Raw genomic sequence first — 111,856 nt, 5'->3', positions numbered from 1 at the left:
CGGGCTCGATAAAGATCGCCTCGTCCGGCAGACCCTGCACTTCGACATCAGCCACGCCGCTGACCGTCAGCAATTCGCGGCGCAGGAAGGTGGCCAGTTCGTGCTTTTCGGCGTCCGAGAACCCATCTGCCGTCACCGCATAGAACAGGCCAAACACATCCCCGAACCCGTCATTCACATAGGGCACACCGACGCCCGAGGGCAGTCCGCGTGCCGCATCGCGCACCTTGGCGCGCAGGCGGGTCCAGATGTCGGGCAATTCGCTGCCGTCATAGGTTGACTTGATCTCGACCTCGATCAGCGATTGGCCGGGCCGATTGACCGAAGTGATGACATCCACCTCGCCCATCTGCTGAATGGCGGATTCCAGCGGTTCCGAGACTTCAAGCGCCACTTGTTCAGCAGTCGCACCGGGATATTGCGTGGCGATCACCGCCTGTTTGATTGTGAAAGCCGGGTCTTCAAGGCGGCCCAGCGACGTGAAGCCCCAGATGCCGCCGAACAAGGCAATCAGGATGAACAGCCACGTATAAAGCGGCCGGTCGATCGAAGCGCGTGCGATGCTCATGAAACCGCCCTCAGTTCGAGAAGCCGACAAAGCGGCGGACGGTTTGTCCGTCGGATAGCGCACCACCACCGGCGACGACGATTTCTTCGCCATCGGTCAAGCCGGTGAGTACGCGGACATCGCCGCTCTGGGTGGGTTCAATCGTCACGGGAACCCGGCGTACGGTGCCTTCATCGGCACCAACCGGCGAGAAGACCATCGCGCCCAGTGCTCCACTGGCATCAGCTACTATAGCCGTGGGCGGGATGATGATCCCGGTACGCTTGTCCTGCACCTGCACCGTAACCGTCACGGAGGAGCCGGGTAGAATTTGCAACCCCTCTGGCGGGGTCAAACCAAACTGGATGCGGAACGTCTGGCCCACGCTTGAGGATTCTGCGTCGAATTCGCGTATTTCCAGCGGAAAAATCTCATCGCTAACCGGGAACTTAGCAGTAATGGTAATATCATCCTGCTGTCCGGAACGCTGGAACAGGATTTCGGGCACGTCGACCTCAATCCGCAGTTCGGACATATCATGGAGTCGCACGATGGGCGTGCCCGCTGAAACAGTTGTAAAAGCTTCAACCGCGCGGCTTGAGACCAGCGCGTCAAAGGGAGCCGTCAGAGTTGCGTGCTCCAACGCATATTCGGCGTCCCGTACCGCAATCGCAGCCAATTGCGCCGCTGTTTCAGCATCGTCGACGGCCACTTGGCTGGCTGCCGTTCCACGCAGTCGAGACAGACGAGCAAGGGTGCGGTCCGCCTGATCTTTCTGCAGGCGAGTGCGGTCAAACTGCAGCTCAAACGGTTCCTGATCGAGACGGGCAATCAGTTCACCTTTGGGGATCACAAAACCTTCGGTCACAGGCATCTCGACGATCTGCCCCGCGACCTGAAACGCCAGATCAACGGTTTGTCGCGCAGCGATCCGGCCGAAGAACTGACGCGAAAAGCCGGGTGAAGTTTCGCTGACCTGCATCAGTTTCACAGGCTTTGCAGGCTCTTGCGCCATGGCGGGGGCAGTCAACAAGGACAGTGCGAGGCAAACAGAGGTCAGGAGTTTCATTTCGTCAATCCCTCGGGAATTCCGGTTTTCAGAATGTTGTCACGGATTTTGTGAGCCAGCCGTGCAAACTCGGCGGTTTCTTCGGTGTTCAGACCGGATGCGCTGTGAAACAGCTCACCAGCCACGGCCACCAGCATGTTGCGGGCCTCTTCGCCCTGTTCGGTCAGCACCAATAGCCAGGCGCGCCGGTCTTCGGGATCGCGCTGCCGGGTCAGATGCCCCGCCTGTTCCAGTGCATCGGCGGTCGCGGTGATCGTGGATGGCACGGTCAGCATATCTGCCGCCAACACCCCCATACGTTTGGGCGCATCCAGCTTGATCAGCATATGGCATTCCTGATGGCTCAGGTCCGTTTCGATGCAATCAAAGCTCTCTTCCAGTTTCCAGTAAAGCGCATAGACCCCCATCATCGCCTGAATCTCAGGGCTGAGGCGGCCTAGTCGGGTGCTGATTTCGTCAGACATGGGTCTCTTCCATCCGAATCGCGGCGAAATATACTTCGAATAATGAACTATTCAAGTTCTGAAGCGGCCGCGCGTGCATTCCCTTGGGTCAACACATCTTGATCAAAACCAGTGGGGACTGCATTTTGTGCAGATCATGAACTCAGGATCAGCCATGTACACTCCTGCCATCACCGGTACCGGCGTCTATACGCCCGAGAACATCATCACCAACGCCGAACTGGTGAAAGCATTCAATGCCTATGCTGACCGAATGAACGCCGAACACGCGGATGCGATTGCAGTGGGAGAGATGGAACCGATGCAGCATTCCTCGGAAGAATTCATCGTCAAAGCATCGGGGATTAAAAACCGGTATGTGATGGATAAGACCGGCGTTCTGAACCCCGAGATCATGCATCCCGCGCTGCGCCAGCGCAGCGACGACGAACCGGGGATCATGACCGAGATGGCCGTGGATGCGTGCCGCAAAGCCCTGGCTCAGGCTGGACGCGATGCCGAGCATGTCGATCTGGTGATCTGCGCCGCCTCGAACCACGAACGCGCCTACCCGGCGATTGCCATCGAGATTCAACAGGCACTTGGGATCGAAGGGTTCGGGTTTGACATGAACGTGGCCTGTTCCTCGGCCACCTTCGGCATTCAGGCGGCGGCTGATATGGTGCGCTCTGGAACGGTACGTGCGGCGCTGGTGGTGAACCCCGAGATTTGTTCGGGCCATCTGGAGTGGCGCGACCGGGATTGCCACTTCATCTTTGGTGATGTGGCCACAGCAACACTGGTCGAACGCCGTGACAATGCAAATGGCCCGCATTTCGAGATCATCTCGACCCGCTGCGCTACATCATTTTCCAACAATATCCGGAACAATAACGGCTTCCTTCGCCGCTCTCGTCCAGATGGGGTTAAGGATCGCCGCGACATGCAGTTTATGCAGAACGGGCGTAAAGTGTTCAAGGAAGTGCTGCCCATGGTCAGCAAACATATAAGCGACCATATGGAGGCCGAGGGTATCAGCAGCGATAACCTCAAGCGCCTGTGGCTGCATCAGGCCAACAAGACTATGAATGATTTCATCGGCAAAAAGGTTCTGGGCCGTGAACCTGAGGCGGAAGAGCAACCTAATATTCTACAAGACTATGCCAACACATCCTCGGCAGGATCGATCATTGCTTTTTCGAAACACTCAGATGATCTGATTGATGGCGATGTGGGGCTAATCTGCTCATTTGGCGCCGGGTATTCCGTAGGATCGGTGATTGTGAAGCGGCACCAATAAACGGCATATATTCATTTCTTTGCCTACCCGTTCCTCTCGGCCTGCACCGTTTCAGCCTGAAATTGTTGCTTGAAAATTTCTTCAGATAAGCCCCACCGATCCTTCATCTTCGATCAACACCTCATACACGGGTGCCCCGGGCATCCGAGTGGAGTATTGATGGGAGCCCTAAGGTATGGGAAAATCGACGAAAACTGGGATGACCGCGCTGGTTGCTGCGCCATTCATCGGAGTCATGTCCAGCAGCGCGGCTGTTGCCGAGGCTCAGGTCTGTACAGTCAACACAGCGCGCAGCGCCGCGAATAGCGGTGACTATGGAACGCTTTGCGACTGCTCACATGTCACGCCCGGTTTTGTCAAACATCTGCAAAAACGCTCGGACCTGCCGGATATCTTGCAGAACACGTCAGCGCTATGCCCAGGGCTAACCAATTTGCTTGTCGATCTTCCAACTGCGTCTGTCACTGGCGCATCGACGGGGGAGGATCGCAGCAGTGATCCGAATTTAAGGTCTGCCGTAGCTGAAAAAGATGAAGACGCAGGACCAAATACAGGCGAAGGCCCTGGTTCTGGCGAAGGAGATACGCCTGGAAACGGCGGGGGCGAACCCGGAGATGGAGGAGACAACCCTGGCGATGGAGGCACCAATCCCGGTGATGACGGTGACAAGCCCGGAAAAGGTGGCGACAAACCCGGCAAGGGTGACGGCAAACCCGGCAATGGTGGCGACAAGCCCGGTAAGGGCGGTGGCAAAGGTGGCCATGGCGGTGATAAGCCCGGAAAGGGCGGGGCCAAAGGCAACAATGGTAGTGGGAATGGCTCAGAAGGGGCCAGCCCCGGGCGTGGAAAGAATGCCAACAACGACGAAGGCTGAATGAAGGGGCTCAATACGAAAAAAGGCGGCCTGCGTGCCGCCTTCTTCAACAAGAAATCATTGCAAATCCACGCAGAGACTAAGCACCAACAAGTGCGGATGCGTCAGCTGACGCTTTCTTCTTCAAGGTGAAGCTTCATCTCGATCAGCACCTGCTGCAGCATGCTGGTCTCTTTCAGCAAGCGCTTTGCCTCGTTGACGGTGATGATGCCATCTTCGATTGCGGTCTGATATTCGGACATCAGCATCGCAAAGCGTTGGCTTAATGCAATGACGTCAGAATTCACGCCACCGGTACGAGGGCCTTCTGAATTCCGACCGTTATAAGACAGGGTGATACCCTGCAAATCGGCCAGTGCCGAGGTGACATGCGGGTAAGCTGCGGCGTTTTCCAGTTGCGCAACAGCATCCACAGGCATGAAGCGGTCAACGTGTTCGGCATTATCAGAATAATATCTTCCCAGGGTGGCTTTGGATTTACCAGTGATTTCGCACGCGGCTTCGATCCCGACATCCTTTACCAATGCCTCGGTGTGCTTTTTCAGATAGGCCCCGATATCTGCCATGTTGCTACCCTTGTTACCTGCGCTCCTGTCCCCCGCCTGTCCGTGCCGGGGGAAAGGGTAGGGAAATTTCCCATATTCGAGTCATAATTGAAATGCCATAAATTGACTATCCCTCAGATATGCAGGGATTTTGTGAGTGAGTGGCGGCCGTTCGTGCCGGTAAAGAGTGATTGCAGGGCAATATTACCGCCTTGCAAAGTAAATAGGCCAACTATAGGCCGAAGACGCCGCTGTTGCGGACGCGAGGTTATCCATCCCCAAGAGCATCTGCTCGACCTCTGCTGCTGTAGCGGCGGCGTCGCTTTCCCCGTACATGAGACCGCTTGCCCAGACCGATCAGGCGAATTAGACCCACGGCATGGCAAAGCTCTATTTCAACTATTCGACCATGAACGCGGGCAAATCGACCGTGTTACTGCAGGCCTCGCACAACTACCGTGAACGCGGTATGGATACCTATCTTATGACCGCTGCCATCGATGGGCGCGCGGGTGAGGGGCAGATCGCCTCGCGAATCGGAATTTCCGAACAGGCGGATAAATTTGACCCCGCCGACGATGTGTTTGCCATGATCGAAAACCGTCTGAAACAGGGGCAGATTGCCTGCGTGTTCATTGATGAGGCCCAGTTTCTGTCGGAAGAACAGGTCTGGCAGCTTGCGCGTGCTGTAGACGACCTGAAAGTTCCCGTGCTGACATACGGATTGCGGGTGGATTTTCAGGGCAAGCTCTTCCCGGGATCTGCCACACTTTTGGCATTAGCTGACGAGATGCGCGAAGTGCGAACCATCTGCGAATGCGGCCGCAAGGCGACCATGGTGATTCGTCAGGACGAGAACGGGAACGCCATCACCGAAGGGGCCCAGGTCCAGATCGGCGGGAACGAGACCTATGTTTCGCTCTGCCGCAAACACTGGCGCGAGGTTGTCGGCGACTAGACCGGGTTGGGCAAGGCTCGCCCCGCAACAAATGCCGCCACATTGTCCAGCGCCATATGGCCCATATCGGTGCGCACCTCTTCCGTTGCCGTACCCAGATGCGGCAACAGCGTCACATTCTGCATCTCGCGCAAAGTAAGTGGAACTTCGGGTTCGAATTCGTAAACGTCTAATCCGGCGCCAGCAATCTGCCCTTCTTGCAAAGCAGCAATCAACGCTGTCTCATCTATGACTTCACCGCGTGCGATGTTGACCAGAATTCCATCGGGTTTCATCGCCTCCAGCACTTCGGCGTTAACCAGATGGCGCGTTTCAGTCCCGCCGGGAACGGCTAATACAAGAAAATCTACAGACGCCGCCAATGCGTCTAGATTGGGGAAGTACTCAGTTGGAAAATTCACCTGTTTTGGGCAGCGCGATTGATACGCGACGCTCATGCCAAAGCCAAAATGACAGCGTTGAGCAATCGCCTGCCCAATCCGCCCCATACCCACGATACCCACCTTCTTACCGCTTACATGATGGCCCAGCATTTGCGTCGGGTGCCATCCTTCCCAGCCGCCTGATCTAACCAGACGCTCCCCCTCGCCCGCACGGCGCGCGGTAGCCAGCAGCAAGGTCATGGCAATGTCTGCCGTGGCTTCTGTAACAGCGCCGGGCGTGTTGGTTACCGAAAGGCCTGCTGTCCGCGCAGCGTCCACATCAATATGATTGTAGCCAACGCCGAAATTTGCCAGCAGTTTACAGCGTGGCTCAGACGTTTGGGCAAACACCTGTGCCGAAAACTGATCTCCGAGCGTGGGGATAACGACATCAAATTCGGTCAGCGCGCGCACCATCTCGTCTTGTGTCAGAGGCGAGGTCGCCTCACGAATTTCGACGTCGAACTCTGCTCGGGCACGGGCTTCGACAGCCTCAGTCATTGGGCGGGCAATCAGCAATTTCATTAGTGCATCCGCCCCCCGGTAGGAACTTCTCCGTCCGGCCCGATCAGGACGATCTCTCCGTTTTCGTCCGGAAGACCCAGCACCAGAACCTCGGACATGAACTTGCCGATCTGACGCGGTGGGAAGTTCACAACAGCCATCACTTGCTTGCCCACCAGAGTCATCGGGTCGTAATGGGCGGTGATCTGGGCAGACGTCTTGCGCTCACCTATCTCATCACCAAAGTCGATCCACATCTTGATCGCGGGCTTGCGAGCCTCTGGATATGGTTCAGCACGGACGACCTCGCCAACACGAATGTCGACTTTGAGAAATTCGTCGAATGTGATCTCACTCACGAGAAAGCTCCTTGGATCGGTTGGTTGCGGCTTTGACGGCACGATGCAGCAGGTCTGGGAACCCTTCCTCTTCGTGCATAAGCACCTCAAGCGCTGCCTGCGTGGTGCCATTGGGCGAGGTCACATTGACCCGTAGTTGCGAGGGATGCTCATCTGCGGCCATTGCCAACGCCCCTGCCCCGGCGACAGTTGATTTGGCCAACTTCATCGCCAGCTCAGGCGGCAAGCCATGTGCTTCACCTGCTTGTGCCAGCGTTTCAATTAAGTGGAAAACATAGGCCGGACCTGAGCCACTAACGCCAGTGACGGCATCCATCTGCGTCTCATCATCAAGGCGCACCGTTTCGCCAATCGCCGAAAGCAATCCCTCGGCCAATACAATATCGGCATCCGAGGCTTCCGAATTACCAATCAGCGCCGTAATCCCCTGCCGAACCGCTGCAGGTGTGTTTGGCATTGCTCGGATGATGGGTGTGTCCGCACCCAGAACGTTTTCGAAAGTGGCCAAAGATGTGCCGGCAGCGACCGAAATGAACAGACTATCGCCACCGCCCAGCGCCTGAATGGCAGGCAAAGCCTCACCCATCATTTGCGGCTTAACGGCCACCAAAACCACTGCCGGGGATTCGGGAAGGGGCGTGTTTATGTTGACGCCCTGCGCCTTCAGCCAGTCAGAGGGATAAGGATCGATCACCCAAACCGATGCTGCGGGCAGGCCATGTTCCAACCAACCCGCAAGCATCGCTGAACCCATCTTGCCGCATCCCAGAAGCACCAACCCCTGTTCGGCAACGCGCGAGATATCCATGATTGCCCCTCCCCTATGGTTCGGGGCAAAGCTTTACGCGCGGCCGTAAGCCTCTGCAATGGCGACTTGCATTGCCTCTTCCGGATCACGGTTGCCCCAGGTCAACAGTTGGATTGCAGGATAGTAGCGCTCGGCGCTCAGTACCGCTGCGGTGATCATGGTATCGATTTGTTCCGGGCTGGCGGTCTGACCACCGGCCAGTACCAAGCCATAGCGATAGACCATCAATTTTTGATTGGCCCAGTAGGTAAACGCCCCGGCCCAACACTGATCATTCATCTTGTTCAGCAATTCATAAAGCTCGGTTTCGCGCTCAGCTGGAGGCTCCATTTCGAACGAACACACCATACGCAGCGTTTCGTCGTAATTCGACCAGGCCAGTGTGATCGAGTATGTGCGCCACTGTCCTTCAACGGCCATGGCAATCTGATCATCCCCGATCCGGTCAAAATCCCAGTCGTGATGTTCTGCAAGATGTTCAACAATGTCGATCGGATGAAGGTCTTCTTCGAGATACTGCTCGGAAAGGGCCATAATGCCACCTCACTAATCTCTAGCAATTTGGGGCTGGCAGCGCCCCAGCGCTAGTTGCCTGCTCTACAAGCCGGGCTTCCCCAGTCTGTCTGTACTAAATATGGTGCGACGCACGCCGGGTTCTGGCAACCCTAATTATTGGGGATAACAGCAATAAGTTGTGGACAGTTGGCAACGCCGATCAAAATATTGGCGCCTCACGCAGCTTTGTCTTGATTATTTTCTGCAAGGCGGCATCATACACGTCACCGCTCAATCCAAGTCTGGATTGCGCGGCTGATTGTCTTTGCCTGAAATTTGCAATTCAGTCGGACTTATTTGTCCAGCTTCGCTTCAAGTGCGGCAATACGCTGTTCAAGCGCGGCATTTTCTTCGCGCGCTTTCTGCGCCATGGCCCGCACAGCATCAAACTCTTCCCGGGTGACAAAGTCGCGATCAGCCAGCCAGCGATCCATCATCGACTTCATCGCATTTTCAGCTTCTTCCCGCGCCCCTTGCGCCACGCCCATGGCGTTGGTCATGAGTTGAGACATATCGTCCAGAATCTTGTTACGGGTTTGCATGGGCTTTCTCCGATTTCACGATTGCTCTCTATATGGGTAAAGAATGGCCCGGGCTCAAGGTTGACTTGCCCCGCAAACCCCGGGCAATGAGACGCACATGCAGGCTGTACTGAATTTTCCCGATCTGTCACCCGACGTTTTCTCGATCTCTTTGTTCGGGATGGAGTTTGCGCTGCGCTGGTATGCGCTGGCCTATATCGCTGGCATTTTGATCGCTTGGCGCCTGGCGTTGATGGCGCTGCGACGGCCCGCGCTTTGGCTGGACGAGACACCCCCCATGCGCCCCGACCAGCTTGAAGATCTGGTCACCTGGATAATTCTTGGCGTCATATTGGGTGGTCGACTGGGATTCGTCCTGTTCTACCAACCCGCCTACTACCTAACCCATCCGCTTGAGATCCTGATGGTCTGGCAAGGCGGCATGGCGTTTCATGGTGGTTTACTAGGCGTGATTATTGCCACCTATCTCTATGGCAGACGTAACAATATCGAGATTCTCTCGCTGGCTGATCTAGTTGCCCACACAGTGCCACCCGGGTTGCTATTGGGACGTTTAGCAAACTTCACCAATGCCGAGCTGTGGGGGCGGCCCAGCGAACTGCCGTGGGCCGTGATTTTTCCCGGCGCGGCTGCACAGGATTGCCCCGACGTTGTGGCCGGGATGTGTGCCCGCCACCCGTCGCAATTGTATGAAGCAGCGCTTGAGGGGCTGGTTCTTGGTGCGCTACTGATCTGGCTGGTTTACCGGCGCGGTGCGTTTCAGAAACCCGGTCTGATAATGGGTGTCTTCCTTGCAGGCTATGGCGCCTCGCGTTTCTTGGTCGAGTTCTTCCGGCAACCTGATGCACAGTTTGTGTCACCCGGGAATCCGCTTGGGTTGGCGTGGCATATCGGAGGATATGGGCTGACGATGGGGCAACTCTTGTCGCTGCCAATGATTGCGCTCGGCCTATGGTTTGCGTTGCGGGCGCTTCGCAGAACATGACGCTGAAGGATCATCTGCTCCGACGTATTCATCACGATGGCCCTATGACTGTCGCCGACTATATGTCCGAGTGTCTGATGCATCCGGAGCACGGATACTACACGACGCGCGATCCGCTGGGAGCAGAAGGCGATTTCATCACTGCCCCCGAGATCAGCCAGATGTTCGGAGAGCTTGTCGGGCTATGTTTGGCCCAATGCTGGCTTGATCAGTGTCAGCCTGATCGGATCGTTCTGGCCGAACTTGGTCCGGGCCGGGGTACCCTGATGGCGGATATCTTGCGCGCGACAAAAACTGTCCCCGGATTTCACGACGCCGCCCGGATTGCGCTGCTCGAAGCCTCTCCGGTTCTGCGCAGAATGCAATCTGACACCCTGCGGGGCCATGAACCTCAGTGGATCGACTCGATCACTGACCTTGCTGACCTGCCTCTGTTTCTCGTCGCAAATGAGTTCTTTGACGCCCTACCCATCCGTCAGTTCCTGCGTGATGGTGAAGGTTGGCGCGAGCGATTGATCGGAGTCGATGGCACAAGCCTTGCTTTCGGTCTTGGAGCACAAGTCCCTCAGGCAGCATTGGACGACAGATTGCAGGATACGCAAGATGACGATCTGGTTGAACAGTGTGCAGCTGCGGCCCCTATTCTCAGCAACATCGCTGGGCAAATATCTCGCAATGGCGGCGCTGCACTGATCATCGACTACGGAGATTGGCGATCATTAGGCGATACGCTGCAAGCCCTGCAAGCGCATGAATCCGTTGACCCGCTGGCTCAGCCCGGCCAAGCAGACTTGACCGCCCATGTGGACTTTGAGGCACTCGCAAATGCGGCCAAGGTATCCGGCTGTGCTCATACCCGATTGACGCCACAAGGTGTGTTTCTCGAGCGGCTCGGCATTACTGCGCGTGCACAGTCGCTGGCCACTACGCTCAGCGGGACACAGCTTGAGACATTGGTCGCCGCACATCGACGGTTGACGCATCCCGATGAAATGGGAAACCTATTCAAAGTACTGGGCCTATATCCGCAACACGCTGCACCGCCACCGGGACTGGAACCATGACATTGGAAATCCTCACATCTGATATTTTGTCCCCAGTGCGACACGGGTTCTTCAGTCGTCGCGGCGGCGCTTCGTCAGGCATTTATGCGGGTCTCAATTGCGGAACCGGTTCAACTGATCTGGCCGAGGCCGTAGCCTTGAATCGTAGGCGCGTCGCCCAGGCCATGGAAGTCACCCCAGAGGGTTTGATCGGCGTGCATCAGGTGCATTCTCCAACCGTAATCACCGTGGACGGACCAATTAATGGCGAGAAGCCCAAAGCGGACGCGGTTGTTACGGCGACGCCAGGCCTCGCCCTGACGATATTGACGGCGGATTGCCAGCCAGTTCTATTGGCTGATTCTGACGCAAAAGTGATCGGTGCGGCGCACGCGGGTTGGCGCGGAGCGTTAGACGGCGTTCTAGAGGCAACTCTTGATGCGATGGAGGGATTGGGAGCCACACGGGCAAACACTGCAGCGGTCATTGGTCCAACCATTTCGCAACGTGCATACGAAGTTGGCCCGGAATTTCTGGACAGCTTTATCGCTGACTCGTCGGAAAACACGCGATTCTTCGCAAATGGCGAAGGCGACCGCCTGCACTTTGACTTACCCGCGTTTGGCCTGCACCGTTTGCGTCAGGCCGGTGTTGGACAAGCCGAATGGATTAAGCACTGCACGTATTCCGACCCTGATAGGTTCTATTCCTATCGGCGTTCAACCCACGCCAATGAGGTCGATTACGGCAGGTTGATTTCAGCGATCAGGCTGTAGATCTAGCCCGAATTAAGGCAACTTCGCCCAGATTCTGCCACATTTATTGTGTTTATCTGTCACAGAATCGTCTCAAATTTTCACCAATGCTCAGACGGTTACCCGAAATTGGGGCAACTGAGCGTTGGCGTACGTAGCCAAGAGGTAACTAAAACCTTCTTATTGTCCTGAATTCATCCCGGATCAGCCTTATCGGTGCCGCAAAGCCGCATCACATTTGGTCGACATACAGGAACCGGGCGTTTCGCCCCAACGAAGCAGGATGATGAATATGAGAATGAAATCGCGCTTTCTGAATGCCGTGCTTACGGCCCTTAAGGATCAGGAACCAGAAATGCCCTGGAAGCGGGTTTCTAGTCACTCTGTCAGAGTCGCGCGCCGCCTGGCGGCGAGACGCTGACAAGCAACCCCATGGGACCAGCTGCCGGTCTCAACGGGCAAGACACATACCGGGTAATGCTCTGGTTCGGTATGTGGGGTCGCGATCGAGATTGCGACCATGTTTCGGAGCGTGTGCGTGCGGGCAATTGAAGCCTGCAGTTTACGAGTTTGTCTGGGGGGTCACGAAATTGACCATGAACATTGGTGTTTAATTTTCGCGGCGCTGCGCACTTGCAGCATCGGCCGGTGTTTATCCCTTTGATTAAAGACAAAGAACATAGCCGTTTGGCGCAGTTGCACGGGGGTTCAAAATGCCCGGACGGTATTTAGAGGAGACGGAATATATGGCTATTCCAAATTCTCTGGCACAAGCTGCCAGAAACGCGGTCGAGACATCAGCGCTGTTGCGCGATGTGCCTGGACCGTCAACAAAACCTAAGGCCCAGCTTCGAAGGTACGAAGTTTCTTGCCTGCTGGAAAATGGGGATGTTTCACAGACAAGGCATATCGCACCAGCCTTACCGATGTTCGAAGATGCGTTCTGCGCCTTTACACGTGGCTCGTTGGTGGAGACAACGCATGGTCCGATGGCCATTGAAGACCTGATGCCTGGTGATGATGTTCTTACTCAGAACGGATCATCCGAAACGGTGCTTTGGAAGGGGTCTGTAACACTAATCCCGGGGCGCGAAGATTCGCGTGGACGGACCCGTCCGCTGACCCGAATTATGGCCGATACCTTTGGGATGCAGAAACCAATGTCGGGCGTTATCGCAGGTCCCGCAGCACGTCTGCTCGCGACACCAGCGCATATGCGCCATTTGCATGCCGGCCAACCTATGCTGACACCCGTGAATGAGTTCCAAGACGGTACGAGCGTAATTGAAACGCTACCGCCGACTCCGGTTGAGTTGTTCCATATCTGCGTCGCGCGACATTCGGTCATCAGGATTGATGGTCTGCAATTCGAAACCTACCATCCTGGCGTCAATGCTGTACGTATGATCAGCCACTCTTTGCGATCGATCTATCTGAATCTATTCTCACATATCGAATCACTGAACGATTTTGGCCCATTACTCTTGCCAAGGGCCGGAGATGGTGAAATTGACGCTCTAACAGCGTGAAATGGTTAACGATTACTGCAAGTGTAGAGGCATCATGCAGATATTAGTAATTTGGGCACTATCCCTGGCTGTGGCAGCGGTGCTGTCACCATGCGCGGTGGATCAATCTGGCATCAGGGTCAGGCCGTCTGGTTCATCCGGTCTTCCAGTACGTCAAATGGTACGCCTGGCTCGTCTTTTGCGCCTCGGATAACAAGCGAGGTTTTCACGCTGGCCACGTTTGGCGTAGTCAGCAGCTCTCCCGTAAGAAATTGCTGAAAACTGCTGAGATCTGGTGCAACGCATTTCAGGATGAAATCCACCTCGCCGTTCAGCATATGGCATTCACGGACTAAAGGCCATTCGCGGCAACGGTCTTCAAAGGCACTGAGTTCGGATTCAGCCTGGCTTTCCAACCCGACCATCGCAAAAACCTGCACCTCGAATCCAAGTTCGCGGGCGTTCACATCCGCATGGTAACCATGGATATAGCCCGAATCCTCCAATGTCCGCACCCGTCGCAGACAGGGTGGAGCCGATATTCCAACGCGTTTGGCAAGTTCAACATTGGTCATTCGGCCGTCGGCCTGCAGCTCCGCAAGAATCTTGCGGTCGATTTCATCCAATCGGGTCGCGACCATCGAATGCTCCTAAATTTTTCCGGTTGTTATATCAGCAGCCCCGGTGGGCGCAATAATATTTCACGACTGAGCAATTTTCGTTATCTCAAATGCATGTTCGCCCGATTAACCTGTCATCAGTCGCATCACGAGCTTGCAATATGAAAGGGCTTTAAGCTCTGCGTTGTGGTCGCTATATCGATCCGGATTGGAAAATTGCCCTAAAAGGCAGATCGAGTGGGGATACCATGGCTGAAACACGACACACAAAGGTTTTGATCATCGGATCGGGACCGGCCGGATACACTGCTGGCGTCTATGCAAGCCGCGCCATGCTGGAACCGATTCTGGTGCAGGGGATCGAGCCTGGAGGGCAACTGACCACTACTACCGAAGTCGAGAACTGGCCCGGTGACACCGAGGTGCAAGGGCCGGATCTGATGATGCGTATGCAGGATCACGCCAAGGCCATGGGATGCGAGGTCATCGGTGACATCATCAACGATCTGGATCTCAGCCAGCGCCCCTTCACGGCCAAGGGTGACAGCGGCACAGTTTATACTGCCGATGCAGTAATTCTGGCCACAGGCGCGCGGGCCAAATGGCTCGGCCTGCCATCCGAGGAAAAATTCAAAGGCTTTGGCGTCTCGGCCTGTGCCACCTGTGACGGTTTCTTCTATCGTGGGCAGGAAATTGTGGTAATCGGTGGTGGGAACACCGCAGTGGAAGAGGCGCTGTTCCTGACCAATTTTGCTAGCAAAGTCACGCTGATCCACCGCCGCGATGAGCTGCGCGCTGAGAAGATTCTGCAGGACCGGCTGCACAAGAACGAAAAGATCGAGCCGCTGTGGTTCCATGAATTGGAAGAGGTCGTTGGCACTGATGCTCCGCTGGGTGTCGAAGGCGTCAAGGTCAAGAACGTCAAAACCGGAGAGATCACCGAAATCCCGTGCAAAGGCGTGTTTGTCGCTATCGGTCACGCCCCGGCGAATGAACTGGTCAAGGACACCTTGGAAACCCACATGGGTGGCTACGTCATTACCAAACCGGGCACGACCGAGACCTCGGTTCCGGGCGTCTTTGCAGCCGGGGACTTGACCGATCATGTGTATCGTCAGGCTGTAACCAGCGCTGGTATGGGTTGCATGGCTGCGCTGGATGCCGAGCGGTTCTTGGCGGAGAACGACTAGAATGATCACAGAGTTCTCCGGCCCGGTCTGGAGAATTCTGTTCCGCAGCCAATTGGGCATCCCATTGGCACCTGCCCGCGCACCCGAAGGCCGGTTTCATCATTCCGGCCAATTCGCCCTGTATGCTTCACTAAGCGCAGAAGGAGCTGGGATCGCCATACGGCGCTATGTCTCGCCATGCGATCCGCCGCGTGTAATTCAACAGTTTCAGATTTCCGCAGCGCATTTGATGGACTTGCGGGGGCGCGCCGATGTCTCGATTGTCTGGCAAGACCTGCGGGACAACGGCACCCCTTCCCCAACTTGGCGATTTTCGGATGAAGCACGCGCAGTTGGCGCGGACGGGCTGTTGTACAGTTCGCGTTCGCGACCCGAACTTAGCCATCTCGTGTTGTTCAGTTCTGGGGTCAATTTGATACAGCCAGCTAGCACGCCTAACGATTGGCGTCCCGAAAGGTAACCTTGACCGGCGCACACCGCCGTATCAGGATCGATTCAAGCAACGCGACGAACAGGTAAGCTTTTGGATAACGCACTTTGGCGCGGCGGATGGATGAGCCGGCTCAGAATCGCAAGCGGCCTCGTGCTGTTTGTCTTTGCGTTCTTTCACTTCATCAATATCGGCCTTGGTCTGTTTCACACCGACCTGCTGCACGGGATGCAGGGCGGGCGCAAAGCTGTCAACCGCCATGAGATCGGCAGCATCGTGATATATGGCGCATTGCTGATGCACATGGGTCTCGCGCTGGTCTCGCTTGCGCAGCGCCGTACGCTCAGGATGCCTTTCAGCGTCGCGCTTCAGGTTATTCTTGGCCTGTTGATCCCGCTGCAGCTAGTCTCTCATCTGGTCCAGACCCGCTATGCGCATGAGATTTTCGGGGTGAATGATGAAATGGGGTACATCATCATACTGATGTGGCCCAGCACCGCGATCTGGTTCCAAAGCCTATTGCTGCTGCTGGTGTGGATTCACGGGTGTATCGGGCTGCATATGTGGCTGCGGCTGACCACATGGTGGCGCGCGCTGGTTCCATATCTGATCGGCATCGCCGTCTTTGTACCGGGCTTTGCCTTCGCCGGTCTTCTTACCGAGGGGCGGCGTATCTGGGCCGATTTTGCCGACCCCGATCTGCGAGAACAGTATATCGAACACTATAACTGGCCCTCGCAAGACGAGTTTCAGGCCCTGTTTGCAGTCAAAGATTATGCGCAGTGGGTATTCTGGGCCGCGCTGGCGCTGACCGGAATGGTCTATCTCGGGCGCAAGCTTTGGCGACGGCGGCATTCGGTGAGGGTACGCTATGTCAACGGTCCCGAAGTCGTGTCAGAAAAAGGCATGACCCTTTTGGAGATGTCGCGCGCAAACGGCATTCCCCATACTGCGCTATGCGGTGGCAAGGGGCGCTGCACGACCTGTCGTGTTGTGGTTGAAGAAGGCGCCGATCAGCTGCACCCGCCTACCGAAGTCGAAGCCCGCAGTCTGAAAGCCGTCAGCGCGCCCAAAGGTACCCGCCTTGCCTGTCAGATGCGGCCGACCGACCCGCTCACCGTGTTTCGCGTTTTCCGCCCGGACGGTGCGCGCGATCGTGCGCATGCCAGTCAGGGGCAAGAGCGGCAACTGGCAGTTTTGTTTCTGGACATGCGCGGATTCACCGCCCGCACGACCGGGCAATTGCCGTATGACATCGTGTTTCTGTTGAATCGTTTCTTCGACGCAATCGTTCCCGCGATCACCGCGCAGGGCGGAGTGGTTGATAAATATATGGGCGACGGTCTGTTGGCGATGTTCGAAACAGCCAATGCCGCAAGTTCAGCAAGTGCCGGTCTAAGGGCGGCGGCTGGGATCGGGCGGGCATTGGAGCGTTTCAATCAACAGCTTGAAGCAGAAGGCAGCCAGCCCGTACGTATTGGCATGGGCCTGCATCTTGGTGACCTTGTATTGGGCGAAATTGGTGCCGCGAAACACGCGCCGCGCACCATCATAGGAGACGCGGTAAATGTTGCCAGCCGACTAGAGGCCGAAACAAAAGCGCTGGGGGTCGAACTTCTTGTATCGGACAAGGTTCTGGACGCGGCGGGGTTGCAATGTGATCCGCGCGATCTGCGGGAATTCAGCCTGCGGGGTGTCTCTGGACCTGTCCCCGCCCTTCCCGTCAGACACGCAGCCGACCTTGAATCGCAAACCACGCCCCTGGAACAGATTGCCTGAGAATGCGCCTAATGTCGTTGAGCAACGGGATTTTTTCAGTAACCTAAAACAAAAAACAGAAAAACGTTCCATTTCGGGAAAAAACCGCGCATATCCTCCTTTGTTTCAACCGGTCTATGGACATCGCACCGAGGTCGGGGCAAATGCCTCACTAACACCTCTGAAACAACAGAAAACGACACTGCGATAAGAGATTTCCTATGACGATGCTAAGCAATCTGGCCCCGATCCCTGAATTATACGTTTCTTACGAATCCGCACAAAAACTGAAGGTCGAAGCAGCCGACCTAACCAGTTGGGACCTAACTCCCCGACAGATCTGCGACTTGGAACTGCTTATGAATGGCGGGTTCAACCCGCTCAAAGGTTTCCTGAGCGAAGCCGATTACGACAACGTGGTCGAAAACATGCGCCTGGCCAATGGAGCGCTGTGGCCGATGCCGATCACGCTGGACGTTGATGAGGAATTTGCGGCAACCATCGAACTGGGTCAGGACATTGCCCTGCGTGATCAGGAAGGCGTCATTCTGGGCACCATGACCGTGACCGACCGCTGGACACCGGACAAGGTGCGTGAGGCGGAAAAGGTCTTTGGTGCCGATGACGATGCGCATCCGGCTGTGAATTACCTGCATAATGTAGCGGGCAAAGTTTATCTGGGCGGCCCGGTCACTGGCATTCAGCAGCCCGTGCATTATGATTTCAAAGCCCGCCGCGACACGCCAAACGAATTGCGCGCGTATTTCCGCAAAGTTGGCTGGCGTCGGATCGTCGCGTTCCAAACACGCAACCCTTTGCACCGTGCGCATCAGGAATTGACCTTCCGCGCGGCCAAAGAGGCGCAGGCCAACCTGCTAATCCACCCTGTAGTCGGAATGACCAAGCCCGGCGATGTAGATCATTTCACGCGTGTACGCTGCTATGAGGCGGTGCTGGACAAATACCCGGCCTCAACCACCTCGATGTCGCTACTGAACCTTGCGATGCGCATGGCTGGCCCGCGCGAGGCGGTCTGGCACGGGTTGATCCGCGCAAACCACGGTTGCACCCATTTCATCGTTGGTCGTGACCACGCCGGTCCGGGCAAAAACTCGGCTGGTGAAGATTTCTATGGCCCCTACGACGCGCAGGACCTGTTCCGAAAATATCAGGACGAGATCGGCGTCGAGATGGTCGACTTCAAACACATGGTTTACGTGCAGGAACGCGCCCAATACGAGCCGAATGACGAGATTCTGGACAAGAACAACGTCACGATCCTGAACATCTCGGGCACGGAACTGCGCCGCCGTTTACGCGAAGGGCTTGAGATTCCGGAATGGTTTTCGTTCCCCGAGGTTGTACAAGAATTGCGCAATCGTTTCCCGCCGCGATCTCAACAGGGTTTCACAGTGTTCTTCACGGGCTTCTCGGGCTCAGGCAAATCCACAATTGCCAACGCTTTGATGGTCAAACTGATGGAGACCGGGGACCGTCCTGTCACCCTGCTTGACGGGGATATCGTGCGAAAGAACCTGTCCTCTGAGCTGGGCTTCTCAAAAGAGCACCGCGACCTGAACATCCGCCGCATCGGCTATGTGGCCAGTGAGATCACCAAAAACGGCGGTATCGCGATCTGTGCGCCGATTGCACCCTATGCCACCACCCGGCGCGCCGTGCGCGAAGAGATCGAACAATTCGGTGCGTTCTGCGAAGTGCATGTGGCCACCAGTATTGAGGAATGCGAGCGCCGCGATCGTAAAGGCCTTTATAAGCTCGCGCGTGAGGGTAAAATCAAGGAATTCACAGGAATTTCTGATCCTTACGATGTGCCCGAAAATCCCGAGCTAAGCGTCGAAACCGAGAATGTCGAAGTCGACAACTGCGCCCATCAGGTTCTGCTGAAACTGGAAAGCATGGGATTGATCGCTGCCGGTTGAGCACCTCGTAAAAGTAACGGCAGCCTCCGTCATTCGGAGGCTGCCACCTTCGTCTGAAACACCCCACGTTGCCGGATCTGGTGAAAACCGAATATAGATTGAGCAATCGAATGATTGGGTATGGTCACTGAATGGCGCAGGCTCTGCCAACTATCGCCGGCTTCTGGTACGGTTCGAATTTATCCTGGATCGAGGCGCTTTGCATCCAATCTTATCTCGATAACGGTCACGAGTTCGTTCTATACACCGCCGAACAGATCGATGGTGTACCAGACGGTGCCGTAATTCGCCCTGCATCCGAGATACTCTGGCCTGCTCCGTTCGATCTTGAGAATAACGACCGACATCGGATCGCAGTTTTCTCAGACATCTTTCGGCTGCATCTGATGCGGAAAACCAGTTCTATCTGGGTCGATCTGGACGCGTACTGCGTCAGGCCATTTGAGTTCGAAGGCCCTTATGTCTTTGGCTCCACATCATCTGGATCACTACCGAACGGTGTTCTTAGGCTGCCGAGTGAGTCACAGGCACTGACGCAGATGTTGGAATTTGTGGCGGCCGAAAACCCAACCCAACCATGGCGTGGACCACGCTTGCACCGAAAGAACCGCGATCGTTCCATGCGTGGAGAAACATGGGGGATCGAGACGCTGCCCTGGGGGTGTTCCGGCCCCAAGGCGCTGACTCATTTCATGAACAAGACGGGTGAGGATCGCCAAGCAAAACCGCCAGATGCGTTTTATCCACTTGAACGGCAAGAGCTTTGGAAACTGCACGCCCCGAACATCGCGCTGAAAGAGTTCGAGGGTGAGCGGACCTATTCAGTTCATATCTACGGCCATCAAAAGAAATGGCTCGCAAGTCAAAATGCAGGCCTGCCGCAGAGACGGTCATATCTGGAAAGGATCTGCGAAAGGCATTCGATTGATCCGGCTTCGCGACCAATCATTCAGGCAGATTGGATGAAGCAGTAAGCTGCGACAGACCCAATGCGCTATGACACCCCGTCAGGCAGGTCCACCTGCCCACGCATCAGCACATGGCCGCGCCCGGCAACTTTGATTCCAGTCATGGCTTGGGAGGGACCAACTTTCGTAACGCGCGCCTGGCCGGGCCGCCCCATATCGTGCCCCTGCTCAGCGATAAAACAGTCCTTCTTCATCAATTCATATTTCCACAGATAGGCCGCCATCGCGCCAGTCGCCGAACCCGTAAACGGGTCTTCGGGAGGGCTTGGCGGCGCCATCAAAAGGCGCGAAAATGTATCGCCTTCCGCCGTTGCGCCATCGAGTGTGACCAGAAACGGCTCGGCCATGTCGGACCCCGAGAATCCAGCCCTTTCAGCAATTCTTCCAAGCGAATCCACGTCAAGCTTAGCCGCACGCAACGCTGCGTGATCGCGCAAAACCGTGATGCAGAACGGCAGTCCGGTCGAAACGAATTGAGGTGGAGAGACAATTGCAGCCTCAGGCAACCCGATAGCAGCAGCAACCAACTTGGCTGGCACCTGATCACCAAATTTCGGAGCGACCTGCGTCATCTCAATCTCATCGCCATTAAGTTCGATCGATACGATCCCTGCCCCGGTTTCCAGCGTCAGCGCATCGCCTTCGAACAGGTCACGCGAACGCATTGCTGCAACGGTTGCGATTGTCGGATGTCCAGCAAACGGGATTTCCCGGCTGGCAAGAAAATATCGGACTCGGATGTCGGCTACATCCGATGGTCCTGTGAAGGTGCATTCAACCAATGAGGTTTCGCGCACGTAAGACATACAAACCTCATCCGTCAGGCTGGCCCCGCCATGCACGACTGCGCAGCCGTTACCGCCAAAGGCCCGATCACTGAATGCGTCCACCCAGTCAAAATCATACCAGCTCATGATGCACACTCCTGCTTTGCCGACTGCGGCAAGATCACCGCAGTCGAGGCAAATGTCACGTCATTTCAGCAGAGTGCGGAGCCGGTTCAGTGAACGGCCACGGGCGAAAGATCATGCTCCCGTGCAAGCACAAAGGCCAGTTTGCGGTCGGCCACCAAAGCCAGTTGCTGGCCATCGGAATCGTGAACCGCATAAAGCTGATCCAAATCGCCTGCCTGCTCGCGCAGATCCTGCGGCAGGTCGGCCACATCAACGGCCTTTACATAGACAATCCGGTTGCCTTCAGTGTTGATCTCAATCGGCGTATTCATTGCTCTTACCCCTTCTTGATGTTGATTGTCTGAACCACGGTTTCTGGCACGGCGCGGGTCAGATCCACATGCAGCAGACCGTTCTCCATGATCGCCTCGCCCACCTCGACGCCATCTGCCAGCACAAACATTCGCTGGAATTGACGGGCCGCGATGCCGCGATGCAGGAAAATGCGCCCTTCACTGTCGTCGCGTTGACGGCCCCGGATCACCAGTTGGCGGTCCTCGATGGTAATCGACAGGTCCTCTTCCGCGAACCCGGCCACTGCCAGGGTGATGCGATAGGAAAAATCCGAGGTCTGTTCGATATTATAGGGCGGGTATCCTTCATTTCCGGCCTTTGCAGACCGTTCCAGAAGGCGTTCCAACTGCTCGAACCCCAAAAGATGCGGGTATGAGCCTAAGGTAAGTTTCGACACGTATTTTCGTCCTTCATTGTCAAAGCGACGTATTGTGCGGTCCCGCTGTCGGCAACCGCGTGTTATAGAATATGGGAAGATACAGGGATGTCCACAAGGTCTGGCCGGATAAACCCTGACACACTATCTTGTGTCGAAAGCACCACTTGAAACACTGAGTCGTCCATGAACGCACCCACCGATCTTTCGATGAAAACCGATGAAGTCCTGCGGGTGGAGTTGGAGGTCTTTCGACGCCAGCACCGCGATTTGGACGAAGCCATCGAGGCCTTGCAGGCCAAGGGGACCTCGGATCAGCTGACGATCAAACGACTGAAAAAGCAGAAACTGCGCCTGAAAGACATTATTCGTCTGATCGAAGACCGTTTGACCCCAGATATCATCGCCTGAAGCGCGCGTACAGCATTGCCACATAAGTGGATTTGGCTATAGTGCGCGCTCTTTCCGAAGGCAGGGGCACAGTAGCTATGAGCGATGTGAAAGTAGGGATCATCATGGGCAGTCAGTCGGACTGGCCCACGATGAAAGAGGCCGCCGATATTCTGGATGAATTGGGCATCACATATGAGGCGCGCATCGTCTCGGCTCATCGCACGCCAGACCGTCTTTGGGACTATGGCAAATCCGCTGTTTCGCGCGGCTTACACGTGATCATCGCTGGTGCAGGCGGCGCAGCGCATTTGCCCGGAATGATGGCGTCAAAAACCCGCGTGCCGGTGATCGGTGTGCCTGTGCAGACACGCGCACTGTCGGGCGTGGATTCGCTCTATTCGATCGTGCAGATGCCCAAAGGCTTTCCGGTGGCAACCATGGCGATCGGCTCGGCCGGTGGGGCCAATGCGGGTCTGATGGCTGCGGGAATACTAGCGCTACAGGATGCGGCACTGGCGGATCGGTTGGAGGCTTGGCGCGAGGCGCTCTCGGCCTCGATTCCCGAGGAACCGCAGGGATGAGCCGCATCGGCATCATCGGCACCGGCCACATCGCGGCGCCGATTGCACGATTAATGGCTTCAAAAGGTCATGAAATTTGTGTCACCGAGCGCAACGCGCAGGTTTCCGAGGCCTTGAAGGCAGAGCTTGGAGTCGGCGTCGGCACTCCGCAGGAGGTACTTGATGGCTCAGACATCGTGTTCCTCTGCCTTCGCCCACATATTGCAGAAGACGTTCTAAGCCCGCTGACCTTTCGCTCTGATCAGCAGATCGTATCTGTGATGGCTGCGGTGCCTCAGACCCAGCTTGCAACACTATGCGCTCCAGCATCAAATTTCGTGCAGACCATCCCGTTGGGATTTTTGCAGACCGGAGGATGCCCACTCGCCGCCTACGGCAATGATCGCTTGCTGGCCGAGTTGTTTGAGCCAGAGAACCCCGTGGTAAAAGTCGCTGACGAGACGGCATTGAACGCCCATTTCGCAATATGCGCCATGGTGCCAGGCCTACTGGATCTGATGGCAACCGGTGCAGGATGGCTGGCCGAGCAAACCGGCGACGAACACGGTGCCGAGTTCTACACCACTCAACTGATGTCAGGTTTCCTTGAAGCCACGCAGAAAGGGCAAGCGGGTCAATTGGCTACAGAGCGCGACGCACTTGCGACCGAAGGCACGCTAAGCCTTCAGATGACAGATACCTTGCAGTCCGAGGGCGCGCATGATGCTTTGCGCAGCGCTCTTACAGCGATTGGCAAACGATTGGAGACGTAACGATGGCAGATATGCTTCCGACCGGTGCAACGATCGGAATACTGGGCGGTGGCCAGCTGGGCCGTATGCTGTCGGTCGCCGCAGCACGACTGGGGTTCAAGGCTCATATCTTTGAACCAGGTACGAACCCGCCCGCCGGACAGGTGGCGGATCGTGTCACAACCGCTGCGTATGATGATGAGAACGCTCTCAAGGTCTTTGCGGAATCGGTAGACGTCATCACCTATGAATTCGAAAACATCCCCACTCAGGCGCTGGATCTGCTTGAAGCACATCGCCCAATCCGCCCCGGCCGTGAGGCGTTACGGGTCAGTCAGGACCGGCTGACCGAGAAGACCTTTCTGCAAGGTCTGGGCCTTAAAACTGCGCCCTTTGCAGACATCACCGATCTGAACAGTCTGCAGGCTGCAATTGATGAAATCGGCACCCCTGCGATCCTGAAAACCCGCCGCTTTGGATATGACGGCAAAGGGCAAGCCCGCCTGCGTGCGCCCAACGACGCCGAGGCAGCTTTGGGTGATATGGCAGATGCGCCGTCCATTCTGGAAGGGTTCGTGGAATTCAGCCATGAAGTGTCGGTTATCGCAGCGCGTGGCCTGGACGGTCAGGTCGCCTGTTTCGATCCCGGCGAGAACGTGCATCGTGACGGTATCCTACATACGACCACAATCCCAGCACGCCTGTCTCAGGCGCAACGAACAGACGCTGTTTTACTCGCGGCCAATATCCTGAACGCGCTGGATTATGTTGGCGTGATGGGAGTTGAACTGTTTGTGACGCCTGAAGGCTTAATCGTGAACGAAATCGCACCTCGGGTTCACAACTCGGGTCACTGGACACAGAATGGTTGTGCCGTAGATCAGTTCGAGCAGCATATTCGAGCAGTGGCAGGTTGGCCATTGGGTGATGGGCAAAGGCACTCGGACGTTGTGATGGAGAACTTAATAGGTCACGACATGGACCGCGTGCCCGAGCTTGCGCGTGAGCGGGATATCGCGCTGCATCTCTACGGCAAAACCGAGGTCAAGGTGGGCCGCAAGATGGGGCATTTCAATCGTATCGTGCGTTAGAAGTAATCGCGCTGACGCGCGATGCCTCTGGCGGGGATATTTTTGGCCAGATGAAGCTGGGATCAGCTTAGAAACCGCCTAGCGATATCACCGGACATGTAGCTGACGCGCCCACCTGACAAAGTGGCCGCAACACGTTGGGTTGTTGCGTCCAATATTACAAGATCAGCGCGTTTTCCGGGTTGCAGTGCTCCACGATCCTTGAGGCCCAGAACTTCTGCGGGACCCGAAGAAACCAAAGCCCAAGCATTTGTGAGATCCAGCAAACCGGATTTAACCAGCATCAACGCGGCACGACGTGGGCTGGGGTAGTGGTAATCCGATGCCAGCGCATCACACAGACCCATTGCGATCAGGTCCAAAGCACTGGCATTTCCCTTATGCGAACCGCCACGAACGACGTTTGGCGAACCGAGGATGATGTGATCACCACCCGCTCTGGCGGCTTCGGCGGCTTCAAGCGTTTCGGGGAATTCCGAGATCATGACACCGCGATCGCGCCAGACCGTACGATCCTGAGAAGTGGAGTCATCATGGCTGCCGAGTCGTATGCCTCGTTCTGTGAGTTTAGCGCAAAGCCCATCCAATGCAGCTGGCACCTCGGTACTGCGTGCGTGCATTGATAGCAGCATGTCAAAATGGGTTTCCGGATTACGCCCCGCCTTCAACGCCTGCCCCGTCAGACGCGGTGGTTTGCGCCCTTCCGCCAACCGATCATGAGGCAGATGATCGTTTAGGACCACGTAGGGGACCTGCCAGCTTTCAATGCGCTCTGGCAGCACCTCATAGTCGTCCAGCATATGGGTTTCAAAGCGTAGCTGTGGGATCAGATCTGTCGCCACATCATTACGGACCGCCGATATGGCCTCGAAGACTTGCCCGGCAAATTCGGGTCCGCGCACGCCACCTTCCCAGCTGTGAAACTGCGCCAGAACAGCGGTCGTAATTCCGTTTGCCGCCAATTCCGCCTCAACCGATAAAATGCCCTCTGCCATCTGCTTCATCGCGCCACGACGCGGAGCGATATGGCGTTCGAACCCGTCGCCATGCAGATCTATGATCCCGGGCAGAACAAAATAGCCCGACAAATCAATCTGCCGCCCTGCCCTGCCCGACTGTACAAGACCGTCTGCGATGGATAATTCACCGCTCGTAAGCCCATCCTCCAGCAGCAGAACATCTGCGCCGGTCAATGTCAGTTCCAATGAGCTCATTGAGTGCGCTCCGATTCGGGTTCCGAGCAGTCTTCGCCCAGACAGATCTGATCGATGATATCCATCACCCCATCAAGCCAAGTGATCTGGGGATCAAACTGTCCGAATTCGATGAAATGCAGTGTCTGCGCCATGACGCGTGGGTTATTCATCATGAACGTATGGGTAACCGGCAGGACAATATGATCTGACATACCCTCAACTTTTGTTGTCTCAATTGAGACCTTGCCGTCATCGGGCCCGTCAATAAGGGACGAAAAAAGCGGATTTAAAGAATTCTCTCCCGCAATCACCCCCAGATCGAAGTCGACAGGCGGCAAGCGGCGCGGAATGCCCTCGGGGCCTGTTCCCAATGCCAGACCGGCGGGTCCATTCAGAAAACCGAACACCTCCCAAGCGCCAAGCTCATCTACCAGTTGGCTGCCTTGGTTCGGGGGGCCAAGCATAACGACGCGCCCAAGTTTCTCGGGTTCATTATCCTGCAACCAATACCGTAACAGAATGCCTCCCATCGAATGGGCCACGACGTTCACCGTGTCGCCACCACAGGCCTCGAAAGCATCGGGAAATGTCTGGTTGGCGAGCTCGGGTATCGGCAAATCTGTCGATGGGTAACCCGGCCTGATTACCGTATAGTCATGGGCATGGAAAAGCTGCTCCATGACGGTAAACGAAGCCTCGGTGCGCGCAAGCCCGTGGAGCAGCACGACGCATTTCGCCTGTACCGCCACGGGAGCAATAGTAAGAAAGATCGCTGCTACAAACTTCATACCCGCCAAATAAGACTTAACCAAAGTTGAGAAAACCCCTAGTCGCCGCGCCGCCGCGTCACTGCCAGCGCAATTCCGCCCAGCACAAAACTTGCTCCTAGCAACAGCCGTAGGTTCGCAACCTCTGATAGGAGAATGATACCGGCGGCAATGGCGATGACCGGAACGCTGAGTTGTACGATCGCGGCGACAGCAGGCGAAAGCTGCGGCACAACGCGATACCACAGTGCATAGCCCAGACCGGACGTGACGCCTCCGGATAACGCCGCCAATACATAGCCTAGCGTCGTCATATGCCAGTCACTGCCCATTAGGAACAAGGCGAGTGCCGTAAATGGCAAAGCCACAATGAAGTTTGCGGCAGTTCCCGACAACGCGTCTGGTTCTGATCGCCCAGAGATGGAATAGATAGCCCATCCAATCCCGGCAGCCGTCATCATACTCGCACCCAACGGATCGACCTGCACCGGCCCGGCAGGCCAAAGGACAAATACCAGACCGCCCAGCGCAACCCCGGCACCGAGTAGCTGCCGCATCATGGGTACCGAGCCAGTCAAAGCCCCGATGGCGAACATCGTGATCTGCACCACTCCAAATAGGATCAACGCGCCAAGCCCTGCATCGAGCGTCAGATAGGCGACGGAGAATCCGATCATGTAGATTAATAGCGACCCTGCCCCAGCTATGCGCCGGCGGCTAAACACTGGGATTGTGCCGCCTCGCATAGCCACCAGTGCAGCCAAAACCAAAGCACCAGACAATACTCGGACGACCGCAAATCCCGCCGGATCACTGGCACCGCTATCAATCGCAAGCCGATTGAGGATCGAGTTTGCCGCGAAGGCGCACATGGTCAGTGAGGTCAAAAGAAACAGGCGCATATCAACGGCATAGAGGTTTCAACGCGGTTTGCACACTCACTTTTCTGCGCGAACACAGCACGCGGCTCGCCGTGTTTACCAGCGCAAACTAAAACGGGGCCGCCCAAAGGCGACCCCGTCGATAAGCGCTATGGCTTGAGCAGCTTACATCATGCCGCCCATGCCGCCCATGTCGGGCATGCCGCCGGCAGGTGCCGCGCCTTCTTTGGCGGGCTTGTCGGCAACCATTGCTTCGGTGGTGACCAGCAGGCCAGCAACCGATGCCGCGTCTTCCAGAGCGGTACGGACAACTTTGGCCGGGTCGATGACGCCGAACGAGAACATGTCGCCATATTCTTCGGTCTGAGCGTTGAAGCCGAATGCTGCGTCGGAAGATTCACGAACCTTGCCTGCAACAACTGCACCGTCGACACCTGCGTTCTCGGCGATCTGACGCAGCGGCGATTCAATAGCCTTGCGCACGATGTTGATGCCTGCGTTCTGGTCAGCGTTTGCGCCTTCCAGAGTTTCCAGTGCTTTACCAGCCTGAACCAGAGCAACACCACCGCCGACAACGACGCCTTCCTGAACAGCAGCGCGTGTCGCGTTCAGAGCATCGTCCACACGGTCTTTACGCTCTTTCACTTCAACTTCGGTCATGCCGCCGACGCGGATAACGGCAACACCGCCTGCCAGTTTGGCAACGCGCTCTTGCAGCTTCTCACGGTCGTAATCCGACGAGGTTTCTTCGATCTGAGTACGGATCTGAGCAACACGTGCTTCGATCTCGGCTTTCTCGCCAGCACCGTCGACGATGGTGGTTTCGTCTTTGGTGATTTCGATTTTCTTGGCGGTGCCCAGCATGTCCATGGTGACGGACTCGAGCTTCATGCCCAGATCTTCGCTGATGACCTGACCGCCGGTCAGGATTGCGATGTCCTGCAGCATGGCTTTACGGCGATCGCCGAAGCCCGGTGCTTTGACCGCAGCAATTTTCAGGCCGCCGCGCAGTTTGTTGACAACCAGAGTCGCCAGCGCTTCGCCTTCAACATCCTCAGCAATGATCAGCAGCGGTTTTTGCGACTGGATCACCTGCTCGAGCAGCGGAACCATCGGCTGCAGCGAGGACAGTTTCTTTTCGTGCAGCAGGATCATGCAGTCGTCGAGTTCTGCGATCATCTTGTCTGCGTTGGTGACGAAGTAAGGCGACAGGTAGCCACGGTCGAACTGCATACCTTCGACAACATCGGTCTCGGTTTCCAGACCTTTGTTTTCTTCGACGGTGATAACGCCTTCGTTGCCAACTTTCTGCATCGCGTCTGCGATCTGCTGGCCGATTTCGGCTTCGCCGTTGGCCGAGATGGTGCCAACCTGAGCAACTTCAGCGCTGTCTTTAACTTCACGCGAAGCGTCTTTGATGCCTTCAACAACCTTGGCAGTTGCCAGGTCGATGCCGCGCTTCAGGTCCATCGGGTTCAGGCCAGCAGCAACCTGCTTCAGACCTTCGCGAACGATGGCTTGAGCCAGAACGGTTGCAGTGGTGGTGCCGTCGCCGGCTTCGTCATTGGTGCGGCTGGCGACTTCTTTCACCATCTGCGCGCCCATGTTTTCGAACTTGTCTTCCAGTTCGATTTCCTTGGCAACCGAAACACCGTCTTTGGTGATGCGCGGTGCGCCAAAGGATTTGTCCAGAACCACGTTACGGCCTTTGGGGCCCAGGGTCACTTTAACAGCATCGGCCAGAACATTTACACCGGCCAGCATGCGGTTACGGGCATCGGTGTCAAACTTGACGTCCTTTGCAGACATGTTGTCTCTCCTTGAGAAAATCTATTGAGATGAAGATCAGAGAAAGCGCTTGGGCTTACTCGATGATCCCCATGATGTCGCTTTCTTTCATCATCAGCAGCTCTTCGCCGTTGACCTGAACCTCGGTGCCCGACCATTTGCCGAACAGGATCTTGTCACCAGCTTTTACAGCCATCGCGATCAGTTCGCCGCTATCCTTGCGCGCGCCTTCGCCGGTTGCGACGACTTCGCCTTCGCTGGGCTTTTCTTTTGCGCTATCGGGAATGATCAGGCCGCCTGCGGTTTTTTCTTCGCTTTCGGTACGGCGAACCAGTACGCGGTCATGAAGCGGTTTCAATGCCATCTTTGCAGCTCCTTGGGCTCAAAGTTTGTTTATCCTCCCCTCGCCGACTGACGAGGCGTTAGCACTCGGTTCTCATGAGTGATAACGACGCATAGCTAGGGAGTAACCGAAAGTGAGTCAACAAGCTGCATGAATATTTTTTGCAGCTTAAAGAATCCAGAGTAATTGGTTTACTCAAAACCCCGGCAGACTAATCTGGTCGCACCCTTGATTGAGGCGGAAACTTTGATGCCTAGATGCCAGTTCCTTGCCGCCGCGAATCTGCTTTCAATTGCTCTGATCATCTGTTTCGCCGCTACGGCGCAGGCCCAAACCCTTATCCAAAACACCCGATTATGGGAGCACCGCTTGGACGCGCGAATTGGCGTCCTTCTGTATGAAACTGACGCTGCTTGGGAAGTCTCGCATCGGGCCGATGAGCTGTTCCCGATGTCCAGTACATTCAAGCCACTCTTGTGCGGCGCGATTTTGGCAGGTGTGGATTCTGGTGCAGTAGACCTGTCAGAAAATGTGGCAATTCAGACATCAGACCTTGTGGAATACTCACCTGTTACGAGCGAACACGTTGAGACGGGAATGACAATTGGTGCGTTATGTCAGGCAACCATGACAATCAGCGACAACGCAGCGGCCAACCTCTTGTTAAAACAACTGGGCGGGCCAGCCGGGCTGACCGAGTTCCTCCGGGCAACGGGCGACGGCACTACACGCCTGGATCGTTGGGAGACTGCCCTGAACGAAGCCACCCCTGGCGACCCGCGTGATACAACGACACCACGGGCAATACTGGAGACAATAGAACGGCTGTTATTCGACGAGGTGCTTTCACCCGCCTCAGCCGCGCAGCTTGGGCAATGGATGATTGATGATCAGGTGGCCGACGGGCTTATCCGCGCTCATTTGCCAAAAAGTTGGATAATTGGGGACAAAACCGGAGCAGGAGGTTACGGCAGCCGCGCGATCATCGCCTTTTTGCAGACACCTGAACCACGAACATATATGGCAGCCATCTATCTAACTGAAAGCGACGCTCCATTTCCTGAACGCAACGCGGTGCTCTCAGACATTGGCCAAGCGATGATCGCTGAGATTAGCGCACGGATTGACTGATCACCTTCAGCACGCGGCAAGTCGGCTATTCCGCTTCTTCCCAGCTATATGCCCAATGTTTCAATCCTTCGACCCCCGAGGCAGATAGGGCATATACGCCTTTCTCCACCTTCTCGAACCAGCCGTAGTGGTTGTCATACATCAGGCGCGTGGCTGTTTGGACCCCCGTCGCCTTTGCCACCGTTGCCCCTTTGACCGCGCCATGTTCAGCCAGATGTGCCGCGCATTTAAGCGCATCTTGCCGATAGGCCGTCACAATACCATGGCGCGTGGCACCGCCTGCATTCGGATCACCCTGTAGCCGTTCAAATTCCCGCAGCAATCGCTTGGCTTTCACCTTGTCTTTGCGTGGCGTATATGGGCCAGGGTCGCATTGAACCTCAACCGTACCATCCGGGCGCACGGTGATCAGGCCCAGGCCCAAACGGCGACACATCGCCAGATTGCCCTTCAAAGCCCGTCGCGCCATTCGCCCTTTAGGCTTACAGACCCCGATGTAGACTTGATCGGTCACTTTCAGGCGCGTGATGGCCTGATGAAACAGCGCAAGGTTAAAGCGCAGTTTGAGTTCAACGATCACCAAGTCTTCGCCATCGCGTACGGCCATGATATCGGCAGCGCCGACCTCTCCTTTCACGGTATAGCCCTGTCGTTCCAACAACGCTTTGATTGGAGGGTAGAGATCTTGCTCAAGCTTCATGAGCCCATGCTATGCGGTTTCGCGCAGATTGCCAGCCGCTGCTTGATAACAAACCACGTTGCAGGCGGTAAGAAGGCAGGGGTATGAATTGGGCATCGTCGCAAGCTGCGGAAGGATTCCCATGCGTCTGCTCAGCATTTGTCTTTGCCTATTATTTCCAATCACCGCGCAAGCAGCATGTGAGGGGCGAGATCTGAGGCTTGATCTGTCGACCGAAGCCCAGGCTGAGCTGGACGAGACGCTTCGCGCTATTCCATTTCCGGAAGGCAATCACTGGATCGCCACGAAGGACGACACTGTGCTGCATTTGATCGGCACTCTGCACACCAACGATGCGCGAATGGGGCCAGTGGTTGATAGATTAGCGCCAGTCCTGAGCCAGGTCGACGCGTTCTACTTTGAAGTTACAAAGACAGAAATGGAGGCTTTCGAGAAAGACCTGGCCGAGGACCTCAGCCCGGTATTGATCACCTCGGGGCCTACCTTGATTGATCTGATGTCAAAAGAAGATTGGGCCGCGTTGTCGGAAACGCTGGCTGATCGCGGGATACCCAGTTGGATGGCTGCGAAGATGCGCCCTTGGTTCCTAAGCATGATGCTTGGCATTCCGCCTTGCCTGATGAATACCCCCGACTTCGATCGGGGCATGGATACGCGCTTGACCGAATTGGCCGATGAACATCAAATTCCTCAGTATTCGCTCGAACGCATCGAGGACTTGATTGTCATGTTCGACAGTCATTCGTTGGAAGATCAGGTTGCCTCGCTGACCCGGATGTCAGGCGCACTGGAGGCGGGTGACGATCAAATGATCACCATGGCGAATGCGTATATCGAGGAACAGCACGCCGCAATCATGGAATTGGCCAAGATACAGGGGCTTGAAGCATCAGGACTGACACCCGAGGAGTTTGACGCCGAATGGCAGAGTTTTGAGGATCAGCTTCTGGTACAGCGCAACGCAAATTGGATGGAAAAAATTTTGAGCCTGAAGGATCAGACCGCAGTCATCGCTGTTGGGGCCGGACATCTAAGCAATGACTACGGCTTGCTAAACCAGTTGCAACAGGCGGGATACACCTTGGAGCGCGCTGAATTCTAGGAAATCAGACCAAGGGTCGCAGCACCGTTCCTTCCAGGTGACATCCGGGATTGACCACCCTATAAGGCGCGCAAATCCACATTCCTCAGGACACGCGACATGACAACGCTAGTTTTTGGCCATAAATCTCCCGACACCGATTCCACCGGCTCTCCGATCCTGTGGTCCTGGTATCTGACCGAAGTGAAGGGTGAGCAGGCCCAGCCTGCATTGCTGGGTGAACCCAACACCGAAGCGGCGTTCATGCTGGAACGCTGGGACCTGCCCAAGCCGCAGATCATCGAAGACGTGGCAGAAGATGCGCCCGTTATCATCGTCGACACCAACAATCCGGCTGAGTTGCCGGCCAGCATCAACAGCGCCGACATCCGCGCGATCATCGACCACCACAAGCTGGTTGGCGGACTTGAAACCAAAGGCCCGATCGATATCACCGTGCGCCCACTGGCCTGCACGGCAACCATCATGGTCGACCTGATGGGTGACGATGCCGCCAAGATGCCTGACGCCATCAAAGGTGCAGCGCTGACCTGCATCCTGTCGGACACGCTGGAGTTCCGCTCACCCACCACCACCGCCCATGATCGTGCCGTGGCCGAGAAATTGGCGGCTGAGCTTGGTCTGGATGTCGCGGCCTACGCCGCCGACATGTTTGCAGCGAAATCGGATGTCTCGTCTTTCTCGGACGCCGAACTGATCCGCATGGACAGCAAGGAATACGAAGTCGACGGCACCAAGTTCCGGGTTTCGGTTCTGGAAACTACAGCACCCGGCGTCGTGCTGGATCGCAAGGACAGCATCGTAAGCGCGATGACCGATGTGGCCAAAGAAGACGGCGTTGATCAGGTGTTGCTGTTCGTGGTCGACATTCTGAACGAAGAGGCGACCCTGCTGGTTCCAAACGATCTGGTCAAAGGCGTCGCCGAGAAAAGCTTTGGCGCTACCGTAGACGGCGACGCGGTTGTTCTGCCAGGCATCATGAGCCGGAAAAAGCAGATCATTCCAAACCTCAAGGTCTGAGTTTAGATCATCAAAGGCGCTCGAACCGGGCGCCTTTCTTTTTGCGAGGCTCTGCCTCGCGCTCCGGGATATTTGTGGCCAGATGAACAAGGGAATCCTATTCCCTTCAGCGCGCCCAAAGCGGGACCTCTGGCAAATCTGGCCGGGCTCTGCCATAGGCTTGGTATCTTGCATTCCCTGTTCCACGAGGCGCGCCATGACCCAAATCGTTTCTTCACTTGCGGAAATCTCTGACAGGTACAAAGCGCTGTTCGTTGATTTGTGGGGGTGCGTTCACAACGGGATCACCGCCTACCCCGAGGCCGTGGCTGCCCTGCAAGCTTATCGGCAAAAAGGCGGCACTGTGGTTCTGGTGACAAACTCTCCCAAGCCCCGAGCCGGTGTTGCATTGCAGCTAACGCAATTCAATGTACCTGCGGACGCCTATGACACCATCGCGACCAGTGGCGATTCGGCACGTTCTGCGATGTATCGCGGGACGGTTGGTCATAAAGTCTATTTCATGGGCGAATGGCAACGTGACGCGGGATTTTTTGAACCTCTGAAGCTGTTGGATCATCCTATCCATATCGAGCGCGTGGCGCTGGACGAAGCTGAAGGCATTGTGTGCTGCGGCCCGTTCGACGCGATGGCAGACCCGGATGTAAACCGGCCCGACTTTCTGTATGCCAAGCAGAAAGGATTGAAACTGCTTTGCGCCAACCCCGATATCGTCGTGGACCGAGGCGAAACACGCGAGTGGTGTGCAGGAGCTTTAGCCCGGCTTTACAGTGAGATGGGAGGTGAAAGCCTGTATTTCGGCAAACCGCACCCGCCGATCTATGATCTGGCACGACGAAGGCTACAAGCAATCGGAGTCGACGCCTCGGATTCCGAGATACTGGCGATTGGTGACGGGCCGCAGACAGACATCGCGGGGGGCATGGGTGAAGGCATTGACACCTTGTTCATCACGGGGGGACTGGCCGCTGCTGAAACCAAAACCGCACATCACCCGGATGAGGATGCATTGCGGGTACATAACGAAAAAGAACAGATTAACCCAACCTTCTCGATTGGCCGCTTGAGATAGCAAAAAAGACTTGATTTTCTGCAACTGCGAAGTAATAAAGTTGCCGATGAGCGACAAATGATGGTCTTTTGTTGCTCTTTCGATCTCGGATGAGGGCAGCATGTTGGACAACCTTCCACGCGGAACGATTTGTATCGAAGACATCGAAATGGGCATGTCACGGCATCTGCGCAAAGTGGTGACAGATGAAGACATCGAGATGTTTGCCCAGGTGTCGACAGACCGTAACCCAGTTCATCTGGATGATGATTATGCCCGAGATACGATTTTCGAAGGGCGTATAGCGCATGGCATGCTGACCGCTGGCCTGATCTCTGCCGTGATCGGGGAGCAGCTGCCCGGACATGGGACCGTATACATGGGACAGTCGCTCAAGTTCCTGGCCCCGGTGCGTCCGGGTGACATGGTTTATGCCGAGGTCAAGGTGATCGATATCGATTTCTCCAAACGTCGGGTCAAGCTGGATTGTCACTGCGCAGTCGACGGTAAGAAAGTGCTGGTGGGCGAGGCCATGGTGCTGGCACCAAGCCGCAAGTTCGACTGATCACGCAGCTTAGCCGATCTGCGGCTTGAACCTGACGGTCAGTCCCGCTAGGCAATCCTCATGCAGATCATTCGTGACTTCCAGTTTGTCGAGCCAGAAGATCGTGGTGCCAGCGTTGCCATTGGAAACTTTGACGGCGTTCATTTAGGGCATCAATCCGTCATTGCACTTGCGCGCAATGCTGAATTGAATGCACCGCTGGGAGTCATGACCTTCGAGCCGCATCCACGAGAGTATTTTGCCCCAGAGGCTCCGCCCTTTCGTCTGATGCGCGGCAATGCGCGCGCGCACCGGCTGGAAAAGCTCGGCGTGCAGAAGCTTTATGAACTTCCCTTCAATTCGGCGCTGGCGGGAATGACCCCTGAAGCTTTCGCCAGAAACGTCATATGTGATGGTCTGGGGCTGTCTCATGTTGTCGTGGGCGCTGACTTTTGTTTCGGCAAAGGACGCAGCGGCAACCCTCAGGACCTGGTTCGCTTCGGCGAAGAGATGGGGTTCGGTGTAACCATCGCACCCCTGTTGGAGCGAACCGAGAATGTGGTCTCATCCACTGCGATCCGTACGGCTCTGTCAGAGGGACGTCCGCGTGATGCGGCAACAATGCTGGGTCACTGGCATCGGATCGAGGGCGAGGTCGTTGGAGGCGAGCAACGTGGACGCGACTTGGGATACCCGACGGCCAATATGTCGATCGAAGGGCTGCACCCTCCGAGATTCGGTGTTTATGCAGTTCTGGTCGACGTCCTGGATGGCCCACATCAGGGCAGCTATCACGGGGCGGCATCGGTCGGGACCCGGCCAATGTTCCAAGGTGAGGTTCCCAACATCGAAACATTCCTGTTCGATTTCTCAGGCGATCTTTACGGCGCGACGCTGTCCGTTGGTCTGGTCGACTATCTGCGGCCCGAAATGACATTCGACGGCCTTGACGGGTTGATCTCGCAGATGGATGCCGATTGCGCGCGCGCGAGAGAGATACTGGCTAGTACATGACCACGGATCCAATCGATCGAGCTGGCCTCACGCACCGGTTCTGGGAGCGCAAGCCGCTGCGCAAGATGAACCAGCGTGAGTGGGAGGCCCTGTGCGATGGCTGCGGCAAATGCTGCCTGAACAAACTGGAAGACGAAGATACCGGCGAGGTCGCCCTGACATGTGTTGCCTGCCGTCTTTTGGATGACGAAACCTGCCGATGCACGCAATATGACATCCGGCACCAGTTCGTACCCGAATGCATCGTCATGACACCCGATAACATCGACAGTCATGCCTATTGGTTACCCCAGACCTGCGCCTACCGACTGCTGTGGGAAGGCAAACCACTTTACGACTGGCATCCTTTGGTATCAGGTACGCCAGACAGCGTTCATACCGCCGAAGTTTCCGTGCAGGGGCGAACCGTATCTGAATTCGAAACACCCATGGAAGAATGGGAAGACTACATCATCGAGGAGCCGAGCTGATGCATTTTGCCTCTGACAATTCCGGGCCTGTTCATCCCGAAGTTCTGACCGCGTTGGCCGAGGCCAATCAGGACTATCAGATGGCTTACGGCGCGGACACTCTGATGAATGAAGTGCGAGACCAAATCCGAGGTATTTTCGAAGCACCCGGCGCGGCTGTCTATCTGGTCGCTACGGGAACGGCGGCGAATTCACTGGCGTTGGCTACACTGTGCAAGCCGTGGGAAACCGTGTTCTGTTCACCCGTCGCTCATATTCATGAGGATGAGTGCAACGCGCCCGAATTCTACACCGGCGCAAAGCTAACACTGGTGCCGGGTGGCGACAAAATGACCCCCGAAGCGTTGACCAAGTCCATTGAGGGGGAAGAAACCCGCGGCGTTCATGGTCCTCAACGCGGGCCTGTCTCTATCACTCAGGTGACCGAGCGCGGCTCGGTTTACTCGCTGGCCGAACTGCAAGCCCTATGTGGTGTTGCCAAATCTTATGGTTTGCCGGTGCATTTGGATGGCGCTCGTTTCACCAACGCTCTGGTTGCCCTAAATTGCTCACCCGCTGAGATGACATGGAAAGCCGGTGTTGATGCGGTCAGTTTTGGCGGCACCAAAAACGGGCTGATGGGTGTCGAGGCCGTGATCTTCTTCGACGAAAGCAAAGCATGGGAATTCGAGCTGCGACGTAAGCGCGGTGCGCACCTGTTTTCCAAGCACCGTTACCTGTCGGCCCAAATGGCCGCCTACCTAAAGGATGACCTGTGGTTGAAATCTGCCCGCAAGGCCAATGCCAACTGCGCGCGTCTCGCGGACGGGTTGCGTGCACTCGGCGCAGAGTTCCTGCATGAACCCCAAGCCAACATGGTATTCGCCAGTTTCCCCCGCAACCAGCACAAGCGCCTGCACGAGGCAGGCGCTGTCTATCACCTGTGGGGCGATACGCTGGCGGGCGAAGACGATGACGAGATGCTGGCCTGCCGCCTGGTTTGCGACTGGTCCATCGGAACCGAACAGATCGACCAGTTTCTGAGCCTTTTTTAGTCGGACGCGTCTGCCCGGCTATTTCATCTCAGCGAGATGACGGTCCAGGTCGTCAAGACGGTCTTGGCCCCAGAACCTTTGACCGTCCGGTGTGATATAAAACGGCGCGCCGAATACACCACGATCCACGGCCTCTTCAAGATTGGCGGCATAGGTTTCCGCACCTACCAGAAGACCGCTATCGGCAAGACTTGGATTAAACCCGGCCTGTTCCAGGCAATCGCGGATAACGCCATCGTCGGCGATGTCCTTTTCTTCCGCCCAGCACGCTCGCAGGAAAGAATGGCACAGCTTTCCGACATCTCCTGATCCATCCTGAATGGCCGCTATCACGGCATATGAGGACGGAGCCATATTCGTAGGCCAGTGCGCGGGTCGCAGGTTCAGCGGCATGTCCAGATTACGCGCTTGGCGAACCAGTTCCTGCGCGCGGTATTCGATACGTGAGATATGTCGATCTTTTGGAGGCACTCCCCCGGTTCGGCCGAACAGAGCAATGATATCCAGCGGTTTATAATTGATCGTCGCACCATGCTTGGCTGCAATCTCTTCAAGTCGCATCCCCGCCAGGTAGGAATAGGGCGAGAGTGTCGCAAAAAAGTAGTCAATCTGGGCCATGTTCACTTTCTCCGCTGCGTTATCTTTGCGCGACGGTAGACCCATGCTAAGCGGTGTCAACATCACGAATCTGTCACATTGCCACTGCTGCCCGGGGAAAATCAGCCGATGCCGACACTTCACGAACCCAAGCTTATCGCTGGGAACGCCAATCTTCCGCTTGCCGAAACCATTGCCCGCCGCATGAGCCTGCATCGCGGCGTTGACCAGGGGCTGGTCGATGCGCGGGTCGAACGGTTCAACGACGGCGAGATTTTCGTCGAGGTATTCGAGAACGTGCGCGGCGAAGATATGTTCATCATCCAGCCGACCTCGAACCCGGCCAATGACAACCTGATGGAGTTGCTGATCATTGCCGATGCCCTGCGCCGTTCGTCCGCGGCCCGCATCACTGCTGTGATCCCCTATTTCGGCTATGCCCGACAGGACCGCCGCACTAAAGCGCGCACACCGATAAGTGCCAAGCTGGTGGCTAACATGCTGACTGGCGCAGGGATCGAGCGTATCCTTACGATGGATCTGCACGCCGCCCAGATTCAGGGCTTTTTCGACATGCCGGTGGACAACCTCTATGCCTCACCGATTTTTGCCCTAGATGTGAAGAAGCAATTCAAAGATCAGATGGACGATCTGATGGTGGTCTCGCCGGATGTTGGCGGTGTTGCGCGCGCGCGCGAATTGGCCAAACGTATCAACGCTCCGTTGTCGATCGTTGACAAGCGCCGCGAAAAAGCCGGTGAAATTGCTGAGATGACAGTGATCGGTGACGTCAAAGACAAGATCTGCCTGATCGTGGACGACATCTGCGATACAGCAGGTACACTATGTAAAGCTGCCCAGGTGCTGATAGATAATGGCGCCAAAGAGGTGCATTCCTATATCACGCATGGCGTCATGAGCGGACCTGCAGTTGAACGTGTAACCAATTCGGTCATGAAATCTTTGGTGCTTTCGGACACAATCCAACCAACAGCCGAGATCGAAAAGGCCGCAAATATCCGCATCGTACCTACGGCTCCGATCTTCACGCAGGCAATCCTGAATATCTGGAACGGCACCAGTGTGTCATCCCTGTTCGAGGATAAGACGCTGACTCCGATTTACGAGTCGCTCTATCACATGGACTAATCAGCAAAACTGCTGACCACAACTTCTGCCATTTGAGATCATGACGGCCTGCTACTCGGCGACCGTCATGATTTCATCCAACGGCTTTTTCATCTTTGCTACTTTCGGCACCTTCGCCTCTTCACTCGGATGACCAACCGCAACGATCATGATCGGTTTTTCCTGATCAGGGCGATCCAATAGTTTATTCAGGAATTTCATAGGGTTGGGTGTATGGGTCAGGGAGACCAACCCAGCGTGATGCAATGCCGTTAGCAGGAAGCCCGTCGCAATACCTGTACTCTCGGGCACATAGTAATTCTTGAACCGCACCCCATCATCGAAATGGCCCCATCTTTGAGCGAATATCACAATTAACCACGGCGCATCTTCAAGGTGCGGCTTCTGGTCATTTGTTCCAATCGGTTCCAGCGCTTTCAGCCATTCATCCCCGGCACCGCCATCATAGAACTTACGTTCCTCTTCTTCCGCTTCCTCGCGAATTCGGCGCTTCATCTCGGGATTTGAAATTGCGACGAAGTGCCAAGGCTGATGATTAGCCCCTGATGGAGCGGTTCCTGCGGCGCGAATACACTCTTCGATGACTGCGCGTGACACAGGGCGGTCCGAATAGTCCCGTACGGTATGGCGACGCTTCATCTTGTCATAAAATGCCAGCGCCTCACTCAACATCTCGTCATCCGGCATGTCCATACGATCAGGCAGATTCAAAGCTTTGTATTTAATGTGCTCGCGTGAAAACACCGACAAGGTCCTCCGTATCCATCGCGCGTCGCAGGCGCTTTTTCCGTTATGGTACGGCTGTCAAAAAGGTGCAATCTCCTCTTACGTGCAATACGGACTCAGGAAATATTCCAATCATCCTCGTGCGCTACCTCGCCGATCGCTGTCCAGGATACCCGAATTCTAGCAATTCGCGTATCAGACCAAGTCCTAAACACAGCATTAAATCCCTCGGGGGTAATATCTTCTGCCTGCACCTCAGCTCGCAGCGCAGATGACGTATCCACATCCCAAAGCGCCACACCGATCTGCACAAATGGCACTGATCGAAACGCCTCTTTGAACCGAATGGCGGTTCGGCGTTCGCGCGCGCCTTGCCCGGTCCACATATCTCCACCGTCGGCGAAATCGGAAAACAAAACGGATTCGCCCTGATCAATACCGATGGGATGGGTCAGAAATTTCTTCATCGTGTCGTCTTTTCTTTCAATTCCGGTACCTTACCCTGCACCTTTGACGAAATCACGACAAAAAAACGGCCCCGCAAAGCAGGGCCGTTTCGAATGGGTTGAGATGAACCTTTATAGGCTCATATGCGTTCCAAGGGCTTCCATATCAGCCAGCAACTTTGCTGCATCGTCGACAATGGATTGATCGTCACCCGCTTTCGCGGCCTCATGCGAGGCGCGGGCTTCCGCGATCAGGTCATCCATATGCGACCGGGTCACTTCTGCGACCGGAATGGCTTTTTCTGCCAGAACCGAAAGGCCATCGCCGTTGATCTGGGCAAACCCGCCGGTGACCAAGTATTCGCTGGCGCCTGCGGGTGCCTCGACCTTCAGGATGCCCGGGCGCAGCGTAGTGATTGTGGGGGCATGATCGGGCATCGCCGTCATGTCCCCGTCCGCGCCGGGGATCTGGACCGCCGTCGCCTCAAGCGAAGCGAGGCTCCGCTCGGGGCTGACGAGGTCGAATTGCATCGTGTTTGCCATCAGGGATACTCCTTAGGCGGCTTCTGCGGCCATCTTCTCCGCTTTGGCGATCACTTCTTCGATGCCGCCAACCATCAGGAAGGCCGCTTCGGGCAGGTGATCGTATTCGCCAGCGACAACCGCTTTGAACGACGCGATGGTCACATCCAGAGGAACCTGAACGCCGGGCGAACCGGTGAAGACTTCGGCCACGTCGAACGGCTGCGACAGGAAGCGCTCGATCTTACGGGCACGGGCCACGGTCAGTTTGTCCTCTTCCGACAGTTCGTCCATGCCGAGGATGGCGATGATGTCCTGCAGCGACTTGTAGCGCTGGAGGATCTGCTGAACATCGGTCGCAACTTTGTAGTGCTCTTCACCAACGATGGCCGGATCGAGCAGACGCGAGGTCGAGTCGAGCGGGTCAACCGCCGGGTAGATACCCTTTTCCGAGATCGCACGGTTAAGAACAGTGGTCGCGTCCAAGTGAGCAAATGAGGTTGCCGGCGCAGGGTCGGTAAGGTCGTCCGCAGGCACGTAGATCGCCTGAACCGATGTGATCGAGCCCGACTTGGTCGAGGTGATACGTTCCTGCAGGGCGCCCATGTCGGTAGCCAGTGTCGGCTGGTAACCCACCGCCGAAGGAATACGACCCAGCAGAGCCGACACCTCGGAACCCGCCTGTGTAAAGCGGAAGATGTTGTCGACGAAGAACAGAACGTCGGTACCGGATTGGTCGCGGAACTGCTCGGCCAGAGTCAGACCGGTCAGAGCAACACGTGCACGTGCTCCCGGAGGTTCGTTCATCTGACCGTAAACCAGGGCAACCTGCGATTCTGACAGGTTGTCCGGCTTAATAACGTTCGATTCGATCATCTCGTGATACAGGTCGTTCCCTTCACGGGTCCGTTCGCCAACACCCGCGAACACCGAGAAGCCAGAGTGCACTTTTGCGATGTTGTTGATCAGTTCCATGATCAGAACGGTTTTACCAACGCCGGCACCGCCGAACAGGCCGATCTTACCGCCTTTGGCGTAGGGGGCCAGCAGGTCAACAACCTTGATGCCGGTTACCAGAACTTCCGACTCGGTCGACTGTTCGTCGAATGTCGGCGCGGGCTGGTGGATCGCTCGAGCCTCGGTTGCTTCAACCGGGCCTTTTTCGTCGATCGGCTCACCAACCACGTTCAGGATGCGGCCCAGGGTGGCGTTACCAACCGGAACCGAGATCGGTGCGCCGGTGTCGGTGACGGCTTCGCCACGGACCAGACCTTCGGTCGCGTCCATTGCGATGGTGCGGACGGTGTTTTCACCCAGGTGCTGAGCAACTTCCAACACCAGGCGCTTGCCGTTGTTGGTGGTTTCCAGCGCGTTCAGAATTTCAGGCAGCTGATCTTCGAAGTGCACGTCGACGACGGCCCCGATGATCTGTGTGACTTTGCCTTTTGCATTCGCCATGTTTCGTCTCCGGTATGTCTCTACAGCGCTTCGGCGCCGGAAATAATTTCAATCAGCTCGTTGGTGATCACGGCCTGACGCGAGCGGTTGAACTGGATCGTCAGCTTGTCGATCATTTCACCCGCGTTGCGTGTCGCGTTGTCCATCGCGGACATCCGTGCACCCTGTTCAGACGCTCCGTTTTCGAGCAGAGCCGAGAAGATCGCGGTCGCGACCCCCTTGGGAAGCAGGTCGGCCAGGATGGCCTCTTCGCTGGGCTCGTAATCGAACACGGCACCGCTGTCGTCATCCTCGGTTTCCTCGAACGAGGCGGGGATGACCTGCTGTGCCGTCGGGATCTGGGTCACAACGTTGACGAACTTCGAGTAGAAGATCGTGGCAACGTCGAACTCACCCCCGTCGAAACGTAACAGGACGTCCTTGGCGATGTCTTGCGCGTTGTTGTAGCCAATGCGCTTGACCTCACTCAGGTCGATATGCCCAACGAACAGATCGCCAAAATCACGCTTGAGCGCATCGCGGCCTTTCTTGCCGACGGTCAAAACCTTGACCGTCTTGCCTTTGCCGCGCAGCTCGTCCGCTTTGGCGCGGGCAAGCTTGGCGATGTTTGCGTTGAAGCCGCCACACAGGCCGCGTTCAGCTGTCATCACAACCAGCAGATGGACATCATCGCTGCCCGTACCGCGGAGCAACTTGGGAGCGCTGTCGCTGCCCCCGACCGACGCCGCCAGCCCCGCCATCACGGCATTGAACCGTTCGGCATAAGGGCGCGAGGCTTCGGCAGATTCCTGGGCGCGGCGCAGTTTTGCTGCCGCGACCATCTGCATGGCCTTGGTGATCTTGCGGGTCGATTTGACCGACTCGATCCTGTTTTTAAGGTCCTTCAGACTAGGCATCGGAACCCCCTATCAAGCGAAGGTCGCGGCGTATTCGTCGATCGCTGCCTTGAGTTTGTCTGCTGCGTCACCTTTGATCTTCGGATCTTCGTCGGTGATCCACTTCAGCAGGTCAGCGTGCTTGCCGCGCAGGTGCGCCAGCAGGCCAGCCTCATAGCGGCCAACGTCAGATACGTCGATCTTGTCGAGGTAGCCGTTGGTGCCTGCGAAGATGACGCAGACGATTTCGGCGTTGGTCAGCGGCGAGTACTGCGGCTGTTTCATCAGCTCGGTCAGACGCGCACCACGGTTCAGCAGCTGCTGAGTTGCGGCGTCGAGGTCCGAACCGAACTGCGCAAACGCAGCCATTTCGCGGTACTGAGCCAGTTCCAGCTTAACAGGACCAGCAACCGATTTCATCGCATCGGTTTGAGCCGAGGAGCCCACACGCGAAACCGACAGACCGGTGTTCACAGCAGGACGGATACCTTGGTAGAACAGTTCGGTTTCCAGGAAGATCTGACCGTCGGTGATCGAGATCACGTTGGTCGGAATAAACGCCGAAACGTCACCACCCTGAGTTTCGATAACCGGCAGAGCGGTCAGCGAACCTGCACCGAAGTCTTCGTTCAGCTTCGCCGAACGCTCCAGCAGACGCGAGTGGAGGTAGAAAACGTCGCCAGGATAGGCTTCACGTCCGGGCGGACGACGCAGCAGCAGCGACATCTGACGATACGATACTGCCTGTTTCGACAGGTCATCATAGATGATCAGCGCGTGGCGACCGTTGTCACGGAAGTATTCAGCCATCGCAGTCGCGGCATAAGGCGCCAGGAACTGCATCGGTGCCGGGTCGGACGCGGTCGCGGCCACAACAATCGAGTATTCAATCGCGCCGGACTCTTCCAGTTTCTTCACCAGCTGTGCAACGGTCGAACGCTTCTGACCAACCGCAACGTAAACGCAGTACAGTTTCTTCGACTCGTCGTCGCCTGCTGCGTCGTTATAGACTTTCTGGTTCAGGATGGTGTCCAGAGCCACAGCAGTTTTGCCGGTCTGACGGTCACCAATGATCAGTTCCCGCTGGCCACGGCCGATCGGGATCATCGCGTCGACCGATTTCAGGCCGGTTGCCATCGGCTCGTGCACCGATTTACGCGGGATGATGCCAGGGGCTTTAACGTCTGCAACGCCACGCTTGGAGGCATTGATCGGGCCTTTGCCGTCCAGCGGGTTGCCCAGACCGTCCACAACGCGGCCCAGCAGTTCATCACCGATCGGAACGTCCACGATCGAGTTGGTGCGCTTAACAGTGTCACCTTCTTTGATGTCACGGTCAGAACCGAAGATAACGACACCAACGTTGTCGCTTTCCAGGTTCAGAGCCATGCCCATGATGCCACCGGGGAATTCTACCATCTCACCGGCTTGCACATTGTCCAGGCCGTATACACGGGCAATCCCGTCACCGACGCTCAGCACGCGGCCGATCTCGGCCACTTCGGCTTCCTGACCAAAATTCTTGATCTGGTCCTTCAGGATTGCAGAAATCTCTGCAGCTTGGATTCCCATTTATCCGACCTCTTTCATTGCATTCTGTAGGGAGTTGAGCTTCGAACGGATCGAGCTATCGATCATTTTCGAGCCCACTTTAACGACAAGACCGCCGATGAGGCTTTCATCCACGGTCGCATTGATTGTTACGGTCTTGCCCACACGCTCGGACAGCGTCTTGGACAGTTTATCCATTTGAGTCTTGGTCAGTGCCTTGGCCGATGCGACATCAGCAGTCACTTCGCCGCGCTCATCCGCCAGCATGTCGCGCAGAACCTGTACCAGTTGCGGTACAACAAACAGGCGGCGTTTCTGCGCCATCAGACCCAGCGTATTGCGCAGGATGGCATGCAGGCCCATCTTGTCGGCAACTGCGGTGATTGCGCTTTCCTGTTCGGCGCGCGAAACCAGAGGCGATGCAATCAGGTCGCGCAATTCGGCGCTGTCGCCCAATGCTGCTGCCAGATCGTTGATTCCGGTTTCCAGACCTGCGAGGTCATTATTCTCTTTCGCGATCTCGAAGATCGCGGTGGCATAGCGCTCGGCAATGCCTGTGGAAATCGAAGCTGGTTCGGACACGTCCACCCTTCCGATATTTGAGGCCCCGATTTAGAGTAGCGGCCGCTACCTTGGGGCGTGAGGAAACCCCGTCCATTTAGGGCGGGGATCAAAATCACCGGGGATGTAGCAGAGGTGTTCCAACCAAGCAATACGCTATAGCGGTAACAGATTTATCCACAAATCCATATTTTTCATATACTTAAGCCAAGTGCGACCCTTTGGACCGATTGCGGCAGTTGAAAAATGTTACGAATATGCAGGTTTTTGCGATTCCTGTGACCTTTTTCCCGCATTTTTTCCATTCGAAACGCGCCGGATTGTCACGCAGGCTTCAACAAACCATCCAGCGCTTTGATCGGACGTTTCGCGGCGTCTTTGGTGACGTTTCCACTGGGTGGCCGGATAAGTTTGGTCGCCTCAACCATCAGTACCCCCCCGGCCATGACGGTTGGAATCCGCTGCCCAGTTTTTTCGATCAGGCTACCTGATTTCAGCCAAAACCGACGAAACGAGGGCGGAAGATATAGCGCCGAGCAATGGCTTTCGGGTACAAAGTGATGCGCGCGCAGTTGGTTCTCAAGTTGGGTTGTTGAATAGGGTTGCCCAAAGCCGAACGGCGTCCGGTCTGAACGCGACCAAAGTCCGGCCCGGTTCGGTACGACAAATAGTGCCCGCCCACCGGGTCCCAACACGCGCCAGCATTCTTCCAGCAACTGGCTGGGCCGGTTAGAGTTTTCCAAACCATGCATCACCACCAGTTTATCAACGTGACCAGTTTCGATTGGCCACATCGTCTCTTCGGTCAGAACCGAGACATTGGGCATTCCCGCTGGCCATGGCATTACGCCCTGCGGCCCCGGCATCAAGCCGATCACACGACGTGCATCTTTGAGGTAGGGTCGCAACAAAGGTACAGCAAAACCAAAACCTACAACAGTTTGCCCTTTGGCTTCGGGCCAAAGATCCACCAGTCGCCCACGGATCGCCGCTTGGGCCGCGCGACCTAGGGTGCTGCGATAGTAAAAATTCCTCAGATCCTGCACATCAAGATGCATTGCGGACACCCGGTCAATCGGCTTAGCTGGGCGCAGTCTAGCAATGAAAGGGCAAAAGGCCATGCCTCTTGAGATCGTAACCGTCCCCTGCCTGAGCGATAATTATGCCTTTCTCACCCACGATCCCGTCAGTGGCGAGACCGCATTGGTAGACGCGCCAGAATCCGCTCCGATTCTGGCGGAACTTGAGGCGCGAGGCTGGCAATTAAGCCACGTGTTGCTGACGCACCATCATTGGGACCATGTGGATGGATTGAGTGGCATACTGGAAAAACAACCTGCGCGAGTGATCGGTGCAAAGGCGGATGAACACCGACTGCCAAAACTCGACCAGGCAGTTGTTGAAGGTGACACATTCTATATAGGCAGCGAACCGGTCGAAGTTCTGGATGTCCCGGGTCATACCGTCGGGCACATTGCATTCTACATGCCGCAATCCGGCGCCGTCTTTACGGCGGACAGCCTGATGGCTTTGGGATGCGGTCGGTTGTTCGAGGGCACGCCCGAACAAATGTGGGCCTCTCTGAGCAAGCTGGCGGCCCTGCCAGATGAAACAATCGTGTGCTCGGGCCACGAATATACGCAGTCAAACGCCAAATTCGCCCTGACAATCGATCCTGACAACCCTGCCCTGTTGGATCGCGTAGCCGATATCAACCGCGCCCGCGCTGCCGGAGAACCCACAGTGCCCTCAGTTTTGGGGCAGGAAAAGGCGACAAATCCGTTTCTGCGCGCTGCGGATCCGGTGATTCAGGCCCATCTGGGTATGAAAAATTCTGACCCAGCGTCAGTTTTTGCCGAAATACGTGCCCGAAAAGACCGCTTTTAGTGCCTTTCAAGCCCCTATCACGGCCACGGTCACAACAAATGTGACTGTCAAGTGAAAGAAAACCCTTGAAGCCGGGCCACGATCAACCAAACTCTAATAGTATGAGGACATGGTTGGGATGGGGATCCGGCCTAAGGCCCCCTTCCGGCCCAATACAGAGGAGCACCCGCGTGCCTTCATTCTCGAGCACACTTGAACAAGCCATCCACGCGGCCCTTGCGGCGGCGAATGAACGGCGACATGAATTTGCAACGCTAGAGCATTTGCTGCTGGCGCTGTTGGAAGAACCCGACGCGATACGCGTTATGAAAGCATGCAGCGTTGATCTGGATGAGTTGCGCAGCACGCTGGTTGAATTCATCGACGAGGATCTTTCGAATCTCGTCACCGACATAGATGGGTCCGAGGCCGTGCCAACGGCTGCGTTCCAACGTGTCATCCAGCGTGCAGCGATCCATGTTCAAAGCTCTGGCCGCACCGAAGTGACCGGGGCGAATGTTCTGGTCGCAATTTTCGCCGAACGCGAGAGCAACGCGGCCTATTTCCTGCAAGAACAGGACATGACCCGCTATGACGCGGTGAACTTTATCGCCCACGGTGTCGCGAAGGACCCGGCCTATGGTGAAAACCGGCCGGTGACAGGTGCGGATGAAGCCGAAGAAGAAGCGCAGACCACCTCTGGCGAGGCCGATCAAAAGGAAAGCGCGCTTGGCAAGTATTGCATCGATTTGAACGCGAAATCGCGCGCGGGAGATGTTGATCCGCTGATCGGACGCTCGGACGAGGTTGAACGCTGCATCCAGGTGCTGTGTCGCCGCCGCAAAAACAACCCCCTGTTGGTAGGGGACCCAGGTGTAGGCAAAACTGCCATCGCGGAAGGCTTGGCGCACAAGATCGTGTCTGGAGAAGCTCCCGACGTTCTGTCGGAAACCACTATCTATTCGCTCGACATGGGGGCCTTGCTCGCAGGGACCCGCTATCGTGGTGACTTCGAAGAGCGGCTAAAAGCGGTTGTGACCGAGTTGGAAGAACACCCCGATGCGGTTCTCTTCATCGACGAAATTCACACCGTAATCGGCGCTGGAGCGACTTCGGGTGGAGCCATGGATGCATCTAACCTGCTGAAGCCGGCGCTTCAGGGCGGCAAACTGCGCACAATGGGCTCAACCACTTACAAGGAGTTCCGTCAGCATTTCGAAAAAGACCGTGCGCTTAGCCGTCGGTTCCAGAAGATTGATGTGAACGAGCCTTCGGTCGAAGACAGCGTGAAGATTCTGCGTGGTCTGAAACCGTATTTTGAAGAGCATCACTCGATCAAGTACACGGCGGATGCGATCAAGACGGCTGTCGAACTGTCGGCCCGCTACATCAATGACCGCAAACTGCCTGACAAGGCCATCGACGTGATCGACGAGGCCGGAGCGGCACAGCATCTGCTGGCCGAAAGCAAACGGCGCAAGACCATCGGCGTCAAAGAGATCGAGGCGGTGGTTGCAAAGATTGCGCGTATCCCACCCAAGAACGTTACCAAGGACGACGCGGAGGTTCTGAAAGATCTCGAAACCTCGCTGAAACGCGTGGTGTTTGGTCAGGATGAGGCCATCGAAGCGCTGTCCAGCGCCATCAAACTGGCCCGTGCCGGTTTGCGGGAACCAGAGAAACCCATCGGTAACTATCTGTTTGCCGGTCCGACCGGTGTGGGTAAAACCGAGGTGGCGAAACAACTGGCGGATACGCTGGGTGTGGAACTGCTGCGCTTTGACATGTCGGAATACATGGAGAAGCACGCGGTCAGCCGCCTAATTGGTGCCCCTCCGGGTTATGTCGGGTTTGATCAGGGCGGTCTGTTGACCGATGGCGTCGACCAGCATCCGCATTGTGTGCTGTTGCTTGATGAAATCGAAAAGGCACACCCGGATGTGTTCAATATCCTGCTGCAGGTGATGGATCATGGCGAGTTGACCGATCACAACGGTCGAACGGTGAACTTCCGCAACGTCGTGCTGATCATGACCTCGAATGCAGGGGCTCAGGAACAAGCCAAGGCCGCCATCGGCTTTGCCCGCGACCGTCGCGAAGGCGAGGACACTGCAGCGATCGAACGCATGTTCACGCCGGAATTCCGCAACCGCCTAGACGCTGTGATCTCATTTGCGCCGCTGCCTAAAGAGGTCATCTTGCAAGTCGTCGAAAAGTTCGTCTTGCAGCTTGAAGCTCAATTGCTGGATCGTGGCGTGACCATCGATCTGACCCCCCGTGCTGCCGAATGGCTGGCCGACAAGGGCTATGATGACAAGATGGGCGCACGTCCGCTGGGACGTGTCATTCAGGAGCACATCAAGAAGCCTCTGGCCGAGGAGTTGCTGTTCGGTAAATTGGCCAAAGGTGGCGTGGTCCGTGTTTCGGTCAAAAAAGGCGAATTGAGCCTTGAAATCCTGGGGCCCGATCAGCCACGTATACCCGGTGACAAGCCCCCGCTGCTGACAGCAGACTGACCTTAATCTTGAAACCTGCTTGAACGCCTGCCAACTTCATTTGGCAGGCGTTTTTCATCTGCATAAGTCGGCTGAGAACAGGTGCAGAATTGCGTAGAATCGGTGCATTGATATTTCCCGGGTTTGAATTGCTGGATGTCTTTGGCCCGATGGAGATGTTCGGTCTTCTGGAGGACGATTTCCAATTGGGACTTGTCGCTGAAACCCCAGGGCCAATTCAAAGCAACCAAAAGCTGAAAGCGATCGCCGAACACTCGATCAGCGACGATACTCACTATGATATCCTCTTCGTCCCCGGTGGTGCCGGAACGCGCCGCGAGGTCGGGAATCACCGCCTGCTGGACTGGATCTCGACCAGCGCCGAGAAGGTGGAGTTCACCCTGAGTGTTTGCACCGGCAGCGCTCTTCTTGCCAAAGCTGGTGTTTTGGACAATCGGCGCGCCACCACGAATAAGGCTGCGTATTCGTGGGTCCGCACGCAGGGGCCAAATGTCAACTGGGTGCCTCAGGCGCGATGGGTCGAAGATGGCCCCTTCCTGACGTCATCCGGAGTTTCTGCCGGTATGGACATGACGCTGGGCGCTATCGCCTTGATGCACGGAGAAGACAGAGCCGAGGAAGTTGCCAAGTGGTGCGAGTATTCGTGGCACAAGGACAAGAGCCACGATCCCTTTGCCCGAATTCACGGGTTGGTCTGATACTCGTTTGCTGCTTACCGCTCAGTCAGTTTCAACTCGATCCGACGATTCTGCGCACGGGCCTCGGGGGTGTCCGCTGGGTTAACGGGCTGGAATTCCCCGAACCCATTTGCTGCAAGCCGATCCGGAGGAATACCCAGCGCATCAACCATATAGCGCACCACAGACAAAGCGCGGCCCTGGCTGAGTTCCCAATTGTCGCGATACCGTCCAGTGCTCACAAGCGGTACATTGTCGGTATGCCCATCGACCCGGATGACCCAATTCAATCCATCAGGGATTTCTGCGGCGACACTACGCAGAATATTGGCGACCTTGGCGACCTCTTGGCGGCCTTCGACGGACAACTCTGCCGAGCCTGTGGCAAAAAGAACCTCGGACGAGAATACGAATCTGTCACCCTCGATCCGAACACCTTCCTGATCGCCCAGCACATCCCGCAAACGCCCGAAGAATTCCGAGCGGTAACGTTGCAGATCCTCCGCCTGTGCTGTCAGCTCCTGGTTTTGACCGGCGAGCTCCTCGGCTTCGGCCTCAAGACGGATACGCTCGGCCTCTTCCAGCAACCTTCGGCGGCGCTCTTCCGAGGCCGCACGCGCGAGGGCTGCATTCAAATCCTGCCCCAGCGTCTGAATTTGAATTTCGGCTGCCGCATTTCGATCTTCATAATCATCCAAAAGCGCCTGCAATGATCCGAGCTGGCTGCGCAACGCCGACATCTGCTGATTCAACAGGGCGGTCTGCCGCTGCGCCTCTGCCGATATCTCTTTCTCTGACGCAAGTGTATCTTGTGCCAAAGCCAAGAGCGCGGCACGCTCGTCTGCGAGTGACTTTTGTTCGTCGACCTGCGCCTGAGCTTGCGTTTGTGCCTCTAGCGCAGCCTGAAGCTGAGCTCTTAACTCTTCGGCATTGATTTCGCCAAATTTCTGCTCCAACTCTGCCTGCGCGGCCCGCGCTGCGGCCAGCAAGGTCAGTGTTTCTTCGGCTTCCTTGCGTTGTGCTTCTAATGCGAGTGTCATCGCCGTCAGCTCGGCATCTGCATCCTGCAAACGATTGCGCAAGGTTTCCGCCGCAGCCGCCTCGGCAAGACGCGCGGCTTCTTCTTCGGTCAGTTGTTGCTCAAGCTCAGTGATTTGAAGGGCTTGAGCATCTTTGTTGGTTTCAAGGTCGGCAATCAAGGCCTCAAGCGCTTCGCGCCGTGCAGCGGCCAGACGCGCGGCTTCGGCTTGCGCGTCGATTTCCTGCCGACTTTGGGCAAGCGCCAAATTGAGGGCCTCTTGTTCGGTCAGCAGTTCATCACGCTGAGTTTCCAGCGCCGTAATATCTCCCTGTGCCCGCTCCTGATCAGCAAGCAACGCGGCGACCTGCGCCTCGAAGTCGGTGATGCGCCCTTGTGCTTGCGCCAAATCATCTTCGACCCGATTCAGGGTCGTATTCAGTGTCCCCAATCGAGCTTGAAGGCGGCTGTTTTCCCGCTCTTCCAGCCCCAGCGCCCCAGCCAGTGCTGCGATTTCGTCGGACAGCGCGGTCAGTTCATCCTCTTGGCCTGAAATGGTCTCGCGCAGCACAAACTGTACAACCATGAAGATGGTCAACACAAAGGTCAAAACCATCAGCAAGCCGGTCATTGCGTCCACGAAACCGGGCCAGACCGAGCCCGAGAACCGTTGACCTGTGCGGCGAGACAGCGCCATCCGTTACTCTCCTTCCGGAGAGCTACGCACTGCGCCGCGTGGAAGAGTGAGTGCTTTGACCAGTAGCTCGAAGTCCTTGCGTAGCTCGTTCATGCTGTCCTGACGACCGGCGGAAATCTCTTCGAGAATACGCAGTAGCTGTACATCCATCGATCGCAGGCGCATCCGGCTTTCGGCATCGATCCCCTCACCCGCGCCGTGTTCGCGCATGTGATCCAGCAGCGCATCTTGCCCCAGCGCCACACGTTCCAATGCCGCCGTAACGCCTTCGGTCTGGGCCTGCCGCTGGTTCATTTCCCCGATCACATCAACCAATTGACCCAGTTTGGTTGAGACATTGATCCGGTCAACTTCTTGCGCCGAGAACATATCCTGCAGGGCATCCATCTGCTCGGACATCGCATCAAGAACCGGTGTCAGTACGGCCAGTTCGGCGCCCCCTTCATCACCCGCCGCAAATCCGACGCGGGTAATTGATGACAGCCATTCCTCCAACTCACGGTAAAAGCGGTTCTGGCCATGACCTGCAAATAATTCCAGCAAGCCGACGATCAGTGATCCAGCCAGGCCCAGTAAAGACGAGCCAAAGGCAACACCCATTCCCTGCAGCTGTGATTCCAGTCCCGTCATCAGACGATTGAAGACGGCCAAGCCCTCCTCGCCTTCCTGAGGGTTCAGGCTGCGGATTGTGTCGACGATGGCCGGAACCGTTGTAGCCAGTCCAAAGAAGGTACCCAAAAGACCAAGGTAGATCAGCACGTTGGTGATATAACGCGTGATCTCACGCTCCTCCTCCACCCGTTCGGCGACGGAATCGAGGATTGACCGGGTTGAGCTGGAACTGATCTGAGACCGCGCACCCCGTTCACGTAGAAGCGACGCCAGTGGAGCCAATAATTGCGGCGGGCGCACATCGTCCCGCTCGACCCCGCCGATGAAAGCTTCGATCCAGCGAACCGAGCCGATCAACTGCGTAACTTGCAGAAAACAGGCGGCAACACCGATGACAAAGACGAGCAGGATGAATCCGTTAAGATACAGATTGGCTTGAACGACGGGCAACACATAGGGCAGCGCCATGAACACGCCTAGCCCCGACAGCCCGATTGCAATCAGCATCATCAAGATTTGACGGATCGGTTGTGAGAAATGCGGTCTCACGCCCTGATGTGCCTGCGCCATGCGCGTGGCTCCTGGTATTGTCTGCTCTGGGCTGAACCTAACGAAGTTCGTCCCGCGACGCCAAGAGTTTATGCACTGATTGTCCGCACCCGTTGCGACAACCACTCAAGGTCCGGGTCGTGCAGCCCTATATCGGTCAGATGCGACGCGGTATTATAGAGATACTCGGTATTCGGTCCGCGCCCGCCAACCGCATGGGCGATGATCTGGGCCTGCTCTTCCAATGGCAGGCCACCGCAATACTGAACATGATGCGCGTCGATTACGTAAGTCACTGCGTTCACGATCGTTCCGCAGTCCAGATGCACATCAAGCATTCGTTCAAGATATGCTGACGAGATCAGCTCGCGCTCGCGCAGCTCCGCCAAGGTGCGATCTTCATGTCCTGCTTCGACGGCCAGAGCCAATCCAGTGCAGAGCGCGTCGGGCTGCTCGTCTAGCGCCAGAACCAGACCGGGGTCCTCTTCGGTGCCGCGATGGTGGATCGAACGCATACAAAACGACCGCGCATATCCATGCAAAGTGGCACGTTCACTGCGGGCTACCGGGAAACCCGGATTCCACAGCAGCGATCCATATCCGAATACCCACATCGTCATTGCACTGGTCCTTGCCTGTTTGGCCCTATAAACATCAAATCCGAGGCAGGAAAAAGGGCCATTCATCATGCGTCGTCTGATACGCGTTTTTGTATTTATCGCCCTTGCGTGGAGCGCGTATTGGTTTGTGGCCGGTTACGGGCTGCGCAACGCACTGACCGGTTGGTTTGACAGGCAGCAGGAACTGGGCTGGCAGGCTGACTTCTCGGACGTGACAACAGCCGGATATCCGTTTCAACACATCACGCGCCTAGATAACCCCGCTTTGGCCGATCCAGTTAACGGAACGGCATGGAGCGCGGATTGGATCGAATTCCAAAGCCCAGCAATCTGGCCTGGCCGTCAGATGCTGCGCTTTGCCAGCACACCACAGCGCCTGTCCTATTTCGACCAGACCACAACCGTTCAGGCTGAGGAGCTACAAGCCGAACTGCACCTCCAACCTGGCGTCGCACTGGTACTCGAGAAAATGGCGCTGACTTCTGAACGCTGGTTGCTGACCACCGAAGGTGATCCGCAGGCTGGTGGTCAAACGCTGGGTCTTGTGATGGAACAATCCGGAGCACCCGAAAGCTATGGGATTACGGCAAATGTCGACGGATTTACACCTGGTGATGATCTGAGGCGTCTGATGCGTTCAGCCTCGACCCTACCGCAATCGTTCGAAACACTTGAGCTGGATATGTTTGTCACTTTCGACAAACCTTGGGATCGCTCGGCGCTTGAGCAGCGTCGCCCTCAACCCGTTGAGATCGACCTGCGTTTGGCAGAGGTGAAGTGGGGAGAGTTGCGTCTGTTCGCCACCGGAGAATTGGATGTAGACGAACAAGGCATCCCAACCGGTGAAATCGCGATGAAGGCGGAAAATTGGCGCGATATGATCGCGATGGCAAATGCTGCAGGCGCACTTCCTGATCAGGCAGTTGATCCGGTGACCCGCGCTTTAGGGTTCATGGCCGGTTTGGGCGGCAATCCGAATGCGCTGGATTTACAACTGAATTTCCGCGACGGGTTTGTCGCCTTGGGGCCGCTGCCGCTTGGCCCTGCACCCCGGCTGGTTCTCCGTTAACGGCAATAAGTACCGCTGCGATACCGCGCAGTATCAAGGTGGAAATGATCCCGATGATAGCGATCCGAGTTTGGCCCCAGAACCGTGCCAAACGGTCCACAAGCGCCGCGCCAGACTTTGGTTAGTTGTTTCTTGGACGGATTCTTGCGCCAACCATCCAGGACTGTCACCACCTCACCATCCGCCATCTTGAAACCCGATATGTCGATGGCGCGCCCCTTGCCGTGTTCGGATATTCGCGCCCCTTTGCGGTTGTTCCGCGTTCGACAAGCATAGTGCGCGGCGACCTGCAGTTCGACCACCGGACCACGCCGTTTGAACGTGGGTATAACGGCTTTGTCGACCCATTTGTTCAGTGCCTGCGCTGTGCCGCAATCCATCGTTGATGGGCGGCTTAAATTGACCCCCGAAACCGACGTGATCTGAACCGCGTCCTTGATCCCACAGGCTTTGATCTTGCCATTAACGCGCCCGACCGCCTTGCCCTGTATGTCGATGTCACCGCACACCGAGGTTTTGCGCAGCTTGCGTTTCTTGAAGAGAACTTGCTGTTCCAATTGTTCTGGTCGAACAAATGGCCGGATCGAATTCTCTGGCCCCAACAATGGGAGATCAACCGGTCGGGCCGCCGCGGCCGTTACCTGAGGTGAATCAGGCCTTAGGATGGGGCGGATGTTGGAAGTGACAACGGTTTTAACCACCTCGGAGTTCGCTGGGCGTGTCAGCGGCACAAGAGAGGCTTCAGGCGCAGCGGAATGTGAAGTCGTTGCCGTCAATACGACGAAACTTATCAATAAGCTGCTGCTCAAGCCTCTCATGTCGATGTCTTTCCCCGCCCAAAATCTGGTGCATCCGTGTCCTGCCCAGCATCGATAATGCCTCGGCGGATCGCCCGAGTGCGCGTAAAGTAGTCGAACAATTGCTCTCCGTCACCTGTGCGGATAGCCCGTTGAAGTGCAAAGAGTTCTTCGGTGAAACGCCCTAGAATCTCCAGCGTCGCGTCCTTGTTGGTCAGGAACACATCGCGCCACATGGTCGGATCTGAGGCTGCGATTCGCGTAAAGTCACGGAAACCGGCGGCCGAGTATTTGATGACTTCGGTGTCTGTAACCCGCCGAAGATCATCTGCGACACCCACCATCGTGTAGGCGATCAAGTGTGGAGCATGCGAGGTAACGGCAAGAACCAAATCATGGTGATCAGCGTCCATCTCATCGACATTCGAACCCATGCCTTCCCAGAAAGCGCGCAGTTGTGCGATTGCGCCTATATCCGAACCTTCCACTGGCACCAGCAGACACCAGCGGTTGTCAAACAGCTCGGCGAAACCAGCTTCGGGGCCGGAATGTTCGGTTCCGGCTAGAGGGTGGGCAGGAATGAAATGGACCCCATCGGGGATGTGCTGCGAGACAGCCTTGATTACATGACGCTTAACCGACCCGACATCCGAAACTGTTGCACCCGGCTTCAGAACTGGTGCGATATCTCCTGCCACGGCTCCCATCGCCCCAACAGGAACACAAAGGACCACCAGGTCAGCATCTTCGACTGCCTCTTGCGCGGTATCGCATACCCGGTCGCAAAGCCCGATACGACGCGCAGTCTCACGTGTCGCCTTAGATCGGGCATAACCGGTAACTTCGCCTGCAAGCCCGGCGCGTTTGATCGCCCAGAACATGGAGGAAGCGATTAGGCCCAGCCCAATCAGCGCCACACGGTCGTATATCTGGGTCATGCAGCGCCCCCTTTGAACGCGGTAATGGCTGCAACCACGCGGCGGCAGGCGTTTTCGTCACCTACGGTAATCCGCAGAGCGTTTGGCAGGTTGTAGCCCGCAACCCGCCGAACGATCAAACCCTGAGTTTTCAGGAAATCGTCACAAGCCTCAGCCTCGTTCCGATCAGCAAAGCGGGCGAGTACGAAATTGGTGCAGGAGGCATCTGAAGCCACTCCAACCTTGGCCAGTTCCTCGGACAACCAAATGCGAAGGCGCGCATTCTCTGACTGGCAAAACCGCAGATATTCTTCGTCGCCTACAGCGGCTTCTGCGGCTGCCAGTGCGGTCAAAGACAGATTGAAGGGCTGCCGGACGCGGTTCAGCACGTCGATTATCTCTTTCGCTGCATAGCCCCAGCCAACGCGCATGCCCCCAAGACCGTACACCTTGGAGAATGTTCGGGTCATGATGACGTTGCTAAACCGGTCAACCAACCCTGCCCCGCCATCAAAACCGTCGACAAATTCTGCATAGGCGCCATCCAGCACCATTAGGCAATCGTTGGGCAACCCCTGCGCCAACCGTACCAACTCTGCGTCAGAAACCATTGTTGAAGTCGGGTTCCCTGGATTGGTTACAAAGACAATCCGTGTCCGGCCTGTGACCGCAGCAAGGATGTTATCCACGTCCACTCGGCGATCCCGCTCGGAAACCATGACCGGGGTCGCCCCAGCCATGCGCGCGATGATTGGGTACATGGAAAACCCATGCTCGGTATAAATCACCTCATCGCCCGGCCCGGCATAGGCCTGCGCTACGAATTGCAGCACCTCGTCACTGCCGACGCCGCATAGAATACGGTCCGGGTTCAACCCATGCTTTTCAGCAATCGCGTTGCGCAGGCTGGCGTGATCGGTGCTGGGATAACGATGCAACGAAGCTGCGCTATCGCGCACGGCCTCGATTGCCTTGGGGCTTGGTCCGAAAGGGTTTTCATTGGAACTCAGCTTGATGACTTCAGCCACGCCCTCAACATGTGACTGCCCGCCCTGATACAGTGCGATGTCCATAATGCCGGGTTGTGGGGTGATCTGGTTCATGAGAGGCTCCAATAACGTGGCCCCTCTTACCCTTCTCATCGCATTGAGAAAAGCGGCAATTCCTTCAGACCGCCTCGAAGCAGGTCATCGCCGGTTCAGCAGAATGAAATGCCCGGATATCCTCGGCTCAGCCCTTGCGCTATCACAACGCTCACCGATGGGTGCCTCCTCGGATCCGCCTCTTCATCTGGCTCAAAGTATCTCGGGGGAGTCGCAAAGCGACGGGGGCAGAGCCCCCAAAATCAAAAAAGACCGCGCTTAAAGCGCGGCCCTTAAACTCAGCAGATCGGCGAAGATTAGTTCTTCGCGTAGAATTCGACGACCAGGTTCGGTTCCATCATAACCGGGTAAGGCACATCACTCAGGCCAGGTGCGCGCACAAACGTTGCAGTCATTTTCGAGTGATCCGCATCGATGTAGTCTGGGACATCACGCTCTGCCAGAGCAGCCGCTTCCAGAACAACGGCCAATTGCTTGGACTTGTCGCGCACTTCGATCACGTCACCTTCCTTAACACGGTAGCTGGGGATGTTGACCCGCTTGCCGTTCACTTTGACGTGGCCGTGGTTCACGAATTGACGCGCGGCAAACACGGTTGCAACAAACTTGGCACGGTAGACAACAGCGTCCAGACGACGTTCCAGCAGACCGATCAGGTTTTCACCGGTGTCACCGTTCACACGAACAGCTTCGGCGTAGATGCGGCGGAACTGCTTCTCGGTCAGGTCGCCATAATAGCCTTTCAGCTTCTGCTTGGCACGCAGCTGCAGACCAAAGTCCGACAGTTTGCCCTTGCGGCGCTGGCCGTGCTGGCCGGGGCCGTATTCACGACGGTTGACCGGGGATTTCGGACGACCCCAGATGTTTTCGCCCATCCGGCGGTCGATTTTGTACTTGGCAGACGTGCGTTTGGTCACGGCTGATCTCCTTCGTTTGGTCGAGGCCACATTGGCCACTATGAAGGGCGTTGTCCTCTTGAGGTTTCCCCCATGACAGGCATCCCCTTGCGGGGGCCACCAACACCAATGAAGCCGCGCTTATATCTGCAGTTTTACCAGAGTCAACATGCCGAACCGAACAGTCGGGCCGTTTTCGTTATCATTCATACAATTTTCAGCGGTGCGGCCTGCTATTCAGCGGCAATACCCACGATTTTTGGCATATCTACGGGTATTGCGATCACCCCAGCCGCAGAACCGGGGAAGGCAATCACCTTACTGTCATCGATAAATCCAATATCGGCGGGCTCCACATTCTCAGCCGCCTCACTGACCCAAAACTCTTGATCCGCTTCGGGGCATCCGTCCTTGAAAATCAACATCAGAGAAGAACCACCGACAATTTGCACAAGCTCGGCAGTGAATTTCTGCGCTCCATTTGTCAGCTCGACGAGCGAGCCCTGAGCTACAGCAAGCGGGTCAAAAGCAACATCCGCTCGTGACGCCAGCGCTGATACAACATTTGAGTATGCATCGTTCTGAACATAAACATCAGCATCTGCCGACAATTCGATCCTGCGGCCCCGCCAAGACCAAGCTGCACCGACAACCATATGGGCAAGAGGCGCCGCCTCAAGCCCGTCAATCTCTGTCTGCGACCAAGATATCGCTACCTGACCGTTAAACCCGGTTCCCATATACCCGCCCGTACATTTACTCGCCTAACTTTTTATGTTGCATGTGTATCAGTGAAAAAATGGGCGGAAAAGAGACCGAAATGCAGCATTCACAAAAATGTTGCCAAAGAACAAAGTCACTTTGAGACTTAACCCGTTTCGCCGCCAGGCTACATGAATGCAGCCCTGCAAATATCAAATAACTCGAGTGCCGCAGTCGGCCGATCTTGTGATAGAAATTCCCGATGAGTGCGATGAAGTAATTGGCAAGAGTATCCGATCTTAAGACCTCTGCGAAAGCACTATCAATGAATTGTCATTGCTGTGAAATCGCCCATAGTGCGTAGAAGTAGCGTAGACGAGATCCAATTTCGGAAAGCAAGCGCGACAGGTCTTACTGGAACATTCCTTTGACGAAAGCATGCATTTTGCCCAGCGACGACCAGCTGAGGTACATCGTTGGCTATAAGGTCAAAGGTTTTCACCGGCATACACGCACAGGTTGGTTTAAACGTTCAATTTGATACCATATTTTTCAGAAAGAACTCTTGGCTTCACGAATAATCCATCTCAAGGGAACTTCTGTTGATGATCAGTCGCATTTTAGTCGTCGGAGCACTAACCGTTGCTGCCGCAGGACGTGCCAGAAATGAAGAGGCCCTTGGGCTAACCCGGGTTCAATGGCACAATCGAACTGAATGTCAGGGATTCTGAATCCGATTGGGCTCGGGTCGCGCCAAAGGCTTCCGCGGAAGGTGCCCCGAATATCCTCTTTGTGCTATACGATGATACCGAACTGAGTGCCTGGTCCACTTATTGCCCGTCCAAAGATCTGGCTGTTCAGGCAATCCGGATGTTGCGGGATCAGAACTCAACCAACCTGTGCATGGCAGCAGCCTTGAGAATCCGATGGGCTGGCAATGAGCCCTATCCACGAAACGATCCAGTGGAGTGGGAAAGCTACCCAGAAACCCTGCAGTGGATAGTTTCACTTCCTATCAAGCGGTACTCTCAAGGCCGGACGGCAGGTACCTCACCGCGCGCGACGCCGCGCTGAAGGTCCGCGAGATCCAGATGACCCGTGCCGAGGAACGCCGCATTCTCGAACGCGGGGGTCTGAACCCTGTCGCGGGCGTCGAGATTGCCGCCCAGCCCGTCTCCTCCCTGTGGAGACGATTGTTGATGAGAAGCGCTCCGACCTGAACGGGGTACCGACTACTCCATGCCGCAGTCACAAATCTCAGCGGCATTAACCCCCTTTAACATCCGATCGGGCCGGAAACGCTTCAGTTCACCTGACGTTCCAGAACGGTGCTGTAGGTCGTTCCGTTTCGCAGGCTACGGAAATCGGCAAAGATCTTGCCGTCCTCGTACCGCGCATCGATCAACGCATTCGCGCCGATCACCAGCGGTGAGGTTTCAATGATGCCGATCGAACCCGAGCCATCGAGGCTGATGGTTCCGGTGGCCTCATATTCATTCCATTCGGTATCGCCATCCCGACGCCACTTGCTGAGCCCCCAGAAGACATTGTCTTCCTGCATCTGGACGTCGAGCATCCATTCGGCCTGATTGAAGCGGGGCTGATCACCCTTGTAATAGTGGCTGGGCTGCACGGTCGTATAACTTCCCAACCACGTGCCGCGCAGGTCCGGCGTGGTGTCGGCCAGTGCAGCGGTTCCGAGGGCGAGGCTGGTGGCCAGAGCGGCTGCTCCGGCAGTCATGTATCTGGTCATGGGGATCTCCTCCTAAAAGCGACCCTTTGGAGTTCAAATGCGAACATCCTTGCTGTGGCCTACAGATTGGGCGGAGGTGTGCCGGTTACAACTTACCTAAGGGAAACTTCATAAAGCGGTAATGTTTGCGTCAGGCCCAGGCCAGCGCGGTGCCGAGGATGACAAGGCCGATACCTGCCGCCTCGCGATACGAGAAGTTCTCGCCAAACAAAAAGAACGAGGCGATGGCGATCAGAACAACCTCGGCCCCAAGAATGCCGGTATAGATGATGCCCAGCCGTTCCTCGCGCAGCGCAGCGAGTTCCAGTGTGGCCCCGGCCAGCAGGGTCGCGACGATCAGCAGGCCAAGGCCCACGCCGGGGATTTTCCACCAGAACTTCATCGCGATCATCGCCACGGAATAGAGACCCGCCGACCCGAGGGCGATGATGGGGATCATGGATGTGGACATTTGGGCCTCCAACCGAGGGTTCTGGTGGGTCAATAGTAGCAGGTGGGGGGTGTCAGGGCTGTGAGGTGGGTCACAGTGTGGGTGATGGGTTGAAAACCCTAGCTACGATGCGTGGGATCAAACCCACCCGACAATACGCCCGGTTTGGAATCATAACTTTTCGACTGAAGTGCTCAGAAGAATCCTTAAGAAATGTTCATGCTGGCTTAATGCGAAGCATGTTAGGCGAAACTTACGTAACCCTTTGTTACTGATCAAACTTGCCGTGCACAACGCTTGTCTCTGACACAGACAGTTCTTGCAATCGGTGAACAGACGGAGGTCTCTTATGCAGTTTACGAAAGCGAGCCATTCCTATTCTGGCACACATTCAAAGCCAGTTCTAATCAGTCACATTCGCGCGACAGCAATCGCGGCATCCTGCTTTGCCGCCAGCGCATCATGGGCGCAATCCGACGGGTTGCAAGGGGCCGCTTTGGACCATCTGCAAAGAAATCTGGAAAACGTAGAAGGTCTGGTCTGGACCGGGCATATCAATCCGGACACAGACTCGGTTGGTGCCAGTTTACTTGCAGCCCATATTTATGGAGGGCAACCGGGAGTTCCCGGCCCAATTAACCCTGAATCCCAGTTCGCAATCGAACAGTGCGGTGCAATTGAACCGGTTGCTATCGATGATTTCTCGGGCATGAGCGTGGGGCTGGTGGACTTCAATCAAAGCACGCAGCTTCCGTCCAGCGTTGACCCTGAAAACATCGTCGCTCTAATCGACCACCACGCGCTTGGTGGATCGCCTGTCAACTTGTCAGAGGCCATCAGCATCGAGATACGACCTTGGGGATCAACAGCAACAATACTAGCCGATCAGGCGCAGATGCTTGGCGTTGAATTTCCCACCTCTCTATCCTGCATTGGGCTGGCCTCGATCCTTTCCGACACCGTCAACCTGACATTGCCAACCACCACGGATTATGATCGCCATTATGTGCAGGAACTGGCACGGCAGGCTGGGATTGATGATGTCGATGCCTTTGCTGAAGATATGCTGCTGGCGAAATCCGACCTGAGCGCGCTGTCGGCTAAAGATATCGTTCTGCTGGATTACAAGGATTTCGTGTATGGCGGTAAGAATGTCGGCATCGGGGTTGCTGAGACTTTAACAGCGCAGCAGTTGATCGACCGTCGGCAAGAACTGAAAACCGCAATCGAAATGCAAAAGAATGCAAGCGGTCTGGACCACCTGGTCTTTGCAATTGTCGATACACGCGACCAGAAATCCTACATGCTTTGGGGAGATGCCACCGACAAGGACCTTGTTCTTGCCGCGTTCGGCGGGGAGATCGCGAATGACATGCTAGAAGCAGAGGACGTAGTTTCCCGCAAACGCCAGATTGGGCCGGCGATACAACGCGTAGTAGAGAATTAATCAGGTCGCGAGTGACATTCGATTTCGTAGCCAACCACTTGAAGATGGACAGCCTTAGCTGTCCATCTTCAATGCTGAGATGAATGCCTCCTGCGGGATATCCACCTTCCCGAACTGGCGCATCTTCTTCTTACCCGCCTTCTGCTTGTCCAGCAGTTTGCGTTTCCGCGTGGCGTCGCCGCCATAGCATTTTGCGGTCACGTCCTTGCGCAGCGCCGAGAGGGTCTCGCGCGCGATGACCTTGCCGCCGATGGCGGCCTGGATCGGGATTTTGAACATGTGGCGCGGGATCAGGTCCTTGAGCTTTTCGCACATCGCCCGGCCCCGCATCTCGGCCCGGTCGCGGTGAACCATGGTGGAAAGCGCGTCGACGGGCTCGTCATTCACCAGCACCGACATCTTGACCAGATTATCCTCGGTATAGCCGGTCATCTGGTAGTCGAAACTGGCATAACCCTTGGTCACCGATTTCAGGCGGTCGTAGAAGTCAAAAACAACCTCGTTCAGCGGCAGGTCATAGACGACCATGGCGCGGGAACCGGCATAGGTCAGGTCCAGCTGGATGCCGCGGCGGTCCTGACAGAGTTTCAGCACGTCGCCGAGGAATTCATCAGGCACCAGGATGGTCGCCTTGATGCGCGGCTCCTCGATATGGTCGACCTTGGACGGGTCGGGCATGTCGGCGGGGTTGTGCAGCTCGATCATCTCGCCGTCTTTCATGTAGACGTGATAGATCACCGACGGGGCGGTCGTGATGAGCTCGATATCGTATTCGCGTTCGATGCGGTCGCGGATGACCTCGAGGTGCAGAAGGCCCAAAAAGCCGCAGCGGAAGCCAAAGCCCAGCGCGGCCGAGGTTTCCATTTCAAAGCTGAAGCTGGCGTCGTTCAGGGCCAGTTTGTCGATCGCGTCGCGCAGGTCTTCGAATTCCGAGCTGTCGACGGGGAAGAGGCCACAGAACACCACCGGCTGCGCGGGTTTGAAGCCGTCCAGCGCGTCTTCGGTACCGTTGCGGTCATTGGTGATGGTGTCACCGACGCGGGTGTCGCGGACCTGTTTGATGGATGCGGTGAGAAAGCCGATCTCACCGGGGCCGAGGCTGTCTACCATCTCCATCTCGGGGCGGAAGACGCCGACGCGGTCCACATGGTGCAGGGTGTTGTTTGACATGAACTTGACCCGCATGCCCTTTTTCAGCGTGCCGTCCATGATGCGGACAAGAACGATGACGCCCAGATAGGCGTCGTACCACGAATCCACCAGCATCGCCTTGAGCGGCGCATCCAGATTGCCCTGCGGGGCGGGCAGTTGGTTGACGATGGCCTCAAGCGTTTCGTGGATGCCCTGCCCTGTTTTGGCGCTGACTTGAATGGCGTCGGTCGCGTCGATGCCGATCACGTCCTCGATCTGTTCGGCCACGCGGTCACAATCGGACGCGGGCAGGTCGATCTTGTTCAGCACCGGCACGATCTCATGGTCGGCATCGATGGCCTGATAGACGTTGGCCAGCGTCTGCGCCTCGACCCCTTGGGTCGAGTCCACAACCAACAGCGACCCCTCGACCGCGCGCATGGACCGGCTGACCTCATAGGCAAAGTCCACGTGGCCGGGGGTGTCGATCAGGTTCAGCACGTATGCCTCGCCATTGTCGGCAGTATAGTCGATGCGGACCGTGTTGGCCTTGATGGTGATGCCGCGCTCGCGCTCGATATCCATGCTGTCGAGCAGCTGTTCCTTCATGTCGCGATCCTTGACCGTCCCGGTCTCTTGAATGAGCCGGTCAGCAAGGGTGGATTTGCCATGGTCGATATGCGCGACGATGGAGAAATTGCGGATATGAGCGAGGTCTGTCATGGGTTGGGGATATGCGTCGGAAATGGGCCGCGGTCAAGGTGGGACGAGAGCCCGGCGAAACCCTTTGATTGCGAGGCCTATGACCGTTCAGAGCAACCTGTTTTTAACCAACTCCGCGTTCATCCAATGCGTCTCACTTTGCACATGGCCCTCGCGCACGTATTTCGCGAGATGAGTGGGCATGTCTTCTTCGTTAAACGCAGCCGTTGTACGGACGACAAAACCCTCCTGAGTATCCAGATTCAGGTCTGCGATCACATCCGCCACAACCTTAGCAGAGAACCGTCCGCGATAAAATTCGGGAACAGCGACGATCCCAAGTTCTTCAAAGCGTGACAACGTCGTGTCCCAAGACTGAACAACGCCTGCAATTATCCAGCCAAACCCCAGAAAATAAGTTGGCAACTCTGAACATGCGATTGAATGACGCGCAAACAGATACTCGCCGACAATGCGCTCATCCTCGGCAAGTTGAGGCGCAATGCCTGCTGCGAATGCCTTCATCCAATCGCGCGACGGATGATATCTAGCGTCGATGCTACGAGGATGACAGCCTTGACTATGGATTGTTGTATTCTCACCATCCATCTTTTCGGTGAAGACCACCTCATCAGCCGAAGCCAATTCATCAATGCTGGACATTATCTTATCATCGCTGGTAGCCCCGGGGGATTCCGGCAAGTGAAACGTGCGTCCGTATTTCTTAAGCATATTGGTCTCACGAAAGAGTTCTAAACAAAGTCGGGCCAGAAAACGCGACATCCCAGCCGCGTGCAATCACTTTTTCAAACCACCCAATTGATCCCGAATCCAGTTTGATTCATACTCCGCCGCAGACCGAGAGGGGCAGAAGACCCGTCCGGGCAGGCAAAAACGAGGCTCGAGTATGAAACAGTTCCTCCTAATCGCATTTTGTGCGGCATCGGTGACGGCGGTGGCCCACACAGTGGACGCGGCGCAGATCAAGCGTGCGTGTTTGGCATCAGACCGTGAGGCGGCGACGCGGGCGCGGTGTACGTGCATCCAGCGCGTAGCAGATCAGGCGTTGACGCGTGGCGATCAGAAGACCGTGGCCAAATGGTTCGAAGACCCCCATCAGGCGCAGGAGTTGAAGATGTCGCAGACCGCGCGCGATGATGCGTTGTGGGATCGGTATCAGAACTTTGGCCAGATGGCGCAGGCGATCTGCAGCTGACCGACGGCAAATCCTTGACCTGATGCCCGCTGCGCCTCAGAAAAGGCGCAGCGAAAGGTATGTGCGATGGTGATGAAAGGGCTGACCCTGCGGGGCCTTGAGGTGTTCGAGGCACTGGCACGGACCGGATCGGTGGCGCAGGCGGCCGAGATCACCGGACTCAGCCAGCCCTCGGTTTCCCAGCAATTGCGCAATCTGGAAAAGGCTTTGGGCACTGATCTGGTGGATCACGGGCGGCGGCCGATGCGGCTGACGCAGGCCGGGCGCAGTTTTCTGGCGCGCACTCAAGCGGTGCTGGGTGAGCTGCAAGTGGCGCAGAGCGAACTGGCGGTCATGGATCTGGGGCATCTGACCACTCTGTCCATCGGATTGATCGACGATTTCGACAACGACTTGACGCCCCGGCTGGCCACCCTGCTAGCCGATAGTCTGACCCGGTCGAAATTCAAGCTGATCACGCTGTCGAGCCTCGATCTGTTCGAAGCATTGGAGGCGCAGCGGTTACACATGGCTGTCTCGGCCCATTCTGGTGAAGTATTGGAAGGTGTCATCGAATACCCTCTGGTCCAAGACCCCTTCATTTTGGTCGCGCCCAAGGGCGCAGAGCAGCCGATGCAAGATCTGCCCTTCCTGCGCTACGCCCGTGAACAGTTGATCAGCCGCCAGATCGAAGGTCATCTGGCCCGGCAGCAAATGGAGTTCGAAGAACGGTTCGAAATCGGCTCGCATCTGGCATTGATGGCGATGGTGGCGCGGGGTTTGGGCTGGGCGATCACCACGCCGCTGGGCTATATGCGCGCCGCGCGGTTTCATGACGGGCTGGAGGCGCACCCTGCCCCGTTTGGCGAGTTCGCGCGCAGAATCTCACTGATTACTCGCTCCGACTGGTCGGATCAGGTGCCGCAGGAAGTGGCGGATATGATTAAGCGACTGATGCAGAGCCAGATCGTTGACCCTGCTTTGGCGCAGTTGCCGTGGCTGGACGGGCAGCTGAAGGTGATAAGTTAGTCAAGCATGAATGGATCGCACCGCTGCCTGAACTGCATTTTTTGTCAGCTCAAGGTCCATCTCGGAGATCGTCAGTGAAGGATAGAGTTTGCCGGGCGACTTGAAGATGCCGTGGTGTCGCAGCGTCGCATTATAGGCTTCGTTACGCTTTGGGTCGTCATGCTTGGCGGTCCGATAGTCTCTGCAAGCACTGGCTGTAAAAAAGATGTCGAACAAGGTCTCATCACCACAGATTTGATGCGGAATATCAGCCTTGCTCAACTCCTCACTTTGCATGTCTTGCAGCTCTTTTCCGATGGCGCGCAGGCGGTCATAGCTGCCCTCGCGGCGTAGGATGTCCATCGTCTTAAGGCCGGCTGCGGCAGCGATCGGATTGCCTGACAGTGTGCCAAGCTGCATTAGCCATTTGTTCGCGCCGACAATAGATTTGTCGAAATGCTGCATGATCTCGGTATTGGCCCCAATGGCGGCCAGAGGAAAACCGCCGCCGATGATCTTGCCCAAGGTGCAGATGTCTGGAGTCACTCCATAGCGTTCCTGTGCGCCGCCATAGGCCAGCCGGAAGCCCGTAACGATTTCGTCAAAGATCAAGAGGACACTGTATTTGTCGCACAGGTCGCGTAGCCCTTGCAAATAGCCGGGCAAGGCGGGAATTATCCGCTGCAGTGGCTCTACGATAATCGCGGCAACGTCCTTGTTTTCGGCCAGCAGCGCCTCGACCGCGGTCAGATCGTTAAACGGGGCGATCAACATCTGATCAGCGACCCCTTGCGGGATGCCCGCGCTGTCGGGAATAGCTTGGGGGAAGTTGATGCGGACTTCGGGCGCAAGGCTCATCTGTGCTTCGGCGCTCATCCCGTGGTATCCGCCTTCGAACTTCAGGACCTTGTCGCGGCCGGTATAGGCGCGGGCAAGACGGATGGCGTACATGTCGGCCTCGCCACCTGAGGCCACAAACCGGACCTGTTCGCAGCACGGCACCGCCTCAACAATCGCCTCGGCCAGTTCGATGCCCTTGGCATTGTTAGCAAAGAAGGTCATGCCCTTGGGGAGTTGCTCAAGAACGGCATCTATGACTTCGGGATGGCCATGCCCCAGAAGCATCGGGCCGGAGCCGATCAGATAGTCGACATATTCGTTCCCATCCTCGTCCCAGACACGGCTGCCTTCACCGCGCGCGATGACTATGCCGGGATCGAAATTGCCGAAGCCTCCGGCAGGCAACACGGTGCGGGCACGGGCGATCCAATCGGCTTGAGAAGTCAGTTTCTGCATAGGTCAGTCCAGTTCAAGAATTGGGGTACCAATGATGTCCGGATTGGGCCTCACCCCAAGCCCGGGGCCTTCTGGTGGTGCAATACGCCCATCCTTGCGGGACGGACAATCCGGTGCAATGCGTGGCCCTACATAGGACGACAGATCGCAGGTGTTCAGTAGGGCATCTCGCGGTGTCGAGGCGGCGAAATGCAGCGATGCGGCGGTGACGATGTCTGATCCCCAAGTGCATTCCGCGCAGATCTCAGCCCCCAGATGCACAGTCAGATCACGGGCGCGGCGCATCGCGGAAAGCCCTCCGAATTTCGACAGTTTTAAGGCGGCTGCGTCCAGCACGCCCAGTTCATGCGCGTGCATGAGCGACGCCAGATCATAGGCATTTTCGTCGATTTTCATAGGCAGGCCAGTTGCCTGTCTTACAGCTGCACAATCTTCCAGCGTTTTGCAGGGCTGCTCCAACATAACATCCAGATGTGCCACCGCGCGTCCCGTCCGAGTGGCCTGAAGTTTTGTCGCCCCGCAGTTCCAGTCGCCATAGACCAGTGGGCCGTCGCCCACGGCTTCGCGTACCTTGGCCAACCGTTCAGCATCTGCTTGCCAGTCGGCGTCGGCCCCAAGCTTGACCTGAAACTGTCGGATACCCGTCGCATGAGCCTGACGCGCGATCCGCGCCATGTCGTCGGGTGCGATGCAGGTGATCGAGTGATAGAGCGGCATGTCAGCTTGGGTGCGGCCACCAAGCAGTGCGTAAAGGGGCTGCCCGCTCGCTCTGCCGAACAGATCCCACAACGCCATGTCGACGATAGATTTCGCATAGAAATGTCCTTGCAGGAACGCATCCAGTTTGCGCATTGGGGCATCAATGCCGAATGGTTCGACTCCAAGGATTTCGGGTGCCATTTCCTCGATCGCACCGGGGACACCATTGGCGAATGCGGGCAGGTAATGCGGGATCGGGCAGACCTCACCCCAGCCTTTCTTTCCGTTATCGGCCTCCAGACACAGGACATGGCTTTTGACCGTGTCGCAGGTCTTGCCCTCGGCCATGTAGTAAGTTTCATGGCTGGTCAGATCGACAGACCATAACGAAATGCGAGAGATTTTCATGATATGTCATTTCCATCTGTCAGTTGCGGCCCGGACTCGAACTGATTGCGCCAGAACACCAGACATAGAACCGAGTCTGCGCCCGTCGTCATCGCGTGAGGCTGGTTAGAGGCGTGGAACGCAGTGTCGCCAGAGCTCAGCCAGCGCTTAGCTTGTCCGGCGCGTAGGAACTCTGCCTGCCCGGCAAGCACTAGATAAAGCTCTTCCGCGGGGTGATGATGCCACGGATAGTGCAGATGTGGCGGCATATAGACCAGCCAGACACGCAGTTGGTCTGATGCAAAGCCGCCCTGATCGCCGACCAGACAGAAGCAGCCAAACCGATCCAAGAAATCATCGCCTATCCCGCTATCTCGATAATGCTCGAGCCAGTGCGCATCGCAGGCAAGCGCAAGCACAGCGTCACGCAAGGTCGAGACTGTCCCAGACCGCAACGCTTGGTCAGTTGCCAGCAAATCAAGCGGAGGCAAGGCCCGCGCCGTGACCTTTTGTGGCACAAGATCAGTCGGAAATGAACTGAACTCCGCAAGAGAGGGGTGGGTACGAAAGCAGCGGACAAGCTCGGCTGCTGCGTGCGTCCAGACCTGTGCTTGTGTCACGCGATCTCCCTTGCGTCGGTTCTGGGCTTTTCGGATTTGGGATCGTAGGCGGGATCGCCCAGCACACGGGCTGCGCGGCGGATGCCGTGGATCACCACTTCAAGCGCCGTGCCGGGAGTGGCGGCGTGAGGTTTGACATAGGCAAAGGCCAAAATCTTCCCGACTGTTGGGCCAAAGGCCACCGACGCTGTGGCTCCGACCACCTGCCCGTTCAAAATCACCGCCTCACCGCCGTGGCCGTCCGCTTTACCGTCGGGCTCGATTTCCAGATAGGCGCAGACCCACGGCAAGTCTGTGTTCAGCGTCTTGTCCCGGCCCAGAAATTCCTTGTCCGTCTGGGCAAAGCGCAGCACGTCGGCCTCGACCAGTGTGACCTCGTTGGTCAATTCGCCAGCGCCCTTGAAGCCCTTCTCCATACGCATCGCATTCATCGCGAAGCTGCCGTAATCGGCAATGCCGTGTATCTCACCCGCAGCCCACAGCGTAGTATAGACATCAAGGCTGGCGTCATTGGGCATGTGGAATTCCCAACCGAGCTCGCCCGCGTAAGACATACGGAATGCCCAGATATTGTGACCTGCAACCGTGATTTCCCGCGCAGACAGCCAGCGGAACCCGGCGTTGGACAAGTCGGCGTCAGTGCAGGCGGCCAATACGTCACGCGACTTGGGACCGTTCAGGGACAGGGCACTCCACTCGGACGACAGTGCCGTTATCGTCACATCTTCCTCCGCACGTTGACAGTTCAAGTGGTCCAGCAGGCGTTGTTCGAAGAAAGCGGCGCAGACCAGATAGAAGCTGTCTTCAGCCATCCGCACAATCGTCGTTTCCAGCTCGATCCGGCCAGCGCGGTTCAGCATGTGGGTCAGGGTGATCGAGCCGATCTTCTGCGGCATTCGGTTGGCGGTCAGCCGGTCCAGCAATGCGTATGCATCCGGCCCTTCGACCAGCACCTTTGCGAAGGCGGTCACATCCATGATACCAACGCCGGTGCGCACCGCTTTCACCTCGGCCGCGACCATATCGTCGACGGGGGAACGGTTGAAGGAATAGTGGTCGCACTGTTCGATCCCCTTGGCGAAAAAGCGTGGGCGTTCAAAGCCATAGACCTCTTCATGCACGGCACCTTTGCTTTTCAGCAGATCGTGCAAAGGGGACGGCTTGATCGGGCGTCCGGCCAGACGATTGAAATGTGGGAAGGGGATTTCGTGGCGCAGACAGTAATCCTCTTCGGCCTTCACTACCTGCCAGTCCTTCTTGGCATAACTGCCAAACCGGCGCGGGTCGAATTCGCGCATCGAGATGTCAGCTGCCCCATGCACCATCCAGCGCGCCAGCTCGCGGGTCAGGCCGGGCCCCCATCCAATGCCGATCTGAGTGCCGCAGCAGCACCAGTAATTGCGCACACCGGGTGCCGGGCCGATCAGCGGGTTGCCGTCTGGGGGATGGCTGATCGCGCCGTGCACCACGCGTTGAATGCCCAGATCGGCAAAGATCGGCATCCGGTTCAGGCTTTCTTCCAAATACGGCATGACACGGTCATAATCCGCGTCAAACAGCCAATTCTCGTAATGCCATGGGCATTCATCGTGCCAGACCGAGTTCGGGTTTTCTTTCTCGTAAATACCGATCAGGCCCTTCTTTTGCTCCATCCGGATATAGCCCGAAACTTTCTTGTCGTCGCGAATGACGGGCAGTTCTACGTCGAGACCCTGGAATTCGGGCACCTCGTCGGTCACGAAGTAATGGTGCGTCATCGAGGTCATGGGCAATTGCAGCCCCGACCATTCGCCCATCTGCCGCGCATAGGTGCCGCCGGCGTTGACGACATGCTCGCAGGTGATTGTGCCTTTCTCTGTCTCAACGACCCATTCGCCATTGTCAGCTTGCGTGATGTTGGTGGCGCGGCATTGACGGATGATCCGCACGCCCTTCTGACGGGCCCCAGCGGCCATCGCCATCGTGACATTCGTCGGGTCCACGTGACCGTCATCCGGCGTGTGAAGTGCGCTCAGAACACCACTGAGGTTATAGAACGGGTGTAACTCGGCCACCTTTTCCGGGCCAACCAGTTCGATGTTGAAACCCAGCGAGCGACCCACCGATAGCGTATGGCGCAACCAGTCCATTTCGTCTTCCGTATAGGCTAGGCGAAACGACCCGCAGCCGTGCCATGTCACCGGCTGGCCTGTTTCCGCTTCCAAGCCACCGGAATAGAGACCGATATTGTAGTCCACGCATTTCCCCAACCCAAAGGACGAGGTCGAATGTGTGATCTGTCCAGCGGCGTGCCATGTGCTGCCCGAGGTCAGCTCGGCCTTTTCAAGCAGCACCGTTTCCTCACCCCAGCCTTCATGCCCTAGATGATAGGCCAACCCGACGCCCATGATGCCTCCGCCGACGATGACCACGCGTGCGTGGGATGGAAACTCACTTGCCACGACAACATCCTTTTCGAGTCGTTTTCCTCTCGACAGGCTAAGCAAACAAAAATACCATCGTCAATCATGAATGGGACAAATGTATCAAATACGATTCTCGAGCGTCTGGCCGATGAGCTTTCCGAGCTGACGCCCGAGGCACGCAAGGCGGCAACCTATGTCTTGGAAAACCCCCGTGATGTGGGGGTGTCGACGGTGCGCGAAATCGCAGAGGCTGCGAATGTCAAACCCAACACCGTCGTGCGCATGGCCCGTCAGGTCGGGTTCGAAGGCTACGAAGATTTCCGCGCGCCCTTCCGCGATGCCATCCGACGCGGCGCCGCCGACTTCCCCGACCGCGCGCGCTGGCTTCAGGACATTCGCAAATCGGACGATCTGGGCGGGCTATATGCCGACATAGTGCAAGACGTGCTGCGCAACGTGGAAGAGACCTTTGCGGGTATCTTGACCGACGACCTAAAGACGGCGGCCGAGGCGATCTGGGCCTCGCGCAATGTGTTTACCCTTGGCGTGGGCGTCAACAACTCGATCGCGCGCAATTTCACCTATCTGGCCTCGACCGGTATGAAGGAGTTTCACGCCATCCCGCGTCCGGGCTCGACCCCTGTCGATGATCTGGCGTGGGCAGATGAAAGTGACGTGCTGATCGCGATCACCTGCAAACCCTACCGGTCCGAGGTGGTCAAAGCCGTCGAGATAGCGCGCGAACAGGGCATGATCATCGTCGCTCTGTCCGACAGTCCCGCCAGCCCGATCCTGCGTCTGGCCGATCATGACTTCGTGGTATCGGTCGATACACCGCAATTCTTCCCGTCCTCGGTCAGCATCATCGCGCTGCTCGAGACGCTTTTGTCATTCGTCATCGCCGTTGCCAGCGACGAGATCGTCGAACGGGTCGAGAAATTCCACAACCGTCGCCACCAGCTGGGACTGTATCACGAGGAGAAGACATGACCGAACCCATCAGGTCTTTGGCCGCGCGTTATTACACCGATCCCGATATTTATGCGCAAGAAATGTCCGGCCTGCTTGCCCGGACATGGCAATTCGCGGGCCATGTCAGCCAGCTTCCCAATGTCGGTGACTATTTCACTTTTGAAATTGCGGGCCAAAGCCTGTTCTCGATCCGTGGCCGGGACGAGGTGATCCGCACCTTCTATAACGTCTGCCAACACCGTGCCCACGAAATGGTCACCGGGACTGGTAACACTCGTGTGGTGGTCTGCCCCTATCACGCCTGGACCTACGAACTGACTGGACATTTGCGCGCGGGTCCGAACATCAAATCCGTTCCGGGCTTTGACCGCTCTGAGATCTGCCTGACCGAAGTCCGGACCGAAGATTTCCATGGCTTTCTTTTCGTCAACCTCGATGACGATGCGGCGCCGATGGACGATTGGTTCCCCGGTGTCCGTGAAGAGATCGCCGAATTCGTTCCCAATGTCGTCAGGCTTGCCCCTCTGGAATGGGTCGAGGTGCCTGAGAACTGCAACTGGAAGGTCTCGGTCGAGAATTACTCAGAGTGCTACCACTGTCCCATTAACCACGCGACTTTCGCCGAGGGTGTAATCAAGCCGGAAACCTATGACATCCAACCGGATGCGGACGGCGGATATGTTCTGCGCCATACGACCGAATGTCAGCCAATGGAAAAGATGACCTATCCCGTGGACATGTCGGTGCCCCATGCAGGGGATTATCAGAGCTGGTTCCTGTGGCCCATGTTCTCATTCCAATGCTATCCGGGCAATGTTCTAAACACCTACCACTGGCGTGCCCACGGCCATGAAAACTGCACCGTCTGGCGCGGCTGGTTTACGCCGGAAGGTGCTGAAAGTGAGGTAATCCGGGGCCTTGCAGCTCAAGATCGCGAAACAACAGTAAAAGAGGACATCCACCTCGTGGAAAGTGTGCAGCGTGGGTTGAAATCTCGTGGTTATCGCCCCGGTCCCCTTGTGCTGGACCCCAACTGCGGGGTCAGTTCAGAGCATTCCATCGCTGCATTGCAGCGCTGGATGCGTGAGGCTGTAGATGGTCAAGAACATTGACGCACAATGCACCAACATATTGATCGATCTGTAATGAAGGCCTACTGGCTAAGCTACATTGATCGCGCGTTGGTCAACGGCATAGCCAGCCGGATCGACGCGTTGAACCCTGGCACCGACAAAAAGCTGGCCGAGTGTGCGCATAAGGATGCGGGCAACGTTGTCAGCGCCGATATGGCTGCAAAACGCGCGCATCTATCAGGTGCCTTGTCCGATCTGCGCCCAATCGAACATGGTCACATGGTACAGGCCATGGGCGACTATATGCTGACCCAAATTATTGCCAATGGCACATCTTATAGTTGGTCGGCGGTGTTTTCACCTGCAACCTCGACTGCGCCACGACGCCGCCCCCGGATGCGCGAAGCCTTGTGGAACTATGTACAAACCAAAAACGTCGCCATCAAACTGAAGGACTAGACCATGAGCGTATTTGACGAAGATCTGTTTCTAAAAGGGCTCGAACAGCGCAAAACTACGCTGGGGGCTGAATATGTCGAAAAGAACTTGGCTACAGCAGATGATTTCACTCGCCCGTTTCAGGAGGCCATGACCGCGTGGTGTTGGGGCTTTGGCTGGGGGGATGACGTGATCGACGCCAAGACCCGGTCGATGATGAACCTCTCGATGATTGGCGCACTAGGCAAAATGACTGAATGGGAGACCCACTGCCGCGGGGCCATCAATAATGGCGTCACCAAAGAAGAAATCCGCGCAATTGTTCACGTGATTGGAATTTATTGCGGCGTGCCGCAGGCGTTGGAGTGCTTCCGTGTGGCCAAGAAGGTGCTGGAGGAGAGTTAGAAAGCGCGAGCGCTCAACCTTACACTGGCGGTCTCGCACCACAACGCCGCAGACTAAACCGCACAGACAGTTTCCGAAGTAGAGCCCGGATATGTTGCGCCACAAGCAAAGAAGTACACTGTTTAAGAAGCAATCCTCCTCTGGGCGTGCGAGCCGATAGAACATTGGGCTTCGTATAGTGAAAGTTTTAGAAGGCGCCGCGAAGCAGTAAATTCGCGCAAGGGATGATCAACTTCGGCCGCCTTCGATCCACACTGGGTCCGCAATAGGGATAATTGCTGCCCTCCAGCGCGACTGTTACGTTCGGCACTATGGCCTTCTCTGGCGCTTTCGCTGCCTAATGCGCCAATGCAGGAGGTTGGACGCCACTACTGTACACTTGGTCTGCATCCAATGGGGAAGACGCGGGACAAAGGGTTAATACGCTGCGGCTGATCGAGCGTCTGCTGCAAAGTACTGCTTTGGCTCTTTCCATACCACGTATCAACTGCCACTTGTGCGCGCCGATAACGGAATTGCGACATGACGCCTTACGAGTACTCCTGACCGGGCACATCCCACTCGCGCTTTAACCGGCGCTTCCCTCAGTATTGCGACTGCAACCCCAGCAGGAACGCAGAAACCATGTCGGTTATCTCGGCTTCCCGTTCCTCGTCCACTTCTTTTCCGTTCAGCCATGTGATGCTTAGAAATACTAAAATCATCGAGCGGCGCGCGATCGCAATCTGACCCAGCTTTTTTTCGCCCAAGCTTGCTCAGTCCGAGATGGCCGCCGATCAGTTCTGCTTCGATATCCAGACCGCAGACGATAATGGCTTCGTTTTCATCAAAAGCATCGCGGGTAGGATCCAAGCACTTCGTTAAAGGCGAAAGTGAAGCCGAGGTGCCGCTGCAAACGGCCGGAGACTATTGGTATCAACCAGGCGGAGAGCATCACAATGACTCGTTTCCTACCGGCGAACCAACAATTCTGTTGATTCAATGGGAAGGTCCAATGGACGTGCACTTTCACCCGAATGAATAGAACCAAGATTCAAATGGCGGGATACATGCCCCTCCATATTTGTTGCTCACCTCTGTTCGGACATTGGTACGCAGTACAGCATCGATCTAAACGAGCTCTGAGCAGGCATCGGTGCGTTCAGTGCCCTGAATGCAGGGCGTACTCCAGCTTCTATAGCTCAGCGCTCAGGTACGCCTGCAAGCCATCAACAGCAATCTCGATCAGGTCCAGCGTTCCATCGAAATCGCGGGTATAATACGGATCGGGCACGTGATCGGCGCCGGAATGTGGCGCGAAATCGGTTAGCAGGCGGACAGGAGTATCGCTGCCATCGGGGCGCAGGCCCTCGATATTGGCGATATTGTCCGCATCCATACCGATGATCAGATCGAAGCGGTGGAAATCCTCGGCCACGAACTGGCGCCCGCGCAGGTCGTTGAGGTTAATATCGCGGGCGCGGGCGGCTTTTTGCATTGGGCCATAGGGCGGATCACCAATATGCCAACCCGAGGTTCCGGCGCTGTCGGTTTGGTGATGGGGCGCCAGGGCGCGAAAAACGCCCTCGGCTGCCGGAGAGCGGCAGATATTGCCCAGGCAGACGAAAAGGATACGGTGTGTCATGGGAATGGGTGTAGCGCGTGAGGCGGCCATGGAAAAGATCGTCATTCTGACTGGAGCCGGAATTTCCGCCGAAAGCGGGCTGGGCACGTTCCGCGACAAAGGCGGTCTGTGGGCGCAGCACCGGATCGAGGATGTCGCAACGCCCGAAGGCTTCGCCCGCAATCCGGCACTGGTGCACGGGTTTTACAATGCCCGCCGGGTGCAGGCCGCCAAGGCACAGCCTAATGCCGCACATCGGGCGCTTGCCCAGCTGCAGAAGCGATGGCCCGGCGAAGTGGTCATCGTCACGCAGAATGTCGACAGCCTGCATGAGGCAGGCGGGGCTGCACGGGTGCTCCATATGCATGGCACGCTGGCCGGTGCCCTATGTGGAGTTTGCGGGCACCGCTGGACCTCGCCACCCGAGATGGAGGTACACGAGCCTTGCCCAGCCTGCTTTCAACCGACGGCCCGACCCGATGTGGTGTGGTTTGGTGAGTTGCCCTATTTTATGGATGAAATTTACGATCACCTGGCTGAAGCAGCACTGTTCGCCTCAATCGGCACTTCGGGTCAGGTTTATCCGGCGGCGGGTTTTGCACAAGAGGCACGGGCCGGAGGTGCGCGAACGATAGAATTGAACCTTGAACCTTCCGCTGGGGCGTCCGTCTTTGATGAGACACACCTCGGGCCCGCCACCGAGGTGATCCCGCGTTGGGTCAATGAAATGTTGGTACGGGGCCGCACGCGATAGGGGCAGACAGAGCAGCGCTTTCGCGTCTATGGTGCTGAAAACAATAAAGCTGAGTGAGTTCATGACAGATCTACCACCCAAAGACGGAGAAATCCTTGACGATAGCAGCATCAACGCGCGTGACACACTAAGCGAGAATCTGGCCAACCTGTGGTGGACCTTCTTGCTGCGCGGAATTCTGGCCGGTCTGATCGGGATTGCGGCGCTGTTCTGGCCCACCAGCAGTATCTCAGTATTGCTGCGGCTGGTGGGGGCGTTGCTTATTTTGGATGGTGCGCTCACTTGGCTTGGGTTTGGGCGACGTGGGCTGGTTGGAGGCTTTGGCATCGGGGCTGCTCTGATCGGATTGATACTATTGATCTGGCCGCAGGGAGTGGCGTGGCTGGCATTTACGCTGATGGGGGCGATGGCGTTATTCGTGGCCATAGGCTCCTTCATGGCCCTGCCTCAGATGCACCCACAGGATCCCGAGCGTGCAACGGTGCGAAATTCAGGTATCTTTGCCCTCATCATCGGGCTGGTGCTTATCTTCTGGCCCGGCAGCGGAATGGTGGCTTTGGGTTGGGCAATTGCTTTCTTTGCATTGACCTCGGCCATCGTGATGTTCTTTCTAGCCGCACGGTTCAAAAATGCGGGTGATCGGTTGGGAATGAAAACTGTCAACCGCTAGCAATACAGGCCGGGCATTGTCCGGCCTGATGCCTTGATGATGGCTGATGAAACGTCGGATTAGTTCGAATGCGTGTGGTCGTGTGAACCGTGCCCGCCCTGATCCTTCCGCTCCAAATCTACGGGGATTTCTACAACAACCTCTCCGGCCTGTTCAAAAATCAGCGTCACCGGCACAGAAGATCCCTGTTCAAATGGCGCATTGAGTCCCATGAACATGACATGGTCACCGCCACGTTTCAGCAGGTGGGCTTCACCTGCCGGTATGGCAAATCCTTCCTCGACATGGATCATCTGGGCAACGCCGTTTTCATCAACCTTGTGGGTGTGAAGCTCGACACGACCTGCCACATCCGATTTGACGCCGATCAAGCGGTCATCGGTATCGCTGTGGTTTTCGATTACCATGAAGGCGGCACCGGCCTTGGCCGATTTACCTGAGGACCGCGCGTAGGCATCGTCAACAACGATAGCATCGGCAGCCATGGCGCCTGAGGTGAACGAAAGCGCAGCCAAAGTTGCGAGCAAAGTGGATTTGAGGGTCATTGCGACTCTCCTTACGTAAATGTCTGATTTTGTTAGATGTCTAATTCAGACAGAGATCGGAGGAGCGCGGGCAGGATGCCGTGGCAAGGGGGCGGAAATCAAATCCGCCGAGCGTAGTGGTGGAGCGGGCAACGCCCTGGACGGAGCCAAAGGCAGGGCAGAGCGCGCGTCGTGCACAGCGCCCAGCAGGCTAAGCGCATAGTCCGGACAGTAATGCGGCGCACGTGTCGGTTGACCTTCGTCATCCATATACACAACCACAGGCCCGGTTCCGGTGCACAGAACCATCTGTCCCACCGCACGATCAATACCGCGCGATGCAGCAAGGCCCTGCCCCGTGACAATTACGAGCAGGGACAGCGCATAAGGCAGTATCTGGCGGAAAATGTCTTTCATCCTAGCCCGAGATATACGCCTGAGTTTCTATCCGCTTCAAGCGAGAAGGCAAGGCTGAGACAGAATGGCCCGGTTCAGGATTTGGGTGGTTTTGCCGGGTCGGCGTTCATACTCGTATGTAGACGATTCACCCGACGTTGCATCCGCGTGCATCGAACCACTGCTGCCGCAAGTGAAGCTGGCAAAAAAGACAATAAATTTGTTACTCGAAACTGCATGATGACCCCCCAGAATCAACAATATGCATAAACATATATTGATCTCATCAAGGCTTCTGTGAACAAAGTCACGGAAAGGCTCGCTTTGTTCGCTTTTTGAAAACAAAAGACAGGTCCACGGCAATCATCACCGACAAAAAAGCCCCGCATCCAAGGATGCGGGGCTGAATATTTGTGTGTCGGTAAGACTTACGCCGAAGCTTGCGCTTTGGCGATTTCCTTCTTCACTTTCAAGGCGTTCGCCGACAGCTCGTCATCCTTGGCTTTCGCCAGAAATGCATCCAAACCACCGCGGTGGTCTACCGAGCGCAGGGCTGCCGCCGAGATGCGCAGCTTTACGCCGCGGCCCAGGGTTTCCGACTGCAGGGTAACGTCGTTCAAGTTGGGCAGAAAACGACGACGAGTTCTGTTTTTGGCGTGGCTGACATTGTTGCCAGTCATCGGGCCTTTTCCGGTCAGTTCGCAACGGCGCGACATGGTTTCTTCCTTTGTTTCTGGAGGCCGGGTACAAGACCCTCGGCCAAATCACAAGGGGCGCAACCCGAAGTCGCGCCCGAAAACTGGTTGGATGCGTGTAGTGGGAATCGCGCGGAGGGTCAAGACGGCTGCGGCGAAATCTTTGCCCCCTTGTTGAATTCCTTGGAAGTTCAGATCGGAGGCATCCGCAACAGCGGCTTGTTGTTCTTCAAATGCCGCGTGATCAACTGCGCCTGCATCCGCCCACGCGGGATTAGGCGGGCCGGATCTGCACGGTAGTCAACGTCGGCCAGCTCGGGAAAAATCTCGAATATCTCGCGGCGGGACGCAGCGCTGAGCGCCTTCAGCGCCTCGGGGCCAGTATAGAGGCTTTCGGTCGGCGCGTTCTCGGCAAAGATCACCTGATGGCGGTCAAACAGCAGGTGAAAGTACTCAACGCTTTTTACGCTTTCATCAACGTAGATATCCGGCATCGCAGTGAGTTTGATGGCCGGAATCAAAACCTCGTTCGTGCCGAACATACGTTGGGCGATCTTTGAGTGCACCAGCATCCGGTGCTGGCGCGAGACCAGCAGATCACGATGCGGCAACCCCTCGCCCAATGCGCCTGCAAGGATGCGCACAGGCCAGAGTCTGGGATTGGCCTCAAGCTGGGGGCGGTCAAATTCGCGCCGTCCGATCCAGCGGATCGGGTGCAGGCCCTGCCCCAGCGTGGGGATCAGGTCACCGGTGCGCAGCGACTGGATCGGTGTTTGGCCGTGCTGCGTCGTGATCAATGTATCGCGCGTGAAACAGGGCATGCCTGACCCGTTCTCGAACGCCGAATAGGTGACAGTTATTCCGGATGGCAGGGTGAATGTGCCGCTTGAGATTGAGTATCCAACCCCATCTTCAACCGTAATCACCCCGAATGTATCGTCCGTGATAACAGTGCCCTCAGGCAGGTTCAGCGTGTCGGTTCCGCTGCCGCCGCGAATGTCGCCTGTCACCGTGGTGCTGATGAAATTCAGCGTGTCATTGCCGCCGCCGAGCCGGATATTGCCCACGGTTGACCCGCTGACATCAACCGTGTCCGCATCGGACCCGCTGGCGATGCGCCCGCCAACCGTGCTGTTGGTGACAGTGATCGTGTCGATACCTGCGTTGCCCAGGACATTGTTGGCAATGGCACTATCGGTGATGGTGATATCGTCATTGCCGCCACGGCCCCGGATATTATCAATCGGTGTCCCCTGCGGCGTGCCATTCAACGTACCGTTGTCATTTGTGACATCGATATCGTCATCGCCGTTGGTGCCATTGATATTGGGCATTCTGACGTGTCCCGTTCCTCGGAGCATCCGGGCACGATCCGAGCTGATCAAGCCCTTTCTCAACCCGGTTCAAACGCAGCGACTCACACTCAAACACAGAAATATATGCAACGATAATACACTATTAGCGGTCAGCGCACCAGCCGCGCGCACATCAATCCGCCAGAGTGTTACGTGTCGGACAGCCCGGCGAGGATTTGTTCGGCCGCTGCCGACGGGCTGAGACGGCCCGCACTGACCTGCGTGCCCAGATCGCTCATCCGGTCGCGCATCTGTGGCGTTTCCAGGCGCGCCAGCAAGGCGTGGCGCACCTCTTGTTTGAACCAGTATTGCGCCTGTGTAGAGCGGTTCGACGCCCAGTGCCCGGCGTCGCGCCGCCATGTGGTCAGCGCCTGCATTTCGTCCCAGGCCTGTTCCAACCCGTGCTCTTCAACCGCTGAAACGGTCATGGCCTTCGGGAACCCTTCGGGGTCTTGCGGGCGTTTGCGCAGCAGACGCAGCGCGCCCGCGTAATCAGCGCAGGTGCGGGTGGCAGTCGCTTTCAGGTCGCCATCAGCCTTGTTGATCAGAATCATGTCGGCCATTTCCATGATGCCGCGCTTGACGCCCTGCAACTCATCACCGCCCGCCGGGGCCAGCAGCAGCAGGAACAGGTCAGACATCTCGGCCACCACGGTTTCCGATTGGCCCACACCCACAGTTTCAATCAACACGACGTCAAATCCCGCCGCCTCGCAGAGCGCAATCGCTTCACGCGTGCGGCGCGCCACGCCGCCAAGGTGGCTCTGGCTGGGGGACGGGCGGATAAAGGCGTTTTTCTCGCGGCTCAGCCGCTCCATGCGGGTCTTGTCGCCCAGAATCGAGCCGCCCGAACGGGCCGAACTGGGATCAACTGCCAGAACCGCAACACGTAACCCCTGCCCCGTCAGCATCATTCCGAAGCTTTCGATAAAGGTCGATTTGCCGACACCTGGCGTGCCGGACAGGCCAATTCGCAGCGCCTGACGTCCGGCGCCGCTCAATTGATCCAGCAGTGCGGTTGCCTGCGCCCGATGATCTTCACGCCCGCTTTCGACCAGCGTGATCGCACGGGCCAGTGCCCGGCGCTCCCCGTTCAAGATCCTGTCGCCAAGCTCGGCAATGTTCATCGGTCAGTCCCCGGCTGGAATTTGCCATAGATGAGAGGGGATGACCCGATTTGTCCAGCCCCAACTCGGGCCCGGATCGGCGATGCTGGACCTTGGCCGAGGCTTTGGCGATAAGGCGATATGACCCGGTTGCCCATTGATGACGCCATCCCTGACCTTCTGAACGCCTTGCGAACGCATGGGCGCGCGGTGCTGCAGGCGCCTCCGGGCGCGGGTAAAACGACCCGCGTGCCGCTTGAGATGCTGCATGCAGGCCTTGGCAATGGTCGAATCGTGATGCTTGAGCCGCGTCGACTGGCTGCGCGGACCGCTGCAGAGCGCATGGCTGAGACTTTGGGTGAACCTGTGGGTCAGACCGTCGGCTACCGCGTACGCGGTGATACGAAGGTTTCAAATTCCACGCAGATCGAAGTGGTGACCGAGGGCATTTTGACCCGCATGCTGCAATCCGAACCGGATTTACCAGGCGTGGGGGTAGTAATTTTCGATGAATTCCACGAGCGCTCGCTGAACGCCGATCTGGGGCTGGCCTTATGCCTTGAGGTGGCAGGAGCGCTTCGGGACGATCTTATCCTGCTTGCAATGTCTGCGACACTGGATGCCGAACCGGTGGGGAGGCTGATGGATGCGCCGCTCATCACTTCCGAGGGGCGCAGCTATCCGGTTGAAACCCGTTGGCTTGACCGACCTCTGGGTGCGCAGGCTCGACGTTTGGATGCGCTTGTTGATCTGGTTGTGCAGGCCGAGCGGAAAACTACTGGTGGAATGCTGGTTTTCCTGCCCGGCGAAGGGGAAATCAGGCGCGCCGAGACTGCTTTGACACGCCGCCTGCCCAACGACTGCACGGTGCACCCTCTTTTTGGTGCCCTGCCATTTGCCGCCCAACGCGCAGCAATTGCGCCAGTGACGACAGGCCGCAAGGTCGTGCTGGCGACATCGATTGCTGAGACCTCGTTGACCATACCCGATATCCGCGTGGTGGTGGATATGGGCCAAGCGCGCCGCGCACGGTTCGATCCGGGTTCTGGCATGTCGCGGCTGGTGACCGAACGGGTTACACGGGCCGAGGCCACTCAACGTGCGGGCCGTGCAGGCCGGGTAGCCGAAGGCGTGTGCTATCGGCTGTGGTCCAAGGGCGAAGAAGGCGCGCTGCTCGCATACCCACCCGCTGAAATCGAAGCTGCCGACTTGACCGGAATGGCGCTGGAACTCGCGCTCTGGGGCGCGGAGCCGGGTGATCTTGCGTTCCTGACTTCGCCACCTGAGGGCGCATCGACCGAGGCACGATCCTTGCTAACCATGCTCGACGCCTTGGACAGCAAGGGCCGGATTACGGAACACGGGCGCGCGTTGGCTGCGTTGCCGCTGCATCCACGTCTCGCGCATATGTTGGTGCGTGCGGGCCGCGAGGCCGCGCCCTTAGCGGCGCTGATGGCAGATCGAGATCCACTGCGTGGCGCGCCGGTTGATCTGTCGTTGCGGCTCGAGGCGTTGCGGGATATCCGCAAGTTTCGGCACAATCGCGTTTGGCAAGTCAACGAGGGCGCGCTGGACCGGATCAATACCGAGGGAAAACGATTGCGTGCGCAAGCGCAGGGCTCTGGCGATCTGAGCCCTGCGGCGACGGCAGCCCTGGCCTATCCGGACCGCATCGCGCAACGGCGCAGGGGTGATACCCCCCGCTATGTCCTCTCGGGCGGTAAGGGCGTAGTGCTGGAAGCTGACGACACCTTGGCAACAGCTCCTTATCTGGTCGTCACCGACACAGACGGCAACCCGCGTGAGGCCCGCGTACGCATGGCCGCACAGATTTCCGAGGGTGAAATCCGCGATCTATTCGACGATCAGATTGAATGGGTCGATAGTTGCGAATGGTCCAAGCGCGAACGCCGTGTCGTGGCCCGACGGCAGGAACGCTTCGGGGCGATCACCCTGGATGACCGCATCTGGAAAGACGTACCCGAGGACGCTGTGGCTCAGGCAATGCTGGTCGGGGTGCGTGATCTGGGAATACGGCTTCAGGGGGCCTCGGCAAGGTTGGCAGCGCGGGTCGAGTTGGTTCGAGCTGAAGGTGTTGACCTACCCGATTGTTCGGAAGGGGGTCTTATGGACGCGCTGGAGGACTGGCTGCTGCCTACGCTCTCGGGCGTACGCAGCGCCGAAGACTGGAAGCGTTTTGACCTGTTACCAGCACTGCGCGCCCGGCTGGATTGGGCACAGACGCAAGAGCTGGACCGCCGCGCGCCAGGGTCGTTTGTAACTCCGCTGGGACGCAAGCTGCCAATCGACTATGGCGGTGCGGTGCCCGAGATTTCGGTGCGATTGCAAGAGGTGTTCGGTGTGACCCAACACCCGGTGATCGGTGGTGAACCCTTAAAGATCACTCTACTATCACCGGCGCAGAGACCGATCCAGATCACCCGCGATCTACCGGGGTTTTGGGCGGGCTCTTATGCCGATGTGCGCAAGGATATGCGGGCGCAATATCCCAAACATCCCTGGCCTGAAGATCCAACTCGGGCTGACCCAACTCTGCGTGCGAAACGCCGAAAGACCTGAGGTTGAAGTCGAAATTCATGTGAAATTTAAAAATCTATCCTGAATTCGCCCCATAAAACGGCAAAAAACACACATAATGAACTGCAATTCGGCCAAAATTGCTCAACAAGGTAGGGACGTATTGTTTAATCTGCGGTACATAATTATGTAATCTTTTCTGACAACATTGAGAGACGCCCATTTAAACGTCCAAGAAGGCCGAGCATGACGAAATGGATACGCAACATCTGGGAAGAGGTCGCGCGACCGTTATTCCAGCGCCCGAACCGGGTGCAGGTTGCGGCGCTATGCACGCGGGGCACAGAGACCGGCGATGATGTATTACTGATCACCAGCCGTGGAACCGGACGTTGGATTATTCCCAAAGGCTGGCCCATTGATGGCCTTAACGGCCCCGAGACTGCTTTGCAGGAAGCTTGGGAGGAAGCTGGCGTTCAGGCGACGGATGTTCCAAAGGAACCGATCGGCCAATACTCTTATGACAAGACATTGAACGACGGCACGGCGCAGCATGTGGTTACCAGCGTATATCGTGTTCAGGTGACGAATCTGGCCGACGACTATCCTGAGGCCAATCAGCGCGAACGCTGCTGGGTTTCGCCCAAAGTGGCGGCTGGACGGGTGCAGGAGCCTGAATTGCGCGATCTGCTGCTGCAAATGTAACAATTACGTATATTTCTCATGTCAAAGGTTGCCGCTTTCGACGGAACAGGGTAGCGGCGGGCGTCAAATCGAACGGCCTGTGAAAACCGATGTCTGATCTACCACCCAAAGCTCGCTGGCACGCGCTCGACAGCGACCTCCACCGCATTTCTCGTCTTGAGTATGCCAATGCACATGTGGCGCGCCCGCTGCTGGCGCCCGGTATCGCGCTCGTCTTTATCGCTCTGGCAGGTTTGGCCGCCGCAGTTATGTTTGGTCGCGCCGATGGCGGATTAATCGTTGTCGCCGCTGCAGCCTTCGGGGCCTATATGGCGATCAACATCGGGGCCAACGACGTCGCCAACAACATGGGACCGGCGGTTGGTGCAAATGCACTGACAATGGGGGGCGCGATTCTGATCGCCGCAATTGCCGAAAGTGCTGGCGCACTGCTCGCGGGTGGAGACGTGGTTTCGACCATCTCCAAAGGGATCATCGATCCAATGTCGGTGCAAAACAGTGATGTCTTCATTTGGGCGATGATGGCTGCACTGATATCTTCCGCGTTGTGGGTAAACCTAGCAACCTGGGTGGGCGCGCCTGTTTCAACCACGCATTCGGTCGTAGGGGGCGTTATGGGCGCCGGCATCGCTGCTGCCGGGCTTGGTGCCGTAAGCTGGGGCACGATGAGCGCAATTGCGGCGAGCTGGGTTATCTCACCCGTGTTGGGTGGCGTGATCGCTGCGGGATTTCTGGCGCTGATCAAACACAAGATTCAATACCAGGACGATAAAATCGCAGCTGCACGTCGCTGGGTTCCCATTCTGGTCGCCGTGATGGCCGGGGCTTTTGCCACCTACCTTTCGGTCAAGGGCCTGAAACGCATCGTCAAAATCGATATTGAGTTCGCCCTGCTGATCGGGCTGGCCTCGGGCGGATTGATCTGGGCCGCGACCGTGCCTTGGGTGCGACGGAAATCCGAAGGCCTTGAGAACAGAACCCGGTCGTTGAAAACGCTGTTTGGTTTGCCATTGGTGATCTCCGCAGGGTTTTTGAGCTTCGCCCATGGCGCAAACGATGTGGCCAATGCGGTGGGCCCGCTGGCCGCGATCGTGCATGCTGCCGAATTCGGAGATTTTGCATCGAAAGTGTCGATCCCGACATGGGTCATGGTAATCGGAGCCTTCGGCATCTCTTTCGGTTTGTTCTTGTTTGGGCCCAAGCTGATCCGCATGGTAGGCAGCCAGATCACCAAACTGAACCCGATGCGCGCGTTCTGTGTTGCGCTTTCAGCAGCGATTACAGTTATCGTAGCCAGTTGGCTGGGCTTACCCGTCAGTTCAACCCATATCGCAGTTGGGGCCGTGTTTGGCGTGGGGTTCTATCGGGAATGGCATGCAGAACGGCGCTGGAAATATTCGAACCTGCAACGACCCGCTGAGCTGCGTCTTGCACGGGAAGAGCGTCGGCGGCGCAAGTTGGTACGGCGATCCCATTTTATGACGATCGTAGCAGCGTGGGTAATTACGGTTCCTGCAGCCGCAGCCCTGTCGGCAGTTATCTTCTGGCTACTGACCGCATTTGGTTGATCGGGGGTATTACCTGATCGACCGCAAGTGGCCCGCGCGGTGCTTGATGAATAAGGCCGCAGATGTGGCTGTTGATCGGAGTTGGGATCGCGTGAATTTGCCCGAGCTTGATGATTTCGCCTTGCAGACTGTCGATTTCGGTCGGGCGACCCTCCATCAGATCGTAGGCCATCGAGGTACGCGCGTTGGGGTCGATGGTAAGCATCTTTGCTGCAATCCGCGAAAAGATTGGTGTTGGCAACCGCAGTAGATGCGGGGTCGTCCATGCTGGCAGTGGCGTCGTTGAGGCGACTTCGTTTCCCGCGGATTTCAAAACGCGCAAAGCCTCGGCCATTTGATCGGCCATCAAGCAACGCCAGCTTCGATCAAGCAGTTGGTTTTGCAAGGTCAGACCTGATAACGCGTTCAGTGCATTGTTGAGATTGATCACCAGTTTGCCCCATTGCACCGCCTCGATCCGGTCGCTTTCGGTGACGGGCAAATCCGGAGCGCTGAGATGTCGGGCGAGATCACCCGGACCTTGTTCGATGACGATATCGCCTGAAGTGGCGCGATGATAGGACGCGGTATTGGTTGGCACCACATTAAAGGGCACCATTCCGGCCCGCACGTCGCGGCCGTCAAGGACCGCACGTAGTCCGCGGGCGTTTTCCAGCCCGTTTTGCCAGGACAGAACCGGGGCATTCGCCGGCGCGTGCGCCGCAATCAACGCTGCCATCTCGGCTGTTGCGCCGGATTTAACCGTGACGATGACCAATTCAGCGCCCACTAGACAGGCGGGATCTTCGCTGAGCATCAATTTCGCGGTGGGCACATGGCAGTCCAGATCTGCGAAATCGGTGACGGTCAGTCCCTGATCGCGGATCGGCTGCAGCACGCGGGCGCGGCCCAGCAGCGTGACTGCGTGGCCCGCATCTGCCAACAATGCACCGCAATAACAGCCTATGCTGCCTGCGCCCGCGATGACGATTCTCATTGAACTCCTCCGCTTTGGCCCAATGATCACCGGGATGGTTCAGTGGCGCCAGAGTGACGTCAAGTCATACACGCGCCAACCGTGGCCGGGTACGTTCAAGCTCGTCTGGGATGGTAATGAACTCCTGATCGTCTCCTGGCGGAAGATGGAACGCACCGTTGGCCCAGTCGGCGGTGTTCCATTCGCGCGTTGCGGTTTCGATCTTTTCCTTTGAGGACGAGACGAAATTCCACCAGATGTAGCGATCCTCGCTCAGGGTTGCGCCGCCCAGCAGCATCAATCGCGCACCCAAAGGCCCCGCCCTGACCGAGAGCTTGTCACCGGGCCTAAACACCATCATACGCCCTTCGTCAAAGGTATCACCGGCTACCTCGACCGAGCCTTGCGTGACATAAACACCCCGATCCTCGTGATCGTCGGGCAATGGGAAAGATGCGCCGGGGTCCAGTTGCACGTCGACATAGAAGGTCTCGGACAACATGGTCACCGGGCTGGTTTCACCATAGGCGGTGCCAAGGATCAGGCGAGCGCTGACACCCTTGTCTTCGATATGGGGCAGCGCGCCCTGCTGGTGATGCTCGAAGTCAGGGGCCATGTCCTCATGGGCTTCTGGCAGCGCGAGCCAGGTCTGGATGCCGAACAGGTTGTGACATTTGCCGCGCGTTTCTGCGCTCGTGCGTTCGGAATGAGTTACACCACGGCCCGCGACCATCCAGTTGACCTCACCGGGGTGAATCATCTGGTGGGTACCGAGGCTGTCACGATGTTCGAACTCTCCCTGATACAGATAGGTTACGGTGCCCAGCCCGATATGAGGATGCGGCCGCACATCAATGCCACCCTCGGTGATGAATTCGGCAGGACCCATCTGGTCAAAGACGTTTATTCGAGATAGGATATAGGTGCTATCAAATAGCGTCAGATAAACGGTTTTCGAGGCGGCCCACGGCCATACAGAGTATCCCGTGGGTATCTTGCAGGTTATCCCGGAGTAATCCAAGAGGGCCAAGGGGGGGGATAGTGGGAAGGATCACGTATTCATAACCCGCTCAGATTTTTGCCCCAAAATTCAAACCATTTGGTTTAAGTGATTACGTGTGCAACCCCGCGCAAACCCTGAGCGCCCCTTGGGGTTCACTTCACGCTCCCATGCGCCATCTTATAAGCAGAGCTAAAGGAGTACGCCCCATGTCTTGGAACCCTGCGCTAGACCCCCACTGCCCCACCGGTGACTCCGTGGATGCGATAGAAACCGTCATCGTCCCACGCGCCCGTGATTTGGGAGGCTTCGAGGTACGCCGCGCACTGCCCGCTCCGAAGCGCCAGATGGTTGGAAGTTTCATCTTTTTCGATCAAATGGGACCCGTTGAGTTCTTGCCAACCAAAGGCATTGACGTACGACCGCACCCTCATATCGGTCTGGCGACCGTCAGCTACCTATACCGTGGACGTATGCACCACCGGGATAGCCTTGGGACGGACTCATGGATCGAGCCGGGCGCGGTGAACTGGATGGTTGCTGGCCGAGGCATCACACACTCAGAAAGAACCGATGATGAAACCCAAGTGGACCCCATGCCATTCTTCGGCATTCAGACTTGGGTTGCTCTACCGAAGGACCACGAGGACCTAGCCCCTACCTTTGAACACGCACCTGCCGATGCTCTGCCGGTGATGGAAGGTGAAGGCAAGGAGGTGCGCCTGATCCTCGGCAACGCATACGGGGAACGTGCGCCGGTCAAGACACCTGCAGAGATGTTCTATGCCGATGCTGTTCTTCAAGCCGGTGCCAGCATTCCACTGCCGGATGACCATGAGGATCGCGGGGTGTATGTCGTTGAGGGTTCGGTGACCGTCTCCGGGGATACCTTCGAGGCGGGACAAATGATGGTATTCCGCCCCGGTGACCGCGTGTCGTTGAAAGCCGGTGAACGAGGCGCAAGGGTGATGCTGCTTGGTGGTGAGACACTCGAGGGACCCCGGCATATCTGGTGGAACTTCGTAGCATCATCCAAGGAGCGCATCGAGGAAGCCAAGGAGGCTTGGAGGGCCGAGGCTTGGGAGAGTAATCCTCGGTTCCATCTGCCACCGGGAGATGATCAGGAATTTATTCCTTTGCCAAACCGGTAGATTTCCCGCAGTGCAGACCTTTGCAAAATTCCCACCTGAAACCGCGCTATGAGCAAGGTGGCCATGTCGGACAATAAGCCTTGGGCTAGAGGCGAAATAACGGCGATCAGGTGTGGTCTATAGTGACTTCGTCACCGATCACGACTGAGGAGACGGCGCAGGAAGTTACAGCTCCGGTCCGAGCTGGAGTGTTAGCAAAGAAACCATTAGGTGGTTGGCATTCGAGTTTTTGTGGATAGAACGCGAGAACTGAGTGCCGTCACTGTCAGTTGACCTAACGTCGCGCGTTGATGCTGGCGCAGCACTAAACTACGGAAGTCATGCGACTTTTCGCGAAGGAAGGGCAATTGAGTTGAGGCAAAACGTCAAGTCGGCAGTAGATCAAATAAAAGCCGCCACCGACAAGGAAGATGAAGTACTGGCCTGGTTTTCAATCGGAGCTGAGCTTCAACGAATTGGTCGGCATTTCAAAAGTGCCAAGATATTCGGACAGCAGGTCCAAAATACCGAGATGAGAGACTTACCACCTTCAGATCGGTCTGATGCGCGATGGATGTTCCAAAACTGGAAGACAGTACTCGAATGGATCGAAGCGAAAAGTGGGGACGTAACCAATGATCCATTTCGAGATTTGGCCGACCTAAACCACTCGCACCCTTCGGCCATTAGAAGGCAGATCAGAGATTGGCTGAAAAACAGTACTGACCCCAGCGGAATTAACCAAGACCTGGCTATTGCAACTCAAGTTGCGTTTGAAACTGCTTGGCGGCGCTCGTCAACAGATGTGGAGCTTTCACAGCCTTCAATAAATTTTAAGGAGGGTATTGATTACGTTATTGAGAACTACGATCCATTCTGCGGAAACACATCGGCACGGTACAGTTTTAGTTGGGCGGAAATCACAGAGTTCATAAAGGACCCTAGCGACAACGACGGTCTAGTTGATAGAGTTTCGGATTGGATAGGCTTTGACGGAGAGAGCAATGGTGCAGCCGAGCTGGTGATGGATACTGAAGGTAGAGTTCACGCCCGATCAGACATCGAGGATTAGTCGGAACTAAAGTCCTTTGATGTAATACTTACTCGCTGTACAAATCCTGCTGCATCTCTCGGTACGCCTGAGAGACAGCTGCCAAACCTCCGAGTTTCTCCTTGCCTTCACCGATGCTGCCATATCGCGCCACCAGAAACTGACCCAACTTCTTCGTGGCCAACTCGCTTTCACCATCGGCCTCATAAGCCTTGAGGATACCCAGCAGCAAGTCTTTGGTCTCCGCATCAAAGGCATCTATCGAACCTTCTCTCACGCGGTCAGCTCTATCGTGTCGAGTCTTGGGGGCGTTTGTGAAAAGGATGTAACTCAGTACATCAAACAGATCGCTCTCAGGAGCATCAACTAACCGCCGAATGTCGTCCAGCCTGTCCTGATCATATCCTCGGTCAGACAGTTGCCCAAGAAAGTGTTCGCGGTTGTCAGGATCACTCCACACCGACCGCAATTGGTCTTCATCCGCAACAATGCCAGACAGGTCACCAAACAAACGCTTCAGGAACTCCGCCGCAGAGATCGGTTTGCCCTCGGGACTCCAGTAGGTGGTGGCCGCGATGTATTTGATGTTGCGAACTGTCCCATCCGAGAGCGCGACTTGGATCTTCTCTCGGGGGAGGTCATCCGCATCTTCACCGTTTTCTGGTGGTTCGCCTCCATCTACCGGGGGTTCGCTCGGTGGAACACGAGGACCTCGGGGCGCTTCAGGCTCAAGCGGTTCCCCATCCCATTCAGGATCGTTGAAGTTCTCATGCGCCTTCACGAAGTCCCAGATCGTGAAGAAGTCTTTGCCTTCAAAGGTCCGTGTCCCCCGACCGATGATCTGCTTAAACTCGATCATTGAGCGAATTGGGCGCATCAGAACGATGTGGCGGATGTTCCTCGCGTCGACGCCCGTCGAGAGCTTCTGCGAAGTGGTCAGAACCGTTGGGATCGTCTTTTCGTTGTCTTGGAAGTCGCGAAGGTGTTGTTCACCAACTGCACCGTCGTCGGCAGTCACGCGGTGACAGTAATTTGGGTTCGTACTGTCCTTAACTTGATTGATGAGGTCTCGTACGAGAGCTGCGTGATCCTGTGTAGCACAGAACACCAACGTCTTTTGTCGCTGGTCGATCTGGCTCATGAACTCCTGCACACGGCTCAGCTCGCGCTCTTCAATCACGATACGGGTATTGAAATCGCTCTCGGTGAACGCTTCACCGGCTTCGATATCGCCGACAATCACATCGTCGGAGCCGTCATAAACATATTCATCAATGGTACTTGCCATCTGACGCACCTTGAAAGGCGTCAGGAAACCGTCCTCGATACCGTCCCGCAGTGCGTAGGTATAAGCCGGTTCGCCGAAGTAAGCGTAGGTGTCGGCATTGTGCCTGCGCTTGGGAGTAGCTGTGAGACCAAGCTGTGCGGCTGGCTCAAAGTAATCCAGTAAGTGACGCCATTCGCTCTGGTCGTTAGCACCGCCTCGGTGACACTCATCAATTACGATGAAGTCGAAGAAGTCCGGGGAGTAGTCTTTGTACACCGGCTCACCCTCACCCGTCATGAAGGTCTGAAAGATGGTGAAGAACAGGCTCGCGTTCTTCGGAGGCTTGCCACCGTTCTTGCGGATCGTGTCGGGGTCTATGCGAGTAACCGCATCGTTCGGAAACGCCGAGAATGCGTTGTAAGCCTGATCGGCGAGAATATTCCTGTCTGCTAGGAACAGGATACGCGGTCGCCTGACCGGCTCACCTGACAGGTTCCACTTTGCCTGAAACAGTTTCCAAGCGATCTGGAAGGCTATGGACGTCTTTCCAGTTCCGGTTGCAAGCGTCAGCAATATCCGCTTGTCGCCATTTGCTATAGCTTCCAAGGCGGCTGTAATGGCGTTGTGCTGATAGTATCTCAGCTCCCACTTACCGCCATCTGTCTCGAACTCAACCGCGCCGAAGCGTTCCCGCCAGTCGCTCTTAACCGCGAATGTCCGATCCCATAGTTCGTCTGGTGTCGGGAACGGGAGAGTTAAATCGCCCTCAGCCCCTGTTGCCATATCGATCTGGTACCAGTTCAACCCGTTGGACGCGTAGGCAAACCTTGATCCAAGTCGCGTGGCATAGTCTTTGGCTTGACCAACACCGTTGCGATGGCTGACACCAGCTCGCTTAGCTTCGAGTACCGCGAGCTTTTGACCCTTGTGGATCAACACGTAGTCGGCGGATAGACCGCGCCCTCGTGTTCCACCCGATTGAATGCGCCCAGGGCAGATAACCTCTCGACGAATACGAGAACCGTTCTGTCCCCAACCAGCAGCAGCGAGGACTGGGTCTATACGCTCAGCGCGAGTATCGGCTTCGGTTTCGTCTCGGATGCTCATGGCTTCCTGTAATTCCTCACATGCTCTCTCCATGATCCCGGTCTTTGTAGAGCATGATCCATTTCGTCAAAGCTATCTGTATGTCCGCACAAGGAAACCAATTCTTCGAAAGCGTAGCAGTATTTCTCGTACATCTGTGCAGTATTAGCATCCGACACCGTGAAATTGTAGTTTGGCCCCTTGCCAGATTTGCCGGGTACCATCGAGACGTTCAGATGAATAACTGGCGCACCGAGTAAAAGGTTCATCGAGCAACCTGTCCATTGATCAACAATATACCCTTGCGGATTTTCGATAGTTGCCTTGGCCCGGCCAAGAAAATAGATGAGCTTCGTATAGTAGGCTGGCCCGACACCGGGCATCTTCCCGTGTTCACGCAACCTTCGAAATGCATCAAAGGCATCGCTTCTTCTCAAGTTTCCATCGCGAATATCTTCAGCCACGCCAAGCCATCCATCCGGTGCAGCTTCAAAAAAAGCTTTATGATATCGCATGTTCATACCACCCCAGGCGAGAGCCGCTGCAGCAATATCCAAGGTAGCGATGGCAGGATCGCTTGCCATTTCGAACACCTCATCCCGACTTATCCTCGATTGTCTGGAGGGATGACGACTGGCGCTCTTCACCTTGCGTAAATCCTTGCAAAATGTACTCCACGGTTTACCGCCGGGGTCATTCGGACGAAGATCGTCTGACAAGCTACCCTTAAAAAAACAAAAATGGTCGCTATTGGTGTCGATCACGTTAACTCGCCCGCGAAGGCTTTCTGCAGTAGGGACTGGCGGAGGTCTTCGACGTCTTGAAGCTTCTCATTTATGCGTTCTTTGAGGGGCTGAACTGCCTCAATTGCCTGTTTTACCTTCTCGGCTATTTCTTGCTGGACGCTAACGTCTTCAGGTAAAGGCAACATTACTTGCCGAATTTCCTGAAGGTGGAGGTTCGGAACACCTTGTCCCTTGATACGATCTTTGAATTGAGCCTGCGCGAAAGAGGAGTTCGCGAACTGCAAAAGATACTCCGGTGAAATGCCCGGCAGAGGTCGCACGACAGCGAGGCTGACGTAGACATCGAAAACGACATCTCGGTCCACGAGTGCCGCAGCTCCGTATCCTGCTCCGTTTTTCCTGATGAGTAGGTCGTTGCGTTTGGGAGCGAGGCGTTTCTGCATTTTTTTGTGCTGAGCTTCGTCGATGTATTTGATGTCATCCCAATCTAGACGACCATCTTTTATGTTTTTTGCAGAAAGGAAGACATGTCCTTGATCAAAATACTTTGGAGTTTGGTGTGTGCCGTCAGTGATGAATTCTGATACGTCTTCCAAAGTGGCTTGCTCAAATTCACCTGATGCCGTTTCAAAGGTTTGGGTTTTGTAACTTTCAAGCAACTCACGCGCACTTTGCAGGTTAACCTCAGCGTTCTCCTTGGCGCGAGCCAGACCCTCGAAGGCCTCGTCCAGTATCTCAACTATCCTCAATTGTTCTTCGAGGGATGGGAGGGGGATAGGAAGCCTTGCCAAGTCGCGAGGATAGACGTGAGGCTGGGCAGCACCGCGAGCTAGTTCTTTGAAAATGAATGGTTGGATGGCAAGAAGGTAGCGATGGACGTAGTTTACGTTGAGGCCTTCTGTCTTGGGCAAAACGGTAGAACAGTCCGAAGCCCAGATCGGCACATCGAAGAAGTTTACATAGCCTGCATTCGCGCCCGATCCTGATACAGTGATCACGTTTGCAGGGCGGTTCGGCGTGTTATGAAAATAGGCAGGGGAAATTCCGCCAGCAACAACGGGAACATCGCCGGGCACAGCTGACTTCTTCGTGATAGTGGAGCCTCTTTTGACATCACAGACATCCCCCAAGGCCCTGCATTGCCACTTGCTCTTTCTCAACGGGTTCTCGTAGCTAAGTTCTTTGTCCTTCACAGCATCCCCCGGATATCTTCGAGGATCTTGGCCGTCTCAGCATCCCTCGCGAGCATGCCTGCAATGATCTCTTCAGGAGACCGCAGAGGTGCTTCCTCGGGCGCATTAGGGTTCTTTACGGAAAGGTCGTATGTCTCTTCGTCTAGATCGGCTCGGTTCACGATCCAGCTTTTAGATCCATTGGGTCGTGTCCGCTGCAACTCACAAAACTCTGCAAGATCATCATCGTTGAGTGGATTGGTTTTACCCAAACTGCGACCGGGGTCGAGCTGATAGAACCAGATGTCTCTTGTGGGTGCCCCCTTCTCGAAGAACAGCACCACCGTCTTCACTCCAGCACCCTGAAAGGTCCCTTGAGGACAGTCCAGGATCGTATGCAACTCTGCCGCATCTAGCAGCTCTTTGCGTAAGGCTATTGAGGCGTTATCGGTGTTGCTGAGGAAAGTGTTCTTGATAACCACAGCTGCCCTGCCGCCAGCTTTCAGCTTGCGGATGAAGTGCTGGAGAAAGAGGTAAGCTGTCTCTCCAGTCCTTATCGGGAAGTTCTGCTGCACCTCCCGTCGCTCTCCGCCCCCGAAAGGAGGATTGGCGAGGATGATATCGTGGCGGTCCTTCTCTTGGATATCCATCACGTTTTCATTGAGCGTGTTGGAGTGGATGAGGTTGGGTGCCTCGATCCCATGCAGGACCATGTTCATTATGCCGATGACGTAGGCGAGACCCTTCTTCTCCTGCCCGTAGAAGGTGTGGGTCTGCAGCGTCTCGAAGTCCGACGCCGACAGTTTATCAGTGCGCATGTAGTCGTAGGCTTCACAGAGGAAGCCAGCGGAGCCTACTGCGCCGTCGTAGATCGTTTCACCAATCTTGGGGTCAGTTACCTTGATCATTGCCCGAATAAGCGGACGTGGGGTGTAGTATTCGCCTCCGTTACGACCTGCATTGCCCATGCGGCGGATGCGGGTTTCATACAGCTCTGAGAGTTCGTGGCGCTGGGCTTGGGTGTTGAACGACAAGCCGTCTACTGCCTCCAGAACGTCTCGGAGGATGTACCCAGAGCGAAACTTGTTGCGCAGCTCAGTGAACACCTCGCCGATCTTGTACTGGATTGTCTGAGGGCCTGTAGCGGACTGACGGAAGGCTGCGAGATACGGGAACAGCTCCTGATCGACGAACTTGATCAGGTCATCGCCGATACGTGCTGCATTGTGGTCAAACTCTCCGTTGACCTTGGGTGCCGCCCAGTTGTCCCAGCGATAATCGCCTTCGATGATGGGCGCGTAGTCTTCGCCATCCAGTTCGGCTCTGTCGCGCCGCTCGCTTTCAAGGTCATGCAAATACTTGAGGAATAGGACCCAAGATGTCTGCTCTACATAGTCCAGCTCGTTGGCGATGCCTTCTTCGGCGCGGAGGTCCCGCTCGATCTTGTTGAACGCGTTCTCGTACATGTCTTCCTGCTCTTTGAGTTGTCCGCACAGTTCCACCTGAGGGTGCAAAGATCAACAGTAGTCAGCTCAGAAAAGCATCACCGACTACTACTGAGGTGTTGAGCATCGCCGAGGTTTGATAGAAGGCTCGCCCTGTCCCAAAATACTTCAAGCGCACAGTGTCTGAGGCTTGGTGCTTTCATCACTTCAGCTCATCAGGCATCTTCAAGCCGCAGCTACGGGAAATCCTGCGAATATCATTGACCATTAATGCGTAGCCCCCATCCAAAACAGACACGATATCGGCACGTTCACCGTGGCCGGGTTTGATCATCTGGTTGGGGTATGCGGCCGTGATCTGGTCAGCTTCTTCACGCATCTCTTGGCGTACCTGACGGATACCCGCGAGGATAGACAGTGTGCGCTTCCAGCTTTCGGTGTCATCGGTAAGCGGTGCCGGTGTGGGGTTGGTCTTGGATGTCATGGTTTCTGAGTCCTTGATCTGAACGGTTTCACTGAACCGCCGGGTTGAACATTGAGTGTTGCTGGAAGATCGCGCGGGCATCTCGATAGAAATCCATCTTTGGCAGGGTCGTTCCCTTCGAGCGGCGCAGCATGTCCCGCCAGATCGGTAGCTGCGTATGGGGATCGAGGGGATCATCTGTCAGATGCTCGAGAGCAACCACGGCAGATTGGTCATAGCGATGCCGGGTACGGCGACCTTGAAGACGAGTGAGCATCTCTTCGATCTTGCGGTCGATGACCTCATCGCAGCGTTTGCTGATCAGGTTCTCAGCCTTGGTCATCGGGGCGGATGCCTTTGCGATTGCGTCGAGGTCTGCCCTGTGCTGGCGGGTTCTGCCGTGCAGCGGAGAGTGTTTTTGATAGTGACGTTTGGCGTCACCTATTGTGATGGCGTTGGCCATTTGGAGGAGTCCTTTGTGCAAGCCTCAAAACCCCTAAAACAGCACCTCCCTACCGCCCCCTGCGGAGGGTCGATTTTGGCATTGGAAAAGCCAATGAAATCAATGGATCACGGGAGGTGTTTTCGGGGGTCGAGGGGGTTTTGATGGTGGCGTCAGAGAGTGCCGACTGTCAGTGCCTCGGTTCGGTCAAGACGTTCTTCGAGTTCAGCCTCTGCAGCTTCATCTTGTTCGTGTTGTTTGTGGGTGAACTTCTCGAGGCTCTCGTCGATCTCGAGGGGGACGCCGAGTGCATCCGCGAGTTTCTGATAGAGGGCTTCCAGCGCATCACGTTGGGCAGGTTTCATGGTTTCGGAGAACTTGCCTGTCTCTCGATCCCGACCACCGACCACACCGATCAGGATATTGCTTCTCGTGAAGTTTTCACGACCGACGGCACCGACCGACAGAGGGTGGCGGCAAATCTCGACCGTACCATCGACCAGCACCAAATAGTGTTGGCCAATTCCGAAGCGGCCAGTCTTGGCGTGTTCGCCATCGATGATCGCTGCGTCAATTCGCGGATCGGCTGGGTGGTGGGTGTATCTAACCATACACCCCGTGGTTTTCTCGCGGGGCAACGTAGCGAACATCGTTGTCCGCAGGTATGTCGAGGCGCGTCTGATCTTTAGCATCAGTTCTGGTTCCTTTCTTCACGCGCTCCGCCCACTCTTTGAGTTCACTCATGGTCAGCCTTCCCGCCCCTGTTGGTGAACGACCGTCTTCAATCAGATCGACCGTTGCATAGAAGTACTCGGGGTCGGCGCAGGTGCGGGGTTGGATACGGTTCAGGACCAGATCGATGTCTGTGTCCCAAACCATGTCGGCTAAGTCGTCATTCATGGGTGACCAACGTCAGTGACCAAGCTGCTCGCGGATATGCTGAGCGAACTCAGTCCACGTGATGCCATCGGCGCGACCCGCTGCCCGATCCAGAGCAAACTGGCGAACGCAACGATCAACACCGGTATGCGTGTCTGATGCCTGTTTCAGGAAATCGAAGCCATCTTGTCCAAGTTCCTGCATTGCGCTCTGCGTTGCAGCCTCGGTGATTGTGCTTTGGACATTTGCGAACATCGCACGGGTGTCGCCATCCACGTCTAGTTCCGATACCGACCCATCAGCCAGACCGCGCATGGTTTCGCCAACCTCATCGAGGGACATACCGGACATGGCAATCTGACCGAACGCTGTTTCATAGGTTTGGGCCTCTTCCATCGACATGATGTCGTCGTCGAGCGAATTGTTCAGCCCGTCGATCACGGAGTCGAACTCAGCATGACCTGTGTCGCTACCTTTGGGTTCTTCGGGCATCTCGACTACCGCCGAACTATGTTCCTGCGCGGCCCTTTGAGCCGCGCCAATCGACAGCCCTTCGTCAAAAACGGCGTTAAGCAATCCTAGTTCTTTAGCCTGGGCGACCTTCATCGACATGCCCTGTACGTTGATCACGTCGCTGTCTTTGAGATCGCCCTGTGAGTGGACATCGCGTTGCATGTTGTTGGTGTCGCGGACGGTGACGCCGCCGCTCACGTAGTCTGCGCTTGAAGCGTATGATTTGGAAGACGGCATTGATTGCTCAACGAGGCCGTCACCGCCGAAGGTTACACGTGTTGTAGTCATTTTCTTTGATCCTTTGTTGGTAGTCAGGGTTACGCCAAGCCGAGTTCAATCTCGGCCATCTGTTGTGGTGTTGGCGGGTTTTCGGCGAATGGCAGATCGGTGATCGCTTTGTCGTCGTCGCGGGACATCAGGTGTACCGGGCAGAGCTTCGAGATTGCCTCGACCGAGTATCCGCGAAGCCGAATGCGGGAATACGCAAGGACGAGACGCAGCTTCGTGTCATCGTCCAAGTCCCTTTCATGTATCTGCGAAAGCGCGGAGACTTGTCCGTCCCTTGCGCACAACTCGAGCCAAGCGACACCTACAGCCGATGCCTTGGTTTTTTCGTTCATGAGTTTTGTCCCTTTGGGTTTAGCGTTGCTGCGTTCGTCGAGTTCGGTCTCGAGGATCGCGACCTTGTTCTTCCATCGAGCAAGCGTCTCTTCTGCCTTGATAATCTCGCGTTGTTCGGGGGTGAGTTCTGCTTGGCCGATCCCATGAACCTCGGCACAGGATGGGCAGCTGTACTCATCGCCGAACGGGGCGGGAAACTTTGCGTCGCACGAGATGCAGATCTTGTAGGTAATCCTGCGGTTCTCATCGATGCAGGTCTCGCACCTCGAGGCTTTGGGCTTGTGGGTTTCATGTTCTTCACCACATGCGTTGCAGGTCTTGAGGTACATCCGCCGGGGTGGCTTCTTGGGTTTCAATCTGGGCATGATGACGGTCCTTAATTGCCAAACAGCCAATCCGTAGACGGCATCGGGGGTGGTGCTGGCTGTGTAGGGGTTGTTGGCTTCGGTAGAAGATCGGACACCGACGCCGTGGCGGCTGGGTCAATGCCCTCGGGCCAGTGTCCCGCGATAAGACCTGAGGACCTGCGGATCACCTTATGGTATCTCAGGGGGATCGCTGGGGACCTCGGGAGGACGTGATCGAACAGACTATCGCCGAGGAAGTCTGTACGCATTGATCTGATTGGTACGGAGACCGGCGGGAACGCATCACCAGACTCAAGGAGACGCCCGTAGTTGGTCACAATGGATGCGGTTAGGTCTCGGTCCGTTCGACGTAGACCGAGCTTCTCAGCGGCTTTCAGCGTGTGTGTACCAACAATGGCGACGTCGGCGTAACTCAGGCGGTATTTGGAGTATCGAACATCGCCAGTCAGTACCTCCGCTTTGCGACCGGGAGGGACACACAACCCCTGACGGCCCATGTAAGTTCCACCAACGAGATAGACGTTGTATCGATGCCCCGTTCCAAGGACCTCTCGGGCGATGACGTAATGGGTGAACGCTCTGAAGATGACCGATGCGTTCGGCTCATGACGCCTACCGATTAGGAGATGGGGCAGCCGCTCCCTTGCTCGGCCATATCTCAGCACCGCCATCCTGTATGCGGGCCTATCATCCCAATCACCGACACGATGCCTTGTTCCTCGGGTTAATCGGAGGGCCTCCGCGATCTCTGACTGACTTGGTTTGGTCTGCCTCAAGACCGACCGGGCAATAGTGTTGATTGCTCCACCGGGGATGTAGCCACCGAGAGGAACCCCTCGGTTCTGGACGACTGTCCGACAGCGGGAACACAGGCCCCATCGCTGGGGCAGTCTTTCAGTGTACTCAAAGGCTGGTAATGGGTTGGTACATGTAGGTGAGGCGCAGACGGTCATGATGGCCTCGCTGTATTGTGTGTTGTGATTACTGAGGACGCCCCCGAAGCCAGTCACCACAACAGCCGAGGGCGTCCTCATCACTCCGCCCATGTTGTCAAGCTCACAAAGACAACGCGGACGTAGTGAAACGGTAAAAGGTCTCACTACATCGACCCGTCAGACAAGACAGGGATGCGCGTGAGACCTGAACCATCATCGACCAAGGACCAAGATCGATGCGGTATAGGGATTAGGATTGATGGTCACAGTCGTTGGTTGATTATCGGTGGTGGACAGTCACCTGAAGTACACTGACGGGGAACCGTGAAGCCTTGAGAGGAACCTGATCGTGTAACTAAAGGTAAATCTTTTGGTTTCTGTGTCTCATAAGTCAGCACTAATTCTAACCCACTGATTTACAACGAGATGTACCTAGCGTGTCATCGACCGTTAAATGACCATCATCGACCATCAACACAGAGGAGATACCGGGGGTGAACCTGAGGTGTACTCTAGGTGATAACTAGAGGTGTAACTTTTGGTTCTTTTCTCTTCTCTATGGAAGGGGTGGAATGCAAAACCCCTTGTTTCATTGGGTTTCCGGCACTCCCGTTCTGTCCTTACCCGCGACATATCCACCGTCCTTACGGATAGACGGCAGGACAACCTGAGTGACCTAATCTTGGAACTCGCGGGCCTCGGCCAGCAGACCACCAGCCGAGACGTTTTGGGTTCATTCAGAAGGATGCAGTTATTGCCTGTTTGCTCACTGCGGCAACCCCATGTGACGAGCGACTGTGAGCAAGTCATCGATCTTGCGTTGTAAATCCCTGTACTCCTCATCCCCTACGAGCCCATCCCGATCCACCTTCTCTATGACACTCTTCTGCGTCATGTGGATTGCAGCGTCGAAGGCGAACGCTTGTACTTGGAGTGTTGAGGAGAAGTGCTTCAAGTCCAACTTGCGGCGGGTGCTACTCATACGCGAAACACCTCTGGTGGACGGGTGCCTGAGTTTGCATTGGTGTTGCCAGCCACCATGACAGCTTTTGTTGCCATCAGGAGCAACGAGAGCGGCAACCGTTTCCAGAAGTTGACTGCCAGTTTCTCGGGGGTTTCTTCACGGAGCGCGTAGTCGTCGCCATGGGTCAGTTCGTGAATGCGCTGCTCAAGGATGTCTTGAACTTGCTCGAGGTCTCCACGTGTTTGGTTGTCCATTCCGACGCTTCCTTTTTCGTGGTTGGGATACGGATAGATAAGGGACCCGGACTCTCGAAGTCAACAATTAAATTGTTTATTTTCATATAGTTACTATGCGTAAAGCCTTGCGATATCGTATGTTTTCGAAGCGTCCTAGTGGGCCTCTCCGGCCCACTCAAAAGGTTAGTCTTCCAGCCGCCTAGTGGATCATTTCGTCTGATGGCCTCCTTGGTTCGAGGCCGCTCAGGCCCTTCCCGATGGTCAACTGAATGCCGTTCCGCATGGTGACACTGAGGTCATAGACAGGGTGCGGCACTCGGATACCTTTCGCCCGCTTCCGGGGTGTCTTTGAGAGGCGCATCTCCTCGCCTTTCTGGACATCAACACGGGCAACAACCCGACGCACCAGCGCATTCAACTCGTGAGGCTCAAGGTCGCTAACATCGCGGGGAAGATCGATTGCACCTAGACCGGCGCTTTCGGTGATCCGTTTCAGTTCGACTTCGAGCTCCTCTACCTCGGCTTCTGCCGCAAGTAGCAAGCGGGGTGGCACTGCGGGTTTCGATTGGAGATATTCGAGTGTTCCTTGAGCGTCCAACAGTGCTGCCTCGAGGCCCTCTGTCTCTGGTGTAGTCTCTACCGCATTGGCCTTCCTGATTTCCGGCCAGTAGTCGATCAACACCTCGTCGATGTGGGACACGGCCCCGATGTAGGTATTCAAGACTGGATCGATGTAGGCTGCAGTTCGAGCATACGCCTTGCGCTTTGCATTCCTGTCAGTACCGGGAACCTTGAGTACACCCGTCAGTGCCGCTTTGGTCTGACGACGCATTGGCTCGACCGGTGATGTAGTTTTAACTTCGGCACCGCCTGCAGCCTCACGCTGCTCAAGGCGGAACCTCACGCGCCGCTCGATGTCCTCGTCAACGATCCTCGGAAAGTAATTCACGACCTTATCGATGATCACCCGGTCACCCTTGCGGTAGAACCCTTTGGCAATCGGTAGTGACCCGTCCTTTTCCTCGGGCTTGATCTTGCGGCCTACTTCAAGCGTCCCATAAGCAGCCTCAGAGCGCACCAACTGGCTGACAGTCTGACCCCGCCACTGCCCCCTGACCAACGCAGGGACACCCTGAGCAGCCAGATCACGGGCAATGCCGACAGGGCGTTCACCGTTGGCAAATCTCTCAAACACATCACGGACCAACGCCGCCTTGTCGTCGATCACCTCAAACTCTCGGGAGGTTTTTGGGTCACCAATTACCTTGATCCATGCCGGTGTTTGCGAGGAGCGTACACGGTTACCTGCGAGTGTCTCATTGGTGTTAGTACCCCACGCGGCTGTTAGTCGCTTCGACTTCATAACGGACTCTTCTCGCGCCCGAGTGAAGGTCAGAAGGATCATTACGGAGACCAAGGGGTCGTCGTCGAGGTCTGTTCGAGTGTAAACCTTACCGTCACTTAGAGTGACCACATCGATGTCCAGATCGAGGATATTCTCGAGGGTGTTTCTCGCCCGCCTGATCTTGTCGCGGGATAAACGATCAAGGTTCTCAATGAGGAGTGTTGAGCCTTTGGGAATGGCCCCTGACCTAACGGCCTCAAGGAACGCGCCAAGTTTACCATCCGCACCCGCATTTCGACCAGCAAATGCCGACACACCGTCGTCAACGAAGTTTGATGATGAAAGGGTGTAGCCGTTCTCAATGCACCATTTCTCTGCCGCTGCGGTCTGACGACGTAAGCTGTCACCGTCGCGTTGTTGATCTGATGACCATCGCACGTAGCTGAATGCGATAGGTTTGGTGTTGCTTTCATCCATTCCCGTGTCTCTCGTTTGTACCGGTGGGTTCACCCTGGGTGTTCGGTCCGATATCTCCGTGTGTTCTACTGGAGATGAGGCCGATCATGGTCAAGTGAACCTGCGGTGTTACCCTTTGTTTCGTCAGGTAACCGAGGACGCTGGAAAGGACATGAACGAGGGAACAACCCGAACTAACTCATGCACACACCAAGCAACCTCAGCATGCGCAATTGATAGGGTCATATAGAATTTACTTCAAGAAGATGAATGGGCCAACGAGCTGACGCTTGACCGAGGGCAGCGCGCGGCGCACCTCGAACCCGCCGAGATCTCGGGCACGTGGGATGATCAAGGTTTCGAGAGCATCTTTTTCGGAGGCGCATTCGGGGTTATGGGTGGGGTTCCAACTCATTCCTGATCTCCGTTTTTTCGGTCCCATAAGACGCGTTCATGTTTGCCAATGCTGAATGTATTGGAAAAATATCGCAAGAAAAGTGCATTTTCGCACAATGATCGTGAAGTCCTTGGAACGACTTGCGGTTACTCACCAAGGCGTGGAACGGAGCACCTGAAGCTCACCTTCGCCGACTCTCGGAATCATAAACAATCGTGCTATCCTTAGAAATCGGGTGTCGCCGGATCAGGGAAGCCGGTCAAAGATGAGGTTCAGCCGACAGGAGTGGATGCAATGACTCGACTCGAAATCAATCGCCGTAAGTTAATTGCGACAGGGGTTGGCACAATTGTAGCCGGTTTGACCGGCGTGATCACACCTGCGCACGCCTCTGATCTTGCGCCGACACCGTCGATGCGGGGCGGGTCGAACAATTATCGACCCGGCGCGCCGATCGTGGAGCGAATCGGCGGTGGCGGGTTTTGGATGACCGGCACCGTACGACGTGCGGGTGACGGAGCCCCCCTGCCCGGTCAACGCATCCAGATCTGGGCCCATACAACCGAAGGGCATGAACGCGATCAGCGCAGCCATGGGGCGACACTCACCGATGCGAAAGGAGTGTTCCGGTTGGAAATGCCTCAGATTGTGCCCGCCTTTGGTCAACCACACGGGCATTTGGCCTATGACAGCGGTGAATTTGAGACGGTATTCCTGCGCCCAGTGATGTCGAGCGCAAAGGACAAGACCCTGGCCGCACATTTCGTGTTGCAGCCTGTCTGACGGGTGTTAAGGCAAGCTGCGATCTGGGCAGCATTGGCTGCCACACTTTTGGTTCCGGTCATAGCGGCGGCTTTCAGCCCGTATCTGGCGTGGCGTGAGCCGATTTACATCCTCGCCGGTTTTGCGGGCATAATCGGGATGTGCCTTCTTCTGATGCAACCCTTGTTGGCCGGGCGTTGGTTGCCCGGGCTTTCTCCGGTCAACAGCCGCCATTGGCACAGGCGGTGTGGCTTGGCCCTTGTCACAAGCATTGCGATCCATGTGATTGGCTTGTGGATCACAAGCCCGCCTGACGTCGTGGACGCATTGTTTTTTGTGTCTGCAACACCTTTTTCGGCATGGGGAGTCATCGCCATGTGGGCGGGTTTTGCGGCAGCGGCAATGGGGATTTTTCGGCAACGCCTAAGCTTGCGGTTTCGGGTCTGGCGCTTGGGCCATGCAGGGTTGGCCATAGTGACCATTCTGGGTAGCGTCATTCACGCACTGCTGATTGAGGGCACGATGGAAATCATGACCAAGTTCGCATTGTGCGTTCTGGTGGTTCTGGCGAGCCTCGCAACGCTTGTCAGCTTGCGGGTTTGGGATGTGAAACAGCGCGCCTAGACGCCGCATGCGCGTGCCGGGGTTGCATCAGGCTGATAGGCGCTTGGCATATGTGGCGCGGTTCATTTCGACATCTTGCACGGTGATGCTGCCGACCGTGGGCGCAGCCTCGGCCAGAACATTCATGATGATGGCATTCAACTCGGCTCGCGTCGCCTCATCCCGGCCCTGCATCAGCAAAAGCATGGCATGAATGAAGGTCTGCGGTTCGGTCCCAATATGAGAAAACGGAACCGGGGTGGCGCGGATTTTGAGCGTTGGCGGGTCAAACTCTTCATGCCCGGCGAGAACCGAGTAAAGCTGCTCGCAGATGGCTTGAAAATCATGAGACTGTTCAAGACCAGCAGAGAATTCAAGTGTGACGTGTGGCATGAGAAGCTCCGAGATTTAAGAGAGCCATGTGGCTCTCTCGGTACTTACTTGCGAATCTCAGACGCCCAGACACCAGCGCATGACCGCCTTTTGCGCATGCAGACGGTTCTCGGCCTCATCGAAGATCACCGAGTTTGGGCCGTCCATGACCTCGGACGTGGCCTCTTCCTCGCGGTGGGCGGGCAGACAGTGCATAAACAGCGCGTCGGGTTTGGCATGCGCCATCAGCTCGGCATTGACCTGATAGGGGCGCAGCATGTTGTGGCGACGTTCCTTGGCGGATTGGCTGTCATGCATCGAAACCCAGGTGTCGGCGACCACCAGATCGCCGCCCTCAACCGCTTTGTGCGGGTCCCGTTCGATCACGACCTTCGAGCCCTGCTGGCGGGCGAGCCCCATGAACTCTTCTTCCGGGTCTAGCTGGGCCGGGCCGGTGAAGGTGAAATCGAACCCGAATTGACCGGCAGCATGCAGGAAAGAGGCGCAGACATTGTTGCCATCACCGGTCCAGACGACCTTTTTGCCTTTGATCGGACCGCGATGTTCCTCGAACGTCAGTACGTCAGCCATGATCTGGCAAGGATGGGTGCGGTCGGTCAGGCCGTTGATGACGGGCACGTCCGAATATTCCGCCATCTCGGTCAGGATGGTTTCATCGAAGGTCCGGATCATGATCATGTCAACATAGCGTGACAGTACGCGGGCGGTATCGGCAATGGTCTCCCCGTGGCCCAGCTGCATGTCCTTGCCCGACAGCACCATGGTCTGCCCGCCCATCTGGCGCACGCCCACATCAAACGATACCCGGGTGCGGGTTGAGGGCTTTTCGAAGATCAGAGCCACCATGCGATCCTTCAGCGGCTGCTCATCATCCGGCGCGGCTTTGGGACGGCCAAGGCGGGCCTGTTTCATGGCACCAGCCTGATCGATCATGCCCCGCAAGGCGGTTGCGTCGGTTTTGTGGATATCAAGGAAGTGGTTCATTATATTTCGCTTTTCAATCAGGCACATTCAGGCCGAAGCCATTGCGTTTTCAACTTGCGCCGCAGCCTTGTCGAGGCGGATCATGGCCTGGGCGATATCATCCTCAGTCAGGGTTAGCGGAGGCAGCAAGCGGATCACATTGTCGGCAGCAGGAACGGTGATGACCTCATTGTCATAGCCTGCGTTGACCACGTCGATATTGGTCAGCTTGCATTTCAGACCGAGCATCAGACCGGAACCGCGCACCTCTTCGAACACCTCGGGGTGATCGGCAATCAGACCTTCGAGTTTCTGACGCAGAAGGCCTGCCTTGCGGTTGACACCTTCGAGGAAAGCGGGTGTGGCGACCTGATCGATTACTGCGCAGCCGACGGCGCAACCGAGGGGATTGCCCCCATAGGTCGATCCGTGGGTGCCTGCGGTCATGCCGCTGGCGGCCTCTTCAGTGGCCAGAACAGCACCCAGAGGAAAGCCGCCGCCGATACCCTTGGCGACCATCATGATATCCGGTGTGATACCGGCCCATTCATGGGCGAAAAGCTTGCCGGTGCGGCCCACGCCACACTGAACTTCGTCGAGGATTAGCAAGAGGCCGTTGTCATCGCAAATCTGGCGCAGAGCCTTAAGCTCGGCGTCGGGGACTGGGCGAATGCCGCCTTCGCCCTGAACCGGCTCGATCAGGATCGCGGCAGTATTTTCGTTGATCGCATTGGTGACGCCATCGAGATCTCCGAATGTCAGGTGCACGAAGCCAGGCAGCAGCGGGCCAAAGCCTTTGGTCATCTTCTCAGACCCTGCGGCGGCGATGCCTGCTGAGGAACGGCCGTGGAATGAGCCATCGAAGGTGATGATCTCGACCTTTTCGGCCTGACCTTTGTCATAGAAATACTTGCGGGCCATTTTCACAGCCAGTTCGCAGGATTCCGTGCCCGAATTGGTGAAGAACACCGTGTCGGCAAAGGTATGTTCGACCAGCTTGTCCGCCAACGCCTGCTGCTGCGGGATGTTGTAGAGGTTCGAGACATGCCACAGCGCATGCGCCTGCTCGGTCAGCGCGGCCACCAGCGCTGGATGCGCATGGCCCAGCGCGTTCACCGCGATGCCCGCGCCAAGGTCCAGAAAACGTCGGCCATCCGCCTCGGTCAGCCAGGCGCCTTCGCCCTTCACAAATGTCAGGGGCGCACGATTATAAGTCGGCAGAACGGACGGGATCATCGGATCATCCTTTTCGAATAGCTTGAGCCCTGTGAGTGATACACTGGGGCCATAGTCGTCAACTGATTTGGTGGAGATTGCGCGGATTTAGACAGCGCAAACAGATCAAACGGGCCGGTTACGCGGTAAAGCGTCGGCGTCGGAGTCGCAGGATATGTGCGTTTTTGATCATGGCGGGTCGTATAGCGGTGTACGTTTAGTCTGAAAACCCCGTTTTTGCGAATAAGGCAAAAATCATTCTGAGACCGGGATTTGCTGCTTGCCATTTGTCCTGCGCTAACGCACGGGTGGGCCATGACTCCGATAAGCCAGAACCCTGCCCTTGCGGCCCTGTTGATTCTTGTGGCCAGCGCCATTCTGGCAGGCACCACATTACTAGCCAAGGCGCTGGGCACAGATGTTCTTGGGCCTGCGCTGAATCCAATGCAGATCAGCCACGGGCGGTTTCTGTTTGCCTTTCTGGTAATCGTCACGACCGTCGGAATCCTGCGCCCGCGCCTCGGGCATGTCCATTGGGGCCTGCATGTCGGGCGGACAAGTTTTGGCTGGCTTGGGATTACGTTGATGTTCGCCTCGGTTGCGTTCATCCCGATTGCGGATGCGACGGCAATATCCTTCCTGAACCCGGTCTTTGCAATGGTGCTGGCGATCCCGCTGCTTAAAGAAGGCGTCGGTCCGTGGCGCTGGATGGCAGCCATTGTAGCGCTGATCGGTGCACTGGTACTGTTGCGCCCAACACCCGCGAGTTTTCAACCCGCCGCCTTGCTAGCCCTAACCGCGGCAGCAGTGATTGGGATGGAGCTGATTTTCATCAAGAAACTCTCTGGCCGCGAAATTCCAATTCAGATCTTGCTGGTCAACAATGCGATGGGGCTGACCATTGCAACGGTCGCGGTCAGCTTTGTGTTCCAAATGCCGACCCCGCAGCAATGGGCGGCCTTGGCGGCGATCGGCGTGTTGATGGCCTGCGCTCAGGCCTGTTTCGTCAACGGAATGGCGCGGGCGGATGCGTCCTTTGTGGCGCCGATCAGCTATGCCACGCTGATATTCGCCGCGCTTTATGATTTCGCTGTGTTTCAGGTTGTCCCGGACAGCATCAGCTTGATCGGATCGGCCATCATCCTCACAGGTGGCCTAATCCTGGTCTGGCGTGAGGCGCGACAGCGTCAGGCCTTGAGCCGATAGCCGGTACGCAACATTTGCCAGGTCAGCGCGCCAACCAGCACGGTCGCGCTCGTGCAAATCAACATCCCGAGCCAAGGCGAACTGTCAGAGACACCAATCATGCCATATCGCAACCCGTCGATCAGGTAGAAGACCGGGTTCACATGGCTGAGCCGGTTCAGCACCGGCGGCAGGGCCTCGACCGAATAGAAAGTGCCCGACAGGAAGGCCAGTGGCGTGACGATAAAGTTAGTAATCGCAGCCATCTGGTCGAACTTATTGGCAAATATGCCGGCAAAAAGGCCTAGAGCGCCCATGAAAGCCCCGCCCAGAACCACGAAGGTCAGTGCGATCAACGGGTATTTCGGCACGATACCCAGAACCAGCGCCAGTGCAGTCGCAACGACAAGAGCGATCAGGACACCGCGAACGATGCCACCAGCCAGATAACCCAGCAGGATTTCCAGCGGCGACAGCGGTGGCATCAGCGTGTCCACGATATTGCCCTGCACCTTGGCAATCACCATCGAGGACGAAGTATTGGCAAAGGCGTTTTGGATCACCGTCATCATCATGATGCCGGGAGCTAGAAAGGTCAGGAACGGCACCCCCATCACGTCCGACCGGCTGGGGCCGATGGCAATGTTGAAGATCAGCAGGAATAAACCGGCAGTCACCAGCGGGGCCAGTAAGGTCTGCGTCCACACCGCCAAAAACCGCAGGGTTTCGCGCTGCGCCAGCGTATAGAGGCCCATCCAATTCACCGCTCCAAAGCGGCGCGCGTCCTGATCCATGAGATTCTGCATGTCTGCCCCATACCTGATTCGAAGACCGCTTGTAACTCGGGCCGCAGTGTTTAGAATAGGGGGCTAAGACGAATTCCCAAGGCGGCCCGAATCCGGGGCCGCTTTCCGCTTTTGAAAGGCAAATGATGTCCTGGACTGACGAGCGTGTAGAGCTGCTGAAAAAGATGTGGGGCGAGGGCCAGTCGGCCAGCCAAATCGCCAAGGAACTGGGCGGCGTGACCCGCAACGCGGTGATCGGTAAAGTTCACCGTCTGGGTCTGTCGAACCGTGCAACCGGCGCCAGCCCGGCAAAGACCGAGCCCAAGGAAAAACCGGCGCCCGCGCTCAAGGCCGAGGCCAAGCCAAAACCGGCACCCAAAACAGAACCGGCCCGCCCGGCGCCTGCTCCGGAAGCGAAACCCGCTATCCCTGCTCGCCGCCAAATCATTCCGGCCGGCCAGCCGTTGCCACCGCAGCCCTCAGCGAACGAGATCAGCCCCGAGGCGCTGGCCAAGGTCAACGAGGTTGAGAAGAAAGCTAAGAAGCTGACCTTGATGGAGCTGACCGAGAAAACATGTAAATGGCCCGTCGGCGACCCCGCGACCGAAGATTTCTGGTTCTGCGGCCTTCCGGTCGAGGCGGGCAAGCCTTATTGCGAGGCGCATGTGGGCGTGGCGTTCCAGCCAATGAGCTCGCGTCGCGACCGTCGGCGATAATAGCGAACACAAGAACCTAAATCTTTACTATAGAACGTGAAAAGGGCGCAGGCGTTTCGCCACGCCTCTTACCGGAAGCGCTGCATAGTCGGGGACGACACAAAGCGTAACGAGCTCTTACAAAGAAAACACCCTCGCTGAAAACTGCGAGAGTGTTTTAGACTGGAGCGTCGGCTGTGTGGGACGAAGCGGACCTTGATGGTCACAGACTGAACGTCGGCTTCCGCCATTGTTGCGTGTGATCTTCCTACAGTACAATTTGAAACTGGCGGTCCGTTTCGAGCAAACTCACAATGCCGGGTAACTTTTTTGTTCTATCTTGTTCTTTGCGACAAGAATTGCATGTTCCCGCTCTATGACCTTTTCCCAATCGCCTTGCGC

At 56.5% G+C, this 111,856-nt stretch carries 116 protein-coding genes and 2 pseudogenes (1 of these 118 cut by a window edge); 47 read left to right on the top strand and 71 right to left on the bottom strand.

Annotation, left to right across the window (positions count from 1 at the left end; all coding sequences use genetic code 11):
- The 3 genes in view from ACR0KN_RS09770 to ACR0KN_RS09760 are tightly spaced (at most 10 nt apart) and all read right to left on the bottom strand, a layout consistent with a single transcriptional unit that may run on beyond the window.
- Window positions 1-568 carry the 5' portion of an efflux RND transporter permease subunit gene (locus ACR0KN_RS09770; RefSeq protein WP_480653147.1) on the bottom strand. 2,474 nt of this gene lie to the left of the window's left edge, so only the first 568 of its 3,042 coding nucleotides appear in the window; the start codon lies at window positions 566-568; the stop codon falls past the left edge of the window.
- A gap of 10 nt (window positions 569-578) precedes the next feature.
- Window positions 579-1,616: an efflux RND transporter periplasmic adaptor subunit gene (locus ACR0KN_RS09765; RefSeq protein WP_480653145.1), complete on the bottom strand. Its 1,038-nt coding sequence runs from the start codon at window positions 1,614-1,616 to the stop codon at window positions 579-581.
- Window positions 1,613-2,080: a MarR family winged helix-turn-helix transcriptional regulator gene (locus ACR0KN_RS09760; RefSeq protein ID WP_170541280.1), complete on the bottom strand. Its 468-nt coding sequence runs from the start codon at window positions 2,078-2,080 to the stop codon at window positions 1,613-1,615. Before ACR0KN_RS09760 ends, ACR0KN_RS09765 begins: the two co-directional genes overlap by 4 nt.
- 154 nt (window positions 2,081-2,234) lie before the next feature.
- On the opposite strand from ACR0KN_RS09760, the gene ACR0KN_RS09755 reads away from it, so the two are divergent.
- Both ACR0KN_RS09755 and ACR0KN_RS09750 read left to right on the top strand, forming a co-directional pair.
- Complete coding sequence (locus ACR0KN_RS09755; protein ID WP_480653143.1) at window positions 2,235-3,359, top strand: beta-ketoacyl-ACP synthase III; 1,125 nt, start codon at window positions 2,235-2,237, stop codon at window positions 3,357-3,359.
- 175 nt (window positions 3,360-3,534) lie between these two features.
- Window positions 3,535-4,233 (top strand): hypothetical protein, encoded by a 699-nt coding sequence (locus ACR0KN_RS09750; RefSeq protein WP_480653141.1) that lies wholly within the window; start codon window positions 3,535-3,537, stop codon window positions 4,231-4,233.
- Window positions 4,234-4,337: 104 nt separating this feature from the next.
- On the opposite strand, the gene ACR0KN_RS09745 is transcribed toward ACR0KN_RS09750, so the two are convergent.
- The gene (locus ACR0KN_RS09745) at window positions 4,338-4,799 is read right to left on the bottom strand and encodes a hypothetical protein (protein ID WP_170472887.1); all 462 of its coding nucleotides are present in this window, start codon (window positions 4,797-4,799) and stop codon (window positions 4,338-4,340) included.
- 358 nt (window positions 4,800-5,157) lie between these two features.
- On the opposite strand from ACR0KN_RS09745, the gene ACR0KN_RS09740 reads away from it, so the two are divergent.
- Complete coding sequence (locus ACR0KN_RS09740) at window positions 5,158-5,736, top strand: thymidine kinase (RefSeq protein WP_480653139.1); 579 nt, start codon at window positions 5,158-5,160, stop codon at window positions 5,734-5,736.
- On the opposite strand, the gene ACR0KN_RS09735 is transcribed toward ACR0KN_RS09740, so the two are convergent.
- From ACR0KN_RS09735 to ACR0KN_RS09715, 5 genes are all read right to left on the bottom strand, one after another.
- Window positions 5,733-6,683, bottom strand: coding sequence for a 2-hydroxyacid dehydrogenase (locus ACR0KN_RS09735; protein ID WP_480653137.1), 951 nt, complete (start codon window positions 6,681-6,683; stop codon window positions 5,733-5,735). The two genes, ACR0KN_RS09740 and ACR0KN_RS09735, sit on opposite strands and share 4 nt — an antisense overlap.
- A complete protein-coding gene (locus ACR0KN_RS09730; RefSeq protein ID WP_170472910.1) occupies window positions 6,683-7,021 on the bottom strand; it encodes a tRNA-binding protein in 339 nt (112 codons plus the stop codon). The genes ACR0KN_RS09735 and ACR0KN_RS09730 overlap by 1 nt, the downstream gene beginning before the upstream one ends.
- Complete coding sequence (proC, locus tag ACR0KN_RS09725) at window positions 7,014-7,829, bottom strand: pyrroline-5-carboxylate reductase (protein WP_260022971.1); 816 nt, start codon at window positions 7,827-7,829, stop codon at window positions 7,014-7,016. The genes ACR0KN_RS09730 and proC overlap by 8 nt, the downstream gene beginning before the upstream one ends.
- Before the next feature lie 33 nt (window positions 7,830-7,862).
- Window positions 7,863-8,363 carry a type III secretion system chaperone family protein gene (locus ACR0KN_RS09720; RefSeq protein ID WP_480653134.1) on the bottom strand — a complete coding sequence of 167 codons (501 nt, stop codon included), beginning with the start codon at window positions 8,361-8,363 and terminating at the stop codon, window positions 7,863-7,865.
- Window positions 8,364-8,677: 314 nt separating this feature from the next.
- Complete coding sequence (locus ACR0KN_RS09715) at window positions 8,678-8,926, bottom strand: accessory factor UbiK family protein (RefSeq protein ID WP_010441801.1); 249 nt, start codon at window positions 8,924-8,926, stop codon at window positions 8,678-8,680.
- A gap of 97 nt (window positions 8,927-9,023) precedes the next feature.
- Between ACR0KN_RS09715 and lgt the strand changes: the two genes are divergently transcribed.
- The 4 genes from lgt to ACR0KN_RS09695 all read left to right on the top strand — a co-directional run bounded on the left by lgt (window position 9,024) and on the right by ACR0KN_RS09695 (window position 13,238).
- Window positions 9,024-9,911: a prolipoprotein diacylglyceryl transferase gene (gene lgt, locus ACR0KN_RS09710; protein ID WP_480653132.1), complete on the top strand. Its 888-nt coding sequence runs from the start codon at window positions 9,024-9,026 to the stop codon at window positions 9,909-9,911.
- The gene (locus ACR0KN_RS09705) at window positions 9,908-10,975 is read left to right on the top strand and encodes a class I SAM-dependent methyltransferase (RefSeq protein ID WP_480653130.1); all 1,068 of its coding nucleotides are present in this window, start codon (window positions 9,908-9,910) and stop codon (window positions 10,973-10,975) included. The genes lgt and ACR0KN_RS09705 overlap by 4 nt, the downstream gene beginning before the upstream one ends.
- The gene (gene pgeF / locus ACR0KN_RS09700) at window positions 10,972-11,730 is read left to right on the top strand and encodes a peptidoglycan editing factor PgeF (RefSeq protein WP_170541307.1); all 759 of its coding nucleotides are present in this window, start codon (window positions 10,972-10,974) and stop codon (window positions 11,728-11,730) included. The genes ACR0KN_RS09705 and pgeF overlap by 4 nt, the downstream gene beginning before the upstream one ends.
- A gap of 725 nt (window positions 11,731-12,455) precedes the next feature.
- Window positions 12,456-13,238 carry a Hint domain-containing protein gene (locus tag ACR0KN_RS09695; protein ID WP_480653128.1) on the top strand — a complete coding sequence of 261 codons (783 nt, stop codon included), beginning with the start codon at window positions 12,456-12,458 and terminating at the stop codon, window positions 13,236-13,238.
- A 119-nt stretch (window positions 13,239-13,357) separates the two neighbouring features.
- On the opposite strand, the gene ACR0KN_RS09690 is transcribed toward ACR0KN_RS09695, so the two are convergent.
- Window positions 13,358-13,858, bottom strand: a complete 501-nt coding sequence (locus ACR0KN_RS09690) for an Lrp/AsnC family transcriptional regulator (protein ID WP_010441796.1) — start codon at window positions 13,856-13,858, stop codon at window positions 13,358-13,360.
- A gap of 227 nt (window positions 13,859-14,085) precedes the next feature.
- Here ACR0KN_RS09690 and trxB point away from each other — a divergent pair, with 227 nt between their 5' ends.
- The 5 genes from trxB (at window position 14,086) to ACR0KN_RS09665 (ending at window position 20,129) form a co-directional block, all read left to right on the top strand.
- On the top strand, window positions 14,086-15,027 hold the full coding sequence (gene trxB, locus ACR0KN_RS09685; RefSeq protein WP_480653126.1) for a thioredoxin-disulfide reductase: 942 nt from the start codon (window positions 14,086-14,088) through the stop codon (window positions 15,025-15,027).
- A gap of 1 nt (window position 15,028) precedes the next feature.
- Window positions 15,029-15,487: an RES family NAD+ phosphorylase gene (locus ACR0KN_RS09680; protein WP_480653124.1), complete on the top strand. Its 459-nt coding sequence runs from the start codon at window positions 15,029-15,031 to the stop codon at window positions 15,485-15,487.
- 93 nt (window positions 15,488-15,580) lie between these two features.
- Complete coding sequence (locus ACR0KN_RS09675; protein ID WP_480653122.1) at window positions 15,581-17,236, top strand: adenylate/guanylate cyclase domain-containing protein; 1,656 nt, start codon at window positions 15,581-15,583, stop codon at window positions 17,234-17,236.
- A 200-nt stretch (window positions 17,237-17,436) separates the two neighbouring features.
- A complete protein-coding gene (locus tag ACR0KN_RS09670) occupies window positions 17,437-19,155 on the top strand; it encodes a bifunctional sulfate adenylyltransferase/adenylylsulfate kinase (protein ID WP_480653120.1) in 1,719 nt (572 codons plus the stop codon).
- Window positions 19,156-19,286: 131 nt separating this feature from the next.
- Entirely contained in the window at window positions 19,287-20,129 is an 843-nt protein-coding gene (locus ACR0KN_RS09665) for a glycosyltransferase family 32 protein (RefSeq protein WP_480653118.1), read from the top strand.
- 20 nt (window positions 20,130-20,149) lie between these two features.
- Here ACR0KN_RS09665 and ACR0KN_RS09660 read toward each other — a convergent pair whose 3' ends face one another.
- The 3 genes from ACR0KN_RS09660 to ACR0KN_RS09650 all read right to left on the bottom strand — a co-directional run bounded on the left by ACR0KN_RS09660 (window position 20,150) and on the right by ACR0KN_RS09650 (window position 21,767).
- Window positions 20,150-21,037, bottom strand: a complete 888-nt coding sequence (locus ACR0KN_RS09660; RefSeq protein ID WP_480653116.1) for a PhzF family phenazine biosynthesis protein — start codon at window positions 21,035-21,037, stop codon at window positions 20,150-20,152.
- Between the two features lie 86 nt (window positions 21,038-21,123).
- Window positions 21,124-21,348 carry a DUF1150 family protein gene (locus ACR0KN_RS09655; RefSeq protein ID WP_170472953.1) on the bottom strand — a complete coding sequence of 75 codons (225 nt, stop codon included), beginning with the start codon at window positions 21,346-21,348 and terminating at the stop codon, window positions 21,124-21,126.
- 5 nt (window positions 21,349-21,353) lie between these two features.
- Window positions 21,354-21,767: an Hsp20 family protein gene (locus tag ACR0KN_RS09650; RefSeq protein WP_010441788.1), complete on the bottom strand. Its 414-nt coding sequence runs from the start codon at window positions 21,765-21,767 to the stop codon at window positions 21,354-21,356.
- A 165-nt stretch (window positions 21,768-21,932) separates the two neighbouring features.
- Here ACR0KN_RS09650 and ACR0KN_RS09645 point away from each other — a divergent pair, with 165 nt between their 5' ends.
- The 4 genes from ACR0KN_RS09645 (at window position 21,933) to ACR0KN_RS09630 (ending at window position 24,542) form a co-directional block, all read left to right on the top strand.
- Window positions 21,933-22,157, top strand: coding sequence for a YdcH family protein (locus tag ACR0KN_RS09645; RefSeq protein ID WP_010441787.1), 225 nt, complete (start codon window positions 21,933-21,935; stop codon window positions 22,155-22,157).
- Window positions 22,158-22,234: 77 nt separating this feature from the next.
- Entirely contained in the window at window positions 22,235-22,720 is a 486-nt protein-coding gene (gene purE, locus ACR0KN_RS09640; RefSeq protein WP_480653113.1) for a 5-(carboxyamino)imidazole ribonucleotide mutase, read from the top strand.
- On the top strand, window positions 22,717-23,472 hold the full coding sequence (locus ACR0KN_RS09635) for an NAD(P)-binding domain-containing protein (protein ID WP_480455559.1): 756 nt from the start codon (window positions 22,717-22,719) through the stop codon (window positions 23,470-23,472). The genes purE and ACR0KN_RS09635 overlap by 4 nt, the downstream gene beginning before the upstream one ends.
- A 2-nt stretch (window positions 23,473-23,474) precedes the next feature.
- Window positions 23,475-24,542, top strand: coding sequence for a 5-(carboxyamino)imidazole ribonucleotide synthase (locus ACR0KN_RS09630; RefSeq protein WP_480653111.1), 1,068 nt, complete (start codon window positions 23,475-23,477; stop codon window positions 24,540-24,542).
- Between the two features lie 62 nt (window positions 24,543-24,604).
- Here the strand turns inward: ACR0KN_RS09630 and ACR0KN_RS09625 are convergent, their stop codons facing one another.
- The 5 genes from ACR0KN_RS09625 to groES form a co-directional block, all read right to left on the bottom strand.
- Complete coding sequence (locus tag ACR0KN_RS09625) at window positions 24,605-25,756, bottom strand: alpha-D-ribose 1-methylphosphonate 5-triphosphate diphosphatase (protein ID WP_480653109.1); 1,152 nt, start codon at window positions 25,754-25,756, stop codon at window positions 24,605-24,607.
- Window positions 25,753-26,526: an alpha/beta hydrolase gene (locus ACR0KN_RS09620; protein WP_480653107.1), complete on the bottom strand. Its 774-nt coding sequence runs from the start codon at window positions 26,524-26,526 to the stop codon at window positions 25,753-25,755. Before ACR0KN_RS09620 ends, ACR0KN_RS09625 begins: the two co-directional genes overlap by 4 nt.
- 38 nt (window positions 26,527-26,564) lie before the next feature.
- Window positions 26,565-27,407: a DMT family transporter gene (locus ACR0KN_RS09615; protein ID WP_480653105.1), complete on the bottom strand. Its 843-nt coding sequence runs from the start codon at window positions 27,405-27,407 to the stop codon at window positions 26,565-26,567.
- A 144-nt stretch (window positions 27,408-27,551) separates the two neighbouring features.
- Window positions 27,552-29,195 carry a chaperonin GroEL gene (gene groL, locus ACR0KN_RS09610; RefSeq protein WP_170541347.1) on the bottom strand — a complete coding sequence of 548 codons (1,644 nt, stop codon included), beginning with the start codon at window positions 29,193-29,195 and terminating at the stop codon, window positions 27,552-27,554.
- 55 nt (window positions 29,196-29,250) lie between these two features.
- On the bottom strand, window positions 29,251-29,538 hold the full coding sequence (groES, locus tag ACR0KN_RS09605; RefSeq protein WP_039523824.1) for a co-chaperone GroES: 288 nt from the start codon (window positions 29,536-29,538) through the stop codon (window positions 29,251-29,253).
- A 228-nt stretch (window positions 29,539-29,766) separates the two neighbouring features.
- On the opposite strand from groES, the gene bla reads away from it, so the two are divergent.
- On the top strand, window positions 29,767-30,648 hold the full coding sequence (gene bla, locus ACR0KN_RS09600) for a class A beta-lactamase (RefSeq protein WP_480653103.1): 882 nt from the start codon (window positions 29,767-29,769) through the stop codon (window positions 30,646-30,648).
- A 25-nt stretch (window positions 30,649-30,673) separates the two neighbouring features.
- On the opposite strand, the gene ACR0KN_RS09595 is transcribed toward bla, so the two are convergent.
- Window positions 30,674-31,348 (bottom strand): DUF2161 domain-containing phosphodiesterase, encoded by a 675-nt coding sequence (locus tag ACR0KN_RS09595; RefSeq protein ID WP_480653101.1) that lies wholly within the window; start codon window positions 31,346-31,348, stop codon window positions 30,674-30,676.
- Between the two features lie 121 nt (window positions 31,349-31,469).
- Here ACR0KN_RS09595 and ACR0KN_RS09590 point away from each other — a divergent pair, with 121 nt between their 5' ends.
- The 7 genes from ACR0KN_RS09590 to ACR0KN_RS09560 all read left to right on the top strand — a co-directional run bounded on the left by ACR0KN_RS09590 (window position 31,470) and on the right by ACR0KN_RS09560 (window position 37,583).
- Window positions 31,470-32,450, top strand: a complete 981-nt coding sequence (locus ACR0KN_RS09590) for a TraB/GumN family protein (RefSeq protein WP_480653099.1) — start codon at window positions 31,470-31,472, stop codon at window positions 32,448-32,450.
- 99 nt (window positions 32,451-32,549) lie between these two features.
- Window positions 32,550-33,470, top strand: coding sequence for a manganese-dependent inorganic pyrophosphatase (locus ACR0KN_RS09585; RefSeq protein WP_480653097.1), 921 nt, complete (start codon window positions 32,550-32,552; stop codon window positions 33,468-33,470).
- 196 nt (window positions 33,471-33,666) lie between these two features.
- Entirely contained in the window at window positions 33,667-34,542 is an 876-nt protein-coding gene (locus ACR0KN_RS09580; RefSeq protein ID WP_480653095.1) for a TIGR01459 family HAD-type hydrolase, read from the top strand.
- A 100-nt stretch (window positions 34,543-34,642) separates the two neighbouring features.
- Window positions 34,643-35,086, top strand: a complete 444-nt coding sequence (locus tag ACR0KN_RS09575; protein ID WP_010441772.1) for a MaoC family dehydratase — start codon at window positions 34,643-34,645, stop codon at window positions 35,084-35,086.
- 60 nt (window positions 35,087-35,146) lie between these two features.
- Entirely contained in the window at window positions 35,147-36,079 is a 933-nt protein-coding gene (locus ACR0KN_RS09570) for a bifunctional riboflavin kinase/FAD synthetase (RefSeq protein ID WP_480653093.1), read from the top strand.
- On the top strand, window positions 36,076-36,549 hold the full coding sequence (locus ACR0KN_RS09565) for a YcgN family cysteine cluster protein (protein WP_480653091.1): 474 nt from the start codon (window positions 36,076-36,078) through the stop codon (window positions 36,547-36,549). Before ACR0KN_RS09570 ends, ACR0KN_RS09565 begins: the two co-directional genes overlap by 4 nt.
- On the top strand, window positions 36,549-37,583 hold the full coding sequence (locus tag ACR0KN_RS09560; protein ID WP_480653089.1) for a threonine aldolase family protein: 1,035 nt from the start codon (window positions 36,549-36,551) through the stop codon (window positions 37,581-37,583). The genes ACR0KN_RS09565 and ACR0KN_RS09560 overlap by 1 nt, the downstream gene beginning before the upstream one ends.
- Before the next feature lie 18 nt (window positions 37,584-37,601).
- Here the strand turns inward: ACR0KN_RS09560 and ACR0KN_RS09555 are convergent, their stop codons facing one another.
- A complete protein-coding gene (locus ACR0KN_RS09555) occupies window positions 37,602-38,201 on the bottom strand; it encodes a DsbA family protein (protein ID WP_480653087.1) in 600 nt (199 codons plus the stop codon).
- Window positions 38,202-38,309: 108 nt separating this feature from the next.
- Here ACR0KN_RS09555 and ACR0KN_RS09550 point away from each other — a divergent pair, with 108 nt between their 5' ends.
- Window positions 38,310-39,329 carry a ribose-phosphate pyrophosphokinase gene (locus ACR0KN_RS09550; protein WP_010441767.1) on the top strand — a complete coding sequence of 340 codons (1,020 nt, stop codon included), beginning with the start codon at window positions 38,310-38,312 and terminating at the stop codon, window positions 39,327-39,329.
- A 51-nt stretch (window positions 39,330-39,380) separates the two neighbouring features.
- Here the strand turns inward: ACR0KN_RS09550 and ACR0KN_RS09545 are convergent, their stop codons facing one another.
- From ACR0KN_RS09545 to ACR0KN_RS09510, 8 genes are all read right to left on the bottom strand, one after another.
- On the bottom strand, window positions 39,381-40,073 hold the full coding sequence (locus tag ACR0KN_RS09545; protein ID WP_480653085.1) for a nitroreductase family protein: 693 nt from the start codon (window positions 40,071-40,073) through the stop codon (window positions 39,381-39,383).
- Window positions 40,074-40,171: 98 nt separating this feature from the next.
- A complete protein-coding gene (locus ACR0KN_RS09540) occupies window positions 40,172-40,522 on the bottom strand; it encodes an H-type lectin domain-containing protein (protein WP_010441765.1) in 351 nt (116 codons plus the stop codon).
- Between the two features lie 111 nt (window positions 40,523-40,633).
- Window positions 40,634-41,044: a F0F1 ATP synthase subunit epsilon gene (locus ACR0KN_RS09535; protein ID WP_010441764.1), complete on the bottom strand. Its 411-nt coding sequence runs from the start codon at window positions 41,042-41,044 to the stop codon at window positions 40,634-40,636.
- A gap of 12 nt (window positions 41,045-41,056) precedes the next feature.
- On the bottom strand, window positions 41,057-42,481 hold the full coding sequence (gene atpD, locus ACR0KN_RS09530; protein ID WP_039537698.1) for a F0F1 ATP synthase subunit beta: 1,425 nt from the start codon (window positions 42,479-42,481) through the stop codon (window positions 41,057-41,059).
- Window positions 42,482-42,501: 20 nt separating this feature from the next.
- Window positions 42,502-43,377, bottom strand: a complete 876-nt coding sequence (locus tag ACR0KN_RS09525) for a F0F1 ATP synthase subunit gamma (RefSeq protein ID WP_480653082.1) — start codon at window positions 43,375-43,377, stop codon at window positions 42,502-42,504.
- A gap of 12 nt (window positions 43,378-43,389) precedes the next feature.
- Window positions 43,390-44,928, bottom strand: coding sequence for a F0F1 ATP synthase subunit alpha (atpA, locus tag ACR0KN_RS09520; RefSeq protein ID WP_010441761.1), 1,539 nt, complete (start codon window positions 44,926-44,928; stop codon window positions 43,390-43,392).
- Window positions 44,929-45,489: a F0F1 ATP synthase subunit delta gene (locus ACR0KN_RS09515; RefSeq protein WP_170392445.1), complete on the bottom strand. Its 561-nt coding sequence runs from the start codon at window positions 45,487-45,489 to the stop codon at window positions 44,929-44,931.
- A gap of 302 nt (window positions 45,490-45,791) precedes the next feature.
- Window positions 45,792-46,526 carry a class I SAM-dependent methyltransferase gene (locus ACR0KN_RS09510; RefSeq protein WP_010441759.1) on the bottom strand — a complete coding sequence of 245 codons (735 nt, stop codon included), beginning with the start codon at window positions 46,524-46,526 and terminating at the stop codon, window positions 45,792-45,794.
- A 61-nt stretch (window positions 46,527-46,587) separates the two neighbouring features.
- Between ACR0KN_RS09510 and gloB the strand changes: the two genes are divergently transcribed.
- From gloB to ACR0KN_RS09495, 3 genes are all read left to right on the top strand, one after another.
- Window positions 46,588-47,355, top strand: coding sequence for a hydroxyacylglutathione hydrolase (gloB, locus tag ACR0KN_RS09505; RefSeq protein WP_480653079.1), 768 nt, complete (start codon window positions 46,588-46,590; stop codon window positions 47,353-47,355).
- 170 nt (window positions 47,356-47,525) lie between these two features.
- Window positions 47,526-49,850, top strand: coding sequence for an ATP-dependent Clp protease ATP-binding subunit ClpA (gene clpA / locus ACR0KN_RS09500; protein ID WP_170541386.1), 2,325 nt, complete (start codon window positions 47,526-47,528; stop codon window positions 49,848-49,850).
- An 89-nt stretch (window positions 49,851-49,939) separates the two neighbouring features.
- Window positions 49,940-50,548, top strand: coding sequence for a DJ-1/PfpI family protein (locus tag ACR0KN_RS09495; RefSeq protein WP_480653077.1), 609 nt, complete (start codon window positions 49,940-49,942; stop codon window positions 50,546-50,548).
- A 14-nt stretch (window positions 50,549-50,562) separates the two neighbouring features.
- Here the strand turns inward: ACR0KN_RS09495 and ACR0KN_RS09490 are convergent, their stop codons facing one another.
- The 3 genes from ACR0KN_RS09490 to ACR0KN_RS09480 form a co-directional block, all read right to left on the bottom strand.
- Window positions 50,563-52,242, bottom strand: a complete 1,680-nt coding sequence (locus ACR0KN_RS09490) for a peptidoglycan -binding protein (RefSeq protein ID WP_170473030.1) — start codon at window positions 52,240-52,242, stop codon at window positions 50,563-50,565.
- A 3-nt stretch (window positions 52,243-52,245) separates the two neighbouring features.
- Window positions 52,246-53,424, bottom strand: a complete 1,179-nt coding sequence (locus ACR0KN_RS09485) for a biopolymer transporter ExbB (RefSeq protein WP_170473032.1) — start codon at window positions 53,422-53,424, stop codon at window positions 52,246-52,248.
- A 68-nt stretch (window positions 53,425-53,492) separates the two neighbouring features.
- The gene (locus ACR0KN_RS09480; RefSeq protein WP_480653075.1) at window positions 53,493-54,023 is read right to left on the bottom strand and encodes a gamma-glutamylcyclotransferase; all 531 of its coding nucleotides are present in this window, start codon (window positions 54,021-54,023) and stop codon (window positions 53,493-53,495) included.
- 67 nt (window positions 54,024-54,090) lie between these two features.
- Between ACR0KN_RS09480 and ACR0KN_RS09475 the strand changes: the two genes are divergently transcribed.
- Window positions 54,091-55,092, top strand: a complete 1,002-nt coding sequence (locus ACR0KN_RS09475) for a DUF2125 domain-containing protein (protein WP_480653073.1) — start codon at window positions 54,091-54,093, stop codon at window positions 55,090-55,092.
- Here the strand turns inward: ACR0KN_RS09475 and ACR0KN_RS09470 are convergent.
- From ACR0KN_RS09470 to ACR0KN_RS09440, 7 genes are all read right to left on the bottom strand, one after another.
- Window positions 55,089-55,910 carry an extensin-like domain-containing protein gene (locus ACR0KN_RS09470; RefSeq protein ID WP_480653071.1) on the bottom strand — a complete coding sequence of 274 codons (822 nt, stop codon included), beginning with the start codon at window positions 55,908-55,910 and terminating at the stop codon, window positions 55,089-55,091. The two genes, ACR0KN_RS09475 and ACR0KN_RS09470, sit on opposite strands and share 4 nt — an antisense overlap.
- Window positions 55,907-56,827 (bottom strand): prephenate/arogenate dehydrogenase family protein, encoded by a 921-nt coding sequence (locus tag ACR0KN_RS09465; RefSeq protein ID WP_480653069.1) that lies wholly within the window; start codon window positions 56,825-56,827, stop codon window positions 55,907-55,909. Before ACR0KN_RS09465 ends, ACR0KN_RS09470 begins: the two co-directional genes overlap by 4 nt.
- Window positions 56,824-57,909: a histidinol-phosphate transaminase gene (hisC, locus tag ACR0KN_RS09460; RefSeq protein ID WP_480653067.1), complete on the bottom strand. Its 1,086-nt coding sequence runs from the start codon at window positions 57,907-57,909 to the stop codon at window positions 56,824-56,826. Before hisC ends, ACR0KN_RS09465 begins: the two co-directional genes overlap by 4 nt.
- 296 nt (window positions 57,910-58,205) lie before the next feature.
- Window positions 58,206-58,826, bottom strand: a complete 621-nt coding sequence (rpsD, locus tag ACR0KN_RS09455) for a 30S ribosomal protein S4 (protein WP_010441748.1) — start codon at window positions 58,824-58,826, stop codon at window positions 58,206-58,208.
- Window positions 58,827-59,038: 212 nt separating this feature from the next.
- Window positions 59,039-59,545 carry a hypothetical protein gene (locus ACR0KN_RS09450; RefSeq protein ID WP_480653064.1) on the bottom strand — a complete coding sequence of 169 codons (507 nt, stop codon included), beginning with the start codon at window positions 59,543-59,545 and terminating at the stop codon, window positions 59,039-59,041.
- 1,265 nt (window positions 59,546-60,810) lie between these two features.
- Window positions 60,811-61,260 carry a hypothetical protein gene (locus tag ACR0KN_RS09445; RefSeq protein WP_480653062.1) on the bottom strand — a complete coding sequence of 150 codons (450 nt, stop codon included), beginning with the start codon at window positions 61,258-61,260 and terminating at the stop codon, window positions 60,811-60,813.
- Window positions 61,261-61,390: 130 nt separating this feature from the next.
- Entirely contained in the window at window positions 61,391-61,711 is a 321-nt protein-coding gene (locus ACR0KN_RS09440) for a hypothetical protein (protein WP_480653060.1), read from the bottom strand.
- A gap of 328 nt (window positions 61,712-62,039) precedes the next feature.
- Between ACR0KN_RS09440 and ACR0KN_RS09435 the strand changes: the two genes are divergently transcribed.
- A complete protein-coding gene (locus tag ACR0KN_RS09435; protein WP_480653058.1) occupies window positions 62,040-63,137 on the top strand; it encodes a DHHA2 domain-containing protein in 1,098 nt (365 codons plus the stop codon).
- A 54-nt stretch (window positions 63,138-63,191) separates the two neighbouring features.
- Here the strand turns inward: ACR0KN_RS09435 and lepA are convergent, their stop codons facing one another.
- A complete protein-coding gene (gene lepA / locus ACR0KN_RS09430; protein ID WP_480653056.1) occupies window positions 63,192-64,991 on the bottom strand; it encodes a translation elongation factor 4 in 1,800 nt (599 codons plus the stop codon).
- Window positions 64,992-65,078: 87 nt separating this feature from the next.
- The gene (locus ACR0KN_RS09425; RefSeq protein ID WP_480653054.1) at window positions 65,079-65,633 is read right to left on the bottom strand and encodes an RNA ligase family protein; all 555 of its coding nucleotides are present in this window, start codon (window positions 65,631-65,633) and stop codon (window positions 65,079-65,081) included.
- Between the two features lie 244 nt (window positions 65,634-65,877).
- Between ACR0KN_RS09425 and ACR0KN_RS09420 the strand changes: the two genes are divergently transcribed.
- A complete protein-coding gene (locus ACR0KN_RS09420) occupies window positions 65,878-66,186 on the top strand; it encodes a hypothetical protein (protein ID WP_170473067.1) in 309 nt (102 codons plus the stop codon).
- Between the two features lie 66 nt (window positions 66,187-66,252).
- Window positions 66,253-67,194, top strand: a complete 942-nt coding sequence (locus tag ACR0KN_RS09415) for a LysR family transcriptional regulator (protein WP_170772641.1) — start codon at window positions 66,253-66,255, stop codon at window positions 67,192-67,194.
- Here ACR0KN_RS09415 and ACR0KN_RS09410 read toward each other — a convergent pair whose 3' ends face one another.
- From ACR0KN_RS09410 to ACR0KN_RS09395, 4 genes are read right to left on the bottom strand one after another with little or no spacing between them, the layout of a single operon-like run.
- The gene (locus ACR0KN_RS09410; RefSeq protein WP_480653052.1) at window positions 67,195-68,469 is read right to left on the bottom strand and encodes an aspartate aminotransferase family protein; all 1,275 of its coding nucleotides are present in this window, start codon (window positions 68,467-68,469) and stop codon (window positions 67,195-67,197) included.
- 3 nt (window positions 68,470-68,472) lie between these two features.
- Window positions 68,473-69,576, bottom strand: a complete 1,104-nt coding sequence (locus ACR0KN_RS09405) for a mandelate racemase/muconate lactonizing enzyme family protein (protein ID WP_480653050.1) — start codon at window positions 69,574-69,576, stop codon at window positions 68,473-68,475.
- On the bottom strand, window positions 69,573-70,175 hold the full coding sequence (locus ACR0KN_RS09400) for a dimethylsulfonioproprionate lyase family protein (protein ID WP_480653048.1): 603 nt from the start codon (window positions 70,173-70,175) through the stop codon (window positions 69,573-69,575). Before ACR0KN_RS09400 ends, ACR0KN_RS09405 begins: the two co-directional genes overlap by 4 nt.
- Window positions 70,172-72,616, bottom strand: coding sequence for an FAD-dependent oxidoreductase (locus ACR0KN_RS09395; RefSeq protein ID WP_480653046.1), 2,445 nt, complete (start codon window positions 72,614-72,616; stop codon window positions 70,172-70,174). The genes ACR0KN_RS09400 and ACR0KN_RS09395 overlap by 4 nt, the downstream gene beginning before the upstream one ends.
- 66 nt (window positions 72,617-72,682) lie before the next feature.
- On the opposite strand from ACR0KN_RS09395, the gene ACR0KN_RS09390 reads away from it, so the two are divergent.
- Genes ACR0KN_RS09390 through ACR0KN_RS09375 form a run of 4 tightly spaced genes read left to right on the top strand, consistent with a single transcriptional unit; the run spans window position 72,683 to window position 75,468 of the window.
- A complete protein-coding gene (locus tag ACR0KN_RS09390; protein ID WP_480653044.1) occupies window positions 72,683-73,570 on the top strand; it encodes a MurR/RpiR family transcriptional regulator in 888 nt (295 codons plus the stop codon).
- Complete coding sequence (locus tag ACR0KN_RS09385; protein ID WP_260023009.1) at window positions 73,567-74,664, top strand: aromatic ring-hydroxylating oxygenase subunit alpha; 1,098 nt, start codon at window positions 73,567-73,569, stop codon at window positions 74,662-74,664. Before ACR0KN_RS09390 ends, ACR0KN_RS09385 begins: the two co-directional genes overlap by 4 nt.
- 6 nt (window positions 74,665-74,670) lie before the next feature.
- Window positions 74,671-75,084 (top strand): hypothetical protein, encoded by a 414-nt coding sequence (locus ACR0KN_RS09380; RefSeq protein ID WP_480653041.1) that lies wholly within the window; start codon window positions 74,671-74,673, stop codon window positions 75,082-75,084.
- A gap of 3 nt (window positions 75,085-75,087) precedes the next feature.
- Window positions 75,088-75,468 (top strand): carboxymuconolactone decarboxylase family protein, encoded by a 381-nt coding sequence (locus tag ACR0KN_RS09375; RefSeq protein WP_010441730.1) that lies wholly within the window; start codon window positions 75,088-75,090, stop codon window positions 75,466-75,468.
- A gap of 584 nt (window positions 75,469-76,052) precedes the next feature.
- Here ACR0KN_RS09375 and ACR0KN_RS09370 read toward each other — a convergent pair.
- Both ACR0KN_RS09370 and ACR0KN_RS09365 read right to left on the bottom strand, forming a co-directional pair.
- The gene (locus ACR0KN_RS09370) at window positions 76,053-76,217 is read right to left on the bottom strand and encodes a hypothetical protein (RefSeq protein WP_480653039.1); all 165 of its coding nucleotides are present in this window, start codon (window positions 76,215-76,217) and stop codon (window positions 76,053-76,055) included.
- A 425-nt stretch (window positions 76,218-76,642) separates the two neighbouring features.
- The gene (locus tag ACR0KN_RS09365; protein WP_480653037.1) at window positions 76,643-77,092 is read right to left on the bottom strand and encodes a low molecular weight protein-tyrosine-phosphatase; all 450 of its coding nucleotides are present in this window, start codon (window positions 77,090-77,092) and stop codon (window positions 76,643-76,645) included.
- A gap of 28 nt (window positions 77,093-77,120) precedes the next feature.
- Here ACR0KN_RS09365 and ACR0KN_RS09360 point away from each other — a divergent pair, with 28 nt between their 5' ends.
- Complete coding sequence (locus tag ACR0KN_RS09360) at window positions 77,121-77,825, top strand: NAD-dependent deacylase (protein WP_480653515.1); 705 nt, start codon at window positions 77,121-77,123, stop codon at window positions 77,823-77,825.
- Window positions 77,826-77,886: 61 nt separating this feature from the next.
- A complete protein-coding gene (locus ACR0KN_RS09355; RefSeq protein ID WP_050806461.1) occupies window positions 77,887-78,495 on the top strand; it encodes an HdeD family acid-resistance protein in 609 nt (202 codons plus the stop codon).
- Between the two features lie 59 nt (window positions 78,496-78,554).
- Here ACR0KN_RS09355 and ACR0KN_RS09350 read toward each other — a convergent pair whose 3' ends face one another.
- From ACR0KN_RS09350 to meaB, 5 genes are all read right to left on the bottom strand, one after another.
- Window positions 78,555-79,040: a copper chaperone PCu(A)C gene (locus ACR0KN_RS09350; RefSeq protein ID WP_480653035.1), complete on the bottom strand. Its 486-nt coding sequence runs from the start codon at window positions 79,038-79,040 to the stop codon at window positions 78,555-78,557.
- A gap of 45 nt (window positions 79,041-79,085) precedes the next feature.
- Window positions 79,086-79,436 carry a hypothetical protein gene (locus ACR0KN_RS09345; RefSeq protein ID WP_480653033.1) on the bottom strand — a complete coding sequence of 117 codons (351 nt, stop codon included), beginning with the start codon at window positions 79,434-79,436 and terminating at the stop codon, window positions 79,086-79,088.
- 407 nt (window positions 79,437-79,843) lie between these two features.
- On the bottom strand, window positions 79,844-80,131 hold the full coding sequence (gene rpmB / locus ACR0KN_RS09340) for a 50S ribosomal protein L28 (RefSeq protein ID WP_008756960.1): 288 nt from the start codon (window positions 80,129-80,131) through the stop codon (window positions 79,844-79,846).
- Between the two features lie 170 nt (window positions 80,132-80,301).
- Complete coding sequence (locus ACR0KN_RS09335; protein WP_480653031.1) at window positions 80,302-81,444, bottom strand: Hint domain-containing protein; 1,143 nt, start codon at window positions 81,442-81,444, stop codon at window positions 80,302-80,304.
- A 170-nt stretch (window positions 81,445-81,614) separates the two neighbouring features.
- Window positions 81,615-82,592 (bottom strand): methylmalonyl Co-A mutase-associated GTPase MeaB, encoded by a 978-nt coding sequence (gene meaB, locus ACR0KN_RS09330; RefSeq protein WP_480653029.1) that lies wholly within the window; start codon window positions 82,590-82,592, stop codon window positions 81,615-81,617.
- Window positions 82,593-82,712: 120 nt separating this feature from the next.
- Between meaB and hrpB the strand changes: the two genes are divergently transcribed.
- The 3 genes from hrpB (at window position 82,713) to ACR0KN_RS09315 (ending at window position 87,382) form a co-directional block, all read left to right on the top strand.
- Window positions 82,713-85,151: an ATP-dependent helicase HrpB gene (gene hrpB / locus ACR0KN_RS09325; RefSeq protein ID WP_480653027.1), complete on the top strand. Its 2,439-nt coding sequence runs from the start codon at window positions 82,713-82,715 to the stop codon at window positions 85,149-85,151.
- A gap of 204 nt (window positions 85,152-85,355) precedes the next feature.
- A complete protein-coding gene (locus ACR0KN_RS09320) occupies window positions 85,356-85,814 on the top strand; it encodes an NUDIX hydrolase (protein WP_170541471.1) in 459 nt (152 codons plus the stop codon).
- Between the two features lie 89 nt (window positions 85,815-85,903).
- A complete protein-coding gene (locus tag ACR0KN_RS09315; protein WP_170541473.1) occupies window positions 85,904-87,382 on the top strand; it encodes an inorganic phosphate transporter in 1,479 nt (492 codons plus the stop codon).
- Here ACR0KN_RS09315 and ACR0KN_RS09310 read toward each other — a convergent pair.
- Both ACR0KN_RS09310 and ACR0KN_RS09305 read right to left on the bottom strand, forming a co-directional pair.
- Window positions 87,351-88,358, bottom strand: a complete 1,008-nt coding sequence (locus tag ACR0KN_RS09310) for a 2-dehydropantoate 2-reductase (protein ID WP_480653025.1) — start codon at window positions 88,356-88,358, stop codon at window positions 87,351-87,353. The genes ACR0KN_RS09315 and ACR0KN_RS09310 overlap by 32 nt on opposite strands.
- A 64-nt stretch (window positions 88,359-88,422) precedes the next feature.
- Window positions 88,423-89,235: pseudogene (locus ACR0KN_RS09305) on the bottom strand (pirin family protein); the annotation flags it as partial.
- Window positions 89,236-89,546: 311 nt separating this feature from the next.
- Here ACR0KN_RS09305 and ACR0KN_RS09300 point away from each other — a divergent pair.
- Window positions 89,547-90,488 carry a pirin family protein gene (locus ACR0KN_RS09300; RefSeq protein ID WP_480653023.1) on the top strand — a complete coding sequence of 314 codons (942 nt, stop codon included), beginning with the start codon at window positions 89,547-89,549 and terminating at the stop codon, window positions 90,486-90,488.
- Between the two features lie 253 nt (window positions 90,489-90,741).
- Window positions 90,742-91,539, top strand: coding sequence for a hypothetical protein (locus tag ACR0KN_RS09295; RefSeq protein WP_480653021.1), 798 nt, complete (start codon window positions 90,742-90,744; stop codon window positions 91,537-91,539).
- Window positions 91,540-91,567: 28 nt separating this feature from the next.
- On the opposite strand, the gene hsdR is transcribed toward ACR0KN_RS09295, so the two are convergent.
- The 14 genes and pseudogenes from hsdR to ACR0KN_RS09225 form a co-directional block, all read right to left on the bottom strand.
- Window positions 91,568-93,892 (bottom strand): EcoAI/FtnUII family type I restriction enzme subunit R, encoded by a 2,325-nt coding sequence (hsdR, locus tag ACR0KN_RS09290; protein ID WP_480653019.1) that lies wholly within the window; start codon window positions 93,890-93,892, stop codon window positions 91,568-91,570.
- Complete coding sequence (locus ACR0KN_RS09285; protein WP_480653017.1) at window positions 93,889-94,635, bottom strand: 8-oxoguanine DNA glycosylase OGG fold protein; 747 nt, start codon at window positions 94,633-94,635, stop codon at window positions 93,889-93,891. Before ACR0KN_RS09285 ends, hsdR begins: the two co-directional genes overlap by 4 nt.
- Window positions 94,632-95,810, bottom strand: a complete 1,179-nt coding sequence (locus ACR0KN_RS09280) for a restriction endonuclease subunit S (protein WP_480653015.1) — start codon at window positions 95,808-95,810, stop codon at window positions 94,632-94,634. The genes ACR0KN_RS09285 and ACR0KN_RS09280 overlap by 4 nt, the downstream gene beginning before the upstream one ends.
- Window positions 95,807-97,255 carry a class I SAM-dependent DNA methyltransferase gene (locus tag ACR0KN_RS09275; RefSeq protein WP_480653013.1) on the bottom strand — a complete coding sequence of 483 codons (1,449 nt, stop codon included), beginning with the start codon at window positions 97,253-97,255 and terminating at the stop codon, window positions 95,807-95,809. Before ACR0KN_RS09275 ends, ACR0KN_RS09280 begins: the two co-directional genes overlap by 4 nt.
- 181 nt (window positions 97,256-97,436) lie before the next feature.
- Entirely contained in the window at window positions 97,437-97,718 is a 282-nt protein-coding gene (locus ACR0KN_RS09270) for a hypothetical protein (protein ID WP_480653011.1), read from the bottom strand.
- A gap of 28 nt (window positions 97,719-97,746) precedes the next feature.
- The gene (locus tag ACR0KN_RS09265; protein ID WP_480653009.1) at window positions 97,747-98,160 is read right to left on the bottom strand and encodes a hypothetical protein; all 414 of its coding nucleotides are present in this window, start codon (window positions 98,158-98,160) and stop codon (window positions 97,747-97,749) included.
- Window positions 98,161-98,312: 152 nt separating this feature from the next.
- A complete protein-coding gene (locus tag ACR0KN_RS09260; protein WP_480653007.1) occupies window positions 98,313-98,750 on the bottom strand; it encodes a peptidoglycan recognition protein family protein in 438 nt (145 codons plus the stop codon).
- Window positions 98,743-99,039, bottom strand: a complete 297-nt coding sequence (locus ACR0KN_RS09255) for a hypothetical protein (RefSeq protein WP_480653005.1) — start codon at window positions 99,037-99,039, stop codon at window positions 98,743-98,745. Before ACR0KN_RS09255 ends, ACR0KN_RS09260 begins: the two co-directional genes overlap by 8 nt.
- Window positions 99,040-99,051: 12 nt before the next feature.
- Complete coding sequence (locus ACR0KN_RS09250) at window positions 99,052-99,819, bottom strand: hypothetical protein (RefSeq protein ID WP_480653003.1); 768 nt, start codon at window positions 99,817-99,819, stop codon at window positions 99,052-99,054.
- Window positions 99,820-99,848: 29 nt separating this feature from the next.
- On the bottom strand, window positions 99,849-100,517 hold the full coding sequence (locus ACR0KN_RS09245; protein ID WP_480653001.1) for a hypothetical protein: 669 nt from the start codon (window positions 100,515-100,517) through the stop codon (window positions 99,849-99,851).
- A gap of 1,704 nt (window positions 100,518-102,221) precedes the next feature.
- On the bottom strand, window positions 102,222-102,350 hold the full coding sequence (locus tag ACR0KN_RS09240) for a hypothetical protein (protein WP_480653000.1): 129 nt from the start codon (window positions 102,348-102,350) through the stop codon (window positions 102,222-102,224).
- A gap of 83 nt (window positions 102,351-102,433) precedes the next feature.
- Complete coding sequence (locus ACR0KN_RS09235) at window positions 102,434-102,673, bottom strand: hypothetical protein (protein WP_480652998.1); 240 nt, start codon at window positions 102,671-102,673, stop codon at window positions 102,434-102,436.
- Between the two features lie 181 nt (window positions 102,674-102,854).
- Complete coding sequence (locus tag ACR0KN_RS09230) at window positions 102,855-104,477, bottom strand: recombinase family protein (protein WP_480652996.1); 1,623 nt, start codon at window positions 104,475-104,477, stop codon at window positions 102,855-102,857.
- 241 nt (window positions 104,478-104,718) lie between these two features.
- Window positions 104,719-104,871 (bottom strand): annotated as a pseudogene (locus tag ACR0KN_RS09225) (pirin family protein); the annotation flags it as partial.
- Window positions 104,872-105,147: 276 nt separating this feature from the next.
- On the opposite strand from ACR0KN_RS09225, the gene ACR0KN_RS09220 reads away from it, so the two are divergent.
- Window positions 105,148-105,636: a peptidase associated/transthyretin-like domain-containing protein gene (locus tag ACR0KN_RS09220; protein ID WP_480652994.1), complete on the top strand. Its 489-nt coding sequence runs from the start codon at window positions 105,148-105,150 to the stop codon at window positions 105,634-105,636.
- A 3-nt stretch (window positions 105,637-105,639) separates the two neighbouring features.
- Window positions 105,640-106,239, top strand: coding sequence for a ferric reductase-like transmembrane domain-containing protein (locus ACR0KN_RS09215; protein ID WP_480652992.1), 600 nt, complete (start codon window positions 105,640-105,642; stop codon window positions 106,237-106,239).
- A 27-nt stretch (window positions 106,240-106,266) separates the two neighbouring features.
- On the opposite strand, the gene ACR0KN_RS09210 is transcribed toward ACR0KN_RS09215, so the two are convergent.
- Genes ACR0KN_RS09210 through ACR0KN_RS09200 form a run of 3 tightly spaced genes read right to left on the bottom strand, consistent with a single transcriptional unit; the run spans window position 106,267 to window position 108,810 of the window.
- Window positions 106,267-106,611, bottom strand: a complete 345-nt coding sequence (locus ACR0KN_RS09210) for a 5-carboxymethyl-2-hydroxymuconate Delta-isomerase (RefSeq protein ID WP_480652990.1) — start codon at window positions 106,609-106,611, stop codon at window positions 106,267-106,269.
- Window positions 106,612-106,668: 57 nt separating this feature from the next.
- Window positions 106,669-107,595: an ornithine carbamoyltransferase gene (gene argF / locus ACR0KN_RS09205; RefSeq protein WP_480652988.1), complete on the bottom strand. Its 927-nt coding sequence runs from the start codon at window positions 107,593-107,595 to the stop codon at window positions 106,669-106,671.
- A 27-nt stretch (window positions 107,596-107,622) separates the two neighbouring features.
- Window positions 107,623-108,810, bottom strand: coding sequence for an acetylornithine transaminase (locus tag ACR0KN_RS09200; protein WP_480652986.1), 1,188 nt, complete (start codon window positions 108,808-108,810; stop codon window positions 107,623-107,625).
- Between the two features lie 294 nt (window positions 108,811-109,104).
- On the opposite strand from ACR0KN_RS09200, the gene ACR0KN_RS09195 reads away from it, so the two are divergent.
- Window positions 109,105-109,995, top strand: a complete 891-nt coding sequence (locus ACR0KN_RS09195) for a DMT family transporter (RefSeq protein ID WP_480652984.1) — start codon at window positions 109,105-109,107, stop codon at window positions 109,993-109,995.
- On the opposite strand, the gene ACR0KN_RS09190 is transcribed toward ACR0KN_RS09195, so the two are convergent.
- Complete coding sequence (locus ACR0KN_RS09190) at window positions 109,977-110,780, bottom strand: ABC transporter permease (RefSeq protein WP_480652982.1); 804 nt, start codon at window positions 110,778-110,780, stop codon at window positions 109,977-109,979. The two genes, ACR0KN_RS09195 and ACR0KN_RS09190, sit on opposite strands and share 19 nt — an antisense overlap.
- Before the next feature lie 125 nt (window positions 110,781-110,905).
- Between ACR0KN_RS09190 and ACR0KN_RS09185 the strand changes: the two genes are divergently transcribed.
- On the top strand, window positions 110,906-111,475 hold the full coding sequence (locus tag ACR0KN_RS09185) for a GcrA family cell cycle regulator (protein WP_480653513.1): 570 nt from the start codon (window positions 110,906-110,908) through the stop codon (window positions 111,473-111,475).
- Window positions 111,476-111,856 lie beyond the last annotated feature (381 nt).

The sequence above is a fragment of the Ruegeria sp. AP7 genome, assembly GCF_056539905.1.
Note: the sequence above shows the minus strand (reverse complement) of the source record. Positions and strands in the feature narration are given on the sequence as shown.

Excerpts from the sequence above, each read along its gene's own strand:
- ACR0KN_RS09275 (WP_480653013.1), bottom strand. The coding sequence starts at position 97,255 with ATGTACGAGAACGCGTTCAACAAGATCGAGCGGGACCTCCGCGCCGAA.
- ACR0KN_RS09575 (WP_010441772.1), top strand. The coding sequence starts at position 34,643 with ATGTTGGACAACCTTCCACGCGGAACGATTTGTATCGAAGACATCGAA.
- ACR0KN_RS09615 (WP_480653105.1), bottom strand. The coding sequence starts at position 27,407 with ATGCGCCTGTTTCTTTTGACCTCACTGACCATGTGCGCCTTCGCGGCA.
- ACR0KN_RS09335 (WP_480653031.1), bottom strand. The coding sequence starts at position 81,444 with ATGCCCAATATCAATGGCACCAACGGCGATGACGATATCGATGTCACA.
- atpD (WP_039537698.1), bottom strand. The coding sequence starts at position 42,481 with ATGGCGAATGCAAAAGGCAAAGTCACACAGATCATCGGGGCCGTCGTC.
- gloB (WP_480653079.1), top strand. The coding sequence starts at position 46,588 with ATGCCTCTTGAGATCGTAACCGTCCCCTGCCTGAGCGATAATTATGCC.
- ACR0KN_RS09320 (WP_170541471.1), top strand. The coding sequence starts at position 85,356 with ATGACGAAATGGATACGCAACATCTGGGAAGAGGTCGCGCGACCGTTA.
- trxB (WP_480653126.1), top strand. The coding sequence starts at position 14,086 with ATGGCTGAAACACGACACACAAAGGTTTTGATCATCGGATCGGGACCG.
- ACR0KN_RS09690 (WP_010441796.1), bottom strand. The coding sequence starts at position 13,858 with ATGGTCGCGACCCGATTGGATGAAATCGACCGCAAGATTCTTGCGGAG.
- ACR0KN_RS09670 (WP_480653120.1), top strand. The coding sequence starts at position 17,437 with ATGACGATGCTAAGCAATCTGGCCCCGATCCCTGAATTATACGTTTCT.
- ACR0KN_RS09535 (WP_010441764.1), bottom strand. The coding sequence starts at position 41,044 with ATGGCAAACACGATGCAATTCGACCTCGTCAGCCCCGAGCGGAGCCTC.
- ACR0KN_RS09660 (WP_480653116.1), bottom strand. The coding sequence starts at position 21,037 with ATGAGCTGGTATGATTTTGACTGGGTGGACGCATTCAGTGATCGGGCC.
- ACR0KN_RS09585 (WP_480653097.1), top strand. The coding sequence starts at position 32,550 with ATGACAACGCTAGTTTTTGGCCATAAATCTCCCGACACCGATTCCACC.
- argF (WP_480652988.1), bottom strand. The coding sequence starts at position 107,595 with ATGAACCACTTCCTTGATATCCACAAAACCGACGCAACCGCCTTGCGG.
- ACR0KN_RS09190 (WP_480652982.1), bottom strand. The coding sequence starts at position 110,780 with ATGCAGAATCTCATGGATCAGGACGCGCGCCGCTTTGGAGCGGTGAAT.
- ACR0KN_RS09385 (WP_260023009.1), top strand. The coding sequence starts at position 73,567 with ATGACCGAACCCATCAGGTCTTTGGCCGCGCGTTATTACACCGATCCC.
- ACR0KN_RS09375 (WP_010441730.1), top strand. The coding sequence starts at position 75,088 with ATGAGCGTATTTGACGAAGATCTGTTTCTAAAAGGGCTCGAACAGCGC.
- ACR0KN_RS09465 (WP_480653069.1), bottom strand. The coding sequence starts at position 56,827 with ATGACCCAGATATACGACCGTGTGGCGCTGATTGGGCTGGGCCTAATC.
- ACR0KN_RS09540 (WP_010441765.1), bottom strand. The coding sequence starts at position 40,522 with ATGAAGAAATTTCTGACCCATCCCATCGGTATTGATCAGGGCGAATCC.
- ACR0KN_RS09435 (WP_480653058.1), top strand. The coding sequence starts at position 62,040 with ATGCAGTTTACGAAAGCGAGCCATTCCTATTCTGGCACACATTCAAAG.
- ACR0KN_RS09760 (WP_170541280.1), bottom strand. The coding sequence starts at position 2,080 with ATGTCTGACGAAATCAGCACCCGACTAGGCCGCCTCAGCCCTGAGATT.
- ACR0KN_RS09525 (WP_480653082.1), bottom strand. The coding sequence starts at position 43,377 with ATGCCTAGTCTGAAGGACCTTAAAAACAGGATCGAGTCGGTCAAATCG.
- ACR0KN_RS09415 (WP_170772641.1), top strand. The coding sequence starts at position 66,253 with ATGGTGATGAAAGGGCTGACCCTGCGGGGCCTTGAGGTGTTCGAGGCA.
- ACR0KN_RS09620 (WP_480653107.1), bottom strand. The coding sequence starts at position 26,526 with ATGAAGTTTGTAGCAGCGATCTTTCTTACTATTGCTCCCGTGGCGGTA.
- ACR0KN_RS09655 (WP_170472953.1), bottom strand. The coding sequence starts at position 21,348 with ATGAATACGCCGATTGAGATCAACACTGAAGGCAACCGGATTGTCTAT.
- ACR0KN_RS09565 (WP_480653091.1), top strand. The coding sequence starts at position 36,076 with ATGACCACGGATCCAATCGATCGAGCTGGCCTCACGCACCGGTTCTGG.
- ACR0KN_RS09310 (WP_480653025.1), bottom strand. The coding sequence starts at position 88,358 with ATGAGAATCGTCATCGCGGGCGCAGGCAGCATAGGCTGTTATTGCGGT.
- ACR0KN_RS09590 (WP_480653099.1), top strand. The coding sequence starts at position 31,470 with ATGCGTCTGCTCAGCATTTGTCTTTGCCTATTATTTCCAATCACCGCG.
- ACR0KN_RS09240 (WP_480653000.1), bottom strand. The coding sequence starts at position 102,350 with ATGACGCAGAAGAGTGTCATAGAGAAGGTGGATCGGGATGGGCTCGTA.
- ACR0KN_RS09185 (WP_480653513.1), top strand. The coding sequence starts at position 110,906 with ATGTCCTGGACTGACGAGCGTGTAGAGCTGCTGAAAAAGATGTGGGGC.
- ACR0KN_RS09695 (WP_480653128.1), top strand. The coding sequence starts at position 12,456 with ATGGCTATTCCAAATTCTCTGGCACAAGCTGCCAGAAACGCGGTCGAG.
- ACR0KN_RS09200 (WP_480652986.1), bottom strand. The coding sequence starts at position 108,810 with ATGATCCCGTCCGTTCTGCCGACTTATAATCGTGCGCCCCTGACATTT.
- meaB (WP_480653029.1), bottom strand. The coding sequence starts at position 82,592 with ATGAACATTGCCGAGCTTGGCGACAGGATCTTGAACGGGGAGCGCCGG.
- ACR0KN_RS09675 (WP_480653122.1), top strand. The coding sequence starts at position 15,581 with ATGAGCCGGCTCAGAATCGCAAGCGGCCTCGTGCTGTTTGTCTTTGCG.
- ACR0KN_RS09630 (WP_480653111.1), top strand. The coding sequence starts at position 23,475 with ATGGCAGATATGCTTCCGACCGGTGCAACGATCGGAATACTGGGCGGT.
- ACR0KN_RS09665 (WP_480653118.1), top strand. The coding sequence starts at position 19,287 with ATGGCGCAGGCTCTGCCAACTATCGCCGGCTTCTGGTACGGTTCGAAT.
- ACR0KN_RS09380 (WP_480653041.1), top strand. The coding sequence starts at position 74,671 with ATGCACCAACATATTGATCGATCTGTAATGAAGGCCTACTGGCTAAGC.
- ACR0KN_RS09450 (WP_480653064.1), bottom strand. The coding sequence starts at position 59,545 with ATGGGAACCGGGTTTAACGGTCAGGTAGCGATATCTTGGTCGCAGACA.
- ACR0KN_RS09260 (WP_480653007.1), bottom strand. The coding sequence starts at position 98,750 with ATGGTTAGATACACCCACCACCCAGCCGATCCGCGAATTGACGCAGCG.
- ACR0KN_RS09595 (WP_480653101.1), bottom strand. The coding sequence starts at position 31,348 with ATGAAGCTTGAGCAAGATCTCTACCCTCCAATCAAAGCGTTGTTGGAA.
- ACR0KN_RS09735 (WP_480653137.1), bottom strand. The coding sequence starts at position 6,683 with ATGAAATTGCTGATTGCCCGCCCAATGACTGAGGCTGTCGAAGCCCGT.
- atpA (WP_010441761.1), bottom strand. The coding sequence starts at position 44,928 with ATGGGAATCCAAGCTGCAGAGATTTCTGCAATCCTGAAGGACCAGATC.
- ACR0KN_RS09470 (WP_480653071.1), bottom strand. The coding sequence starts at position 55,910 with ATGAGAGGCTTGAGCAGCAGCTTATTGATAAGTTTCGTCGTATTGACG.
- ACR0KN_RS09440 (WP_480653060.1), bottom strand. The coding sequence starts at position 61,711 with ATGTCCACATCCATGATCCCCATCATCGCCCTCGGGTCGGCGGGTCTC.
- lepA (WP_480653056.1), bottom strand. The coding sequence starts at position 64,991 with ATGACAGACCTCGCTCATATCCGCAATTTCTCCATCGTCGCGCATATC.
- ACR0KN_RS09250 (WP_480653003.1), bottom strand. The coding sequence starts at position 99,819 with ATGACTACAACACGTGTAACCTTCGGCGGTGACGGCCTCGTTGAGCAA.
- ACR0KN_RS09560 (WP_480653089.1), top strand. The coding sequence starts at position 36,549 with ATGCATTTTGCCTCTGACAATTCCGGGCCTGTTCATCCCGAAGTTCTG.
- hisC (WP_480653067.1), bottom strand. The coding sequence starts at position 57,909 with ATGAACCAGATCACCCCACAACCCGGCATTATGGACATCGCACTGTAT.
- ACR0KN_RS09345 (WP_480653033.1), bottom strand. The coding sequence starts at position 79,436 with ATGAAAGACATTTTCCGCCAGATACTGCCTTATGCGCTGTCCCTGCTC.
- ACR0KN_RS09210 (WP_480652990.1), bottom strand. The coding sequence starts at position 106,611 with ATGCCACACGTCACACTTGAATTCTCTGCTGGTCTTGAACAGTCTCAT.
- ACR0KN_RS09420 (WP_170473067.1), top strand. The coding sequence starts at position 65,878 with ATGAAACAGTTCCTCCTAATCGCATTTTGTGCGGCATCGGTGACGGCG.
- ACR0KN_RS09425 (WP_480653054.1), bottom strand. The coding sequence starts at position 65,633 with ATGTCCAGCATTGATGAATTGGCTTCGGCTGATGAGGTGGTCTTCACC.
- ACR0KN_RS09365 (WP_480653037.1), bottom strand. The coding sequence starts at position 77,092 with ATGACACACCGTATCCTTTTCGTCTGCCTGGGCAATATCTGCCGCTCT.
- ACR0KN_RS09750 (WP_480653141.1), top strand. The coding sequence starts at position 3,535 with ATGGGAAAATCGACGAAAACTGGGATGACCGCGCTGGTTGCTGCGCCA.
- hsdR (WP_480653019.1), bottom strand. The coding sequence starts at position 93,892 with ATGAGCATCCGAGACGAAACCGAAGCCGATACTCGCGCTGAGCGTATA.
- ACR0KN_RS09195 (WP_480652984.1), top strand. The coding sequence starts at position 109,105 with ATGACTCCGATAAGCCAGAACCCTGCCCTTGCGGCCCTGTTGATTCTT.
- ACR0KN_RS09350 (WP_480653035.1), bottom strand. The coding sequence starts at position 79,040 with ATGACCCTCAAATCCACTTTGCTCGCAACTTTGGCTGCGCTTTCGTTC.
- hrpB (WP_480653027.1), top strand. The coding sequence starts at position 82,713 with ATGACCCGGTTGCCCATTGATGACGCCATCCCTGACCTTCTGAACGCC.
- ACR0KN_RS09510 (WP_010441759.1), bottom strand. The coding sequence starts at position 46,526 with ATGCATCTTGATGTGCAGGATCTGAGGAATTTTTACTATCGCAGCACC.
- ACR0KN_RS09580 (WP_480653095.1), top strand. The coding sequence starts at position 33,667 with ATGACCCAAATCGTTTCTTCACTTGCGGAAATCTCTGACAGGTACAAA.
- groES (WP_039523824.1), bottom strand. The coding sequence starts at position 29,538 with ATGGCATTGAAACCGCTTCATGACCGCGTACTGGTTCGCCGTACCGAA.
- ACR0KN_RS09755 (WP_480653143.1), top strand. The coding sequence starts at position 2,235 with ATGTACACTCCTGCCATCACCGGTACCGGCGTCTATACGCCCGAGAAC.
- pgeF (WP_170541307.1), top strand. The coding sequence starts at position 10,972 with ATGACATTGGAAATCCTCACATCTGATATTTTGTCCCCAGTGCGACAC.
- ACR0KN_RS09230 (WP_480652996.1), bottom strand. The coding sequence starts at position 104,477 with ATGGATGAAAGCAACACCAAACCTATCGCATTCAGCTACGTGCGATGG.
- ACR0KN_RS09570 (WP_480653093.1), top strand. The coding sequence starts at position 35,147 with ATGCAGATCATTCGTGACTTCCAGTTTGTCGAGCCAGAAGATCGTGGT.
- ACR0KN_RS09645 (WP_010441787.1), top strand. The coding sequence starts at position 21,933 with ATGAACGCACCCACCGATCTTTCGATGAAAACCGATGAAGTCCTGCGG.
- ACR0KN_RS09235 (WP_480652998.1), bottom strand. The coding sequence starts at position 102,673 with ATGGACAACCAAACACGTGGAGACCTCGAGCAAGTTCAAGACATCCTT.
- ACR0KN_RS09715 (WP_010441801.1), bottom strand. The coding sequence starts at position 8,926 with ATGCAAACCCGTAACAAGATTCTGGACGATATGTCTCAACTCATGACC.
- ACR0KN_RS09390 (WP_480653044.1), top strand. The coding sequence starts at position 72,683 with ATGAATGGGACAAATGTATCAAATACGATTCTCGAGCGTCTGGCCGAT.
- ACR0KN_RS09745 (WP_170472887.1), bottom strand. The coding sequence starts at position 4,799 with ATGGCAGATATCGGGGCCTATCTGAAAAAGCACACCGAGGCATTGGTA.
- ACR0KN_RS09245 (WP_480653001.1), bottom strand. The coding sequence starts at position 100,517 with ATGCCCAGATTGAAACCCAAGAAGCCACCCCGGCGGATGTACCTCAAG.
- ACR0KN_RS09265 (WP_480653009.1), bottom strand. The coding sequence starts at position 98,160 with ATGGCCAACGCCATCACAATAGGTGACGCCAAACGTCACTATCAAAAA.
- ACR0KN_RS09315 (WP_170541473.1), top strand. The coding sequence starts at position 85,904 with ATGTCTGATCTACCACCCAAAGCTCGCTGGCACGCGCTCGACAGCGAC.
- ACR0KN_RS09720 (WP_480653134.1), bottom strand. The coding sequence starts at position 8,363 with ATGGCCCTTTCCGAGCAGTATCTCGAAGAAGACCTTCATCCGATCGAC.
- ACR0KN_RS09765 (WP_480653145.1), bottom strand. The coding sequence starts at position 1,616 with ATGAAACTCCTGACCTCTGTTTGCCTCGCACTGTCCTTGTTGACTGCC.
- ACR0KN_RS09705 (WP_480653130.1), top strand. The coding sequence starts at position 9,908 with ATGACGCTGAAGGATCATCTGCTCCGACGTATTCATCACGATGGCCCT.
- ACR0KN_RS09220 (WP_480652994.1), top strand. The coding sequence starts at position 105,148 with ATGACTCGACTCGAAATCAATCGCCGTAAGTTAATTGCGACAGGGGTT.
- ACR0KN_RS09680 (WP_480653124.1), top strand. The coding sequence starts at position 15,029 with ATGATCACAGAGTTCTCCGGCCCGGTCTGGAGAATTCTGTTCCGCAGC.
- ACR0KN_RS09490 (WP_170473030.1), bottom strand. The coding sequence starts at position 52,242 with ATGGCGCTGTCTCGCCGCACAGGTCAACGGTTCTCGGGCTCGGTCTGG.
- ACR0KN_RS09355 (WP_050806461.1), top strand. The coding sequence starts at position 77,887 with ATGACAGATCTACCACCCAAAGACGGAGAAATCCTTGACGATAGCAGC.
- proC (WP_260022971.1), bottom strand. The coding sequence starts at position 7,829 with ATGGATATCTCGCGCGTTGCCGAACAGGGGTTGGTGCTTCTGGGATGC.
- ACR0KN_RS09475 (WP_480653073.1), top strand. The coding sequence starts at position 54,091 with ATGCGTCGTCTGATACGCGTTTTTGTATTTATCGCCCTTGCGTGGAGC.
- ACR0KN_RS09485 (WP_170473032.1), bottom strand. The coding sequence starts at position 53,424 with ATGGCGCAGGCACATCAGGGCGTGAGACCGCATTTCTCACAACCGATC.
- ACR0KN_RS09635 (WP_480455559.1), top strand. The coding sequence starts at position 22,717 with ATGAGCCGCATCGGCATCATCGGCACCGGCCACATCGCGGCGCCGATT.
- bla (WP_480653103.1), top strand. The coding sequence starts at position 29,767 with ATGCCTAGATGCCAGTTCCTTGCCGCCGCGAATCTGCTTTCAATTGCT.
- ACR0KN_RS09550 (WP_010441767.1), top strand. The coding sequence starts at position 38,310 with ATGCCGACACTTCACGAACCCAAGCTTATCGCTGGGAACGCCAATCTT.
- ACR0KN_RS09405 (WP_480653050.1), bottom strand. The coding sequence starts at position 69,576 with ATGAAAATCTCTCGCATTTCGTTATGGTCTGTCGATCTGACCAGCCAT.
- ACR0KN_RS09270 (WP_480653011.1), bottom strand. The coding sequence starts at position 97,718 with ATGACATCCAAGACCAACCCCACACCGGCACCGCTTACCGATGACACC.
- ACR0KN_RS09480 (WP_480653075.1), bottom strand. The coding sequence starts at position 54,023 with ATGACGATGTGGGTATTCGGATATGGATCGCTGCTGTGGAATCCGGGT.
- ACR0KN_RS09300 (WP_480653023.1), top strand. The coding sequence starts at position 89,547 with ATGTCTTGGAACCCTGCGCTAGACCCCCACTGCCCCACCGGTGACTCC.
- rpmB (WP_008756960.1), bottom strand. The coding sequence starts at position 80,131 with ATGTCGCGCCGTTGCGAACTGACCGGAAAAGGCCCGATGACTGGCAAC.
- lgt (WP_480653132.1), top strand. The coding sequence starts at position 9,024 with ATGCAGGCTGTACTGAATTTTCCCGATCTGTCACCCGACGTTTTCTCG.
- ACR0KN_RS09360 (WP_480653515.1), top strand. The coding sequence starts at position 77,121 with ATGGAAAAGATCGTCATTCTGACTGGAGCCGGAATTTCCGCCGAAAGC.
- groL (WP_170541347.1), bottom strand. The coding sequence starts at position 29,195 with ATGTCTGCAAAGGACGTCAAGTTTGACACCGATGCCCGTAACCGCATG.
- ACR0KN_RS09625 (WP_480653109.1), bottom strand. The coding sequence starts at position 25,756 with ATGAGCTCATTGGAACTGACATTGACCGGCGCAGATGTTCTGCTGCTG.
- ACR0KN_RS09255 (WP_480653005.1), bottom strand. The coding sequence starts at position 99,039 with ATGAATGACGACTTAGCCGACATGGTTTGGGACACAGACATCGATCTG.
- ACR0KN_RS09445 (WP_480653062.1), bottom strand. The coding sequence starts at position 61,260 with ATGACCAGATACATGACTGCCGGAGCAGCCGCTCTGGCCACCAGCCTC.
- purE (WP_480653113.1), top strand. The coding sequence starts at position 22,235 with ATGAGCGATGTGAAAGTAGGGATCATCATGGGCAGTCAGTCGGACTGG.
- ACR0KN_RS09410 (WP_480653052.1), bottom strand. The coding sequence starts at position 68,469 with ATGCAGAAACTGACTTCTCAAGCCGATTGGATCGCCCGTGCCCGCACC.
- ACR0KN_RS09555 (WP_480653087.1), bottom strand. The coding sequence starts at position 38,201 with ATGGCCCAGATTGACTACTTTTTTGCGACACTCTCGCCCTATTCCTAC.
- ACR0KN_RS09740 (WP_480653139.1), top strand. The coding sequence starts at position 5,158 with ATGGCAAAGCTCTATTTCAACTATTCGACCATGAACGCGGGCAAATCG.